100 protein-coding genes, 2 tRNA genes, 1 pseudogene and 1 riboswitch (1 of these 104 cut by a window edge) are annotated in these 113,554 nt (G+C 69.3%); of the genes and pseudogenes, 55 read left to right on the forward strand and 48 right to left on the reverse strand.

Annotated elements, in window-relative coordinates:
* Nucleotides 1-270: 270 nt before the first annotated feature.
* The 3 genes from D3218_RS13555 (at nt 271) to D3218_RS13565 (ending at nt 2,360) form a co-directional block, all read left to right on the forward strand.
* Nucleotides 271-1,053 carry a DUF3732 domain-containing protein gene (locus D3218_RS13555; RefSeq protein ID WP_245415042.1) on the forward strand — a complete coding sequence of 261 codons (783 nt, stop codon included), beginning with the start codon at nt 271-273 and terminating at the stop codon, nt 1,051-1,053.
* 174 nt (nt 1,054-1,227) lie between these two features.
* The gene (locus D3218_RS13560) at nt 1,228-1,641 is read left to right on the forward strand and encodes an MbcA/ParS/Xre antitoxin family protein (protein ID WP_342635116.1); all 414 of its coding nucleotides are present in this window, start codon (nt 1,228-1,230) and stop codon (nt 1,639-1,641) included.
* Nucleotides 1,635-2,360, forward strand: a complete 726-nt coding sequence (locus D3218_RS13565) for an RES family NAD+ phosphorylase (RefSeq protein WP_210209685.1) — start codon at nt 1,635-1,637, stop codon at nt 2,358-2,360. The genes D3218_RS13560 and D3218_RS13565 overlap by 7 nt, the downstream gene beginning before the upstream one ends.
* A 160-nt stretch (nt 2,361-2,520) precedes the next feature.
* Here the strand turns inward: D3218_RS13565 and D3218_RS13570 are convergent.
* From D3218_RS13570 to D3218_RS13595, 6 genes are all read right to left on the reverse strand, one after another.
* Nucleotides 2,521-2,597 (reverse strand) — tRNA-Arg (locus D3218_RS13570).
* A 158-nt stretch (nt 2,598-2,755) separates the two neighbouring features.
* Complete coding sequence (locus D3218_RS13575; protein ID WP_119540636.1) at nt 2,756-3,109, reverse strand: septal ring lytic transglycosylase RlpA family protein; 354 nt, start codon at nt 3,107-3,109, stop codon at nt 2,756-2,758.
* Between the two features lie 224 nt (nt 3,110-3,333).
* A complete protein-coding gene (locus D3218_RS13580) occupies nt 3,334-4,197 on the reverse strand; it encodes an SDR family oxidoreductase (protein WP_119540637.1) in 864 nt (287 codons plus the stop codon).
* A complete protein-coding gene (locus D3218_RS13585; protein ID WP_119540638.1) occupies nt 4,194-4,439 on the reverse strand; it encodes a hypothetical protein in 246 nt (81 codons plus the stop codon). The genes D3218_RS13580 and D3218_RS13585 overlap by 4 nt, the downstream gene beginning before the upstream one ends.
* Nucleotides 4,423-5,577, reverse strand: a complete 1,155-nt coding sequence (queG, locus tag D3218_RS13590; RefSeq protein ID WP_119540639.1) for a tRNA epoxyqueuosine(34) reductase QueG — start codon at nt 5,575-5,577, stop codon at nt 4,423-4,425. The genes D3218_RS13585 and queG overlap by 17 nt, the downstream gene beginning before the upstream one ends.
* A 65-nt stretch (nt 5,578-5,642) precedes the next feature.
* The gene (locus D3218_RS13595) at nt 5,643-6,335 is read right to left on the reverse strand and encodes a glutathione S-transferase family protein (RefSeq protein WP_119540640.1); all 693 of its coding nucleotides are present in this window, start codon (nt 6,333-6,335) and stop codon (nt 5,643-5,645) included.
* A gap of 295 nt (nt 6,336-6,630) precedes the next feature.
* Here D3218_RS13595 and D3218_RS13600 point away from each other — a divergent pair, with 295 nt between their 5' ends.
* Both D3218_RS13600 and D3218_RS13605 read left to right on the forward strand, forming a co-directional pair.
* Nucleotides 6,631-7,437: an undecaprenyl-diphosphate phosphatase gene (locus D3218_RS13600; RefSeq protein ID WP_119540641.1), complete on the forward strand. Its 807-nt coding sequence runs from the start codon at nt 6,631-6,633 to the stop codon at nt 7,435-7,437.
* Nucleotides 7,438-7,607: 170 nt separating this feature from the next.
* Entirely contained in the window at nt 7,608-7,946 is a 339-nt protein-coding gene (locus D3218_RS13605; protein ID WP_119540642.1) for a hypothetical protein, read from the forward strand.
* A gap of 164 nt (nt 7,947-8,110) precedes the next feature.
* On the opposite strand, the gene D3218_RS13610 is transcribed toward D3218_RS13605, so the two are convergent.
* Complete coding sequence (locus D3218_RS13610) at nt 8,111-9,112, reverse strand: complex I NDUFA9 subunit family protein (RefSeq protein WP_119540869.1); 1,002 nt, start codon at nt 9,110-9,112, stop codon at nt 8,111-8,113.
* 193 nt (nt 9,113-9,305) lie between these two features.
* Between D3218_RS13610 and D3218_RS13615 the strand changes: the two genes are divergently transcribed.
* A tRNA-Leu gene (locus D3218_RS13615) sits at nt 9,306-9,390 on the forward strand.
* Between the two features lie 110 nt (nt 9,391-9,500).
* Nucleotides 9,501-11,105 (forward strand): site-specific integrase, encoded by a 1,605-nt coding sequence (locus D3218_RS13620; protein WP_168990522.1) that lies wholly within the window; start codon nt 9,501-9,503, stop codon nt 11,103-11,105.
* Between the two features lie 233 nt (nt 11,106-11,338).
* Here D3218_RS13620 and D3218_RS13625 read toward each other — a convergent pair whose 3' ends face one another.
* A complete protein-coding gene (locus D3218_RS13625) occupies nt 11,339-11,716 on the reverse strand; it encodes a hypothetical protein (protein WP_119540644.1) in 378 nt (125 codons plus the stop codon).
* Between the two features lie 216 nt (nt 11,717-11,932).
* On the opposite strand from D3218_RS13625, the gene D3218_RS19550 reads away from it, so the two are divergent.
* Nucleotides 11,933-12,415: a MarR family winged helix-turn-helix transcriptional regulator gene (locus tag D3218_RS19550; protein ID WP_136625103.1), complete on the forward strand. Its 483-nt coding sequence runs from the start codon at nt 11,933-11,935 to the stop codon at nt 12,413-12,415.
* Nucleotides 12,416-12,534: 119 nt separating this feature from the next.
* Nucleotides 12,535-13,101: a recombinase family protein gene (locus D3218_RS13630; protein WP_119540645.1), complete on the forward strand. Its 567-nt coding sequence runs from the start codon at nt 12,535-12,537 to the stop codon at nt 13,099-13,101.
* Nucleotides 13,102-13,510: 409 nt separating this feature from the next.
* Here D3218_RS13630 and D3218_RS13635 read toward each other — a convergent pair whose 3' ends face one another.
* Entirely contained in the window at nt 13,511-14,116 is a 606-nt protein-coding gene (locus D3218_RS13635; RefSeq protein WP_245415043.1) for a DUF2293 domain-containing protein, read from the reverse strand.
* 247 nt (nt 14,117-14,363) lie between these two features.
* Between D3218_RS13635 and D3218_RS13640 the strand changes: the two genes are divergently transcribed.
* On the forward strand, nt 14,364-14,849 hold the full coding sequence (locus tag D3218_RS13640; RefSeq protein WP_136625104.1) for a hypothetical protein: 486 nt from the start codon (nt 14,364-14,366) through the stop codon (nt 14,847-14,849).
* Nucleotides 14,850-14,900: 51 nt separating this feature from the next.
* Entirely contained in the window at nt 14,901-15,071 is a 171-nt protein-coding gene (locus D3218_RS19795; protein ID WP_168990523.1) for a hypothetical protein, read from the forward strand.
* A gap of 105 nt (nt 15,072-15,176) precedes the next feature.
* Here D3218_RS19795 and D3218_RS13645 read toward each other — a convergent pair whose 3' ends face one another.
* Nucleotides 15,177-16,271 carry a S41 family peptidase gene (locus tag D3218_RS13645; RefSeq protein ID WP_119540648.1) on the reverse strand — a complete coding sequence of 365 codons (1,095 nt, stop codon included), beginning with the start codon at nt 16,269-16,271 and terminating at the stop codon, nt 15,177-15,179.
* Nucleotides 16,272-16,461: 190 nt separating this feature from the next.
* On the opposite strand from D3218_RS13645, the gene D3218_RS13650 reads away from it, so the two are divergent.
* Nucleotides 16,462-20,727 carry a D-Ala-D-Ala carboxypeptidase family metallohydrolase gene (locus D3218_RS13650; RefSeq protein ID WP_119540649.1) on the forward strand — a complete coding sequence of 1,422 codons (4,266 nt, stop codon included), beginning with the start codon at nt 16,462-16,464 and terminating at the stop codon, nt 20,725-20,727.
* Nucleotides 20,728-20,757: 30 nt separating this feature from the next.
* Here the strand turns inward: D3218_RS13650 and D3218_RS13655 are convergent, their stop codons facing one another.
* The gene (locus D3218_RS13655) at nt 20,758-21,528 is read right to left on the reverse strand and encodes an abortive infection family protein (protein WP_119540650.1); all 771 of its coding nucleotides are present in this window, start codon (nt 21,526-21,528) and stop codon (nt 20,758-20,760) included.
* A 287-nt stretch (nt 21,529-21,815) separates the two neighbouring features.
* On the opposite strand from D3218_RS13655, the gene D3218_RS13660 reads away from it, so the two are divergent.
* Nucleotides 21,816-23,483 carry a site-specific integrase gene (locus tag D3218_RS13660; RefSeq protein ID WP_119540651.1) on the forward strand — a complete coding sequence of 556 codons (1,668 nt, stop codon included), beginning with the start codon at nt 21,816-21,818 and terminating at the stop codon, nt 23,481-23,483.
* 78 nt (nt 23,484-23,561) lie between these two features.
* Here the strand turns inward: D3218_RS13660 and D3218_RS13665 are convergent, their stop codons facing one another.
* Nucleotides 23,562-24,299 (reverse strand): HNH endonuclease, encoded by a 738-nt coding sequence (locus tag D3218_RS13665; protein ID WP_119540652.1) that lies wholly within the window; start codon nt 24,297-24,299, stop codon nt 23,562-23,564.
* A gap of 35 nt (nt 24,300-24,334) precedes the next feature.
* Nucleotides 24,335-25,276 carry a restriction endonuclease gene (locus tag D3218_RS13670; RefSeq protein WP_119540653.1) on the reverse strand — a complete coding sequence of 314 codons (942 nt, stop codon included), beginning with the start codon at nt 25,274-25,276 and terminating at the stop codon, nt 24,335-24,337.
* 185 nt (nt 25,277-25,461) lie between these two features.
* Between D3218_RS13670 and D3218_RS13675 the strand changes: the two genes are divergently transcribed.
* The 3 genes from D3218_RS13675 to D3218_RS13690 all read left to right on the forward strand — a co-directional run bounded on the left by D3218_RS13675 (nt 25,462) and on the right by D3218_RS13690 (nt 28,269).
* Nucleotides 25,462-26,040, forward strand: a complete 579-nt coding sequence (locus D3218_RS13675) for a recombinase family protein (RefSeq protein ID WP_119540654.1) — start codon at nt 25,462-25,464, stop codon at nt 26,038-26,040.
* A 928-nt stretch (nt 26,041-26,968) separates the two neighbouring features.
* Nucleotides 26,969-27,541 (forward strand): ribonuclease H family protein, encoded by a 573-nt coding sequence (locus D3218_RS13685; RefSeq protein WP_119540656.1) that lies wholly within the window; start codon nt 26,969-26,971, stop codon nt 27,539-27,541.
* Between the two features lie 44 nt (nt 27,542-27,585).
* On the forward strand, nt 27,586-28,269 hold the full coding sequence (locus D3218_RS13690) for a ParB N-terminal domain-containing protein (RefSeq protein ID WP_136625105.1): 684 nt from the start codon (nt 27,586-27,588) through the stop codon (nt 28,267-28,269).
* A 158-nt stretch (nt 28,270-28,427) separates the two neighbouring features.
* Here the strand turns inward: D3218_RS13690 and D3218_RS13695 are convergent, their stop codons facing one another.
* Entirely contained in the window at nt 28,428-30,188 is a 1,761-nt protein-coding gene (locus tag D3218_RS13695) for a retron Ec67 family RNA-directed DNA polymerase/endonuclease (RefSeq protein WP_119540658.1), read from the reverse strand.
* Between the two features lie 621 nt (nt 30,189-30,809).
* Between D3218_RS13695 and D3218_RS13700 the strand changes: the two are divergent.
* Nucleotides 30,810-30,935 (forward strand): annotated as a pseudogene (locus D3218_RS13700) (integrase core domain-containing protein); the annotation flags it as partial.
* Between the two features lie 54 nt (nt 30,936-30,989).
* Here D3218_RS13700 and D3218_RS13705 read toward each other — a convergent pair.
* Both D3218_RS13705 and D3218_RS13710 read right to left on the reverse strand, forming a co-directional pair.
* A complete protein-coding gene (locus tag D3218_RS13705) occupies nt 30,990-31,631 on the reverse strand; it encodes a cytochrome b (protein WP_245415044.1) in 642 nt (213 codons plus the stop codon).
* A complete protein-coding gene (locus tag D3218_RS13710) occupies nt 31,628-32,188 on the reverse strand; it encodes a manganese efflux pump MntP (RefSeq protein WP_119540660.1) in 561 nt (186 codons plus the stop codon). The genes D3218_RS13705 and D3218_RS13710 overlap by 4 nt, the downstream gene beginning before the upstream one ends.
* 59 nt (nt 32,189-32,247) lie before the next feature.
* Nucleotides 32,248-32,363, reverse strand: a riboswitch (yybP-ykoY riboswitch).
* 748 nt (nt 32,364-33,111) lie between these two features.
* Here D3218_RS13710 and D3218_RS13720 point away from each other — a divergent pair.
* Entirely contained in the window at nt 33,112-35,910 is a 2,799-nt protein-coding gene (locus D3218_RS13720) for an HWE histidine kinase domain-containing protein (protein WP_136625106.1), read from the forward strand.
* Between the two features lie 10 nt (nt 35,911-35,920).
* The gene (locus D3218_RS13725; protein ID WP_119540662.1) at nt 35,921-36,310 is read left to right on the forward strand and encodes a response regulator; all 390 of its coding nucleotides are present in this window, start codon (nt 35,921-35,923) and stop codon (nt 36,308-36,310) included.
* Nucleotides 36,311-36,367: 57 nt separating this feature from the next.
* Here D3218_RS13725 and smoA read toward each other — a convergent pair whose 3' ends face one another.
* From smoA to D3218_RS13740, 3 genes are read right to left on the reverse strand one after another with little or no spacing between them, the layout of a single operon-like run.
* Nucleotides 36,368-36,901 (reverse strand): NADH-dependent FMN reductase SmoA, encoded by a 534-nt coding sequence (gene smoA / locus D3218_RS13730; RefSeq protein ID WP_119540663.1) that lies wholly within the window; start codon nt 36,899-36,901, stop codon nt 36,368-36,370.
* Nucleotides 36,901-37,794 (reverse strand): aldo/keto reductase, encoded by an 894-nt coding sequence (locus D3218_RS13735; protein ID WP_119540664.1) that lies wholly within the window; start codon nt 37,792-37,794, stop codon nt 36,901-36,903. The genes smoA and D3218_RS13735 overlap by 1 nt, the downstream gene beginning before the upstream one ends.
* Nucleotides 37,794-38,951 (reverse strand): LLM class flavin-dependent oxidoreductase, encoded by a 1,158-nt coding sequence (locus tag D3218_RS13740; RefSeq protein ID WP_119540665.1) that lies wholly within the window; start codon nt 38,949-38,951, stop codon nt 37,794-37,796. The genes D3218_RS13735 and D3218_RS13740 overlap by 1 nt, the downstream gene beginning before the upstream one ends.
* A 99-nt stretch (nt 38,952-39,050) precedes the next feature.
* Here D3218_RS13740 and D3218_RS13745 point away from each other — a divergent pair, with 99 nt between their 5' ends.
* The 6 genes from D3218_RS13745 to D3218_RS13770 all read left to right on the forward strand — a co-directional run bounded on the left by D3218_RS13745 (nt 39,051) and on the right by D3218_RS13770 (nt 46,230).
* On the forward strand, nt 39,051-39,755 hold the full coding sequence (locus D3218_RS13745; RefSeq protein ID WP_119540666.1) for a GntR family transcriptional regulator: 705 nt from the start codon (nt 39,051-39,053) through the stop codon (nt 39,753-39,755).
* Nucleotides 39,756-39,893: 138 nt separating this feature from the next.
* Nucleotides 39,894-40,958, forward strand: a complete 1,065-nt coding sequence (locus D3218_RS13750) for an ABC transporter ATP-binding protein (RefSeq protein WP_119540667.1) — start codon at nt 39,894-39,896, stop codon at nt 40,956-40,958.
* 47 nt (nt 40,959-41,005) lie between these two features.
* On the forward strand, nt 41,006-42,244 hold the full coding sequence (locus D3218_RS13755) for an ABC transporter substrate-binding protein (RefSeq protein WP_119540668.1): 1,239 nt from the start codon (nt 41,006-41,008) through the stop codon (nt 42,242-42,244).
* A 116-nt stretch (nt 42,245-42,360) separates the two neighbouring features.
* Nucleotides 42,361-43,293, forward strand: coding sequence for a carbohydrate ABC transporter permease (locus tag D3218_RS13760; RefSeq protein WP_245415045.1), 933 nt, complete (start codon nt 42,361-42,363; stop codon nt 43,291-43,293).
* A gap of 4 nt (nt 43,294-43,297) precedes the next feature.
* A complete protein-coding gene (locus tag D3218_RS13765; RefSeq protein ID WP_119540669.1) occupies nt 43,298-44,152 on the forward strand; it encodes a carbohydrate ABC transporter permease in 855 nt (284 codons plus the stop codon).
* 44 nt (nt 44,153-44,196) lie between these two features.
* Complete coding sequence (locus D3218_RS13770; protein ID WP_119540670.1) at nt 44,197-46,230, forward strand: alpha-glucosidase; 2,034 nt, start codon at nt 44,197-44,199, stop codon at nt 46,228-46,230.
* Here the strand turns inward: D3218_RS13770 and hydA are convergent.
* From hydA to D3218_RS13800, 6 genes are all read right to left on the reverse strand, one after another.
* Nucleotides 46,227-47,627: a dihydropyrimidinase gene (hydA, locus tag D3218_RS13775; protein WP_119540671.1), complete on the reverse strand. Its 1,401-nt coding sequence runs from the start codon at nt 47,625-47,627 to the stop codon at nt 46,227-46,229. The two genes, D3218_RS13770 and hydA, sit on opposite strands and share 4 nt — an antisense overlap.
* On the reverse strand, nt 47,624-48,841 hold the full coding sequence (locus D3218_RS13780; protein WP_119540672.1) for a cysteine desulfurase-like protein: 1,218 nt from the start codon (nt 48,839-48,841) through the stop codon (nt 47,624-47,626). The genes hydA and D3218_RS13780 overlap by 4 nt, the downstream gene beginning before the upstream one ends.
* Nucleotides 48,842-48,890: 49 nt before the next feature.
* A complete protein-coding gene (locus tag D3218_RS13785; protein WP_119540673.1) occupies nt 48,891-49,637 on the reverse strand; it encodes an amino acid ABC transporter ATP-binding protein in 747 nt (248 codons plus the stop codon).
* Nucleotide 49,638: 1 nt separating this feature from the next.
* Nucleotides 49,639-50,313 (reverse strand): amino acid ABC transporter permease, encoded by a 675-nt coding sequence (locus D3218_RS13790; RefSeq protein ID WP_119540674.1) that lies wholly within the window; start codon nt 50,311-50,313, stop codon nt 49,639-49,641.
* An 85-nt stretch (nt 50,314-50,398) separates the two neighbouring features.
* Nucleotides 50,399-51,181 carry a transporter substrate-binding domain-containing protein gene (locus D3218_RS13795; RefSeq protein WP_119540675.1) on the reverse strand — a complete coding sequence of 261 codons (783 nt, stop codon included), beginning with the start codon at nt 51,179-51,181 and terminating at the stop codon, nt 50,399-50,401.
* Nucleotides 51,182-51,555: 374 nt separating this feature from the next.
* Nucleotides 51,556-52,314: a GntR family transcriptional regulator gene (locus tag D3218_RS13800; RefSeq protein ID WP_280959973.1), complete on the reverse strand. Its 759-nt coding sequence runs from the start codon at nt 52,312-52,314 to the stop codon at nt 51,556-51,558.
* A 315-nt stretch (nt 52,315-52,629) separates the two neighbouring features.
* Here D3218_RS13800 and D3218_RS13805 point away from each other — a divergent pair, with 315 nt between their 5' ends.
* Both D3218_RS13805 and D3218_RS13810 read left to right on the forward strand, forming a co-directional pair.
* A complete protein-coding gene (locus D3218_RS13805; RefSeq protein ID WP_168990525.1) occupies nt 52,630-53,271 on the forward strand; it encodes a tetratricopeptide repeat protein in 642 nt (213 codons plus the stop codon).
* A complete protein-coding gene (locus tag D3218_RS13810) occupies nt 53,268-54,401 on the forward strand; it encodes an endo-1,4-beta-xylanase (RefSeq protein ID WP_168990526.1) in 1,134 nt (377 codons plus the stop codon). The genes D3218_RS13805 and D3218_RS13810 overlap by 4 nt, the downstream gene beginning before the upstream one ends.
* Before the next feature lie 98 nt (nt 54,402-54,499).
* On the opposite strand, the gene D3218_RS13815 is transcribed toward D3218_RS13810, so the two are convergent.
* From D3218_RS13815 to D3218_RS13835, 5 genes are all read right to left on the reverse strand, one after another.
* Nucleotides 54,500-55,636 carry an NAD-dependent epimerase/dehydratase family protein gene (locus D3218_RS13815; protein ID WP_119540678.1) on the reverse strand — a complete coding sequence of 379 codons (1,137 nt, stop codon included), beginning with the start codon at nt 55,634-55,636 and terminating at the stop codon, nt 54,500-54,502.
* A 23-nt stretch (nt 55,637-55,659) separates the two neighbouring features.
* The gene (locus D3218_RS13820; protein ID WP_119540679.1) at nt 55,660-57,180 is read right to left on the reverse strand and encodes a glycosyltransferase family 2 protein; all 1,521 of its coding nucleotides are present in this window, start codon (nt 57,178-57,180) and stop codon (nt 55,660-55,662) included.
* Nucleotides 57,181-57,238: 58 nt separating this feature from the next.
* Nucleotides 57,239-58,690 carry a UDP-glucose dehydrogenase family protein gene (locus tag D3218_RS13825; RefSeq protein ID WP_119540680.1) on the reverse strand — a complete coding sequence of 484 codons (1,452 nt, stop codon included), beginning with the start codon at nt 58,688-58,690 and terminating at the stop codon, nt 57,239-57,241.
* On the reverse strand, nt 58,687-59,760 hold the full coding sequence (locus tag D3218_RS13830) for a UDP-glucuronic acid decarboxylase family protein (protein ID WP_119540681.1): 1,074 nt from the start codon (nt 59,758-59,760) through the stop codon (nt 58,687-58,689). The genes D3218_RS13825 and D3218_RS13830 overlap by 4 nt, the downstream gene beginning before the upstream one ends.
* Before the next feature lie 172 nt (nt 59,761-59,932).
* On the reverse strand, nt 59,933-61,471 hold the full coding sequence (locus D3218_RS13835) for a hypothetical protein (RefSeq protein WP_136625107.1): 1,539 nt from the start codon (nt 61,469-61,471) through the stop codon (nt 59,933-59,935).
* Nucleotides 61,472-61,902: 431 nt separating this feature from the next.
* Between D3218_RS13835 and D3218_RS13840 the strand changes: the two genes are divergently transcribed.
* Nucleotides 61,903-62,604, forward strand: a complete 702-nt coding sequence (locus tag D3218_RS13840) for a response regulator transcription factor (protein ID WP_136625108.1) — start codon at nt 61,903-61,905, stop codon at nt 62,602-62,604.
* 6 nt (nt 62,605-62,610) lie between these two features.
* Here the strand turns inward: D3218_RS13840 and D3218_RS13845 are convergent, their stop codons facing one another.
* Nucleotides 62,611-63,198: a hypothetical protein gene (locus D3218_RS13845; RefSeq protein WP_119540684.1), complete on the reverse strand. Its 588-nt coding sequence runs from the start codon at nt 63,196-63,198 to the stop codon at nt 62,611-62,613.
* A gap of 454 nt (nt 63,199-63,652) precedes the next feature.
* Here D3218_RS13845 and D3218_RS13850 point away from each other — a divergent pair, with 454 nt between their 5' ends.
* From D3218_RS13850 to D3218_RS13870, 5 genes are all read left to right on the forward strand, one after another.
* Nucleotides 63,653-64,678 (forward strand): hypothetical protein, encoded by a 1,026-nt coding sequence (locus D3218_RS13850; RefSeq protein ID WP_119540685.1) that lies wholly within the window; start codon nt 63,653-63,655, stop codon nt 64,676-64,678.
* A gap of 166 nt (nt 64,679-64,844) precedes the next feature.
* The gene (locus tag D3218_RS13855) at nt 64,845-66,788 is read left to right on the forward strand and encodes a hypothetical protein (protein ID WP_119540686.1); all 1,944 of its coding nucleotides are present in this window, start codon (nt 64,845-64,847) and stop codon (nt 66,786-66,788) included.
* Nucleotides 66,789-66,984: 196 nt separating this feature from the next.
* Nucleotides 66,985-68,952, forward strand: coding sequence for a type I secretion system permease/ATPase (locus D3218_RS13860; protein WP_425359312.1), 1,968 nt, complete (start codon nt 66,985-66,987; stop codon nt 68,950-68,952).
* Nucleotides 68,949-70,286: an HlyD family type I secretion periplasmic adaptor subunit gene (locus D3218_RS13865; RefSeq protein WP_119540688.1), complete on the forward strand. Its 1,338-nt coding sequence runs from the start codon at nt 68,949-68,951 to the stop codon at nt 70,284-70,286. The genes D3218_RS13860 and D3218_RS13865 overlap by 4 nt, the downstream gene beginning before the upstream one ends.
* Nucleotides 70,287-70,311: 25 nt before the next feature.
* Nucleotides 70,312-70,500, forward strand: a complete 189-nt coding sequence (locus D3218_RS13870) for a hypothetical protein (protein ID WP_119540689.1) — start codon at nt 70,312-70,314, stop codon at nt 70,498-70,500.
* A gap of 101 nt (nt 70,501-70,601) precedes the next feature.
* Here D3218_RS13870 and D3218_RS13875 read toward each other — a convergent pair whose 3' ends face one another.
* The gene (locus D3218_RS13875) at nt 70,602-71,624 is read right to left on the reverse strand and encodes a Gfo/Idh/MocA family protein (RefSeq protein WP_245415046.1); all 1,023 of its coding nucleotides are present in this window, start codon (nt 71,622-71,624) and stop codon (nt 70,602-70,604) included.
* A gap of 151 nt (nt 71,625-71,775) precedes the next feature.
* Between D3218_RS13875 and uxaC the strand changes: the two genes are divergently transcribed.
* The 8 genes from uxaC (at nt 71,776) to D3218_RS13915 (ending at nt 78,971) form a co-directional block, all read left to right on the forward strand.
* A complete protein-coding gene (uxaC, locus tag D3218_RS13880; protein WP_119540691.1) occupies nt 71,776-73,182 on the forward strand; it encodes a glucuronate isomerase in 1,407 nt (468 codons plus the stop codon).
* Between the two features lie 47 nt (nt 73,183-73,229).
* Nucleotides 73,230-74,204, forward strand: a complete 975-nt coding sequence (locus D3218_RS13885) for a TRAP transporter substrate-binding protein (RefSeq protein ID WP_119540692.1) — start codon at nt 73,230-73,232, stop codon at nt 74,202-74,204.
* A gap of 124 nt (nt 74,205-74,328) precedes the next feature.
* Complete coding sequence (locus tag D3218_RS13890) at nt 74,329-74,916, forward strand: TRAP transporter small permease (protein ID WP_119540693.1); 588 nt, start codon at nt 74,329-74,331, stop codon at nt 74,914-74,916.
* A gap of 5 nt (nt 74,917-74,921) precedes the next feature.
* Entirely contained in the window at nt 74,922-76,202 is a 1,281-nt protein-coding gene (locus tag D3218_RS13895; RefSeq protein WP_119540694.1) for a TRAP transporter large permease, read from the forward strand.
* Between the two features lie 12 nt (nt 76,203-76,214).
* On the forward strand, nt 76,215-77,009 hold the full coding sequence (locus tag D3218_RS13900) for a FadR/GntR family transcriptional regulator (protein WP_245415047.1): 795 nt from the start codon (nt 76,215-76,217) through the stop codon (nt 77,007-77,009).
* On the forward strand, nt 77,006-77,842 hold the full coding sequence (gene kduI / locus D3218_RS13905) for a 5-dehydro-4-deoxy-D-glucuronate isomerase (RefSeq protein WP_119540696.1): 837 nt from the start codon (nt 77,006-77,008) through the stop codon (nt 77,840-77,842). The genes D3218_RS13900 and kduI overlap by 4 nt, the downstream gene beginning before the upstream one ends.
* Entirely contained in the window at nt 77,842-78,600 is a 759-nt protein-coding gene (gene kduD, locus D3218_RS13910; protein WP_119540697.1) for a 2-dehydro-3-deoxy-D-gluconate 5-dehydrogenase KduD, read from the forward strand. The genes kduI and kduD overlap by 1 nt, the downstream gene beginning before the upstream one ends.
* 5 nt (nt 78,601-78,605) lie before the next feature.
* Entirely contained in the window at nt 78,606-78,971 is a 366-nt protein-coding gene (locus D3218_RS13915; protein WP_119540698.1) for a cupin domain-containing protein, read from the forward strand.
* A gap of 27 nt (nt 78,972-78,998) precedes the next feature.
* Here the strand turns inward: D3218_RS13915 and D3218_RS13920 are convergent, their stop codons facing one another.
* From D3218_RS13920 to D3218_RS13955, 9 genes are all read right to left on the reverse strand, one after another.
* Complete coding sequence (locus D3218_RS13920; protein WP_119540699.1) at nt 78,999-79,688, reverse strand: ABC transporter ATP-binding protein; 690 nt, start codon at nt 79,686-79,688, stop codon at nt 78,999-79,001.
* Complete coding sequence (locus tag D3218_RS13925) at nt 79,685-80,437, reverse strand: ABC transporter ATP-binding protein (protein WP_119540700.1); 753 nt, start codon at nt 80,435-80,437, stop codon at nt 79,685-79,687. Before D3218_RS13925 ends, D3218_RS13920 begins: the two co-directional genes overlap by 4 nt.
* Nucleotides 80,430-81,425 (reverse strand): branched-chain amino acid ABC transporter permease, encoded by a 996-nt coding sequence (locus tag D3218_RS13930; protein ID WP_119540701.1) that lies wholly within the window; start codon nt 81,423-81,425, stop codon nt 80,430-80,432. The genes D3218_RS13925 and D3218_RS13930 overlap by 8 nt, the downstream gene beginning before the upstream one ends.
* On the reverse strand, nt 81,418-82,338 hold the full coding sequence (locus tag D3218_RS13935; protein WP_119540702.1) for a branched-chain amino acid ABC transporter permease: 921 nt from the start codon (nt 82,336-82,338) through the stop codon (nt 81,418-81,420). Before D3218_RS13935 ends, D3218_RS13930 begins: the two co-directional genes overlap by 8 nt.
* A 13-nt stretch (nt 82,339-82,351) precedes the next feature.
* Nucleotides 82,352-83,488: an ABC transporter substrate-binding protein gene (locus D3218_RS13940; RefSeq protein ID WP_119540703.1), complete on the reverse strand. Its 1,137-nt coding sequence runs from the start codon at nt 83,486-83,488 to the stop codon at nt 82,352-82,354.
* 56 nt (nt 83,489-83,544) lie between these two features.
* Complete coding sequence (locus tag D3218_RS13945) at nt 83,545-85,206, reverse strand: benzoate-CoA ligase family protein (RefSeq protein ID WP_119540704.1); 1,662 nt, start codon at nt 85,204-85,206, stop codon at nt 83,545-83,547.
* A 206-nt stretch (nt 85,207-85,412) separates the two neighbouring features.
* A complete protein-coding gene (locus D3218_RS19800) occupies nt 85,413-85,559 on the reverse strand; it encodes a hypothetical protein (protein ID WP_168990527.1) in 147 nt (48 codons plus the stop codon).
* Nucleotides 85,560-85,748: 189 nt separating this feature from the next.
* On the reverse strand, nt 85,749-87,638 hold the full coding sequence (locus tag D3218_RS13950) for a polysaccharide deacetylase family protein (RefSeq protein WP_119540705.1): 1,890 nt from the start codon (nt 87,636-87,638) through the stop codon (nt 85,749-85,751).
* 18 nt (nt 87,639-87,656) lie between these two features.
* Entirely contained in the window at nt 87,657-88,373 is a 717-nt protein-coding gene (locus tag D3218_RS13955) for a DUF2927 domain-containing protein (protein WP_168990528.1), read from the reverse strand.
* A gap of 154 nt (nt 88,374-88,527) precedes the next feature.
* Here D3218_RS13955 and D3218_RS13960 point away from each other — a divergent pair, with 154 nt between their 5' ends.
* The 4 genes from D3218_RS13960 to hisG all read left to right on the forward strand — a co-directional run bounded on the left by D3218_RS13960 (nt 88,528) and on the right by hisG (nt 92,649).
* Nucleotides 88,528-89,175, forward strand: coding sequence for a DNA-3-methyladenine glycosylase I (locus D3218_RS13960; RefSeq protein WP_119540707.1), 648 nt, complete (start codon nt 88,528-88,530; stop codon nt 89,173-89,175).
* A gap of 113 nt (nt 89,176-89,288) precedes the next feature.
* Nucleotides 89,289-90,806: a histidine--tRNA ligase gene (gene hisS / locus D3218_RS13965; RefSeq protein ID WP_119540708.1), complete on the forward strand. Its 1,518-nt coding sequence runs from the start codon at nt 89,289-89,291 to the stop codon at nt 90,804-90,806.
* On the forward strand, nt 90,803-91,960 hold the full coding sequence (locus D3218_RS13970) for an ATP phosphoribosyltransferase regulatory subunit (protein WP_119540709.1): 1,158 nt from the start codon (nt 90,803-90,805) through the stop codon (nt 91,958-91,960). Before hisS ends, D3218_RS13970 begins: the two co-directional genes overlap by 4 nt.
* Complete coding sequence (gene hisG, locus D3218_RS13975) at nt 91,957-92,649, forward strand: ATP phosphoribosyltransferase (protein ID WP_119540710.1); 693 nt, start codon at nt 91,957-91,959, stop codon at nt 92,647-92,649. The genes D3218_RS13970 and hisG overlap by 4 nt, the downstream gene beginning before the upstream one ends.
* A 61-nt stretch (nt 92,650-92,710) precedes the next feature.
* On the opposite strand, the gene D3218_RS13980 is transcribed toward hisG, so the two are convergent.
* Nucleotides 92,711-93,097 carry a DoxX family protein gene (locus tag D3218_RS13980; protein WP_119540711.1) on the reverse strand — a complete coding sequence of 129 codons (387 nt, stop codon included), beginning with the start codon at nt 93,095-93,097 and terminating at the stop codon, nt 92,711-92,713.
* 288 nt (nt 93,098-93,385) lie between these two features.
* Between D3218_RS13980 and D3218_RS13985 the strand changes: the two genes are divergently transcribed.
* Nucleotides 93,386-95,371: a BCCT family transporter gene (locus tag D3218_RS13985; RefSeq protein WP_210209681.1), complete on the forward strand. Its 1,986-nt coding sequence runs from the start codon at nt 93,386-93,388 to the stop codon at nt 95,369-95,371.
* A gap of 104 nt (nt 95,372-95,475) precedes the next feature.
* On the opposite strand, the gene fumC is transcribed toward D3218_RS13985, so the two are convergent.
* The 5 genes from fumC to groES all read right to left on the reverse strand — a co-directional run bounded on the left by fumC (nt 95,476) and on the right by groES (nt 100,341).
* On the reverse strand, nt 95,476-96,867 hold the full coding sequence (gene fumC, locus D3218_RS13990) for a class II fumarate hydratase (protein WP_119540713.1): 1,392 nt from the start codon (nt 96,865-96,867) through the stop codon (nt 95,476-95,478).
* A 141-nt stretch (nt 96,868-97,008) separates the two neighbouring features.
* A complete protein-coding gene (locus D3218_RS13995; RefSeq protein WP_119540714.1) occupies nt 97,009-97,203 on the reverse strand; it encodes a CsbD family protein in 195 nt (64 codons plus the stop codon).
* A gap of 92 nt (nt 97,204-97,295) precedes the next feature.
* Nucleotides 97,296-98,066, reverse strand: coding sequence for a sulfite exporter TauE/SafE family protein (locus D3218_RS14000; protein WP_119540715.1), 771 nt, complete (start codon nt 98,064-98,066; stop codon nt 97,296-97,298).
* A gap of 257 nt (nt 98,067-98,323) precedes the next feature.
* Nucleotides 98,324-99,967, reverse strand: coding sequence for a chaperonin GroEL (groL, locus tag D3218_RS14005; RefSeq protein WP_119540716.1), 1,644 nt, complete (start codon nt 99,965-99,967; stop codon nt 98,324-98,326).
* 77 nt (nt 99,968-100,044) lie between these two features.
* Entirely contained in the window at nt 100,045-100,341 is a 297-nt protein-coding gene (gene groES, locus D3218_RS14010) for a co-chaperone GroES (protein ID WP_019996686.1), read from the reverse strand.
* A gap of 198 nt (nt 100,342-100,539) precedes the next feature.
* On the opposite strand from groES, the gene D3218_RS14015 reads away from it, so the two are divergent.
* The 4 genes from D3218_RS14015 (at nt 100,540) to D3218_RS14030 (ending at nt 106,604) form a co-directional block, all read left to right on the forward strand.
* Nucleotides 100,540-101,442, forward strand: coding sequence for a TIGR01459 family HAD-type hydrolase (locus tag D3218_RS14015; RefSeq protein WP_245415048.1), 903 nt, complete (start codon nt 100,540-100,542; stop codon nt 101,440-101,442).
* On the forward strand, nt 101,439-102,434 hold the full coding sequence (locus D3218_RS14020) for a bifunctional riboflavin kinase/FAD synthetase (RefSeq protein WP_119540718.1): 996 nt from the start codon (nt 101,439-101,441) through the stop codon (nt 102,432-102,434). The genes D3218_RS14015 and D3218_RS14020 overlap by 4 nt, the downstream gene beginning before the upstream one ends.
* 280 nt (nt 102,435-102,714) lie before the next feature.
* On the forward strand, nt 102,715-105,756 hold the full coding sequence (gene ileS / locus D3218_RS14025) for an isoleucine--tRNA ligase (RefSeq protein WP_119540719.1): 3,042 nt from the start codon (nt 102,715-102,717) through the stop codon (nt 105,754-105,756).
* A gap of 176 nt (nt 105,757-105,932) precedes the next feature.
* A complete protein-coding gene (locus D3218_RS14030) occupies nt 105,933-106,604 on the forward strand; it encodes a hypothetical protein (protein WP_119540720.1) in 672 nt (223 codons plus the stop codon).
* 7 nt (nt 106,605-106,611) lie between these two features.
* On the opposite strand, the gene D3218_RS14035 is transcribed toward D3218_RS14030, so the two are convergent.
* Nucleotides 106,612-107,043 (reverse strand): nucleoside deaminase, encoded by a 432-nt coding sequence (locus D3218_RS14035; protein ID WP_119540721.1) that lies wholly within the window; start codon nt 107,041-107,043, stop codon nt 106,612-106,614.
* 86 nt (nt 107,044-107,129) lie between these two features.
* On the opposite strand from D3218_RS14035, the gene D3218_RS14040 reads away from it, so the two are divergent.
* The 5 genes from D3218_RS14040 to D3218_RS14060 all read left to right on the forward strand — a co-directional run.
* Nucleotides 107,130-109,247, forward strand: a complete 2,118-nt coding sequence (locus D3218_RS14040) for a pseudouridine synthase (RefSeq protein WP_168990529.1) — start codon at nt 107,130-107,132, stop codon at nt 109,245-109,247.
* A 12-nt stretch (nt 109,248-109,259) separates the two neighbouring features.
* Nucleotides 109,260-109,817 (forward strand): 16S rRNA (guanine(966)-N(2))-methyltransferase RsmD, encoded by a 558-nt coding sequence (rsmD, locus tag D3218_RS14045; RefSeq protein WP_119540722.1) that lies wholly within the window; start codon nt 109,260-109,262, stop codon nt 109,815-109,817.
* A 95-nt stretch (nt 109,818-109,912) separates the two neighbouring features.
* On the forward strand, nt 109,913-111,451 hold the full coding sequence (locus D3218_RS14050; RefSeq protein ID WP_119540723.1) for a M16 family metallopeptidase: 1,539 nt from the start codon (nt 109,913-109,915) through the stop codon (nt 111,449-111,451).
* Between the two features lie 26 nt (nt 111,452-111,477).
* Nucleotides 111,478-112,809, forward strand: a complete 1,332-nt coding sequence (locus D3218_RS14055) for a M16 family metallopeptidase (protein WP_119540724.1) — start codon at nt 111,478-111,480, stop codon at nt 112,807-112,809.
* Nucleotides 112,810-112,818: 9 nt separating this feature from the next.
* Nucleotides 112,819-113,554 carry the 5' portion of a patatin-like phospholipase family protein gene (locus D3218_RS14060; RefSeq protein WP_119540725.1) on the forward strand. Its footprint extends 167 nt past the window's final position, so only the first 736 of its 903 coding nucleotides appear in the window; its start codon is at nt 112,819-112,821; its stop codon lies off the right edge, out of view.

Raw genomic sequence — 113,554 nt, forward strand, 5'->3', positions numbered from 1 at the left:
TGCTCGAGCCCATCGGAAACATCCCGCCAGCCGAAGCCGAGGCCGCATACTACGCCCAGCTTGAGGCATTTCCGATCGCCGCGTAGGACTCAAACCAATCAGCCTCCGGCAAACCCGGGGCGGTTCAAAGCGCCGTCCGAGCGGGGGCGGGAGACTGCGGCGGCTCTGCAAGCGACACTGACCAAGGTTCGCGCCGAGAGCGTCGCGGTCGAACGCGTCAAGCCCCGTCTAGTCGAGTATGACCGGGCGCTCGAGGACGACGTCGCACGGGTGAACGGCGAGCTGCGCCGGGTGGGTGATCAGATCCAGTCCTGGTTACGGCAGAGCGAGGAGACCCGCCGCTTGGCCGACTTAGGGCAGCTTCGGGCTCACCTCCTGGGCCGGATCTCCTTCTTCCTGGAGGCGAGCGTGGACGAGCCGCGACAGGTAACGCGCGACCTCGGCGTGCTTCGGACCGAAATTGCCGAGCTTGAGGCCCGCGTCGATCGAGAAGCCAGGGACATTAAATTGAAGCGGGCGGAGGCGAAGATCTCGCAGTTCGCATCGGAGGCGTTCGCGGTCCTGCCGACGGTCGCGCCCTGCGTCGGGTCGGAGCTCGACTTCTCGTCTCGGCAGCCTGAGATCACGGTGATCGAGGCGGGAAGCGGAGCCGTACTTCGCCTGCCCGACGTCGGCTCGGACCAGAACTACTTAGCCATTCATATCGCGCTGTCCTTCGCCCTTCAGCGCTTTTTCGAGGTTGTGAATGCGCCAGTGCCGGGCGTGCTCATCCTCGACCAGATCAGCCGCCCCTACTTCCCGCAGAGCGGCGAAGATGAGGACGAGACGGAGATCTCAGGGCGCGAGGAGGACGAGGACGTACAAGCCATGCGTCAGCACATCGACTTCCTGTTTGCCGAGACGGCCCGCAGAAATGGATTGCAGGTCCTACTCATCGAGCACGCCTACTTCGCGGACGATCCCCGCTATGTCGGCGCGACCCGGGAGAGATGGACGCGGGCATCGGGCCAAGCGCTGATCCCGCTCGACTGGCCGACACGGGACGACGAGTGACGCAAGTTGGCACAAGGGTGGTAGCCCCTTGGTCGAGCTGATCGGCAAAATGTCCTCCTGGCGGTGCGGGAGATCCGCAGCGAAAACTAACAGGGGCCCGGACGTACGGAACTATGCAGGATCTTGCCAAATGGCATTCAAAGCTTATATTGATGCCAAGAAGGAGTTTGGAAAGTGACTGTTGCCGTCCTGCTCGATACCCAGCCGCGAGCCTTCGCGTCGGAGCCCATCAGCGCCGAGGAGGCCGCCGCCATGTTCCGCGCCACCGTCAACTTGCTCAGGCGTTGGGAGCTGACCGACGATCAGGCAGCAACGTTGCTCGACCTGCCGATCCGCACCTACGCCCGCTGGAAGGCGGGGGAGCAGGGACGCATCGACCGCGATACGCGAGCGAGGCTCTCCAACCTGATGGGCATTCACAAGGCGCTCCGGATCATCTTCCGTGAGGCTGAGCGTGGCTATCGCTGGATCAGGGCAGCGAACGACAGCTTCGGCGGTCGCTCGGCGCTCGACGTTATGCTGGGCGGCGAGCTGACCGATCTCATGCGCGTGCGGCGCCTGCTCGACGCCGAGCGCGGCGGCTGGTGATCGACCGTGGAGCGGTTCCCGTCACGCCCGTCGAATGGAACGGAGCCCGCCGGATCATCCGCAGCCTCTACCCGCCGATCGATCTGTTCGAAGACATCGCCGACCCAGAGGACTGGCCGCTGCTAATATCAGCCGAGCAGAAGACGAACCCACGGCTGATGGAGACGATCGGCAACCTCGACCTCGTTCCAGCCGCGCGCCGCATCGGAGGTCCTGGCACGAGCTACCTGATGGCGCCGTTCACGCACGTCAGCCCCGACCGTCCAAGCCGCTTCACCCACGGCGGTTACGGAGTGCTCTACGCAGCGGAGCGCTTCGAGACGGCGCTCGCCGAGACAATCCATCACCACGAGCGCTTCATGGCCCGCACGGCCGAGTCGGAGGGTTGGACATCGCAGTTTCGCGAAATCGTCCTGAACGTGAACTTGCGAGCACACGATCTGCGCGGCGATCCGGCTCGCTTCGGCGAAGCGCTGATGCCGGACAGCTACATTGAAAGCCAGGCGCTGGCAGCCGACCTGCGCGCGGCCGGCTCGGACGGCATCGCCTATCCAAGCTGCCGACAGCCGGACGGCGAGTGCGTCGCGCTTTTCTACCCCGACTTGGGGGCAAACCCGATCCAGGGGCGTCACCTCGATTACCACTGGGACGGTGCGCGGGTCGATCTCTACCGCGACGTCGGCAGCGGCGCCGTCTACCGCATCGAGGCCGAAGCATGAGCGGCGTGGCGACCAGAGGGATATGCGGGAGCGCTCCCGACTGCGCTGGCGAACGCCGTGTTTCCAGTTCAACTGGTTGCAGTGTGGTTGCAGTAGTTCAGAAGCGGGCCATCCGCTCCATTATCCGACCGCCTAACCATCTGATCTTACCGAATATTTTTGGCGCACCCGACAGGATTCGAACCTGTGACCTCTGCCTTCGGAGGGCAGCACTCTATCCAGCTGAGCTACGGGTGCGTGCCGCGGTGAGCGGCGGGCGCCGCGGGTGCCCGCTGCGTCCTGAGGTTCTCCTACAGGAACGCGGCGAGGGTGGCAAGGCGAGGGCGTCGGGGCTGCGCGAGCCGACGTCGCGGGGATCGTCCGGCACCTGCGACGGACCGGCGGCCCTTCGCAGGTCAGGCGCAGTCGCGGGTGCCCGAGCCGTCCGCCGGCTCGATCTGGACGCGCGTGTGGCCGGCGGAGATGAAGCCGAGCCGCTGCGCCGCGCCCTTGGAGAGATCGATCATGCGTCCCTTGACGAAGGGACCCCGGTCGTTGATCCGCACCACCACGGAGCGACGGTTGCTCAGGTTCGTGACCTTGACCTTGCTGCCGAGGGGCAGCGTCTTGTGCGCGGCGGTCATCGCCATCGGGTTCATGCGCTCGCCGGACGCGGTGCGCGAGGTGAGGGCGTACCAGGAGGCGCCGCCGCAGGTGGTCTTGGCGCCGGCCGCCTGCGCGGGAAGCGAGGCCAGCATTGCAGCGCCCATCAGGGCGGCTGCCGTCACGACTTTTGAGATCAACCGTCCGGTCCCTCTACCGTTTCATACGGACACGGACCGAGCATTCTGATTTCGTTGATGAAATCCCCTCGTGGCCCCCGCCGTTCGACGCCGGAGGGGTGCGGGCCAGAAACGGCCAAAACGTGGCGGTTCCATCACGAACAGTAACGCCATGTATCGTTAAGCCGGCTTATCGTGATGAATCCGCTGCGTCATAGTGGTTTCAGGGCGGCGAGACCTTCACGAAATGTCGGAAAAATCATCCTGTAGCCGGCCCGTTCGAGCCGTCTGTTGGCAACGCGTTTGTTCTCGCCGTAGAACGAACGTGCCATCGGCGTCAGATCCGCGGTCGCGAAGTCGATCTCCGGCGGCAGCGGATGGCCGCCGAGCGCGGCGGCGTGGGCCACCACGTCCTGCGGCGGTGCCGGCTCGTCGTCCGTGACGTTGAAGACGCCGCCGATCCCGCCGGCCGACAGGTGGGCGAGGGCCCCGGCGATGTCGTCCACATGGATGCGGTTGAAGACCTGTCCCGGTTTCACCAGGCGACGGGCCGTGCCCGCGGCGAGCTTGTCGAACGGGCTGCGCCCCGGTCCGTAGATGCCGGACAGCCGCAGGATGGCGAGCGGCACCGCGCGTCGCTCGGAGAACGCCGTCCAGGCGCGCTCGGTGTCCAGGCGCTCGCGCGAGCGCTTCGACACCGGGGCGGGGGGCGTGTCCTCGTCCACCCAGGCGCCGCCATGGTCGCCGTAGACGCCGACGGTGGACAGGTATCCGATCCATCGGAGCGCCGGCGCCTCGCGCAGGAGGGTGTCCTCGTGGTGGCGCAGCACCGGGTCGCCGCCTTCGCCCGGCGCGATCGAGAGAAGGAGATGCGTCGTGTCGCGCAGGGCTTGGGCGATTCCGTCGCCCGGCCGGGTGCCGTCGAAGAGGTGCGGGCGCCAGCCGAGAGCCGCGAGGCCGGCCGCCTTCTTGGGCGAGCGGGTCGTCACGCCGGCGATGGCGTCGGTCTCGAGTCGGTGCAGGTAGGCGGCGGCGGAATAGCCGCACCCGAAGACGAAGACGCGCGGCGGCGTCATGTCTCGTCCCGGCCGCGCAGGCGAAGGCTTCCGATCTCGAGCTCGTCGATCCGCAGCCGCCGCACGCGCGCCCGGCCGACGGCGAGCGTTCCGATCCACACCGTGCCGACCGCGATCGCGCCGAGGGCGAAGGCCCCGATCGCCAGGGCACCGAGCGCGGAAGCGCCGCGCGCCGAGGCGACGACGGTGTGCCGCCGCTGCGCCGTTCCGGGTTCCGGTCCCGCTTCAGGCGTCGATCGCATGCCATTCGCTCCTGACGTCGTGGTCGGCCTCGTTATGGACGGCGGCGGGCCGCATCGCCAGGGCTTCGTCGCGCGCCAGGGTCGCCAACGCCCAGACCGCCATGGCGCGCACGGCGGACGCCGCGTCGGCGAGCCGTCGGCGAACGGGGTCGAGAAGCGCCGGATCACCCGAATTGCCTGCCGCGATCAGGCAGTTCGACACGAACTTGTCGCGCCCGATCCGCTTCACGGGCGAGCCGGAGAACAGGCGGCGGAAGGCCGCGTCGTCGAGCGCCAGGAGGTCGGCGAGCCGGGGCGCGCGAAGATCGTCGCGCGCGCGCAGCTTGGCCTCGCGGGCGGTGGCGGCGAACTTGTTCCAAGGGCACACCGCGAGGCAGTCGTCGCAGCCGTAGATGCGGTTGCCCATCGAGGGGCGAAGCGACCGGGGCACCGGCGCGCGGGTCTCGATGGTGAGGTAGGAGATGCAGCGGCGCGCGTCGATCCGGTAGGGTGCGGGAAAGGCGCCGGTGGGGCAGGCGTCCTGGCAGGCGCGGCAGGAGCCGCAGAGGTCGGCGCCCGCCCGGTCGGGCTCCAGCGCGATCGTGGTCACCACCGAGCCGAGAAACAGCCAGGAGCCGAAGTGGCGGCTCACGAGATTGGTGTGCTTGCCCTGCCATCCGAGCCCCGCGGCCTGCCCGAGCGGCTTCTCCATCAGGGGCGCGGTGTCGACGAAGACCTTGGCGTCGTGCGCACGCCCGTCGGCGCCCGGCCCTGCGCGCGCGACGAGCCGGCCGGCCAGTTCCTTCAGCTTGCCCTTGACGACGTCATGGTAGTCCCGGTGCCGGGCATAGACCGAGATCGCGCCGCGGTCGGCGCGCCGAAGGATGGCGAGGGGATCTTCGTCCGGGCCGTAGTTCAGGCCGAGGACGATCACCGAGCGCGCCGCGGGCCAGAGGGCGGTGACCGAGCGCCGGCGCTCGACCGTCTCCGGCAGCCAGTCCATGGTGCCGTGGTGCCCGGCGGCGACGAAAGCGTCGAGGCGTTCGCCCGCCAGCGCGTCCTGCGCCGCCCGCGCGACACCCACCGCCTCGAAGCCGAGACGGCGCGCATCGGCCTCGAGGAACCGGCGCAGGGCGGCGGAGGGCAGGGTGTCGGCCATGGGCGCTCCTTAGCAGACCCCGCGATGCCGATCGACCGCCGGCCGGGCGCGACGCGCCCGTCGGCTCAGAAGTCGAGCTCGGCGTAGTGCGCCGCCGGCGGCACGCCGCGCACCCGCTCGGCCAGGAAGGGCCGGAACGAGGGGCGCGACTTGATCCGCATGTACCATTCCTTGGCGGCGGGCTCCTCCTCCCAGGCGACCTCGCCGAGATAGTCGAGGATGGAGACGGCCGCCGCGCCGGCGAAGTCCGCATAGGACAGGCGGGGGCCGGACAGCCAGTTCCGGCTTTCGGCCAGCCAGCCGATGTAGCGCATGTGATTCTTCAGGTTGGTCCGGGCGGCCCGGATGGCCGAGGCGTCGGGCGCCCCGCCGCCTTCGTTGGAGCGCATCTCACGCTTGAAGACGCGCTCGCGCACGAGATAGCGCGTCACTTCGGCGTCCATCTTGCCGAGGAACCATTCCACCAGGCGCCGGATCTCGGCCCGCTCGGCGGGCTTCTCCGCCAGGAGGCGCCGTTCGCGCTGGAAGGCGCCGCGGGTCTCGTCGAGATATTCGGCCACCACCGTGCCGCCGACGATCGAGACGCTCCGGTCCTCGGTCAGGATCGGCAGCGTGGCCGCCGGGTTCAGCGCCAGGAACTCGGGGCGACGCTCCCAAGGGCGCTCCTCCACCAGTTCGGCCCGCTCGCCGTACTCCCCGAGAACCAGCCGCACGAAACGGGAGGCGGCGGACATGGGATGGTGGTGTAGGATGAGCATGGAGGGAGAAAACTTGCACTCTCGACGATGGACCGCACGTCCGGTGCGACAAGGATTGCGGCGACCTTAAGGCCAGATGGTTGGCGGATCGTGAATGCGCGGGGGGCCACGCCGTCCGATCCATGCGCCACATAAGCCGCGGGCGCCGGACAGCAAGCGCCGCCGGGGCGGTCGGGAGGCGGCGGGTCGGTTCGGCGAAAGCCTGGCGGTCCATCTTGCGGTGCGGCAAAGACCTTGACCCCGTGCGGGCCGCCGCTGCATTCCCCGGTCGACACGCCAACACGCGGGATCCCCGATGGACCATCTGCAACTCTTCGATGCCTTCATCCTCGGCCTGGTCGAAGGCCTGACCGAGTTCATTCCGGTCTCGTCCACCGGGCATCTGATCCTGGCCGGTCAGCTTCTCGGCTTCCACTCCACCGGCAACACGTTCGAGGTGCTGATCCAGCTCGGCGCGGTGCTCGCCGTCCTGTCGGTGTATTTCGGCAAGCTGTGGCATCTCCTGGTGACCCTGCCGTCCGACGCGAGGAGCCGGCGCTTCGTCGGCGGCATCCTCCTCGCCTTCCTGCCGGCCGCCGTGATCGGGGCGCTGGCGCACGACTTCATCAAGGGCGTCCTGTTCGAGACCCCGATGGTGATCTGCGTGGCGCTTCTGGTCGGTGGGCTCATCCTGCTCGCGATCGACCGCATGGCACTCACCCCGCGCTACCACGACATCCAGGACTATCCGCTGTCGCTCTGCTTCAAGATCGGCGTGATCCAATGCCTGGCGATGATCCCCGGCACCTCGCGCTCGGGCGCGACCATCGCGGGGGCGCTGCTCCTGGGCACCGACAAGCGTTCGGCGGCCGAATTCTCGTTCTTCCTGGCCATGCCGACCATGGCGGGCGCCTTCGCCTACGACCTCTACAAGAACTGGGCGCTCCTGTCGGCGGACGACGCGACGGTGATCGGCGTCGGTTTCGTGATGGCCTTCCTGTCGGCGTTGGTGGTGGTGCGCTCGCTTCTCGGCTTCGTGTCGCGATACGGCTTCGCTCCCTTCGCGTGGTGGCGCATCATGGTGGGCGCGATCGGCATCGGCGTGCTTCTCGCCTATCGCTGAGGCCGGCGGCGGTTCCCGTGACGCGCGGCAGGGCGCCGCTGCCGAAGGGCGGGCTTCAGCTGCGCGCGCGGCAGGCTGGAGGTAAACTCGCGTGTATGCAACTTAAAGTTGTGTTAGGGCATTGAGGGCGTGGGCGATGTCGCCCCGATTCCTCACGATGGAGCTGCCCGATGCGCCGACCCGTTCGACAAGCCGCGATCCTGACGACCCTCATGGCGACGACCGCATGCCTCGTGGCCGTGGACGCCTCCGCCCAAACGTCGCGCACCAGCCTCGCCGACGCGATCAGCCGTTCGGTGAATCAGGCCGTGGCGACCGGCAACACGCCGAACAATTCCGTGGCCGTCGGCGTCAACCGCACGCAGACCAACACCGGCGGTTCCAACACGGTGGTCAACGACACGCCCACCACCGTGGTCAACGGCCGATCGTTCTCCATCACCGGCGCGACCCGATCGGGCAACGCCAGTTCGACGCAGAGCGAATCGCGCAGCCTGTCGACCAAGTGAGGCGATGGACCGCGCCGCGACGGCGAGGCTGTCGTCCGCTGCGGTCCGGCGGACGGCCCGGTGCCGTCCGGCGGATTGCCGATCATCGTGACCGGGCGGGTCGAGTGTTCTCTGCGCAGGCGTGAAGGTCCGGCGCCGATGCCCGGCGCCTGATGCGCCCGAGGTCAGGCGATGCTCTCGTCCTCCGCCGGCCGGTCGTCGTGCGGCTGCGGCTTGGTAAACTGCCCCTGAGGGCGGAAGCGCACCAGATAGGTCGGCAGCACGGCGTCCAGCGTGCGCGGGGCGATGCCGAAGGCCTCGAAGGTGCGCCCCTCCGCCTTGGCGGCGTCCGAGACGACGTTGTCGATCTGGAGCTGGACCACCTGGTCGGGCGTCAGCGGCGCGCCGGGAAGGGCCTTGAGCCAGCCGGCCAGCGATGCGGCGAGGCCGACCGGAATGGATACGAAGCGGCGGCGCCGTTCGATCACCCGCAGCATCTCCTCCATCAGGGCGCGGAAGCTCATCGCCTCGGGCCCGCCGAGCTCGTAGATGCGCCCGCCGGCCACCTCGCCGTCGACGGCGCCCGCCACGGCCCGGGCCACGTCGTTGACGAAGACCGGCTGGAACCGCGTCTGCCCGCCGCCGATCAGCGGCAGGACGGGCGACAGGCGCGCCATGTCGGCGAAGCGGTTGAAGAACTGGTCCTCGGCACCGAACACCAGGGAGGGGCGCAGGATCACGGCGCCCGGCACGGCCGACAGGACGCGCGCCTCGCCTTCCGCCTTGGAGCGGGCATAGAGCGAGGGGGAGTTCGGGTCGGCGCCGATCGCCGACACGTGCACGAGGCCGATGCCGGCCTTGGCAGCGGCCTCGGCGACGTGGCCGGCCCCCTCCGTCTGGAGGGCGGAGAAGGTCTGCGCGCCGGACTCGCTCAGGATGCCGACGAGGTTCACCGCATGGTCCGAGCCTTCCAGCGCCCGCCCCACCGACCAGGGATGGCGCAGATTGGCCTGGATCGCCTGGATCTGTCCGAGCCGGCCGGCGATCTGCAGATGATAGGCGAGATCCGGCCGGCGGCAGGCGACGCGGATGCGGTGGCCGCGCTGGGCGAGGGCGTGCACCACGTAGCGGCCGAGGAACCCCGACCCGCCGAACACCGTGACCTGCTTCCTGGTATCGACCTTCATCTCGCCATCCTCGTCCGGACCGCGCGCCCTGGCGCGCGCCCGCGTCATCCGTCGTTCCCCCGCTTTAGCGGCATTCCGCACGGCCGAAAAGCCCGCGCCTCGCCCCTCGCCCGCCGACCCCCGCCGCACCGCACGCATTTTCTCGCCCGCCCGATTGACACGGGCGCCTCGGAAATCTAATGACCTCGCCAGTGCCCAGGTGGCGGAATTGGTAGACGCGCACGGTTCAGGTCCGTGTGCCGCGAGGCGTGAAGGTTCGAGTCCTTTCCTGGGCACCAATTCCCCGAATTCGTTCGGGAAGCCAAAGTCTTACGCGACATCAGAGGGTTAGGGTCGGCAGCCTGTTCAACAGGACTGTTCAACAGTGCCCCTCGCAATGCCCCGTCCGATGAAGCGTTCAAGCACCTCCTACCACCAGTTCGTCCAGCGCATTCCCTCCGACGTCATAGCGAAGGCCAGAGGCCGGACGCTCGTCATTCCGGTCGGGAGTGAGACGGTCACGCTCGCCCTCTCAGCGAAGGCACAGGACGTTCGGCTATCACTACGAACGCGAGACGCTGCCGAGGCGAAGCTGCGGCAGGCGGCAGTCCTCGGGTATCTGGAGGGCGTCTGGCGGTCGGTTCGCGAGGGCCCCCGTACGCTGACCCATCAGGAGACTGTGGCGCTGGCAGGTGACTGGTACCGCGCCCTCGTGGCGGACTGGAGTACCGACCCAGGCAAGGCCGAGAACTGGGAGGCGATGCGCGAGAGTATCGTCGACGCGCAGCTCGATCTGGTGCGGGAAGACACCCGGGAGAACTGGGAACAGCTGGAGCGGCTGATCCGTCCCGATCCGTTTCTAGCCGAGCGCGCGATCAGCCTGGAAGGGGACGGGCGTCAGCGATTCCTGATGGAAGCAGGGAAGGCTCTCACGCAGGCCGCTGCCATGCTCCAGCGTAACGCTGACGGCGACTACCGCCCCGACCCGGACGCTGCTCGCTTCCCCGCTTGGACCCCGCCTGTGCCTGCCCTGGCGCCCCCGAGACAGCAGAAGGGCGAACAGCGCACAGTCCTGGCTGCGTTCAGCCAGATGGCCAAGGAGCGAGGGTATGCGCCGAAGACGGTCTCGGAGTGGACGCGCAGCCTCAGCAGCCTGACCGATCATGCGCAGACGACTGCCCTCACCTCCATCACGCCGGACCACCTGATTGGCTGGACGGACGAACTGGTGGCGCGCGGGCTCAGCGCCAAGACGATCAACGAGACCTATCTCGCTTCGGCAAAAGCCCTGTTCCGATGGGCACGGGGCAAGCTCTACCTGCCTTCCAACCCCGCTTTCGAAACCCCCAAGATCATCCGTAGGGATGACGAGAGCGAGAAGCGTGGGTTTACCCTCTCCGAGGCTCAGACCATCCTCAGGAAGGCCGAGGGCGCGCGTACGGCAGTCCGCCGCTGGGTGCCATGGCTCCTTGCCTACTCGGGCGCGCGGGCGGGGGAGGTCATGCAGTTGCGTCCTCAGGACGTCCGCAAGGACGAGGAGAGCGGAATCTGGGTCCTAGACATCACCGCGTCTGCGGGGCGCATCAAGAACAAGGCATCAGCTCGGCTGGTCCCCGTGCATCCCCACCTGATCGAGAAGGGGTTCGTCACCTGGGCTACTTCCTCCAAAGCCTCCCGACTATTCTACGAGGAGCGTGAGGACGAGGCCGAGGACGGCAAGCGCTCGCGCAAATCCGTCGCCGTAAATAGGCTGGCCGACTGGGTGCGAGGGCTGGATCTCCCGGCAGTTAAGTCCGGCGAGGTAAGCCCAAACCATGGGTGGCGGCACCGATTTTCGACCGAGCTGGTCAACCTCGACGTCCCCGACACTCTGAGGAAGCGTTTGATGGGTCATACCCTAGAGGGGCAGGACAACCGCTATGTGGGGCGCATCGTCATGAAACGCCTTCACGATGCCGTGGCCAAGCTGCCAGCGTTTGCCCTGACCGATGACGCTGAGAACCGGACCGAATAGCCGACCCTTTAACGGTGTCGATTAGCCGACCCTTACGGGATAGACCAGAGTATTAGGCGGAGGAGAGGAGAGGATCAGGAAGACCCTGATGATGAGACACTCTCCCTCTTTCCCTAATGGGGATGATGATCATGATGAGACCCTCATCCCCAAGATCATAAGACCCTCTAGACCATATAGGAAACCTATAGGTGTCCCCTACTCATCCCCGTAGGATGCTCCGGAACGCTTCGCTACAACACCCCGAAGTCCCTCGGGGGTGGTTCTGGCGGGAAGATGCTCGCGTGATCCTGGCGCCTCGCTCGAGCAGCCGCGATGGCCTTCTCAAGCTCCTCAGAAGGAACGTCCTTTCGATGGATCTTGATGGCCATCCTGAGAGCCTCGATGAACTCCTCCAGATCGACCCAATGCTTGACCACCACATGGTCCAGCCACTGAGGTCCGATCACCGAAGCGTCGATCTGATAGATACCCTCTTGCTCCCCTGAGGGGTCAAGCTTAGGCGTTGGAGTGCCCTCCATGCCGCCGTTCGTGACCGCCCACTGCCCCTTCCGGTAGTACGTATAGGGCTCGTCCTCGGGCTCCTGCTGGTATCCTTCCCAGTAACGCATGGTCCGCTCCGCTCGTCCTCTTCATGACGATGGGGAAGGGTCGTTATATTTTCCAGAAAAATCTGAGCGGCACTCGATGAATAAGGCCGTGCGGACTTCCCCCCGGGTACCCCCTACCTGGCCGCGTAGGCACCCATCCGGGGCCTTTCAGAGGCGACCGGGGACTGGCGGGGCCGCTGGTCCGATCTACAACCGGGGCTTCCCCCGGAGATAATCATGACCACAGAACCGCAAGGCACCGCTTCGCACGCGGTCCCTCAGCTCAAGCGCCGTCCGATGCTGGTGCGCCTGACCACAGCCATTCAGCAGCTGCGCACCGTCAGCCGCGAGATGCCGATCCAGCAGCTTCACGTCCTCCTGACGGTTGCCGCCCATCCTGGCATCGCGCCCGCCAAGGTTGGCAAGCTGGTCGGCTTGGAGCAGTCGTCCGTCTCTAGGAACGTGCTGTCGCTGTCCCGCACCGGATCGAAGGCGACCGCAGGGCTTGGCCTGATTGAGGCTCGCCGAAGCCCCGAGGACCATCGCGCTACCTGCCTGTTCCTGACAGACCGTGGTCGACTGGTGGTGACCACAATGCTCGGAACGTTGGAAGGGCGAAGCGCCCCACAGGACGCACCAGCAGCCCCGCCAGCGCCAGTTCAGCCCGTGAGCGCGCCATCCGTCGCTCCAACGAAGACCCGCAGCCCGTGGGCGCGCTAGCCGTCCCAACGCGTGGCTGATGGACACAAAGGTATACGTTTGCAGCACAAGGCGATTGACTGGACCCTTTGCGTCCACTAATTGACGAGACACTGAAGTCTTAGACCAAAGGGTCCGCTATGAACGCCATCGTTGCCTACGCTCGTGTCTCGACCGGCCAGCAGAACTACCAGACACAGGTCGACCGGTTGAAGGCGGCAGGGGCCACTAAGGTCTTTGAGGAGAAGCGTTCGGGCCTCGATAAGGACCGCCCCGAGTTGGCCCGTTGCCTCGACTACGTGCGCGAGGGGGACATCCTCCTCGTGACCAAGCTCGACCGTCTCGCCCGCTCCACTGCAGACCTCTACGCCATCGTGACCAAGCTTGCGGAGAAGGGAGTGGCATTCAAGGTGCTGGACGATAGCGCCGTCGACACGTCCACGCGCACGGGCAAGCTCGTCATGGGCATCCTTGCCCTCATCGCCGAGTTCGAAACCGAGATCCGCCGAGAGAGGCAGATGGAGGGCATCGCGAAGGCGAAGGAAGAGGGACGCATGGGAGGCCGTCCGAAGCTCGTCACGGACGACGTACGGGCCACCATTCACCGTCTCAAGAACGATGGTCTGAGCATCCGCAAGATTGCCGCCGAGATCGGCCTGTCGAAGGCCACAGTGCAGAAGGTCGTGGCGCCGGTCGCTGCTGAATAAATTTTGGGTGTGACTGCGCTCGGTGCGGGCGCTTTCTTCGACCAGCGCGCGTGTGGTGGGGCGTATCGATCCTTTTTGGTCGCCGCCTTGAGATAGACGTTCAGCACCGCCGGGCGATCTACCCTTGGCATCAACGGATGTCTTGAAGCATCGGTTACTACGTATTCCACCCGGGGGCGGGATATACTCGGACCCGCTGAGCTTTCACAAGCACACTTAAGGCAAATGTCCACGACCGCCTTGCTTCAACGATAGAGTGTCGGCGACAATTTCCTCGACCAATCAATCGGCGATCATAGAGCTGACGAGCGACGGACCACTTCAAATGACTGTTCACTCCCGCAACATCCCCTTCCTGTTCGACTTTTACCTCTCTAACGCCGAGCCCACTCAGGCGCGTCTAGGACGACTAATCGACTACCTGCCCCATCGCGGGGGCATGACGCTCTACGCAGGCTGCTGGAGCCTCTGTGTCGACGTTCACGCCTTCCGTTGGGTCCTCAACCGTTCCCGCAGAACCGCCGCCTGAGGGACGCGCTAGCCATTCGCGCAGGTGGTCCGCTATCGCCGCGCTCTCATGGCCGATCACGCCGAAATTGTTCCTCCGGCGCCCCTTCTTCTGGCGCCGTCTGCGGATGTCGCGCAGCATCTCGGCATAGCTGGCATCAGTCTCGACCGACCCGAGACGCCACGCCTCAACGGTGTCCTGCACCTCGGCAGCGACTACCATACGGGCCTCCTCCCTCGTTAGTCCGCCTCCCCTTCCGTTGACCTTGAACAGGCGGTCGTAGTCCGTCGCCTCGTGCCTGACCGACGTGTCTACGAGGATGCCCGCAATCTCCCCGAGTCGTCCGTAGTGCCCTCGCTTGCGCGCCCGCTCAACAAGCCGCCAGCGCCACGCTTCGGGGCACCGTGGGTACAGCGCGGCAAGGTAGATGCCGAGCTGATCGAGGAAGGCGGCTTGGTCGTCAGCTGAGAGCAAAAGCCGTTCAGGTGGGCTGCGGTTCGCGCTCAACGGACGATTACCCGACCCTTCCAGAGACACCGTACGGCTTCCCCAGGCCATCAAGGCGCTGGTCGTCGATAACGAGCGGCGTCTTAGGTCGGATCATGAGAGCCTTTAGGCACCCCCACCTGATTACCCGGACCTTCCAGAGACGCGCGCGCCAATAAGTGCCGGCTCCCCTCCCAAATCGACCCGTCAACGGCCCGCCCGCTCTCCTGCGCGAGAGCCTTCGGCTACCCATTCTTGGAAACCCACCATGCAAGAAAACCTCAATCACCTCTTTCCAGCAGCGCGCCGCCGTCTCTTCGCGACGAATGACGAAAGCGGCAAACCAATCGTGTTGGTCAGCTTGACCAGAAATCGAACGGCTAAGGTAGACCGTGCGTCGTTCGAACGGCTGATGTTAATGGGTGTGACGCCGAACTGGAGCTTCAACCACAACGGTACCAATCATTCCTACGTCCGCGCCCATGTTCCCCCACGCCTTGGGTTCGGCAACACGGCCATGATCTCCCGCCTCATTCTCCCGCCCGCTGTTCGTGGAGTCGTGGTGCGACACCGTGACGGTGACCGGCTGAACTTGCAGCTCAGCAACCTGATCCTCTCTGAGCGGATGACCGGGGCGCAGGCTTGGGAGGCAACTATTCTCAACTTCATGGAGGCGGAGGAGAAGCGCCCGATTGTGCCGCAACCTACCGCCCTACCTCTGGATCTGGCGGGCTATCCACTACTGTGGCTTTGATCCAAGTCGACCGGCCTCCCGGTCCTCCAGGGGGACCAAAGCGTCCTCACCATGGGCGACCTCGAAGGCATGCGCGTCAAGGACCGCGAGGATGCTGTGGCAAAGGTCGTGAAGGAGAACGCGGAGCGCAACGAGCCCATGTTCCGCCTCGGCCCGCTCAAGATCGGCAAGCCCCGGTGGGCATGGTCCCAACAGGACTACGAGGACTTCAAGTCCAAGTGATTGAAGGGGCCGGTGGTCGAGAGGCTATCGGCCCCCTTGGGTGAAAAGGCGACGGCCCGGTTTCGGAGAACGAGCGATGGACAAGCTGCCGTCCGCGCGCGCCAGCTATGCGTCGTCAGGTAATATCCCCACGCCCTCGAACGGGTCGCCGTCGGGTAGGTACTGACGCTTCGAGCCGACCCAAAGCAGCATGCCGCCCCCAAGGTCGCAGACATAGGGTTGGCCGCTGCTTCCACCCGTCGCCTCGCCGACGATCCGAGCGCGTCGGTTGTCCTTGAAAGGAAGCACGAAGTCCTCGGCGGCAGAGAACGTGCCACGATCGATCAGGATCGTCATGGGACCACGGAATGCTCCGGTGGTGGGCTCAATCCAGGTGGGCTCCGTGATCTGCATCCGGGATGGCACACCCTCGGCACGTTCGAGGCCGCTTTGAACCAGCGTCGCGTGCCGCCAAAAACGGTATGGCACCGGCATCAGCGCAGCGACCAGATCGCAAGGCGTGTTGCCGCCAGCATTCCCGCGAACGTCGATCGTCAGGTGAACGTCGTCTGGAAGGTTCGCCACACACCGAATGGCTCTGGCTTCAAACTCCGGTGCCGCAAAGCTTGGAAGCGTCAATCGGAAGTCATGGTTCGGCTTGGTCCATCGTCCGCCCGGCTCCTGTGACTGATCCAGGCGTGCCATTCCCCGTCTGATGCGATGAGTTTCACCCCGACCGGTGAGCAGTTCGAACGTGTTCGGAAAGAGGTATGGCCGAGAGAATAGGCGATGCCTTCGCTCCCTCAGGCTGGACCCCGATACAAAGGGCAGCTTGGCATTCGCGAAGGCGTCGACCGCCTCGCCACTGATCTGTGCAAGCCAGTCACCGGGTTCCAGCCCCCTAACCACTGACTGCGTGACGACCCAGCCGTCATCCATCCATTGCGCATCGAACCCGATGGGCGCGCCGTGTTCCGCCCACAACCAGTTGTCACCGAAGGCGGTGTGTCCGTTGTTCAAGCTGGCGACGAAGCGCAGGGTCACGAGGTCGAATGTCAGACGATCAGGGGCAACGAGCGCTTCATCGAGGTAGGCGGCGAACTCATGGTCGAGATCGTAGTTCGGCACGGCTTCCCAGTGAGCGAACGTGGATCGCAGAGCCTCGTAGACCCGAGCAGCAATTATCGCTTTGCGCGCGGTAGGAAGGCTGATCGCGTTCATATGCTTGTCGCTTCGCCGATCGCGTTATAGCACAACGTTAGTAGACGCCCGCTTTAAATGAAGCCAGACACCGGCATAGACACCAATCTCGGGTCGATAGCGGCCCCATTACCCGCCCCTTACAGAAACACCTCACAGGCCTCTGACCTCACCCGTCAGGGGCCTTTTTCATTTCAGCACAGGAGGCCTCATGGCCAGCATCACGAACCTCGGGGGCGACCTCGCGGGCATCTCTCCGCGCGCCCGTGCGATGCTCGATGGGATGGCCGGTATCGACGGCCTCCCCGAGCTGCGCATCCGTTCCGGCTACCGCGACCCCGCCCGCAACGCGAAGGCCGGGGGCGCGAAGGGCAGCCAGCACATCCATGGCAACGCCCTCGACCTCGACATCTCGGGCTATACCGACGAGCAGAAGTCCGCCATCCTCGGCGCTGCCCGGGCGCACGGCGCGAACGGCGTGGGCATCTATCCCTCGGGCAACAGCCTGCACATCGACGTCCGTGACACCCCCTCCATGTGGGGCTGGAACCCCGCTGGCGCCTACGCGAAGGCTGACCTTGCCACCGCTCCGGCGTGGGCGAAGGGCCACCTGACGGCCATGCTAGGCGCCGTGGAGCGCGGGCCGCTGCCAGACCTGGCTGCCGCCCCCAAGGCGAACCGCAGGCTGCCGAGCTGGTGGAACACGCTGGAGCAGCACTCGGCTTCGGCAGGCGTCGACAGCGACACGCTCTACCGCTTCGGCGGTGCCGAGAGCATGTTCCGCAACATCGACAACCAGAGTGGCCCGGGCGGGAAGCCCTCGTCCACCGCGACCGGCCCCTTCCAGATTACGGACGGGACCTGGGGCGACCTCCAGAAGACCTACCCGCACCTCAACCTGACCGACCGGCGAGACCCGGAGCAGCAGGCCAAGGCGGCGCCCTACCTGCTTCGGCAGTATACGGACGACGTCCAGCGGCGGGTGGGCCGGAAGATCACGCAGGGCGAACAGTACCTCGCGTGGTTCCTCGGCCCCCGGGATGCTGCCAAGGTGCTGAATGCGCCGAAGGGAGCGAACCCGCTGGCCCTGGTCACCCCGGCCTCGGTCGCCTCGAACCCGACCGTCTTCAAGGGCATGACCACCGTGGACGAACTCCGCGCGTGGGCAGACCGGAAGATGACCGGCCCGGGGATCGATGGCGCTGCGGCCCCGGCTCCCGTGGACATGACCTTCACGGAGCAGTTCAAGGACGCCCGTCTGTCAATCTTGGACGCCGTCCCGAACGACCCCCTCTCACCCCGCGAGCGTGTCGCGCAGGAGCGGGCCATGGCGGGGGACGCATACTCCCTCGGCGAGGGCATCTACCGGGCGCTCGGCCAGGAGGCCACGGCGACGATCGGCAGCTGGCTGGCGCAAGGCCCCCAGGTCTCGGACCCGAACTTCCGGGTCACCCCCGAGATCCTCAAGGCCAAGGCTGCGGACATCCCCGACAAGTTCCTCGACTTCCTCGGGGGCTCCCTGTCGGATGCCGACTTCGACCGCCGTGCTGATCGCCTTCGCCAGGATCTTGAGATCCAGCGGAAGCTCGGCGCGATGGGCGGGACCGGCGTGGCGCTCCAGCTCGGGGCTGCCATCGTCGATCCGGCAGGCTGGCTCGCGGCCCTGGCGGCTGCTCCCATCGGGGGCGCCGTGAAGACCGGGCGGGTCGGCAAGATCCTCCTGGGGGCCGCTGAGGGCGCCGCTGGCAATCTCCTTCTGGAGGGCGCCGTGGCGGGCATCAAGCCGACCTGGGAGAGCGACCAGCTCATCTACGCGGGTGCCGGTGGGCTGATCTTCGGTGCCGCGTTCGGGGCCATCGGGAAGACCTCGAAGGACATCCTCGGGGACACCACCGCGCTGACCACGCAGGCGGACGAGGCGATGAAGCACATCGACGCCACGTTCGGCAGCTCCATCGGCGCCGCGCAGAACAACCTCGTGCGCTCCCCCGTCCGCACGGACACCGATGCCTTCATGACCCGCAACTTCGCGGACGCATACGGCAAGGGCGCCCTGTCGGCGGCTCGCTTCGATCTGACCGGCAAGCTCAAGGCTTCAGACAACCCGCTGGTCCGCGCGCTGGGTCACGTCTTCGCCGAGGAGTCGGTCGGCAACGCGGACGGCTCTGCCACCCTGCGGGCCGTGTCCGAGGATCAGGTGAAGCTCCAGAAGCAGAGCGAGGCCGTCTGGTATCGCGACCTGGGGGAGAACTGGCGGGACTACGCGAAGCGGAACGACCTCAACGCCTTCAAGGACGCCCACACGGGTGGCCTCGCCGACTTCAATCGGCAGGTGATGGACGCGGCCCGCAACACGGACCCGACCGCTCAGTTCGATCCTGCGGTGGCCCGACAGGCTGCCAGCTTCAAGGGCATCATGGAACGCTACCGGCGCCTCGCACAGGGCGACCGGCTGGAGTTCGACGGCACCATGCGCGCGCCCCTCCCGGGTTTCGCGAACCTGTCGTCGAGCGACAACTACGTCCCGCGCCTGATCCACTGGGGCAACTTCCGCGCCCTCGTGGACGAGCTGGGAACGGCTGGCCTGACGAAGCTCGTGAAGGGCGCCGTCCGGGGCGTGAACGCAGACCTCGACGAGGCCATCATCGACCGCATGGCCGAGGGCTACGTGAAGCGTCTGTCGAACGTCGAGGCGGGCCAGGAGCTGACCTCGGGTCGGATCTTCTCGTCCACGGATCTCGACGAGCTGCGCATGAACCTCGAAGGGGCTGGGCTCGCCCCGACCGACATCGAGGCCGTGCTGCGGCCCATGGCAACCAAGGACGCTAACGGCGCGGGCACAGCTCGCGGCAAGCGGCGGCAGCTCCTGAACGAGAACTTCTCGATGGCCCTTCCGACCAAGTCGGGGCAGCGGGAGGTCAAGCTGACGGAGCTGTTCGAGAACGACATGGACCGGGTCTTCCAGTCCTACAACCGCAATATGTCGGGGCAGATCGCCCTGGCTGGCCTGCGGATCAAGAACCCCAACTTCCGCCCCGATGAGGCCGACCTCCACCCGGAGTTCCTGATCGACGGCATCCACAACCGTGGTGACTGGGACAAGATCCTCAAGCAGGTGCGGGACGTCGCCTCGTCCGACCAGACCTCGCCCAAGGCTCGCGAGAGCGTGGACGCGGACATCGACCGCCTCCAGTTCCTCTATGACGGCATCGCTGGCAACGTGTCGAAGTTCGACGCCAGCAGCACCGCCAAGGGCATGCGCCTCGTGCGCGACTATATCTTCACCCGCGTCATGGGACAGGTCGGCTTCGCGCAGCTCGCGGAGATCGGCATGATCACCTCGGGCGTGGGGCTCAAGACCGCGATCAAGTCCATGCCGTCCCTCAAGGGCTTCCTTCGGGATGCCCGAGCGGGGCGCCTTGCGGACGAGGATGCGCGGGCTCTGGAGTGGATCTCGACGGGTGGCACCGACTGGATCAGGGGGATGTCGCACGTCGCCTCTGACGAGTTCGGCACTCCGCTGAACGTCGGCGGTGCGGCGGGCATGATGGACAAGGTCGAGGCGGGCATGAGCCGTCTGACCCGGGCGCAGTCCGCTGCCTCGGGCATGTCCTCGATCAACACCTACCTCCAGCGGTGGGCCTCGAAAGCGGCCCTCTACAAGTTCCTCGACATGAGCGAGGAGGGAGCCCGGGTGAACCGGAAGCGCATGCGTGTCCTCGGTCTCGACGACACCATGCAGGACCGGATCTTCGCGTCCATCAGGAAGCACTCCGGCGACATGGCCGGGGAATGGGAAGGCTCGCAGATGCGGCGCCTGAACATGGAGAAGTGGGACCCCGATGTCCGCGCCTCGTTCGAGCATGCCATCTTCCGATGGACCCGCAAGCTCGTGCAGGAGAATGACATCGGGCAGACGAACACCATCCTCGGCTCGTCGATCGGCAAGTTCGTCACCCAGTTCCGTGGCTTCATGTTCGGCGGCTGGACGAAGAACACGCTCCACAACATCCACATGCGGGACTGGGAGAGCCTGTCGTCGGTGATCACGACCATGACCTTCGGGGCCATGGCGTATACGGCGCAGCGGCACCTCCAGTCGCTGGGGCGGGCCGACCGGGACGAGTTCCTAGCTCGCGAGCTGGACACCAAGCGACTGATCGCCGCCTCGTTCCAGCGGGCCGGGTTCAGCTCCATGTTCCCCGCTGGCATCGACCAGATGGGCTACCTGCTCGGCTTCGACCCGCTGTTCGACACCCGGACATCAGGGACACCCTCGCGGGGCCTGACGTCCTTCCCCGCCATCAATCTCCTCGACGACACCATGAACGCCCTCCACGGGGTTTCCAGTGCCGCACGAGGGGAAACCTATCGGCGACAGGACGCTCGCGCCCTTTGGTCACTGGTGCCCTTCCAGAACACACTCCCGATGCTCTGGTTTTTCAACAACACCGTGGGGAGGCTGCCAGAAGGCTAGCCCCTCCACACCGACCGGCACGTCTCAGGCTTAGGCTTGGGCCGTGTCGGTTTTTTTCGTCTCGCCCGCCGCTCTTGCCTGCGCGGTCTCGACCAGAAACATAGCCATGGCTCCCGCTAGGTTCACAGCTAGCGACGCGTGGCGTGGAGCAGGACGAACGGGACGCGCTCCTTGCCCATGAGCATCGCCGATGCGGTTGCGCAGCGTTCCGAGACCGTTCACGACCTGCTGGCAACCACCGAGGATCGTTTTGAACGTGTCCTCGGTATGCTGTGAAGGAGCGAGTTGGAGGGCGGACGCCGTCCGATGATAGAGCTTCGGCAGGTCGTCGTTGGGGCCATAGGTCTCGCCGAGGGTTTCCAAGACGCGCTTGCACACGGTCTCCAGAAGCGTGCGCGCAGCCGTAACCGCCCCCTCGGGGTCTTCGGTACGCCGGTCGAGTGCGCGTCCCCAGGCCCTTTGGACTCCCTCGGGATCGAACGTTTGGAGAGCCGCTGTGATGGTCGGAGACGCTGGGTCGTCCGCGTACCGCTCAAGGTGATCAAAGAGGGGGCCGAACGCTTCCCATATGTGTGTCCGCCGCCCCTGGTAGGTCCCATCGATGCCCTTGAAGTATCCCCAAAGGGCGCCAGAGTTGCGTCGCTTGGCCACGAAGTCAGGAACGAGGTCTTTGGTTCGGACGTCGGACATCAGGGCGCGCCTTAGTTCGACGTAGCGGGCATCGTCGGCACCTCCCCCAGTCGCCAGATCGATCATCATCGACTGAAGTTCCTCGACCATATCAACGATCCGCATGGCCATCTAACTCGACTCCGTACAGTACCGAGTGGAGCATACTGCAAACTCGGCCCCGAAGCTTGGCTGGAAGCGTTGGCCCTTCCTTGAAGGAAGGGAGCGCGTGGCCTACAACATGACTGTTCAACAACGACGCGGCTGCGGGCTCTGAAACCCCTACGCCGTAGGACTTTGGGTGCCGGAAGGGCTCGTCCTTTCCTGGGCACCAATTCCCCTGATTGTTCAGGGAAGCCCGAGACTTAAGCGATTACAAGGGATTGCATGGGGCGGCCTGTACAACAGGACTGCACAACATGCCCCTTGCGATGGCCCGTCCGATGAAGCGTCCAGGTACTAAAAATCAGCAGTTCGTCCAGCGCATCCCGGCCGACGTGAAGGCGAAGGTTCGGGGCCTGAAGCTGGCGATCCCGCTCGGCTCGCAAACTGTCGCCATGACGGTCTCGCAGACCCTCCCCGACATTCGCCTTTCCCTTCGGACGACCGATGCCGCAGAGGCGCGAGCGCGGCAGGCCGCCATCACCGCCTATCTTGCAGGGGTCTGGCAGTCCGTGCGCGATGGACCCCGCAGGCTGACCCAGAAGGAAGCCGTGGCGCTCGCTGGCGAAATCTACCGCGAGTTCGTGGAAGCCATCGAAGACGATCCCGGCAAGCCCGAGACGTGGGCGCGGGTGGAGGCGGCGAACATCGCAGCGACCCAAGGGAGGTTCGGCCGCGCCGCCCTGATGATCGCTGATGATGACACGATCCGCCAGAAGAGTATGGAGGAGCGGTTCGGCTTCTGGGCTGACAGCAAGCTCGCAACCCTCGGCTTCCTTGTCGATGACGAGAGCCGCAGGCGTGTCATCGAAGAGACCGGGAAGGCCATGCGGAACGCCGCAGAGGACCTAATGCGCAACGCTGACGGTGACTACGGGCCGGACACGCGCACCCAACGCTTCCCCGAGTGGTCCCCGCCGAAGGCTGATCCCGCGCCCGCGCCCGCGCCGGCCGCCAAGGCGAAGAGCAAGGAAGATGGCACCTCTCTTCAAACGCTCTTGACCCGGCTGGCGAAGGAACGCGGCTACGCGCCAAAGACCGTGTCGGAGTGGACCCGCAGCGTCCAGAGCTTGACGGACCACGCCAATACGACCGATGCCGCTGCCATCACCGCAGACCACATCATCGCTTGGATGGACGCGCTTGTGGACAGAGACCTAAGCGCGAAGACGATCAACGAAACCTACTTCGCCGCCATCAAGGCGATCTACCGATGGGCGCGGGGCAAACGCTACGTCCCCGTCAATCCGACCTCGGACGTCCTGAAGATACACCGCAGGGATGAAAAGCCGGGGTTTCGCGGGTTCACTACGGCAGAGGCAGAAGAGGTCTTGAGCGCAGCCCTCAACCAGACCATGCCGATGCGCCGTTGGGTTCCATGGCTCATGGCCTACAGTGGGGCACGAGCCGGAGAAGTTCTTCAGCTCCGTAAAGAGGACGTGCGTCAGGACGCGGACACGGGCATTTGGCTGATGGACTTTGCTCCCAACGCGGGCCGAGTGAAGAACAAGGGCTCACGACGCATCGTCCCCCTTCACGACCACCTGATTGAGCTGGGGTTCGTCGCATGGGTCGAGAAGATGCCGGCCGGTCGGTTGTTCTACGAGGACCGTGAGGGCGAGGGAACGGACGGAAAGCGTTCTCGGAGGTCCATGGCCGTGACCCAGATGGGCAACTGGATACGAGACGACCTCAAAATCGAAGCGGTGCGTGCGAAAGAGGTCCAGCCGAACCACGGTTGGCGTCATCGGTTTACCCTTGAGATGACGGACTTGGACGTGTTGGAGACACGAAGGAAGCGGCTGACGGGCCATAGGCTGGAAGGCCAGGACAACCGCTATGTCGGGAAGCTGAACCTCACGCGGCTTGCTGAAGCGGTGAACCTCATTCCGCGCTTCCTGACGACCTCGAAGACCCCCGGATAAAACTGGGGAAAATTTCGGAGACGCCTACTCTACCAGGGATGCGGATGCGTGCCCCCCATGGGGTGGCCGGCCGCTCCATTACACCGAGACAGGTGACGCCCTCATCCAAACTTCGCGGGCCTCCTCGACACTCACCCATTGCCGCCTCTCCGCGATGAGCCGATGGATCAATCGATGGCAGCACGCGCATAACAAGGCCATGTCCCGCACCTTTATCTTTCGCAGATCGCCTTGGCCGAGCGGCAAAATGTGATGGGCTTCAAATGCAGCGTCTCGGATTGACGCCGGCACGTCGCGGAAGTCCTCATCGCACATGTCGCAGCGCAGATTGCCCTTCGCGTGGCGGTCCTTCAGTAGGGCACCTCGCAAGCCTGCGTTCCGTTCTCGGATGAGATGGACGCGAGTGAGTACCTTGCCCTCGAAGAACCCTCGCTCCTCATCCTCGTCTTTGGCGAAAGCTTGCTCTGCGTCGATCGCGCTCGTGATGCTGGCGGCGAGTTGCCGGACCTGTTCGGGGTCGGAGCCAAGCTCGGCCCATGTATCACGGTCCATCTGCGAGACGTTGCCGAGCCCCTTGCCCGTCGCAACCTGACGTATGTTCTGGAGCTTGAAGGCCACCCCATCGGGGTTTCGGAACGTCGGCTTGCGAGCTTCGTCTGCATGATACGGGACGCGGCGAAGGAGGCTGGACAAGGCGACCACACGCGGGTCATTCGGTCCCGGAATTCGATCGGCACAGTCTAGATACAACGCCATCGCCAGGATCGTCTCATCCCTAGTCCACCGAGGGTTGCCGTGCCCCTGTGTAACCGCCATGCGTGTTCCCTACCGCGTTGTCGCCGTTAGTTGGCCTAAACGTCCTCAGAGAAAAAGTCTTCGTCCAGGCGTTTGAACTCGATAGTCCGGCTGGTCCTCACGCCCACACCATGTTCAACCATAAGGGCGGTCAATTGATCGCCGTCAACGAGAACTACGCGTTGCGGCAGGTGCCGCACAAAGTCCTTGGCTTGAGTGCTAAAGCTTGAGGTTGTCACGAAAACGCCCTTTGTCGCGCCGAACCCGACGAGGCTTCCAACGAACGCCTGTACGTCTGGACGCCCAACGCCGTTAGCTCGGGCGTAGCGCTTGGCCTGAACATAGACCCGATCAAGCCCAAGCCGGTCCTCGTTGATCACGCCATCTACGCCCCCATCGCCAGCTCTTCCGAGTTGGGTGGCTGCGTTGAGATGAGTGCCGCCATACCCCATCGACACCAGAAGATCGACTATCAACCGCTCGAAGAACTCCGGAGTATTTTGGAGGATGCGCTCGAGTAGGTCAGCCTGAAGTGCCGACTGCATCGCTGCGAAAGCGTGTTCAATTTGCTCCTCTGGCGTCACCCCCTCTGCATCCAGGGTCTCGATGACGGGAGCCGTTGGAGGAGCTTCACCTTGCCGGTCGATGCTATTTCCAGCGTTCGCGTAGAAGGCTTGAAATGCGGGGTACCTCATCAGCACGGAAACATCGATCCGCGTGGGTTGGGTCGCTAGCAGCGCCCTCCCTGCATCTGATGCAATGAAACGACCCCGAGCGGGAGAGAGAACCAACTCGGCTTTGGACATGTAAAACTTTGCCCAATGAACCCGGTTGTGAAGCAGCCGCTGCCGTCCGCTCGGAAGCATTTGCTCTCTTTCGGCCGGGGTGAGTTGGAGCCTGTCAGCGATGTGTTCGGCAACCTCAGGCACACGCCTTTCCCCTTGAGCGGCCAACTGCAGCACGGGAAGCATCAGGAACTGATAGTCGGGAATAGCCATGAGGACACGGATAGCACGTAGACAGGTCGTCCGAACACGCCTTCGGGCGGGTACCGTTCCACTGGGCAAGGTCATGCGGACCGTTCCAGAACCGACCCGCAGCCGTTCCACATGGATGGTCATTGACTTTCGGGACGGGCAAGGTAGGTAGGTCTAGACCTCAGTGGAACGGCAGGACCCCTCACATGCTCATCGGCTACGCTCGCACCTCGACGCTTGAACAGGAAGCCGGCCTGGAGGCGCAGAAGCGAGACCTACGGGCGGCCGGCTGCGAGGAGGTCTATGCCGAACGGGTCTCCTCCGTGGCCGCAGAGCGCGGCAAGCTGCAAGCCGCGATCAAGTTCGGCCGTAAGGGTGACACGCTCGTGGTGACGAAGGTGGACCGACTGGCGCGGTCGGCGGCCGGCCTGTGGGACATCGTGCAGGAGCTGGAAGCGAAGGGCGTCAGCCTGCGGGTCCTGAACCTCGGGGGCGACACCGTAGACACCCGCAGCGCCACCGGCAGGCTCATCCTCACAGTCTTCGCGGGCTTCGCCCAGTTCGAGCGGGAGATGATGCTGGAGCGGCAGCGCGAGGGCATCGCGAAGGCGAAGGCCGAAGGCAAGTACAAGGGCCGCCAGCCGACTGCACAGGCGAAGGCAGAGAAGGTCCGGGCGCTCGCAGCGGAAGGCATGAGCATGGGCCAGATCGCGGCGCAGCTCGGCATCGGCAAGGGCTCGGTCCACCGCATCCTCACCGCGAAGTCGGCCGATCAGGCTGCGTAGGTGTAGTCCCCAGGGGCCGTCAGGAGCCCGCTGACGGCTTGCGAGGGAGAAGCGCAGCTCGCCGAGCAATGGACCGCCAGCACGAGTAGGGTTTGAAGTAATCGTCCCAGATGTGGGAAGGTTTATTTTGTTGTGTTCTAGATTTTTCTACGGTAATCCTCAATTGACTTCGCGAGGGCGAAGATCGATAAGGGGGATCGCATGAAGGTGGAATGTAGCCGGTCTTGGTTGCTTGTGGAGATGCAGAGGTTCGCCTTCACGATCATCTGGCCGGGAAGTCCTGCGGCGGGCTGCTTCAGCTTTCCCGACGACCGAAGCTTCGGGTGGACCACGGAAGACGCTGGCGGGCCTGGGGCGCGGGAGACGCGGTTCTTCCTGGGGCGGGTCTTCGCGACCTTGGAGCGGAAGCCGGTCGGCCTGAAGCTCGCGTAGCGAGCACGACCGCAGGGCAGTGCCGGGCTATGAAGGGATAGGCGCAGTCACTGCACCGACGATCCGGAGCCGATTGACCGACACCACTAGCCCAGGCGGCCGGCGAGCCGTGAAGAGACAGGTGCAGTCACTGCACTTGTCGAGCATTGGGCGGACGAAGTAGCTCGCTGCGGCGGGTGTGGAGTTACCCGCCACCTCAAGGAAGAAAGCGGAGCCGGGGAGCCGGTTCATCCTTGAGCTGCGACGAGATGTTCGGTGGGTCCGTGCCTCTCCATCTGTTTCCGCCCAGGTGCAGTCACTGCACCGATGCTGGAACACAGCGCATCAAAACCCTCCACCACCTGTAGAAGAGCCCGCCGATAACCGTGCGGTCTTCCTCTTCGGTCGCCCTCTACTGGGCCGGCCGTCCCATCAATCATGACGCCATGCAGCCGGCGCTTCTGGGCTCACCAGGGCGTCAGGAAGGCTGCGCGTCCAGAAGAAGGACCAGTCCACCATGACAGACACCACGACCTTCAATGCCCCTCCTGTGGCACCTGGGGGTACACTCATGACAACCCGAGGGAAGCCGTCCGCCGATACCTTCAAGGCGTATGTGGATGGCTCTTCGCTCAACAACCCCGGGCCGGCCGGCTGGGCCGTTGTCCTTCTGGAGAGGGAAGCCCCTGGAACGCCCATCACTCGCCGCGCTTTGGTCGGCTCGGAGGAAAGGGCAACGAACAACGTCATGGAACTGGAGGCGGCGACGAGGGCGCTCACGGCTCTCCCACTGGATGCCCGAGGGACCATCTGGAGCGACAGCACGTATGTCGTGGACGGGGCGAATGAATGGGTCCCGAAGTGGGAGCGGAACGGCTGGAAGAAGAGCAAGAGCAAGCCGGTCGCGAACGTGCCGGAATGGCTGCGGCTGGTGGCAGAGTGGAGGCGACGCCCAGGCGTGAAGTTCGCGTGGATGCGAGGCCACGCCGGCCACCGCTACAACGAACTGGCCGACACCCTCGCCAACGCTGAAGCGCAGAAGGTCCGGGCTGGGCTCCCTGCCGTTGCCGGCCTGGAGTACGACCTGTGAGCCACGCCGGGGAGAGCTTCAGTGTCCGCGTGGCGGACCTTGTGATGGACGAGAGCTATCAAGTCCGCGCCCAGCTGGATGATGGGGCAGTCAGTCGCTACGCCGATGCCATGCGGAGCGGCCAGGAGTTCCCGCCCATCTCCATCGCAAGGGTCGGCGGTGCGGTCGTCATCGTTGATGGGTTCCACCGCGTCACTGCCGCCAGGAAGATCAGGCGGGAGACGATCACTGCCGTTCTCGTAGAGCGGGACGAAGCGGAGCTTCAGTGGCTCGCCGCCGAAGCCAACCTCAAGCACGGTGTCCCCCTGAAGAGGGGCGAGGGACGGAAGCTCCTTACGGCCTACGTCCGCGCCGGCCGTCACCGCAACGGGACACGGCGGGTGAAGTCCTCACGGGACATCGCGAAGGACCTTCATGGGCTCGCCTCCCATTCCATCATCCTGCGATGGATGAAGGCGGACTTCCCCGAGGTCGCCAGACGGATGACGGAAAGGCGCGTGAAGAACACGGGCGTGGGCGATGACGGTATCCCCAGGGTAGACCTTGAGGAGAAACGGCAGGGAGCCGCGCTGGTCGCCATCGATCACCTTATCGCGCACTCGCGGGGGATCATCGATCCGGAACGCAGAGGGATCGTGTTGGCGAAGCTTCGGGCGGCCCTGGAGGAGGTCGAAGGGGCCGGCGAGTGGGAACCGATGGCGGCAACCGCAGCCGACGACGGGTTCTGATGAGAGGTGTAAACTTTTAACAGTACAAGCAACAGGATCAAGGCCAAGTGGTTGGCGATGCTAGCGAAATCGCCAACCGCCTCCGATGCGGCAACGCTTTAAGGAACGCACAGCGAACCGCCAGCCACGCTCCGCTTCCGCCGCACGCGAGCGCACCATCACTTCGATGCGACGATCTTAGCAACCTGCTTAGGATAGTCGGCTATTGCCTTATCCAGTCTGTCAAGGATCGGCTTGAACAGTGAAAAATCGTACTTCGCAACGTTCTCGGCTACAACCTTTTCCGCGAGAACCCTCTTACCGTAATGCAATGTGTCCGACCACTTCTTGCCTTGGTAAGTCGCATTCCCTCCAGGGTGAAACGTCTTGCCATCAAGCTTCACTGATTTTGCCGTTGGATCAACGAAATCTTCGATACAAGACTGAGATTTCACGTCCGGGACAGGCGTGAAGATGACGTACAGATTTTTTGTTGCATGAGTAAATTCCATCATCTTTATGTCTTGACTGATAACTTTTTTTCCGCGGAGAATTTGCATTGTAGCATTTGCGCCGCTATCATTATCCATGAAAAGGATGACGGGCTGGGACGGATACCTATCCCCAACCATCGCCATGTTCACATCCCAGTTTTGAAGGAACGTTTTTAGCTGATCTGAGCCACCTTGCAGTCCGGTAAAACGACCTATGACGGGCGTGAAACGAAGGAACCGAATTGCCGGCAACCCTTCCTTACTTGGTGCAAGGTTTGCAAACTGGTGACCGAACTTGGCGAGTGCGATCCGCAGGTAGACATAATCAGTGTCACCCTCGCAGATGACGATTGGCCTGTCGTGGGCGAAAAACCGTTCGTAGTAGATAAGTCGCTTCAGAAGGAGTTCTGGTCCCTTCATCAAACTCATTGCAGGCAGCTCTATGCCTGATTTCCTCCGAGCATGAAAAACATGTTCAGCGTGGCCGATCAGCTGTTTTAGTTCGAGCTTTCGAGCCATCGTATAAACCTTGACGGTCCGCGGATCATGGCGCGAAGCTATACCCTTCTTGAACATGCTGTCGCAGGCCGCTCGGAGCCACTTGTAAGTATCACGGTTAACGCTGACTTGCTTGTTGACTACAAGTCCTGTGACGACTTGGCGTGTTCCCTTTAGGGCCATTCTCGTTTTTGCGTGGTTCAGAAAGAAGCCGGATTGGACGACGATCTTTTCGAACTCGTCCCCTGCGATCCAACATTCATTGTCGAGTTTTGCGATTGCCTCCGGAAATGCTGTCGTATTCGATGAGAAGGTCAGGTCGTCAGCGTAGCGGGAATACCGACAGTCACACCGCTGCGCGAGTTTGCGCAAGCGTAGATCGAGTGGACGCGTCAGTAAGTTTGAAATCACGGGAGAGCATGGGCTTCCTTGCGGCAGGAACGTCCCTCCAGCCCCATCAGGATGGGTCGCTAAGTTAGCGATAAGATTTGCGACTTTTGGATGGAGCTGAAAGTCACTGCTCTTTTCAAAGAACTTACAAACTCGTCCAAAATGAAGTGAGGGGAAAAAATCTTGGAGGTCGAAGTTGACGACGAACCGCTTGCGCCTGTGAACCCACGCATTCGAAAAAATTGAACGCTTTGGATGGAAAGCGTGTGAAACGGGGCGCTGGACACCGCTTTTAGTTTCAATCTCGATTAGGCATTCTTGTAGCACCGCCGCCAAAGCGCTCTGTACGAACTTAAGACGGTCGTTGGGAGCGTGGATTATCCTAACGCCTCCCGAGGATTTTGGTATCGTGAAGACCGCATACCGGACCGGCATGGGTATCCCGTACAGAGCATGGGTAAGGTGCTTCAGCTGCACGCCCAGTAGCATTGCTAGGCCGAGCTTACCCTTGCATGCCTTAAGCCTCTCAAGGGTGCTTTCGGAAGGCAAACTAGACATGACGCGGTTTACAGGCACTCTCTATGCACCCCAGGACCCATCGACCCGTCGTGATCGCCAGATGCTGAGGCAATGCGGGAGACTTTTATGTTACTTGTTGCGAAACACAACAACGGATCTGCCTGTAAACCGCCAAATCCACATAGCAACTTTGCTGCGAAAAGGCCAGGCGCTACCGCCCAACGAAACTCGATGGCTAGCTTCCTGAATGCCGTCGGTGACCGCTTGCGAGTAGGGTTCTTCAGCCCTACAACACGACTGTACAACAGCGTCGGGTTTCTCCCCCTGAGAACGCTTGTATCGCAGGGCTTTCAGCCTCTCGAAGGCCCGTCCTTTCCTGGGCACCAATTCCCCTGATTGTTCAGGGAAGCCCGAGACTTAAGCGACATCGGTGGTAGGGTCGGCAGCCTGTCGAACGGGACTGTTCAACAGTGCCCTTCGCTATGTGCAGTGCGCTGCGGCGTTCGACCACCACATTCCATCAGTTCGTCCAGCGCATTCCAGCCGATCCGAAGGGAGGGAGGGCGCCGGATGACGCAAGTCGTTTCGATCGGCGAAGTGGGCGTGGCACTTATCGTCTGCGCGAAAGTGCATGACATCCGCCCTGTCGCTCCGTACGCGCGGCCCTGTAGTCCGCGTGAGAACGGCTATGTCGAGAGCTTCAACGTTCGCTCCCGCGACGAACGTCTCGACGGCGAGATTTTCGGCAGCCTCCGCGTGGCGCAGGCCGTCATCGAAAGCTGGCAATCACGCCGCCAACCCCGAACCAGCTTTCCAACCGGACCGCTCGGTGGAGACCGATCAGCGTCCGCTCCGGGGCCCGCGGCGCTGCCTCGCGTCGCCCTCGGCCCGATCGTCGTCGAGAGCGCCGGCCATGCGCCGAAGCGTTTCGTCGCCACGCGCGAAGTGGTGGATCAGCGCCATGGAGACGTGGCCGGCGATCAGCGCGGCGAGGGTCCAGGCCAGCGGACCGTGCAGGAGATCGGCCGGCGCGACCAGCCATTCCATCGTGACGCCGGTCGCCGGAATCAGCGCGATCTCCCAGAGCTCGTAGCCCTTCCCGTTCCCGTAGGCGCGCGCGAGCGCCAGGCCCGGCACGAGGAGCATCAGGGCGTAGAACGCCCCGTGAACGCCGGCGCGCAGACGTCCGAGGGCTGTCGGCGCATCTCTCGGCCGCCGCCGACGCTCGACGAGGCTCCAGGCCATTCGGGGCAGCAGAAGCGCGAGGATCAGGACGCCGACGGTGCCGTGGTACGGCCCCAGGAGCGAGACGGCGCGCATCACCGGCCCGTCGCCGAGCCAGCGCCAGCCGAGCAGCGTCGCGAACTGCCAGAGCAGGAGATACGCGGCCGCCCAATGGAGGGCCCGGCTGACGAGGCCGTAGCGTTGCGGGGTATCGCGCAGGCGGCCGGCGCCGATCATCGTGTCGCTCGACCCCGTCACGCCAGGAGGTGTTCGGAGAGGATCGAGGCACCGAGGCCGACGAGGGCGATCCCGGCGACGGCCTCCGCCGCGCGGCCGAAGCGCTCGCCGATCAGTCGCCCGACCAGCATCCCACCCGACGACATCAGGAAGGTCGTCAGCCCGATCGCCACCGCGATCACGGCGATGTTGATGTCGAGGAACGCCAGCGACACGCCGACCGCCATGGCGTCGAGGCTCGTGCCGACGGCGGTTGCCAGGAGGACGGTGGTCGAGCGGCCGAGCGGCGCCTCGTCCGCGTCCTTGCCGGCGAGCGCCGAGAACAGCATGTGCAGCCCGACGGCGGCGAGCAGGCAGAACGCGATCCAGTGGTCCACCGCCGCGACGACGCTGCTGGCGGCGACGCCCGCGGCCCAGCCGAGAACGGGGGTGATCGCCTCCACGACGCCGAACACCGCACCCGTGCGCAGCGTCTCGGAAAAGCGCGGCCGCCCGATCGCGGCGCCCCGTCCGACGGAGACCGCAAAGGCGTCGACCGACATGCTCACGGCCAGGACGGCAATGGTGAAGGGTGACATGACGACGATCCGACGGACGGGCGGAGCGGGGCTCCCGCCGCACCTGTCCGCATGCGGTGAAACGGTCGCCACGGTCTTGCTGGGCCTCTTCGGCTGGGCGCGCCACGCGCCGATGCGCGAGCCTGTTGACGCGCCCCCGTTCCACGAACGGTAGCTACTCCCCGATACGCGGGGCGTACGCAATGGACGGTAAAAAGTCAAATCGGAACAATAACTTGCATGTTTCTGATTTGCATTTGCAACTGACCGATCGCCTCGGCGCAATTCTCGTCGAACGTAGCGGAGAGGCGGTCGCCGGGGCGCAATGGAGCCCGCTCGACGCGACGGGCGGATGGCGTGGAGGCCGTGCGGCCGATGCGAGCGGGGGGCGGTTCGAGCCGTTTCGGGGCGTCTGCGAGAGGAGGACGCAATCGGATTGTGCCAACGGGACGCCGCCGGTGAGCCGCCCCTCGAGGCGGGTGGATAGGCGCCGCGGCGTCTCCATGCACTGCGGCTGCTGCCGATGGCGTCCCGATGATCCGGTTCGCCATGCCGACTGGAAACTCCGGGGGCGGCTTCGGCGCAGCCGACCTGCCAAGCATGCAGGCGAGGAAGTCGAGAACGGCTCGCGCCCGCGTGGGCAGGCTGGCCGACCGGCCGATGACGACGGCGTGGGAGGCCTCCGCGTCGCCGGGATTGGCCTGTTCCAGGATCGGTGCGAGACGGCCTCGCGCAAATGTCGCCTGGCTGTCGCGCCCCCCTCGTCACGGGGCGGTTCGGCCGCTCCCTGCATGCGTTGCCGGCTGCCGAGAAGCCGCCCCGGCCGCGCCCGCCACGCGGTCGGTCGTCGTCTGCGATTGGGCTGGCGAAGATGGGTCTTCCCCCGTCGTGGTGAAACGCCTACGGCTATCGGCGATGCCCTCCGGATGGAACTGGTCGCAAGGTTGAGCACTGACACGATGAGGCGTGCGGACAGCGGCGCGGGGCCCGGACCGGTCGCGGTGCTGTCGATGGCGGAGTGGATCCGCCGTCACGACTGGTCGGCGACGCCGCTCGGCGCGCGCGAGGCGTGGCCGCAGAGCCTGCGCACCACGCTCGACATCATGCTGGGCTCGGGCCACGCCATGTGCCTTGCCTGGGGGCCGGATCGCACCTTCCTCTACAACGATGCCTATGCCCCGTTCCTGGGCGCGCGCCATCCGGCGGCGCTGGGCATGGGCTTTGCCGCCGTCTGGCCGGAGATCTGGGGCGAGATCGGCCCGCTGGTGGACCGCGTCTACGCCGGCGAGACCACCACATTCCATGCCATGCCGCTGGTGATGACGCGCAACGGCTTCGCCGAGGACACGTGGTGGGACTTCTCCTACTCGCCCGTGCGCGACGAGGGCGGCGCGGTGGCCGGCCTCCTGAACGTCGCCGCCGACGCCACGCCTCGCGTCCTCGCCGAGCGCGAGCGCGATAGGGCGACCGAGAAGCTGCGCGTCAGCGAGGCGGTCGCGCACGAGAACATCCAGCGGGTGGAGCTCGCCCTGGAGGCGGGCGCGATCATCGGCACCTGGTTCTGGGACATCGTGGCCGACCGCTTCACGATCGACGAGCCCTTCGCCCGGGCCTTCGGTCTCGACCCGGCGCTGGGACGCGAGGGCATCCCGCTCGCGCAGATCGTCGCGACCGTCCATCCAGACGATCAGGCGGGCCTGGCGGACGCGATCAACGAGGCCGTCCTTCGCGGCGGCGCCTACGCGCACCAGTACCGCGTGCGACGAACCGACGGGAACTACTACTGGCTGGAGGCGAACGGGCGCGTCGACCATGCGCCGGACGGAACGCCGACGATGTTCCCCGGCGTCCTCATCGACATCGAGGGCCGTCGTGCGGTCGAGAGCGAGCGGGATCGGATGGTCGAGGCCCTGGCCGCCAGCGAGGCGCGTTTCCGAGCCCTGTTCGAGAACATCGATGCGGGATTCTGCATCAGCGAGGTCAAGTTCGACGATGCGGGGCATCCGATCGACCATCGCGTGATCGAGGCCAATCCCGCCTTCGAGCGTCATACCGGGCTGTCGAACGCGGTCGGACGCTACGCCAGCGAGGTGGCGCCCGGCATCGAGCAGCACTGGCACGACGCCTACGGCCATGTCGCCAAGACGGGCGAGGCCATCCGGTTCGAGGGCGAGGCGAAGCCGCTCGGGCGCTGGTACGACGCGCATCTCTTCCCCGTCGGTGGCGGCCGGGTCGCCATGCTGATCGCCGACACCACGACGCGCCGCGAGGCGGAGGGCGCGCTGGCCCGAAGCGAGGCCAAGTGGCGCACCGTCTTCGAGACGCTGCACGAGGGGTTCATCCTGGGCGAGGTGATCCGGGACGCGTCCGGCCACGTCGCCGACTGGCGCTACGAGGCGGTGAACGACGCCTGGCACGACCTTATCGACGTGCCGCGGGGAACGGCGGTGGGGCGCACCATCCGCGAGGTGTTCCCCGGTATCGAGGCTGCCTGGGTCGACGAGTTCGCCCACGTGGTGGAGATGGGCGAGCCGCTGCGCTTCACGCGCCGGGTCGGCATGCTCGATCGCTGGTACGACGGCGTCGCGCAGCCGATCGGCGGCGATCGCTTCACCGTCATCTTCATCGAGGTCACCGAGCGCATCCGGCGGGAACGCCGGCAGGCCACGCTCCTGACGCTGGCCGACGAGTTGCGCGGTCGATCCGACCTGCAGACCATCGTGACGGCCGCCGCGCGGTGCCTTGCCGACGGACTGGAGGTCGACCGCGTGGGCTCGGGCATCGTGAACCTTCGCGAGGACACGATCGACGTCCGCTCCGACTGGTGCGAACCCGGCGTCTCCAGCGTGGTCGGCCAGCACGCCTTCGCCTCCTATGGTTCCTACATCGACGATCTGCGGTGCGACGACATCGTGGCGGTCGACGACGTCGCCGCGGATCCGCGCACGACCGGCAGGCAGGCGGGCTTCGACGCCATCCAGACCCGATCGTTCCTGGACCTTCCGATCAGCTTCGACGGCCGCCTCTACGCGGTGGTCTTCGCGCACTCGCGAACGCTCCATGCCTGGACCGATGGCGAGCGCCAGTTCGTGGAGCAGGTCGGCGACCGGGTGCGCGTGGCGCTCGCCCGTCAGCGGATGGAGGATGCCCAGCGCGTCCTCACGCAGGAGATGGCGCACCGGATGAAGAACACGCTCGCCATGGTGCAGGCGATCGCCACGCAGACGCTTCGCCAGGCGCGCACGATGGACGAGGGCCGCGAGGCGATCACGAGCCGTCTGGCGGCCCTCGCCCGGGCCCAGGACATCATGACGCGCACGAACTTCGCCGAGGCGGACGTGCGCGAGGTGGCGGACGCGGCCATCGCGCCGCACCGGCTGGCGGGCGAGCGGATCACGCTGGCGGGGCCGCCCGTCGAACTGTCGGCGCAGCGCGCGCTGGGCCTCAGCCTCGCGATCCACGAGCTTGCGACCAACGCGGCGAAGTACGGGGCCTTGTCGAACGAGACGGGTCGCGTCGACATGGTCTGGAATGCCGCAGGTGGCGCGTTCGTGTTTCGTTGGATCGAATCCGGGGGGCCGGCGGTTACCCCGCCGACACGGCGCGGGTTCGGCTCCAAGCTGATCGAGCGCATCGTCGCCAGCTACTTCGACGGCGAGGGGCGCATCGACTTCGACCCGGCCGGCATTCGTTTCACCCTGACGGGGGCCGTCGACCGGCCTTCCACCCAGCCGAACCCCTGAACCGCACGCCATGGCCCAGTCCTTCGATCCCGCCCGCTATGCCGTCCTGGTCGTCGAGGACGACGCCCTCGTGCGCGCCGAAGCCGTGGACCTTTGCGAGGAAGCGGGCTTCACCGCCTACGAGGCACGCAACGCCGACCAGGCGATCCGCCTGCTCGAGCGCCACTCCGACATCCGCGTCTTGTTCACCGACGTCGAGATGCCCGGCACGATGGACGGGCTCAAGCTGGCGAGGGCCGTGCGCGACCGCTGGCCGCCCGTGGCGATCATCGTGACGTCGGGGCGTATCCGGGTGGAGAGCGCGGACATGCCGGAGAACGGCTTGTTCTTCGCTAAGCCCTATCCGCCGCGGGGCATCATCGAGGCACTAAGCGCGATCGCGGCCCAGATCCAGGGCTGAACCGGCCGGGCACGCTCCCGCGCGACGCTCCGGGACAGCGCGGCGGATCGCGCCCGGTCAGCCCGGATGGCGTGTTCTGAAGCTGCCGAACGCGCCGCGCGAGAAGCACAGCGGCTCGCCCTCGCGATGCGCCGCGCGCAGGACGCGGCCGAGCACGATCGTGTGGTCGCCCGCGTCGTGCAGCGAGGCGGTGGCGCATTCGAAGCGCGCGATCGTGCCCGAGATCACCGGCACGCCCTCCGCGTTGGCCTGCCAGTCCAGCCCCTCGAAGCCGAGCCCGCCGCGCGTGAAGCGGGCGCTCAAGGCGTCCTGGTCGACGCCCAGGACGTGGACCGCGAAATGCGCGGCGCCGGTGAAGGCGCCGTGGCGGCCCGAGCTCTTGGCGGGCGACCAGAGCACCAGCGGCGGATCGAGCGAGACCGAGGCGAAGCTGTTCACCGTCATGCCGATCGGGCCGATCCCGGTCGGCGCGGTGACCACGGCGACGCCCGTGGTGAAGGCGCCGAGCGCGTTGCGCAGCGAGCGGGTGTTGTCCGCGTCGGGGACGAAGCGGTGCTCGGGCGGATGGCGGATGGTCTGCATGATGGTCATCACGGAACCTCGTGGCCCTTGGCGGCCCTGTAGAGTTCGAACCATGTCTGCCGGTCGATCGGCACGCGCAGCGCCTCGGCGATCGCGCCGATGCGGGGCAGCGCGTTGGTGCCGAGAACCGGGAGGATCCCGGCCGGATGGGCGAGCAGCCAGGCGATCGCCACCGCACCCTCGTCCACCCCATGCGCCGTGGCGATCGCACGCAGCCGGTGCCGCAGCGGCGTCTCGGAGCCGCCGAACAGGCGGCCGCCGCCGAGCGGCGACCAGGCCATGGGCCGGATGCGCCGCTCCATCAAGCTCGCCAGATCGCCGTTGGAGAAGGCGTCCGTTTCCAGGAGGCTGAGCTCGATCTGGTTGGTGACGAGCTTCGAGCGCATGGCCGACTGGAGGAGCGACAGGTCGTGCGGCCGGAAGTTCGACACGCCGACCGCCCGCACCTTGCCCGAGGCCACCAGTTCGTCCAGCACGGCGCCGGTCTCCCACGGGTCCATCAGCGGGTCCGGACGGTGGATCAGGAGGAGGTCGATGCGCTCGATCGCCATGTCGCGAAGGGAGGTCTCGACCGAGGCCGTCACGTGGGCGCGGCCGGTGTCGTAGTGCTTGACCCGCGCGCCCGCATGGCGGCCCATCGGGGCGACGATGCCGCATTTCGTGACGATCTCGATCCGCTCCCGCAGGTGGGGGGCGGTCTTCAGCGCGGCGCCGAAGATCGCCTCGCCGGCATAGCCGCCGTAGATGTCGGCGTGGTCCATGGTGGTGATGCCCTGCGCCAGGCACGCCTCCACCTTGCGGACCACGTGGGCGGGCGAGGTGTCGGCGTCGTCGCCGAGCCGCCAGAGCCCGTAGACGAGGCGGCTGACCTCGAGGTCGGATCCGAGCCGGACGCGTTCCATCAGCGGCGCTCCCCGAGACCGAGGGGCGTGGCCGGCGTCGAGGCGGGCACCCGGCCGCGCGCCTCCGGCAAGGAGCAGGTGCGGATCTGCGGCAGCACCTTGGTGCCGAAATGCTCGGCCTCGTCCAGGTGCGGGTAGCCCGACAGGATGAAGGCGCGGATGCCCATCCGGCGGTAGTCCTCGAGGGCCGAGAGGATCTGGTCGGTGGAGCCGACCAGCGCCGCGCCGCAGCCCGAGCGCGCCCGTCCGACGCCGGTCCAGAGATGGGGCTCGATGTAGCCGAACGTGTCGGCGAGCTCGCGCGCGCGGGCCTGGTGGGCGACGCCCAGCGAGATGCTGTCGTGGGCGCGGCTGCGGATCAGCCGGCCGTATTCGTCGTCGAGCTTGGAGACGAGGTGGTCGGCATACTCGCGCGCCTCCTTCTCGGTGTCGCGCACGACCACGTGGACCCGCAGGCCGTAGTCGAGCGTGCGCCCGTGCGCCTCGGCGCGGGCGTGCACGGCGCGCATGCGCTCGGCGAGCTGGTCGCGCGATTCCGGCCACATCAGGTAGACGTCGCACTGCGCACCGCACAGCTCCAGCGCGTCGGGCGAATAGCCGCCGAAGTAGAGCAGGGGGCCGCCGTTCTGCTGGTAGGGGCGCGCCGGCTCGGTGGAGACGCCCTGGAACCGGTAGACCTCGCCCTCGAAGTCGATCGTCTCGCGCGTCCAGGCCTGGCGCAGGATCTCCACCACCTCGTGGGAGCGGCGGTAGCGGAAGGCGCTGTCGGCGACCTCGCCGGGAAAGTCGGAGCTGATGACGTTGAGCGTCAGCCGGCCCTTCAGCATGTGATCGAGCGTCGCGACCGTGCGCGCCAGCATGATCGGCTGCATCTCGCCGCAGCGGATCGCGGCCAGGAAGTTCATGCGCTCCGTCAGCGGCGCGCAGCCGGCCACGAAGCTCAGCGTGTCCTGCCCGACCTGGTAGGACGAGGGGCAGAGGATGTTGCGGAAGCCGAGCCGCTCGGCGGCGAGCGCGATGCGCGAGCAGTGGTCCCAGCTCGACCGCAGGTCGCCGTCGGGCACGCCCAGATAGGCATAGTCGTCGGAGCAGAGGGCCGAGAACCAGGAGACCTCCACCTCTTCCAGATCGGCCGACGTGATCGGGACGACGGTCATGCTTTTCCTCCTCCAGGCACGAAACAGCCCTGGAGCTAGCACCCGGTTTCATGTAAATCAATGGTGTATCAATTTGCGGTCGCGAAGGAGGGGAGCGTCATGCGGCAGGTGCGGGGGAGCCTTCCGGTCTATCTCCAGCTCACCGAGACGTTGGTGCGCGACATCGCGGCCGGGCGCCTCGTGGACGGCGAGAAGCTCGCGCCCGAGCGCGACATGGCGGTGGAGATGGGCACCTCCATCGGCACGCTGCGCAAGGCCCTGGCCGAGCTTCAGGCGCGCGGGCTGCTGGAGCGCGTCCAGGGCTCGGGCAACTACGTGCGCGCGGCGAGCGACCCCAAGAGCCTCTACGCGATGTTCCGGCTGGAGCTCATCGCCGGCGGCGGCCTGCCGACGGCCGAGGTGCTGGATGTCGGCCGCTACGACAAACCCGACGAGATCGCGACCCTCGGGCCCTCGCGCTCCGGGCACCGCATCCGCCGGCTGCGCCGCCTGTCCGGCCGGGTCGCCGCCATGGAGGAAATCTGGCTCGACGGAAGCTTCGCCGAGACGATCACCGCCTCGGACCTCTCGGAGTCGCTCTACCTGTTCTACCGCACGCGCCTCGACCTGTTCATCGAGAAGGCGGAGGACCAGATCGGCCTCCGGACCGTGCCCGCCTGGAAACCGGACGCGTTCGAGCCGGCGGCGGGCTCGCCGATCTGCCACATCCTGCGCCGGAGCTGGACGCCGCAAGGCGTGATCGCCGAGGTCTCGCACACATGGTACGACCATCGCGTGGCCCACTACGTCTCGCGAATCCGCTGATCGGGCGCCGCCCGCCTGTTGCGGCGCAAAATTGATACACCATTGCTCTATATTTGTCAGGTGCGCTAAGCATCGTCGCGAGGAGGCGGACCCGGCCGGAGCGATCCGGCGCCGGGACTGCGGAATGGGAGGAAGCGCATGGCATCGGTGAGCCTGCAGAAGCTCGACAAGAGCTATGGCGCCATCCAGATCGTGAAGGGCATCGATCTGGAGATCGCCGACGGCGAACTCGTCGTGCTGGTCGGCCCGTCGGGCTGCGGCAAGTCCACGACGCTGCGCATGGTGGCGGGCCTGGAAAGCGTGACCGACGGCCAGATCCGCATCGGCAGCCGCGTGGTCAACGCCCTGCCGCCGCGCGAGCGCGACATCGCCATGGTGTTCCAGGACTACGCGCTCTACCCGCACAAGACGGTGCGCGAGAACATGGGCTTCAGCCTCAAGGTGCGCGGCGTGGCGGCGGACGAGGCCGAGCGGCGCATCGCGGACGCGGCGCGCATGCTGGGCATCTCTCACCTTCTCGACCGCCGGCCGGGCCAGCTCTCGGGCGGCCAGCGCCAGCGCGTCGCCATGGGCCGGGCCATCGTGCGCCGGCCGCAGGTGTTCCTGTTCGACGAGCCGCTCTCCAATCTCGACGCCAAGCTGCGCGGCGAGGTGCGCACCGAGATCAAGCGCCTGCACCAGACCATCGGCACCACGATCATCTACGTCACGCACGACCAGGTCGAGGCGATGACGCTGGCCGACCGGATCGTGATCCTGCGCGGCGGCGACATCGAGCAGGTCGGCACGCCCGACGAGGTCTACAACCGGCCGGCCAGCGTCTTCGTGGGCGGCTTCATCGGCTCGCCCGCCATGAATTTCGCCAGGGCCAGGATGCAGGGCGGACGCCTCGGCTTCGCGGACGGCAACACGCTGCCGCTGGCGCCCGGCATCGCGCTCGCGGACGGGCGCGAGGTGATCGCGGGGATCCGGCCCGAGCATTTCCAGCCGACCGCCGAGGCCGGCTCGACCCTGTCCGTGGCGGCGCAGGTCATCGAGCCGCTCGGCTCCGACACGCTGGTGCACTTCGCCCTGGGAGAGGCGACGCTCACCGCGCGCATGCCGCCGACGATCCGGCTGGAGCCGGGTCAGGTTTTTCAGATCGGGGTGGACCCCGCGAAAATCCATCTCTTCGACGCGGCGAGCGAGACGGCCATTCTCTGAACCGGCCGCGACGCCGCGACGGACAAGATCAACGGGAGGACCACCACATGCGCATGACGAGCCTCATCCGCGCCGCGCTCGGCGCCTGCGTGCTGGCGGCGACGCCGGCCCTGGCCGAGACCGAGCTCAAGATCTTCGTCTCCAGCCAGCACCAGCCCGACGTCTGGCGCAAGATGCTGGACGCCTACGAAGCGCAGAACCCGGACGTGAAGGTCACGATCGAGACCGGCGGCAACACGTCGGACGCGCAGGCGCAGTATCTCAACACCGTGATGTCGGCCAAGGACACGAACCTCGACGTCCTGATGCTGGACGTGATCCGCCCGGCCCAGTATGCCGCCGCCGGCTGGACGACGCACTTCCCCGAGAAGGACCTGTCGGCCTACGTGCCGGCCTATCGCGAGGCCAACACGGTGGACGGGGAGATCGTCGCGCTGCCCGCCTTCGCCGACGCGATGTTCCTGTACTACCGCAAGGACCTGCTCGAGAAATACGGCATCGCGCCGCCCGAGACCTGGGAGGAGCTGACCGCCGCCGCCAGGACGGTGGCGGACGGGGAGGGGGCGGCGGCCGCCGACCTCCAGGGCCTGAGCTTCCAGGGCAAGGCGATCGAGGGCGCGGTCTGCACCTTCCTCCTGCCCTACTGGAGCCAGGGCAAGCAGCTCGTCTCCGGCGGCAAGCTCGACTTCGACCGGGACGCGGCCGTGCGCTCGCTCGCCCTCTGGAAGGGCTTCGTCGACGACGGGGTCGCCAAGAAGAACGTGTCCGAGGTCGCGACCGACGACACGCGCAAGGAGTTCCAGGCCGGCAAGGTCCTCTTCGCCGTCAACTGGTCCTATGCCTGGAAGCACTTCCAGAGGCCGGACTCGGCGGTGGCCGGCAAGGTCGGCGTGGCGCGGCTGCCGGCGCTGGGCTCGGGCGAGCAGTCGAGCTGCCTCGGCGGCTGGGAGTTCGGCGTCTCGGCCTATTCGCAGCACCAGGAGGAGGCCAAGGCGCTCGCCGAGTTCCTGAGCGGAGAGGACGTGTCGAAGTACATGGCGGTCAACGGCGCGCTGCTGCCGACCTACCCCGGCCTCTACACCGACGCCGAGGTGGCGAGCGCGGCCCCCTGGTTCGCCCAGGCGCTGCCCGTCGTCGAGACGGCGCGCGCGCGTCCGGTGACGCCGCGCTACAACGAGGTCAGCGAGATCATCCGCACCACGGTGAACTCGGTCCTGGCCGGCGTGAAGTCGCCCGAGGACGGCGCGGCCGAGATGGAAAGCCGCCTGCGCCGCGTCCTGCGCTGAGCGCCGGCGCGGCTCTACCGAACGGCGACGACCGGCGCGGGACCCTCCCGCCGGTCCCTCGCGCAGCGGCGCGCCCCCCGCGCGGGCGGCGTGCCGAGGGAAGGCACCGAGCGATCATGACCCTGGCAGCGACGGACACCATGAAACAGACCGACCGGCCGCCGGCGACCTGGACGCGCTGCCTCGACCCCGGCGACAGGACGCTGGCCGCCCTCCTGCTGGCGCCGGCCGCCCTCCTCCTGTCGCTCATCATCGTCTACCCCGTGGGCCGGCTCCTGTGGATGAGCCTCCAGAACCTGTCGCTCACCTCCGGGCTGCCGGCCGAGTTCGTGGGCCTGGAGAACTACGCCCTGATGTGGGACGACCCGGTGTTCTGGGACGCGGCCTGGAACACGCTTCTGATCGTCGCCATCACGGTGCCCGGCGCGCTGCTCATGGGGCTCGGCATGGCGCTGCTCGCCAACCTGCCCTTCCGCCGCCGCTGGCCGGTGCGCCTGTCGCTGCTGATCCCCTGGGCGCTGCCGCTGTCCTTCGCCGGCCTGATCTTCGCGTGGTCCTTCCACTACGAGTACGGCATCGTGAACGACGTCCTCAACCGGCTCGGCTTCGAGGGGATCATCTGGTTCAACTCGCCGGGCTGGGCCTTCGCCGCGATCTGCCTGACCATCGTCTGGAAGACCTCGTCCTTCATGGCGCTGATCATCCTGGCCGGGCTCCAGACCATCCCGCGCTCGCTCTACGAGGCGGCCGACGTCGACGGGGCGGGGCGGATGCGCCAGTTCTTCGAGATCACCCTGCCGCTGCTGAAGCCCGCGATCGTGATCGCGCTGATCTTCCGCACCATCACGGCGCTGCAGACCTTCGACATCCCCTACATGATGACCGGGGGAGGCCCCGGCACGTCCACGGTGACGCTCGCCATGTACATCCACCAGAACACCGTCTCGTTCCTGGACCTCGGCTACGGGTCGGCCCTGGCGGTGGTGATGTTCGCCTTCTCCATGTGCGTGACCTTCGTCTATCTCCGCATGCTGCGCAGGAAGGGCTGAACCCATGAGCGCCGTCGCCGCCTCCTCGCCCTTCGCGCTGTTCTCCGGCAAGCCGCTGCGCCTCCTCGCGGCGGGCGTGCTCCTGGTCAACGGGCTGTTTCCCGCGATCTGGATCCTGTTCACCTCGCTCAAGACCGAGGCCGAGCTGACCCTGCGGCCGATCACCTGGGCGCCGCAGTCGCCGACGCTCGCCAACTACGCGCTGGCCTTCTCCGACCAACCGCTGCTCCTGTTCCTGTTCAACAGCTTCATGGTGGCGCTGCTGTCCACGGTCCTGACGCTGCTGGTCTCCGTGCTGGCGGCCTATGCGCTGGCGCGGCTCGACCTCGCCTATCGCGGCGTGATCCTGTCGCTGATCATCGCGGTCTCGACCTTTCCGCTGGTCACGCTCCTGGTGCCGCTGTTCGAGATCATGCGCGCCCTGAACCTCCTCAACACCTGGGTTGCGCTGATCCTGCCCTACACCGTCCTGTCGCTGCCCGTGTGCACGCTGATCCTCGTGTCCTTCTTCGAGGGCATCCCGCAGGATCTCGAGAACGCGGCGATGATCGACGGCTGCACGCGGCTCGGGGCGCTCTTCAAGGTGGTGGTGCCGATCTGCGCGCCCGGCGTGTTCACCGCCGGCATCCTCGCCTTCGTCAACGCCTGGGACGAGTTCCTGCTGGCGCTGTCGTTCAACTCCAACCCGAGCTTGCGCACGCTGCCGGTCGGCATCCAGCTCTACCAGGGCGAGTTCGCCTTCCCCTGGCCGGTCATCTCGGCCGCGCTCGTGGTCGGCATCGTGCCGGTGGCCGTGCTGATCGTGATCTTCCAGGAGCGCGTCGTCTCCGGCCTCACCGCCGGCTCGATCAAGGGCTAGCCGCCGCGCGGCCCCGGCCCGTCCCTCGTTCCCGCAGGACCCTCATGACCCGCCATCCCGCCGCTTCGCACGGGGCCGCCGTGCTCGCGCACGAGCCCGACGGCTTCTCGCTGCTCGTCGCCGGCAAGCGCGTCCTTCGCCACGCCGCCGACGCGCCCTGCCTCTTCGTCGGCCGGGGCGAGGAGCGGATGGAGATGTATCGCGGCAATTTCGACATTGAGGACTACGTGGTGGAGCGCGTCGCGCTCCGCCACGCCAGCATGACCGGCGAGACGGTCGAGCTCGCCGCCGGGCCGGGCGAGGCGCCGCGCCTGCGCCTCCGGCTGGAGGGCGGGGCGCTGCGCTTCGAGGCGCTCGACCCCTGCGTGAACCGCCTCTGGCTGCGCGTCCCGGCCGAACCGGACGAGCACGTCTGGGGCGGCGGCGAGCAGATGTCGTATCTCGACCTGCGAGGCCGCCGCTTTCCGCTCTGGACCTCGGAGCCCGGCGTCGGGCGCGACAAGACCAGCGAGATCACCTTCCGGGCCGACGTGGCCGGCCGGGCGGGCGGCGACTACTACCACACCAACTACCCGCAGCCGACCTTCCTCTCCTCGCGCCGCTACGCGCTGCACGTCGAGACCGACGCCTACTCGGTGTTCGACTTCCGCCACCCGGACTTCCACGAGATCGAGGTCTGGGCGGTTCCCGAGCGGATCGAGCTGTTCGAGGCCGCCGACTTCCTCGGCCTCGTGGAGACGCTGTCCGCGCGCTTCGGCCGCCAGCCGCCGCTGCCCGACTGGGTGATGGGCGGGGCGATCGTCGGGCTCAAGGACGGGGCGCGCTCGTTCGAGCGGCTCGGGGCGATCCGCGAGGCGGGCGCGAAGGTGTCGGGCCTGTGGTGCGAGGACTGGGTCGGGCTGCGCCACACCTCGTTCGGGGCGCGCCTGTTCTGGGACTGGCGGGCCGACGAGACCCGCTATCCGGGCCTGCGCCAGCGCATCGCCGAACTGAGCGAAGAGGGGACTCGCTTCCTCGGCTACGTGAACCCCTACCTGTGCGTCGACGGCTCGCTCTACCCGGAGGCCGAGGCGGCGGGATACCTCGCGCGAGACGGGCGGGGCGCGACGGCGCTGGTGGATTTCGGTGAGTTCGACTGCGGCGTGGTCGACTTCACCAACCCGGCGGCGGCCGACTGGTTCGCCGAGGCGGTGATCGGGCGCAACATGCTGGATTACGGCCTGTCCGGCTGGATGGCGGATTTCGGCGAGTACCTGCCGATCGACGTGCACCTGGCGAGCGGCGTCGACGCCAAGCTGATGCACAATCCCTGGCCAGTGCTCTGGGCCGAGGTCAACGCGCGGGCGGTGCGGAGCCGGGGGCGCACGGGCGACGCCCTGTTCTTCATGCGCGCCGGCTTCACCGGCGTTCAGGCGCATTGTCCGCTTCTGTGGGGCGGCGACCAGTCGGTCGACTTCTCGCGCCACGACGGGCTGGTGACGGCGATCTGCGGCGCGCTGTCGTCCGGCCTCCTCGGCAACGCCTACCACCATTCCGACATCGGCGGCTACACGAGCCTCTTCGGCAACGTCCGGACGCCCGAGCTCCTCATGCGCTGGGCCGAGATGGCCGCCTTCACGCCGGTGATGCGCACCCACGAGGGCAACCGGCCGGCGGAGAACCTCCAGATCGACGGCGACCCGGAGGTGCTGGCGCATTTCGCTCGGATGACGCGGATTTACGCGCATCTTGCGCCCTACCTGCGCACGCTGAGGGACGAGGCCGCCGCGCGGGGCCTGCCGGTGCAGCGGGCGCTGTTCCTCCACTTTCCGGACGACGCGCGCACCTTCGCCATCCAGGACAGCTACCTGTTCGGCCCCGACCTCCTTGTCGCTCCGGTCTGGCAGGCGGGCGAGAGCGTGCGGCGGGCGTATCTGCCCCAGGGCGTCGATTGGGTCCATGTCTGGACCGGCCGGCTCCATCCCGGCGGCGCGGAGGCCTGCGTCGAGGCGCCGTTCGGCCGGCCCGCGGTGTTCTTCCGGGCCGACACGGCGCAGCGCGAGCTGTTCGAGGGCCTGCCGGGCGCGGGCGGTGTCTAGAGGCTCGCGAGCGTCCGGGCGCGGTAGCGTCCGTCGCCCTTCTGCCCGACGAGCTCGCCCTCGCGCACCATGACCTTGCCGCCGAGCACGACCGTGGTCGGCCAGCCGCGGATCTCCAGCCCCTCGTAGGGGCTGTAGTCGGCCCCGTCGTGCAGGTCGGCATGGCGGATGGTGCGGCGCGCCTCCGGGTCCCAGATCGCGATGTCGGCGTCCATGCCGACGGCGATGCGCCCCTTGGCGGTCAGCCCGTAGACCTTGGCATGGTTGGTGGCGGTCAGCGCCACGAAGCGCGCCAAGTCGATGCGGCCCTTCATCACCCCTTCCGAGAACAAGATCGGCAGGCGCGTCTCGACGCCGGGAATGCCGTTCGGGATGTGGCGGAAGCTCGTCCGGCCCTTGGGGTTCAGCTTGCCCGCCGGGTCGTCGTAGCGGAACGGGCAATGGTCGGAGGAGAAGAGGTCGAAGACGCCCGTCTCCAGCCCGTTCCAGCAGGCGTCCTGCGAGGCCTTGTCGCGCGGCGGCGGCGAGCACACGAACTTCGCGCCCTCCCAGTCCATGCCGTCGAGGTCGGCGGCGGTGAGCACGAGGTATTGCGGGCAGGTCTCGCCGATCACCTTGCGGCCCCGGGCGCGCGCGGCGCGGATCTCGTCGATCGCCGGGCCGTTGGAGACGTGGACGATGACCACCGGCACGTCCACCACCTCGGCCAGCGACAGAGCGCGGTGCGTCGCCTCGCGCTCCACCACGATCGGCCGGGTGGTCGCATGGGCGCGCGGGGCGAGGTCGCCGTCCGCCTCGTGCCGGCCGATCAGGTAGCGGATCGCGTCCTCGTTCTCGCAGTGGACCATCACCAGCGCGCCCGTGCGCCGGGCGACGTCCATCGTCTCCAGGATCTGCCCGTCGTTCAGCCGCAGGCCCTCGTAGGTCATGAAGACCTTGAACGAGGTGTAGCCGTCGGCGACCAGCGCGGGCAGCTCCTGGCCGAGCACCGACGGGCTCGGGTCGGAGACGATCAGGTGGAAGGAATGGTCGGTGTAGCAGTTGCCCTCGGCCAGCGCGTGGTAGCCCGTCAGCGCCTCGCGCAGCGACTGGCCCCGCTCCTGCAGGCAGAAGGGCAGGACGGTGGTGTTGCCGCCGAACAGCGCCGAGCGCGTGCCGCTCTCGAAATCGTCGGCCATGACGATGCCCTCGCCCGACGGCTGGGACAGGTGGACATGGCTGTCGATGCCGCCCGGCAGAACGAGGCGGCCGGCGGCGTCGATCTCCTGCGCCCCGCGCTCCAGCCTCTCGCCGATCTGCACGATGCGCCCGGCGCGCACGCCGACGTCGGCGGCGAACACGTCCGAGGCCGTCGCCACCGTCCCGCCGCGGATCACGAGGTCGAAGGGGGCGCTCACAGCGCCGGCTCCAGCGCGGCGATCAGCCGGTCCACCTCGGCGGGCGTGTTGTAGTGCACCATCGACACGCGCACCACGCCGTCGGTCTTCGAGAGCCCGTGCTCCTCGACGACGCGCTTGGCGTAAAAGTCGCCGAAGCGAATGCCGACCTTGGCGCGGTCCACGGCCTCCACCACGGCGCGCGAGCTGGTGTCGCCCACGGTGAAGGACACGGTGGAGACGCGCTCGGCGATGTCCGTCGAGGCGCGCCCGATCACCCGCACCGAGTTGCGCGATGCGAGGAAGTCGACGAGCTGCGCGGTGAGGGCGCGCTCCTGCTCGGCCACGAGGCCGAAGCCCGCCTCCAGGGCGGCGCGGCCGGGGGCGGCGCCGCTCCGGGTGCCGAGCTCCTCGACATAGTCCACCGCGCCGATCGAGCCGTAGGCGCACTCGTAGTTGACGTTGCCGGGCTCCAGCTTGTGCGGCACGCGGCTCTTGTCGAAGAAGTAGTGGTAGATGTTGTCGAGCTCCAGCAGCTTGTCGCGCTTGCCGAACATCACCGCGTGGTGCGGCCCGAACACCTTGTAGACGCTGAACACGTAGTAGTCGGCGTCGAGCGCCCGCACGTCGATCGCGCGGTGCGGCGCGTAGGCGACCGCGTCCACGCAGAGCTCGGCGCCGGCCGCGTGCACGATGTCGGCGATGGCGCGGATCGGGTTGATCGTGCCGAGGATGTTGGAGGCGTGGGTCACGCAGACCAGCCTGGTGCGCTCGTTCATCAGCCCCTCGAGGTCCGCGAGGTCGAGCTCGAACGTCTCCGGGTCGCAGCGCCACCAGCGGATGGTCACCCCGCGCGCCGCGTGCTTGAGCCAGGGGCCGATATTGGCTTCGTGGTCCACGTTGGTGAGGACGATCTCGTCGCCCGGCCCCAGACGGCTCGTCATCGCCTCCGACAGGAAGCGCAGGAGCACGGTGGTGGACGCGCCCATGACGATCTCGCCGGCGTCGCAGTTCATGAAGCGGGCGAAGGCCTCGCGCGACTGCGCGACGCGCGCCGTGGAGATGCGGCTTGGCTCGTAGCTCGCCCCGGTCTGGACGTTGGTGGTCAGGAGATAGTCGGACACGCGCTCCGCGACGCGGCGCAGCACCTGGCTGCCGCCGGCGTTGTCCATGAAGGCCCATTCGCCTGCGAGGGCGGGGAACTGGGCGCGGACGAAATCGAGATCGAGGGTCATGGATGCCTGGCCTTGCCGGCGCGTCTCTCCCCGCGCCTGTCTGGTGGGATCAGTGGTTGAGGACCGCGTCCAGGAAGGCGCGGGCCCGCTCGTTGCGGGGGGCGGAGAAGAAGGCGTCGGGCGTCGACACCTCGCGGATCTCGCCGTCCTCCATGAAGACGATGCGGTCGGCGACCTGGCGCGCGAACCCCATCTCGTGGGTCACGAGCACCAGCGTGACGCCGGAATGGGCGAGGCCCTTGATGACGTCGAGCACCTCGCCGACCATTTCGGGGTCGAGCGCCGAGGTCGGCTCGTCGAACAGGAGGATGCGCGGCTCCATGGCGAGCGCGCGGGCGATGCCGACGCGCTGCTGCTGGCCGCCGGAGAGCTGGGTCGGGAACTTCTCCGCCTGGGCCGCGATGCCGACGCGCGCGAGAAGCGCGCGCGCCCGCGTGCGGCTGTCCTCCCAGGACAGCTTGCGCACCCGCACCGGGCCGAGCGCCACGTTGTCGAGCACCGACAGGTTGGGGAAGAGGTTGAAGGCCTGGAACACCATGCCGGTCTGCTGGCGGACCTTGAGCAGGTTCCGGCCCCGCTCCACCCGCACGCCGCCCACGAACACCTCGCCCGCGTCGTGGACCTCGAGATGGTTGATGCAGCGGATGAGGGTCGACTTGCCCGAGCCGGACGGCCCGAGAAGCACCACCACCTCGCCGGCCGCGACGTCGAGATCGACCCGTCGCAGCGCGGTGAACTGGCCGTAGTGCTTGGACACGCCGCGCATGCGGATGATCGGTTCGGCGGGGGCGGTCATCTCAGCGGGCCTCCCGGGCCGAGTATCGCGTCTCGAAGCGCGCGACGAGGCGCACCAGCGGCAGCAGCAGCAGGAGGTAGAGCAGCGCGGCGCCGATCAGCGGCGTCGGGTTGGCGGCGAGCGCCTGGGCCTGCGTCGCCTGCTTCAGGAGGTCGGGCAGCGCCACCACGGAGGCGAGCGCGGTGTCCTTCATGACGTTGATCGAATTGTTGGTGAGCGGCGGGATCACGATGCGCACGGCCTGCGGCAGCACCACGTCGCGCATCACGTCGAACGCGTTGAGCCCGATCGACTGGGCGGCCTCGAACTGGCCGCGCGGGATCGCCTCGATCCCGGCGCGGTAGATCTCGGCCGTGTAGGCGGAGGAAACCGTGGTGAGGGCAAGGCAGGCCGAGGCGAAGGGCGACAGGCGGATGCCGATGAAGGGAAAGGCGTAGTAGACGATCACCAGCCAGACCAGGACCGGCAGGGCCCGGAACACGTCGATATAGGCGATGGCGAGCCAGCGCGCGGGACGCGGGGCATAGAGGCGCACCAGCGCCAGCGCGAGGCCGCCGAGGAGGCCGAGCACGATCGACAGGCCGCCGAGCAGGATCGTGCGCCACAGGCCCTGGAGGAGCTGGGGCATGGAGCGCCAGAGCACGTCGAGGTTGAAGAAGGTGGAGACGATGTCCATGCGGGCCCTGCGATGCGACGGGGTGCGGAGGCGGGCGCGTCGTCCGCCTCCGGCTTCGGGGATGCGGCGCCGCGCGCCGCCGGGCTCAGGGCTTGGGCGTGTCGGCGACCATCACGGTCGAGGTCTTGGGATCGGGCTGGGTGCCGAACCAGGTCTCGTGCAGCTTGGCCAGGAAGCCGTCCTGCTTCATCGCGGTGATCGCCTGGGTGGCCTCGGGCACCAGCGGCGAGTCCTTGGCGAACATGATCGAGTACTGCTCGCCGGTCGGGATGCGCTCCACCACCGCATACTGCGGCTTGTCGCGGATGTAGTAGGCCACCGCCGGGATGTCGGAGATGTAGCCGTCGATGCGGCCGGCCGCGAGGTCGAGCATGGCCGGGGCGAGGCCCTCGAAGCGGCGGATCTCGGAGAGGCCGAGCTCGCCCTGGTGCTCGGAGGCGTAGATGTCGCCCGTGGAGCCGGTGTCCACGCCCACCACCTTGCCCTTGAGGCCCGAGAGCCCCTCGATCCCGGACGTCTTCAGGACCGAGAGCGACTGGTCGCTGTCGTAGTAGGGCTGGGCGAAGGACACCGATTCGAGGCGCTTCTTGGTGATGGTGATGGACGAGACGGCGGCGTCGATGCGGCCGGACTGGACGGCCGAGAACAGGCCGTTGAAAGGGATGTTCTCGAACTGGACGTCGTCGTAGCCCATGCGCTTGGCCGCCTCGCGCACGAGATCGACCTCGAAGCCGACGATCTCGGACTTTTCGTTCTGGAACTCCCAGGGGACGTTGCCGACATTGGCGCCGACCGTCAGCGACTTGGCGGCGGCAGGGCTGGCCGCGGCGATCACGGCGGCGAGGGCGGCCAGGTGGATGCGGGTCATGTCGGCTCCTGGGTGAGGGGAAACGGGGCTCGGGCGCGGCGCTGCCGCTGTTCAAAAAATAGACATTCGGAGGGAGGTGCCCTCCGATGGTCAATTGGTATGGACTGCGCAGGCGTTTGTGAAGAGGAAAAAACAGAAGGCCGATAAATCGTATGCAGTTTGCGCGGGCCGGCGTTGGAGCGCGACGGTCGTGCGCGCGGGCGGGTGTCCGTGCGTGGGGCGAACGTCGGCCGGCCTCGGTGCACGGTGACGGCGTCCCGTGCGGTGCGCACGCGTGGCCGCTCCGCCGACGTCGCCTTCTGGACGGCCGAGAGCGGGTCGAGGGTCGCGAAAAGGGAAGGCTGCGGCCGAAGCGGGGCCGCGGGAGCCCGCCGTCAGTCCTCCAGGGACGCGGGACGCCGGCGGCGGGGCGCGACGGCGGGCTCCATCGCGGCATAGGGCGCCAGGATGTCCATGAGGTCGCCGCGGGTCTCGGGCGCTTTGAGGAGCGCGCGCTGGGCGACCTGGTCGAGATGGTGCGCCATCCGCGCCGCGGCGCGGGCCTCGTCGCCCGCTTCCAGCGCCGCCAGGACGTCGCGGTGCTCCGAGATCGCGCAATCGGTGGAATGCGGGCGGCCGAAGGCGGCGAGCGACAGGCAGGACCGGTAGGCCGTCTCGCGGACGTAGCGCGACAGCGTCGAACGACCCGTCATCTCGGCGAGGCGCACGTGGAACTCGGTCGCCAGCCGCAGCGAGGCGGCCTCCGGCCCGTTCCTGGCGGCCTCCTCGGCATCGACATGGGCCGCGAGCTCGGCGAGCTGGCGAGCCGACAGGCGGCCGGCGAGGCGCTTGACCACCAGCCGCTCCAGCTCGATGCGGATGTCGAACTCGTCGCGCGCGTCCTCGAAGGACGGCGTCGCGACCACGGCGATGCGGTTGCGGCGCAGCTCCACCAGACCCTCGGAGGCGAGCTGCCCCAGGGCGTGGCGCGCCAGGGTGCGGCTCGCGCCGAACCGCTCGCCGAGCTGGTCCTCCGGCAGCTTGTCGCCGGGAGCAAGGGCCCGCTCGAGGATCGCCATGCGGATGGCGCGGCAGATCGCCGATGCCCGATCCGCAGCCTTGGTCTGGTCCTCTGCGACGTCTTCGCTTCTCACCCGGTGAACCTTTCGTCCCGCCCCCGACACCCGATCTAGCATCCCGCGCCGCCGCGCAGAAGCGGCGAGAACGAAGGCGCGGCGGATGTCGCGCTCGACGTGCATGCAGGCCGACGGCGTTTTGGGATGCAGGATGCTCATCGAGGGGCGCTCGGGCGTGCGCGGGGGGCGGCGCGGTTTCCCGTCGGCGGTGGTCGTGTCGGGAAATCTCCCGGCTTTTCGGGATGGGCGCGAGCGCGCACTATCGCCGGGCAATGGCCGGCGGGCGCGCCGCGCGAGGCGCGGCGAGGCTCCCGGACCGGGGAGGAAGATCGGATGCGCCCTCGCCTTGTCGTCGTCCCGCTGCTTCTCCTGTCCCTGTGCGGCACGGCCGCCGGGGCGGCGAGGTTTCCCGACGTGAGCTGGGACTGGTACAAGGCCGGCGAGGTCTACCTCGCCTATCGCACGCCGAGCCCGGAGCTCTCGACGCGCTACTTCCGCAAGGCGGCGGAGGCGGGCAACCCGTCCGCCCAGTACAAGCTCGGCGAGCATTACGAGAAGGGCATCGGCGTCCCCCGCTCGTACCGCGAGGCCTATCGCTGGTACCGCACGGCGGCCGAGACCGGGGACCGCTACGCCGAGTTCAAGGTCGGCGAGTTCCTGGAGAACGGCCGCGGCACGCGGCGAAACCTGGCGGAGGCCGCGCGCTGGTACGAGCGCGCCGCGCGGCAGGGCAATCCCTGGGGCTACCACATGCTGGGCTTCATGCTGGCCGAGGGCAAGGGCGTGCCGCGCGACGAGCGCCTGGCCGCGCGCTACCTCGAGATCTCCGTGCGCGAGACGGGGGACGACTGGGCGAAATGGCGGCTCGCCAAGCTGATCCGGCGCAGCGACCCGGCGCGGGCCATGCGCCTGCTCGACGAGGCTGCGGCCAGCGGCAACCGGGAGGCGCGGCGGGACTTGGCCGCCATGCGGTGAGGCTCGATCGCCGGCGCGTCCTGGGCGGCGCACTGGCGCTCGCGCTCGGCCAGCCCGCACGCCCGGCGCGCGCGGCGCCCGCCGACACCTCGCTGCGCGAGGCGGCGGCACGCAGCGGCCGTCACTTCGGAACCGCCATGCGCGCCGAGTTCCTGGCCGCCGAACCGGACCTCGGGGCGGCGACCGTGGCGGAGTGCTCGCAGCTCACGCCCGAACTCTCGATGAAGTGGGAGGCCATCGCCTTTCATAACGGCGAGGCGAACTACGCATCGGCCGACGCGCTGGTGCGCTTCGCGCGCGAGAACGCCATGGCGGTCCACGGGCACACGCTGCTCTGGCACCGCTCGATCCCCGCCTGGGCCGCCGACGCCCTCAGCACCGACGGCGACTGGGGCGTCGTCGCCCGCCACATCGCGGCGACGGTCGGCCGCTATCGCGACACGGTCGCGAGCTGGGACGTCGTCAACGAGCCGATCGACACCGGCCGCCGGATGGACGGGCTGCGCGAGGGCGTCCTCCTTTCGGCCTTCGGGCCGGACTACATCCGCCGGGCGCTGGAGGCGGCGGGCGAGGCTGCGCCGGCCGCCCGGCTGTTCCTCAACGATTACGGCCTCGACTACGAGATCCCCGTCGAGAAGGACCGCCGCTATCTCCTGCTCAAGCTCGCGGAGCGGCTGCGCGCGGCGGGCGTGCCGCTGCACGGGGTGGGAATCCAGGCCCATCTCGACCTCGCCAAGGGCCCGTTCGACGAGCGCGCGTTCGCCGGCTTCCTGGCCGATCTCGCGGCGTTGGGCCTCGAGCTGCGCATCACCGAGCTCGACGTGCGCGAGCAGGACTACCTCGCGCCCGCCCCGCTGCGCGACCGGCTGATCGCCGACCACGTGAAGCGCTATCTCGACGTCGCCCTGGACTGTCCGGCGGTGCGCGGCGTCACGACATGGGGTCTCTCGTCCCGGCATTCGTGGCTGGAGATCGAACCGGCGGCGCTCGACTTCTACTGGCGCGTCAGCGCCGGGCAGGGACCGGGGCCCGGCTTCAACCGGGGCCTGCCCTTCGACAGCGACATGCGGCCGACGCCCATGCGCGAGGCGATCCTCGCGGCGCTGGAGCGCCGGCCGCTGCGCGTCTGACCCCCGGAGCCCGTCCGGGACGGCGGGTCGGATCGGCGGTGGATTCCGCCACCCGTCTCGTCGCCGATCCTTTCGCCGGGGACCGTCCGGACCGCCTCTCAGACCACCAGCCGGCGGGCGGCGAGTTCGTCCAGCGAGGCCGCGCCGCGATCCACCGGCGGGCTCGCGGTGGCGACCCACTCGACGAGTTCGGGCATGCCCGTCTCGAACCGGTGCTCCGGCCGCCAGCCGAAGTCGCGCCCGATCTTGCCGATGTCGGCGAAGCAGTGGCGGATGTCGCCCACGCGGTAACGGCCGAGCACCTCGGGCGCGATGTTCTTGTGCAGGAGGCGGGCCAGCACGGCGGCGATGCCGTTGACGCCGATCGGCCGGCCGCTGCCGACATTGTAGTAGTCGTAGACCGTGCGCTCGCTCTCCAGGACGGTGGCGAAGGCGCGCGCCACGTCGCGCACGTGCACGAAGTCGCGCATCTGCTCGCCGTCCTCGAACACCAGCGGCGGCCGGTCGTTCAGGAGGCGGGAGATGAAGATCGCGGCGACGCCCGTGTAGGGGTTCGACAGCGCCTGGCGCGAGCCGTAGGCGTTGAACAGGCGCAGCGCCACGGTGGGGATCGCGAGCGCCCGCCCGACCGCCAGGAACATCTCCTCGTGGTCGCGCTTGTTGACGGCGTAGATCGAGGCGGGCTGGAGCAGCTTGGTCTCGTCGGTCGGGATGGGAACCAGCGCGCGCCCGGCCTCGTCCTCGACCTCCCAGCGGCGCTCGGCGAGCTGCGCATGCCCGCGCAGCGGAGGCGCGGCGGGCCCGGCCTCGGACACGTAGGCGCCCTCGCCGTAGATCGACATGGAGGAGGCGACGGCGATCCGTTCCACCGTGTGGCCGCCGCGCGCCAGGGCCTCCAGCATCATCGCGGCGGTCAGCGTGTTGTTGCGGGTGTAGTCGACGATGTCGGTCATCGACTGTCCGACGCCCACGGAGGCGGCGAGATGGGCAAGGTGGGTGACGCCGACGAGCGCGCCCTCGAACACGCCGTCGGTCAGTAGGTCGCCCCGGATGCGGCGGGCGCGGGCGTCGAGATAGATGGGCCAGCCGTCCTCGTCCACCTGCGCGTCGGCGTGGACCTGGGGCTTGAGGCAATCGAGCACGCTCACCTGGAAGCCGCGTTCCAGGAGGACGTCGACGAGGTGGGAGCCGATGAAGCCGGCGCCGCCGGTCACCAGGGCATGCTTGCGGGTCATGGGAATCTCCTGTCGGGTGAGGGTCAGAGGGCGAGGCCGGGGCGGCCGGCGTCGGACTGGTCGTTGACGTTGGCATGGAGCGGAGGGTCGGCCGGGGCGCCGAGGCGCAGCACGGCGGGCTGCACCACGGCGCTGCGCACCAGGCTGTGGTTGGCGTCGATCTTGACCGTGCGCTCCCAGACCAGCCCGTGGTCGCGGATGAACATCCAGGTCCCGATGGCGATCGGCACCGTCCAGAACAGCCACCAGCCGAGCAGGACCAGCGGGTTGACCCGCAGGAGGTAGAGCACCCGCGCGCGGCGCGAGGCGAGCACCAGCGCGGACCGGCGCCAGGTCGAGCGGTAAAGCGCGCTCATCAGGATCGCGAAGAGGGAGAGGTTCAGCACGGCGAGCCAGACGCTCCAGCCCGGCTGCGTGCCGCGCCCGTCCAGCCACGCGAACAGCGTCCAGGCGCCGATCGGCAGGCCGAACGTGTTGGTGACGAGCGACAGGCAGGGCAGGACGTTGAGCCGGGCGCGCATGCGCTGGCGCCAGGTCATGCCCATGTCCGCCAGCGGCCGGCCGAGGCTCTGGAGGAAGCCGCAGATCCAGCGCTTGCGCTGCGTGACGCCGTGCGCGAACGTCGAGGGCACCTCCTCGATCAGCGGGTTCTCGATGACGCCGAGTCGCCGGCCGTGGGTCCAGAAGCGCATGCCCACTTCCGGGTCCTCGATGGTGATCCAGGGGTGGAAGCCCCCGAGTTCCACGAGGTCGGAGCCGCGGAAGAACAGGCCCTTGCCGAGGACCCAGTAGGGATGGGCGCCGTCCGCCGACAGGTGCGGATACACGAACCCGTCCCAGGCCATGTGGTCGAAGGCGTGCAGCGCGGCGGCCATGCCCCCGTTGAGGTTGCCGGCGATGTTCTGGGCCTGGAGCACGTCGAAGTGCCGCATCCCCTCGGCGGCGGCCATGAAGTGGTCGGAGGGCGGGCAACTGTCGGCGTCGATGTAGTTGACCAGGAAGTCCTCGCCGCCGGCGCGCTCGGCGGCCAGCGTGTAAAAGGCGTAGACGAGCTGGCGGGTCTTCTTGGGGGGCAGGTCGCGGTTGCCCGCGCGCCGGCCGCGATGCCACCAGTAGGCGTGGGGGCAGGCGTCCCAGGCCGACCAGACGGCGTTCCAGCCCGGGTCGGAGGTCGGCGGCACCTCGACGATCCGCAGGAACGGGAACTCCAGCGCCAGGCGGCGCAGGCTGGCCACCGTCTCGAGGTCGTTGGCGTTGGGGATGGCGGTGACGCAGTAGCGGTCGGCCGGATAGCGCAGGTTCGACAACGACAGGAAGGTCGTGCGCATGGTCGCCTCGAGCTCGCGCAGGACCGGGTAGAACAGCACGATGGGCGGGCAGTCCGCGTCGGACGGCTCGCACCCCATCGGGGGCGCCGCCGCCCGGTTCACGGGCAGGAGCAGGAAGAAGAACACCAGTCCGAGCGACAGGGCGTAGAGGCCCTGCACCGCCAGGAAGAGGAGCGTGAACGGGTCGAGATCGGGAAGGGACGCGGCGGGGACCATGGGCTTCGTTCCTGGGGAGCGGGCGAGGGGAGGCCGGGCGTGCCGGCCTCCCGCGGGCTCAGCCGGCGTGGCCGTTGGCGAGCGGGCGCATCGTCTTGCGGGCGACGGCGGCGACCGAAACGGGGATCGCCCCGATCGAGACCGACGGCTCCAGCGCGAGGCCCGCCACCGGCAGCGACGGCGCCAGCGGGGGGGGCGCGCCCGTCCGCTCCCGGCGGCCGATGCCCACGAGCCGGAGCCCGGCGGCCTCGAGCTTGGCGTCCGGCAGGCAGTTGCGAAGGTCCACCACCGTGCGGCCGGACATCAGCGCCGCGATCCGCCGGAAGTCGAGCCGGAGGAATTCCGGCCATTCGGTCGCCACCACCACGCAATGGGCCCCGCGCACGCAGTCGTAGGGCCCGCGCGCGAAGGCGACGCCGTCGAGCACCTGGCGCGCCTGGGCCAGGCCCACGGGGTCGAACACCCGCACCTGGGCGCCCGCGCGTCGCAGCGCGGCGATGACGCTGAGGGCGGGTGACTCCCGCACGTCGTCGGTGCCCGGCTTGAAGGTCGCGCCGAGGACCGCCACCGGCCGGTCGTGGACGTTGCCGGCCGCCGCCAGGACCCGGCGACCCAGGCCCCGCTTGCGTCCCTCGTTGGCGGCCACCGTGCCCTCCACGAGGCGAAGCTGGACGCCGTGCTGGTGGGCGGTGGCGAGCAGCGCCTCCGTGTCCTTCGGGAAGCAGGAGCCGCCGTAGCCGGGGCCCGGCCGCAGGAAGGCCGAGCCGATGCGGCGGTCCATGCCCATGCCCTGCGAGACCTCCGCGATGTCGGCGTCGGCGGCCTCGCACAGGTCGGCCATCTCGTTGATGAAGGCGATCTTGACGGCCAGGAAGGCGTTGGCCGCGTATTTGATCATCTCCGCCGAGCAGCGTTCCGTGGCCACGAAGGCGGAGCCGCGCTCGATCAGCGGTCGGTACACCTCCCGCATCAGGGCGCGCGCGCGGGCGCAGGCGGTGCCGACCACGATGCGGTCCGGCTCCAAGAAGTCCGCGATCGCGCTCCCCTCGCGCAGGAACTCGGGGTTGGAGACCACCGTGACCGACCCGTCCGGGCGCAGGCGCCGGACGAGGCGCTCCACCACGTCCCCCGTGCCGACCGGCACGGTGGACTTCACCGCCAGCACGAGCGGCCGGCCGCGCGGCTGATGGGCCGCCACCGCCTCCGCTGCCGCGTGGACGGCCGACAGGTCGGCCGAGTGGTCGTGCGCGGCGGGGGGCGTGCCCACCGCGATCAGAGCGAGGTCCGCGGGCTCGCGCGGCAGCCGCACGCTGAAGCGCAGCCGTCCGGCGGCGGCCTGGCGCGCCACCATCGCCGGCAGCCCGTCCTCGTGGATCGGCAGCTCGCCGCGCAGCAGCCGCGCGATCTTGGCCTTGTCCTTGTCGACGCAGGTGACCTCGTGGCCGAGTTCGGCGAGGCATGCGCCCGACACCAGGCCGACATAGCCGGTTCCGACAACCGTGATCCTCATGACACCCTCGCTTCGGCCAGAGCGAATGCGGGGCGCAGGCCCGCCAGGAGGGCGACGGGATCGGCGGGGGTGCGGGGCGCGAGCCGCGTCTCGAAGTCGTGGATCGTCCGCTCGAGCCCCTCGCGCAGCCCGATGCGGGGCCGCCAGCCGAGCTCGGCGAGCGCGCGCCCGATGTCCGGGCGTCGGCGGCGCGGATCGTGCACCGGCAGGGGGCGATGGACGATCGCCGACCGCGAGCCGGTCATCTCGACCACGGTTTCGGCCAGGTGTTCCACCGGGATCTCGGCGGGGTTGCCGAGGTTCACCGGCCCGCTCACCGTTTCGGCCGCCATCAGGGCCAGGAAGCCCGCCACGAGATCGTCGACATAGCAGAACGAGCGCGTCTGCGTGCCGTCGCCGTAGACCGTCAGGTCCTCGCCGCGCAGGGCCTGGACCACGAAGTTCGAGACCACGCGCCCGTCGTCCGGGTGCATGCGTGGGCCGTAGGTGTTGAAGATGCGCGCCATGCGCAGGCGGATGCCGTATTGCTCGGCCGCGTCGGTCAGCAGCGCTTCCACGAAGCGCTTGCCCTCGTCGTAGCAGGCGCGGGGGCCGATCGGGTTGACGTGGCCGACATAGTCCTCGCGCTGCGGATGGACCTCGGGATCGCCGTAGACCTCGGACGTGGAGGCGTGGAACACCGCGGCGCCGTCCGTGCGCGCCCGCTCGATCACGCGGCGCGCGCCGTCGCAGCAGACCAGGAGCGTGCGCACCCGGTCGGACTGGTAGTGCACCGGCGAGGCCGGGCAGGCGAGGTTCCAGATCTCGTCGAACCGGGGCAAGGTGTCGGGAAAGGGCAGCGTCGCATCGTGCGCGAAGAGCGTGAAGTTCGCCCGCGCGCACAGGTCCTCGACATTGGAGGCGCTGCCCGTGTGGAAGTTGTCGAGGCACACGACGTCGTGGCCCCGGTCCACCAGGGCGCGGCAGAGATGGGAGCCGAGGAACCCGGCTCCGCCCGTCACCGCGATCGACTTGCGCGCACGCAAGTCGGTACCGCTCGCCGGAGCATCCGGCTGCGCTAGAAATATCATGATAGGAATCCGCCGACGTTAGAGCGAACGTCAGGTCATTCCTGACGTTCTGTTGAAGGAACGACGGATGATCCCGTGAAGAACGGGTCAGCCATCTCTCTACGCCGCAATCGGTAATTTCAAGAATACATAAAAAAGTTGTGCCGACAAGCTTCGCGCAAGCTTTTCCGGGTCACGATTTATGGTCGGGCGCAGAGGCCTGCGAGGAGGCGGGACCGGGCTCGGGTATCGACGCCACCAGCGCGGCGACGAGTTCGGCCGGCATCAGCCCGTCGCGGCACTGCGCGATCCGCAGGCGGCGGCACTCGGAGGCGAAGACGCGCATGGTCCGCCGGGTGGCGAGCCCGTCCACCGGCCCGTCGTAGAGCCCGCGCTCCTGCCACACGGCCTGGGCGAAGCGCACGCGCCCGTTGTCCGAAGCGGACGCGACGATCTCGGCCACCCGTTCGGCCGGCACGGCGCGCAGCGTGGCGGCCGCCTGATCCAGGAGGCGGCGGCCGGACGCGTCGTGGGGCGTGCCCTGGAGCATGAGCAGGGCGGCGAGCCCGGCCTCCGGGGTCGCCGAGCGGGCCGCACGCTCGGCGTGGAGCCGGGCCAGGCGCGGCGACGTCCCGCCGAGCGATCCGAAGGCGCGGCCCTCGGCGAGGCGCATCTCGGCCCAGCCGTTGCCGTTCTCGGCCGCGCGCACATAGGCCCGGCGGGCGCGCGCGGCCCCGTCGGCGCGCCGGCTCTCGCGCCACGCGTCGCCCACGAGATACCAGCCATAGGCCTGGAGCGACGGGTCCTTGGCCATGGCGGCCTCCAGGCGGCGCACGGCGCGCATGCGGCCCCGCTCGCCGTCCGGCCGCTGCGCCTCGATCCGGCCGAGCGCGAAGAGCGCCGGCGCCAGACCCTCGCCGGCCCAGGCCTCGAGGCGGCGTCGCGCCTCCGCCTTCTGCGTCCGCGAGCCGGATTCGAGAAGCCGCACGGCGCGCTCCACGCCGGCGCGCCGACCCTCCTCGCCGCCCATCGCCTCCACCTCGGCCAGCAGCGCGAGTCCGCGCGGCCGGTCTTCGGCCTCGCGGGTTTCCAGGCGCAGGCGCAGGCGCGCCAGCGCCACGCGGCCATGCCGCGCGAAGCCCAGATCGCCGGCGCGCAGCCCCGCTTCCATCCGCTCCGCGAGCTCGCCCGCGCCGATGCCCACCGCCGTGCCGCCGGCCAGCCGGTGCGCCAGGGGGATGGTGGACCAGACATTGCCGAGGCGCGCGGCCCGCACGTGCAGCGCGTCGGCGGCCGCCTCGTCGCCGGGCGCGGCGCGCGCGCTCCGCAGCATGGCGGCGTCGTAGAGCACGAAGGGCGCGGCGTCGCTGGAGGCGTCCGCCGCCCGTTCCAGGATGGCGATCGCCGCGGACGGATCGGCGGAGACGCCCTGGCCGCTGCCGAGGCGCTTCGCATAGGCGATGCCGCCCCACAGGTCGCCGCTCTCGTAGGAGAGGCGATACAGGGCCGCGGCCTCGGCCGGCTGGTCCGCCGGCGTGAGATCGCCCAGGAGGCGCGCGGCGTAGCCGTCGGGCCCGGCCGCCAGGATGCCCTGGAGCTGGAGCCGCGCGGCGGCGGGCCGGGCCTTGGCGCAGGCCTCGAGCGGGAGATCGCCGCAGGGCGGGGCGGCCGCGGTCGCGGCCGGAGTCGCGCCCAGAAGCGCGACCAGGAGAAGCATGGGGGATGCGGACATGGGACCGGAAGCTCCGGTGCACGGCTCGGCCGGCCCGGTCGGTGACCGGGCAAGGCGCTTCGATGCCGGACCCCCCAGATCGAAAGGAATGACGAACCGCCGGCCGGCGAAGAAGCCGAGGGGCGATCCGGCCGCATGTCACCATGTCCCCCACGCGGAATCAAGCGGTGCCGGAATGCGTCGCCCGGATGCAGCTCATGGTTGCGGTCGGCGGCACCTCGCCCAAGTCTCGTAATGTCATTTTCCGACATTTCGCCCGATACTTGTGCAAACGTCGCATAAAACATTTGCAAGACAAAATGATTGATGTGCAATCTGTGGGTGTTGACGCAACTGTGAGACGTATTCGCATAGTTGTCTGTCAGGGAAACCCTGACCTTCATATCGCGACCATAGTTATCGATGGGGGAGCAATGGCTTTGTGCAACATCTTGTTGATTACCGACGAGCCGTTCTTCCGGGAAGGTTTCGTCGGGTTCGCGTCCCGGCAGAGCCGCCATGACCTCGTCGTCGCCGGCCATGCGGAGACGCTGGAGGCCGGGCGCGCCGCCTGCCGCGATCTCCATGTGGACATCGTGGTGGTCGATCTGGCGGTCGCGCGGGGGCGTCTCGGCGCCCTGGCCGGACTGGCGGCCGAGGTCGCGGGCACCGCGAGCGTCCTGGTGATCGGCGCGCGCCAGGACGACGAGGGGCTGGGCGAGATCCTGGCGTCGGGCGTGAGGCGCTACATCCACAAGACTTCGGACGGCCAGGCGATCATCTCGGCGATCGCCGAGATCATCGAGGACGAGGCGGCGGCGCCCTGCGTCCTGCCGCACGGCGTCGGGCCCGAGCGCCGCGCCGATCCGCTGCCGCGCATGGTGCATCGGGTCAGCGCCCGCGAGATGATGGTGCTGAAGCGCACGGCGTTCGGCTACAGCGCCAAGGAGATCGCGCGCGAACTGGCGATCAGCCAGAAGTCCGTGGAGACCTACAAGGCGAGGGCGACGGCGAAACTCGGCCTCGTGTCGCGCGCCGACATCATCCGCTACGCGCTTCGCACCGGCTGGTTCTCCGCGCTGCTGGACGAAGGGCTGCGGAGCCCGCGCGGCGCCCCGCCTCCGGGCGGCGACGGGCCGCCCCTTCGCGGCTGAGCGCCCTCAGCGGGTCTTCGGATCCTCGCCCTTTGCGCCACCGTCGAGATGGGCCTCCAAGGCCGACAGAAACAGCCAGAACTCGCGGTTCAGCCGGTTCATGGAGCGGATCTCGGTCCGCAGCGCCTCCAGCCTCTCCTCGTCCATCGCCCGCTGCGTCCCGAAGCGGATCGTGCGTCCGCGCTCCTCGATGCGCATCGCGTGCGTGTGGGTGATGCGGCCCGCCTCGTCCACGCTGAACATGGCATGGAGATACTCGTTGCGCAGACGCGTTCCGGCGTCGAAGCGCGCCATCAGCCCCTTCAGCCGCTGCTGCAGCTCCCGATCCTGAACCTTCACGCGCGCCAGGCGCTGGACGAGGTCGACGCGCGCCCGCGTCGTGTTCAAGGTCCCGAAGACGATCAGCGCGGAAGGCCGGTCGGTCTGCAGCAGCAGCATCACCAGATAGACGAGAAGGCTCTCGTTGTTGGACCAGGTGTAGACGAGGTTGCCGATCAGCCCGAACAGTTCGGTCCGCTGGCCGTGTGATCCGGCCGCCGCCGTCTCCAGGGAATCGAAGTCCGGGATTTCGGGAAGCTTCGAACCCCGCGCCATGTCGCACCTCCGTCCTGCGCCCATCCATAGCGCCTCGCGGCAGCCGAGGCGAGCGTGCGGTCCCCCGGCCTCCGCCGGCGCCATCCCGCCCGTCGTCCGCCCGTCCGCCGGAGGGGCCGGCCGGCCTCGATGTCTCCCTACGGAAATATCCCGACAGGTGTGGGATTCATCCCTTCAAGACAGTGCAATCCATTAATGAAAAGTTAATCCCGTCTTCCCCGGCAGTCGAGCGGGAGACGAGGGCAGTGTTCGCCCGTAGAAGAAACAGATCCGCCATGGCCGCGTGTCCGGCGGTTCTTTCCCGATACCTGTTCCGCCGAAGAGCCGTCTCGCCGCAATCGTATCGGCTCGGACGAGGGCAGGATCTTGCCGAAATCTTCAAGCAACGCCGGTCGCGCCAGCGTCTCCCGTAGATGAGGAGCATGGGTGACCGCCTCAACGCAGGAGACGTCCCATGACCGCCTATGATCGCAACGCCACCGCCCATGCCGCCACCGGCTCGATGGCCGAGGCCTACGTCAACTCGCCCGACATCGACAACCAGGGCAACGACCAGTCCTACGACGGCAACAACGTCGCGAACGACCAGTCCGACAACTCGAACCAGGGCAACAACCAGTCCCAGAATTCGAACCAGGGCAACGACTACAGCGACAACTCGTCGAGCACGGACGGCAACACGCTGAACGTCAGCGACGTCGCCAACGACAAGAGCCAGACCGACTCGAACAACGACAACTCCGACAACTCGGTCCACACCACGGATTCGGGCAACGACAACTCCGACAACTCGACGACCGACTCGGGCAACGACAACTCGACCAATGTCGCCATCGCCGACTCGGGCAACGACAATTCGGACAACTCGACGACCGACTCGAACAACGACAACTCGGTGAACACGTCCGACTCGGGCAACGACAACTCCGTCAGCAACGCCCACAACACGGACAGCTCGTCCGACAATTCCGGCAACACGAGCTTCCAGGCGACGGTGACGGACTCCTTCAACGACAACAGCAACGCCTGGACGGACTCGTTCAACTCGGACGACGACCTGATCGACATCGGCAGCGTCTGCGGCCACATCGACGACATCATCGGCGCCGGGCAGGACGCGCTGAGCGCGGCCGGCGGCCAGGCCCTCCTGGGCGACGGCAACGTCTTCTCCATCCACCAGACGGCGACGCTGAACGACGGCGACTGGCTGAACCAGCCGAGCACCGGCCTCAGCAACGGCAGCTTCTCGATGACCGCCAACGACCTCGACGGCGGCACGGCCAGCGCGTCGAACAGCGGCGGACACATGGCGGGCGACAGCTCCGAGATCGCGGCCGGGACCAGCGCGGCGGCCGGCATCACGGCCAGCCACGAGGCCCTGACCATGGACATCGCCATGGGTGCCAACATCCAGTTCACGAGCGTCGACATGAACGTCGTGGGCGGCGATGCGATGACCGCGGACTTCGGCGACGCCTGACCGCGAGGCGAACGTGAGGCGGCCGGGTCGATCCCGGCCGCCGGCGACAGGGCTCATGCGTTCAAGCCCCCCGAACGGATGAGCCCGATGCCGTCGCCGCCCGGGACCCGGCGAACCGGTTCCGGCCCGCGACGACCGTTCCGGCAGAGAAGGGCTGCGGTCCGCCATGCTCGTCACCGAAGCACAAGAGACGATCGCCCGCTTCATCGGCTATTTCGACCTCCTGGAAGTCGATCCGCGCCTGCGAAAGCCCGTCACCGAGACCAACGCCGAGAAGAGCGGCGTCCACCTGCCGGACGAGGACGCGACCCCCGACGCCAGCGGCGTCCCCGGCTACGCGGCCCCCGGCTTCAACCCCCGCATCGCCTTCGGCAACGACACGCTGGCGATCGAGCCGGCCGGCACGCATCGCCTGGCCGCCCACGACGTCGACGTCGGCCCGCATGCGATCCGGTTCTCCCATCACGAGGCGGTGGGGCTGCCGCTGCAGCTCGACGATCCCGCCCGCAGCCCGGTCGCCCCGTCACCCGTTCCGGTCTACGTCTACGACGAGATCCACGGCGATTCCCTGTCCGCCCGCGTTACGCAGCTCTCGGTGATGGACGACCGCGACACGGTGATCCTCGACCCCGACGCGGCGCCGCTCGACGCGGTGGACGCCATCGCCAAGACCTTCGTGGACATGGTGCGCCTCGCCGAGGCGAGCACCCGCCTGCCCGCCGTTCCCGCCGACGCCGACGGGCTGCGCCAGCTTCTGCGCCACGACGCGCCGGACGGCGGCGCGGACGGAGCGGGGAATGCGGTCGGTCCCGCCGAACACGAGGGCACGTGGTGGAACGGCGCGCAGGTCGAGACGGGCCCCTCGCTCGCCGACCGGCTGGAGGCCCACCGCCTGGCGCAGGATCTGCCGCCGGTGGACGCCGACTGGAGCGGCATGGTGCTGCGCGCCGGCGACAACGCCCAGCTCAACGAGGCGCGCCTCGTCAGCGAAGGCTATCTCGGCAAGGTCTCGGCGGTGCTCGGCGACTGGCACGAGACCAACGCCATCTACCAGCTCAACGTCGTGGCGGAGCGGGACGTGGTGGAGGGCGTGGAAGCCTCCCGCATCCAGTTCGCCGAGGCCGAGCTCTGGAACGTCGCCCGGTTCCACCGGATGGACGCGACGCCGGGCGCCGCCCCGCCGCCCGGCGTCGGCAGCTTTCCGGTGAACTACAGGGTCGACGTGATCGAGGGCGACATCCAGATCACCAACGTCCTGCGGCAGATCGCCTTCATGCGCGACGGCGACCGCGTCGTGCTCAGCGCCCAGGAGCAGTGGGCCCGCCTCCTGACCGGCGGCAACGAGACGGTGGATCTCGCGACCCTGTCCAAGCTCTTCGGCGCCTACGACCTCGTGGTCATCGGCGGCAGCGTCTACGAAGGCAACTTCATCCAGCAGATCAACGTCCTGTCCGACAGCGACCATGTCCTGTCCGAGGGCGGCCGGGTCGGCTCGGTGGCCACGGCCGGCAACTTCGCCGCCAACACCGCCTCGATCGTCAACGTCGGCTCGGTCGCCGACTTCAAGCCGCTGTCGCCGGAGATGAGCGCGCTGGTCGCGCGCTTCTCGGCCGGCGAGGGCAGCGGCGCCCTGCATCTGGGCGCCGACCTCGCCTTCATCGCCGGCCGCGATATCCGCGTCCTCTACGTCAAGGGCGACGTCCTGGAGCTCAACGTCGTCTCGCAGATCAACATCCTGGAGGACAGCGACACGGTCCGCGCGCCGGCCGCCTCGCTCGTCGCCGACCTGCAGGCCGGCAAGGGCGGCGGCTGGTCCGTGTCGACCGGCCACAACGCGCAGGTCAACAAGGCCACGATCCTCGACCTCGACGACGCGGCGCACCACCGCTTCCTCGGCGGCGAATACTATTCGCAGTCCATGCTGGCGCAGACCGACCTCGTGGGCGCCCACGACGGCGGCGTCCAGACCTTCGACGTGTCGGTGCTCGCCCCCGAGATCATCGCCTTCATCGGCAACGTCCATGCCGACGACGCCCATCACGCGAGCGCGAGCCTGCCGTTCCACGACGCCCACGGAACGGCCGACGGCGTCGCCGGCATCCTGACCTGACATCGCCGGGCAGCCGGCGCGCCGACAACGGGGGAACGACATGGAACGCGACGACGGCAAGGGCGAGCAGACGGACCGCTCGGCGCGGCACGCGCGCGAGAAGGAGATCTTCGCGTCGATCGACGCGGCGGTCCGCTCCGCCCGGGCCGCCGACGAGGAGGTGGTCGCCGCCGAGCCCGTGGAGACGCCGCGCCCGATGCCCGAGGGCCCGGCGCGGCCGCCGCTCCAGTCGGCGGTGATCGAGGGCGAGGCGGGCGGCCCGGTGCTGCCGACGCCCCGTTCGGCGGAGGCGCCGGCTGGCCCCTCCGCCGCCTCCGGCGCGCCCGCCGGCGCCGCGCCCCGGAGCCGCATTCCCCGGCCCGCGAACGACCGGCCCGCCTCCGCGCTGCATCAGCGCCAGCGCGCGGTCAACTTCCGGCTCTCGCTGGACCAGACCAAGGCCCGGGTCCGGCGCAACCTCCTGTGGGTCTTCGGCTTCACCATCCTGACCAACATCCTGGTCCTGGCGATCCCGATCTACCTCTTCCAGCTCTCCGACCGCGTCCTGACCTCGCGCTCGCTGGACACGCTGGTGATGCTGACGATCATCGTGGGCGGGGCGATCCTCGGGCAGGTCATGCTGGACCTGGCGCGCCGCACCATCCTGATGCGCACCGCCGTGGAGGTGGAGGCGCGGCTCGGATCGCCGATCCTGGCGGCCGCCTCGCGTTCGGCGCTGTCGGGCTCGGGCAAGGACTACCAGGTCCTGGCCGACCTCCAGCACATCCGCTCCTTCCTCACCGGCGGCACGCTGCTCGCCATGCTCGACGCGCCGCTCGCGCCGATCTTCGTGGTAGCGGTCTGGATGGTGCATCCGGACCTCGGCTGGATCGTGGTCGGAGCCGTGGCGGCCCTGCTGGTGGTCGCCTACCTCAACAAGCGCGCCACGGCCGACGCCTTCGCCGAGGCGAGCCTGTTCAACGCGCGCGGCAACGTCACGCTCGACGCGCTGTCGCGCAACGCCCAGATCATCAACGCGCTCGGCATGATCCCCGAGGCGGTGCGGATCTGGGGAAAGGACAACGCGTCCTCGCTCCGGGCCCAGGTGGCGGCGCAGGACCGCAACGTCGCCTTCTCCTCCCTGTCCAAGGCCCTGCGCCTGTTCGTCCAGATCGGGATGCTCGGCTGGGGTGCCTTCCTCGCGCTGGAGGGACATCTCACGGGCGGCATGGTGATCGCCTCCTCGATCATCGCCAGCCGCGCCCTGGCGCCGGTGGAGGGCACGATCGAGGGCTGGCGCTCCTATCTGCAATGCCGGACGGCCTACGGCCGGATCTCGCACCTCCTCCTGAACTCGCCGCTCAACGTGGAGCGGCTGCGCCTGCCCGCGCCGCAGGGCCGTCTCGACGTCGACCGGGTGCTGTTCGTGCCGCCGCCCACGAAGAAGGTGATCCTCAACGGCCTGTCCTTCTCGCTCCAGCCCGGCGAGGCGCTGGGCATCATCGGCTCGTCGGGCGCCGGCAAGTCCACCGTGGGGCGTATGCTGGTCGGCTCCATCATCCCCACCGCCGGCAACATCCGGCTCGACCTGATGGACCTCAAGAACTGGGACCCGCGCCAGCTCGGCGAGAGCATCGGCTACCTGCCGCAGGACGTGCAGCTCTTTCCCGCCTCGATCAAGCTCAACATCGCGCGCATGCGCGAGGACGCCGCCGACGAGGACGTGTTCGCGGCCGCCATGCTGGCCGACATCCACGAACTGGTCGCCTCCTTCCCGCAGGGCTACGAGACCGTGATCGCGAGCGACGGCGCGCCGTTGTCGGGCGGCCAGAAGCAGCGCATCGGCCTCGCGCGCGCCTTCTTCGGCAATCCGCGCCTCGTGGTGCTGGACGAGCCCAACTCCAACCTCGACACGGACGGCGAGAAGGCGCTGGCGCTGGCGCTGCGCAAGGCCAAGGAGAACGGCATCACCGTGGTCGCGATCACGCAGCGCCATTCGCTGCTGCGCTGCGTCGACCGCATCATGGTGATGGACAAGGGCGCGATCTCGGCCATCGGCGAGCGCAACCAGATCATGGCGCTGATCACGGGCCAGGGCCAGGGCCAGGGCCAGGGCCAGGGTCAGGGCCAAGGCCAGGGCAGCGCGCCGGCGCCGCGTCCGGCCGCCACGGGAGGGGCGGCATGAGCCTCGTCCCGCACGACGTCATCGAGCCCTGGTACGCCGACGTCCCGCGCTCCATCCGCCGGTCGCTGCTGATCGGCTTCGTGGTCGGCGTGCTGATCTTCGTCGGCTTCGGGACCTGGGCCGCCACGGCGCCGCTCGCGGCCGCCGTGGTCTCGCACGGAACCTTCGTGGCCACCGGCCAGAACAAGCTCGTCCAGCACTACGAGGGCGGCATCATCCGCGCCATCATGGTGGAGGAGGGCGACCAGGTCGACAAGGACCAGACGCTGATCGTGCTCGACGAGACCGTCGCGCGCACCAACGCGCGGCGGCTGATGCTGCGCCTGGCGAGCGTCGAGGCGCGCACGATCCGGTTCCAGGCGCTGATCTCGGGCGGCGACGAGCTGGATTTCTCCGCGATCCGCGTCGACGCGGAGGACGAGGCCGAGGTGCAGCGCATCTTCGCCGGGCAGCGCAACGTGTTTCGCGCCGCGCGGCTCGCGCTGTCCAGCCGGATCGACGTGATCGACCGCAACCGGCAGTCGCTGGAGCGCCGCGCCACCGGCTCGCGCGCCCAACGTGCCGCGGTGCAGCGTCAACAAGCGTTGATCGCTCAGGAACTTGCGGCCAAACGAAGTCTTTTTGAGAAAGGACTTTATCGCCGTTCAGACCTCTTCACCATCGAGCGAGCCGCGGCGGAAGCAGAAGGAGCACTGGGACGCATCGAGGGCGAGATCGGCGACATGGAAAGCCAGATCGCGCGGCTGGGCGGCCAGATCGAACAGGCGAGGCAGGAAGTGGTGCAAGGCGCGACGGAAGAGCTGCAGGCGGCACAGGTCGATCTCGACGACATGCGCGAGCAGCTCTTCGCCGCGCGCAGCGTGCTGGGCCGCACCGAGATCCGCGCGCCGGTCGCCGGCACCCTGGTGCGCCTCGCCTACCACACCCCCGGCGGCGTGATCGAGAGCGGGCGGCAGATCGCCGAGATCCTCCCGCGCGACGAGGCGCTGGTGATCGAGGCGCTGATCAACCCTTCCGACATCAGCCAGGTCCACAACGGGCAGACCGCCGGCGTGCGCCTGACGAGCTTCAACCAGCGCACCACGCCCCAGCTCCGGGGGCATATCGTCTACGTGTCGGCCGACACGGTGCCGGACCCCCGGCCCAGCCGGACGGGCGACGTGTACCTCGTGCGGGTCCGCCTGGACGAGGCCGAGGCCGCGCGTCTCCACGATCTCAAGGTCACCCCCGGCATGCCCGCCGACATCTACATCGAGACCGCCCACCGCACCTTCGTCGACTACGTCGTCAAGCCCGTGCGCGACAGCATGAGCCGCGCCTTCCTGGAGCGCTGAGCGCGCTGGAACCGGAGTCAGCCCGATGAGCATCGCCATGTTCGACCGCCTGCGCACCGCCTATCGGAGCCGCGACGGCACCCGCCGCCGTTCCGCCCCCGTCCGACGCCCGCGAAACGATCCGCTCGCCCCCGCGCGCGGACTGATGGTGGGCTTCGTGCTGTCGCTGCTGCTCTGGGCCCTGATCGTGCTCGGCCTGGTGTGGCTGGCCTAAGGATCGACCGGGCTCCCGCCACCTCGCATCCCGCCGACGCCATGCCGTCGGAACGCCTTCGCCGGACCGACCACCCGCCGGGCGACGCGCTGCGACGGGCGTCAGGCCCCCACCCGCCTCGGAGCGCCCGAGGCATCCGACGAGGCCAGGATCGCCTCGATCAGCGCATGGACCTTGAGCGCCTCCCGGCCGGACACACGCGGAGCGCGCCCTTGCGCCACGGCATCCAGGAAGTCGGCCAGCACGCGCTGGTGGTGGAGGCTGGAAAACGCCATCGGATCGGCGCCCGTGCCGTTGCCCGCCGCCCCGTCCTCCGTCCGCCAGGCGCGCCCGTCCGCCAGAACCACGTCCGCACCGGACGAATCGATCCGCAGCGACCCGTGCGTGCCGAACAGCTCGATCGCGTCCGGGAAACCGGGATAGGCGGCGGTGGTGGCGCTGACGGCGCCGAGCGCCCCGTCGGCGAAGCGCATCGCCGCGTGGGCGACGTCCTCCGTCTCCATCCGGTGCGCGCGGCTCGTGGTGGCATAGCCCGTCACCTCGTCCGGCAGGCCTGCCAGGGCGATCATGGCGTCGAGCGTGTGGATGCCTTGTGTGAGCAGGACGCCGCCGCCGTCTCGCGCGCGGGTGCCGCGTCCCGCCTCGTCGTAGTAGCTTTGCGGGCGCCAGTTGCTGAGGCGCGCCGACACGCTGACGACCGCGCCGAGCGTCCCCTCTCCGACGAGGCGCACGCCCTCCTCGATCGAGGCGCGGAAGCGGTTCTGAAGCACCACGCCGAGCCGCACGCCCGCTTCGTCGGCGGCCTCGACCAGCGCGCGGGCGCGGTCGAGGTCGATCTCGAGCGGCTTCTCCAGGAGCACGTGCTTGCCGGCCGCCGCGGCGCGCCGGACGAGGTCGAGATGCGTCGAGGGCGGGGTCAGCACGAGCACGGCGGCCACCGACGGATCATCGAGGACGTCGTCCAGCCGTTCGGCCGCCGGAAGCCCGTGCGCCCGCGCGAAGGCGGCGCGTCGCTCCGGCGACGGGCTGAACGCGGCGGCGACCTCCGCCCGGTCCCCGAGCGCCCGGAGCGCGGCGACGTGGGGGGCGGCGGCCATGCCGAGACCGATGATGGCGATCCGCATCTGGAATCCTCCGGACGAGCGTGACGGAAAGGGGCGAGGGGCGCGACCGGCGCGACCCACAAAATTCATAGCATGACTTCAGAATTTGTATGTTGACATGATTTCTCGCTTGTCGCTACCGTTCGCGTGCCTTGGGAGGGGCCGCACGCAGATGGCATTCGTCGACCCGAACTACCTGTTTCCGGCCGATCCGAGCGTGCGCACCGTGGCGCGCGAACTCTACGACGCGGTGGGCGGTCTGCCGATCATCAGCCCCCACGGGCACACGGATCCGCGCTGGTACGCGGAGAACGCGCCGTTTCCCGATCCGGCGCAACTCCTGATCGTTCCCGACCACTACATCTTTCGGATGCTGTTCAGCCAGGGCCATCGGCTGGAGGATTTCGGCGTGCCGACGCTGGACGGGACACCGGTCGAGACCGACGGGCGGCGGATCTGGCGGCGCTTCGCAAAGTCGTATTATCTCTTCCGTGGAACGCCGACCCGCGCCTGGCTGGACTACACGCTCCAGACCCTGTTCGGCCTCGCGGAGCCGCTCACCCCGGACAACGCCGACGGGCAGTACGACCGGATCGCCGAATGCCTGGCCAGCGAGGCGTTCCGGCCGCGCGCGCTCTACGAGCGGTTCAACATCGAGGCGATCGCCACCACCGACGGCGCGCTGGACGACCTCGGCTCGCACGAGGCGATCCGGGCGAGCGGCTGGCGCGGCCGCGTGCTGCCGACCTACCGCCCGGACGCGGTGGTGGACCCGGACTTCGAGGGCTTTGCGGAGAATCTCGACCGGCTCGGCGAGGTGGCGGGGACCGACACGGGCACCTGGAGCGGCTATCTCGAGGCGCACCGGCGCCGTCGCGCGGCGTTCCGCGCGCTCGGGGCCACGGCGACCGACCACGGCCACCCCACCGCCGACACCGCCAATCTCGGTGCCGCCGAGGCGTCGCGGCTGTTCGACCGGGTCCGCGCGGGGCGTGCCGAGCCCGGCGAGCGAGCCCTGTTCCGCGCCCAGATGCTGACCGAGATGGCCCGCATGAGCGCCGAGGACGGGATGGTGATGCAGATCCATCCGGGCTCCCTGCGCAACCATTCGGCGCCCATGTTCGCCCGCTTCGGCCGGGACAAGGGCTTCGACATCCCGACCCGCACCGACTACGTGCGTGCCCTCCAGCCGCTGCTCGACGCGGTGGGCACCGACCCCGCCGCCACCGTGGTCGTGTTCACCCTGGACGAGACGAGCTACGCCCGCGAGCTGGCGCCGCTGGCCGGCGTCTATCCGGCGCTGCGGCTCGGGCCGGCCTGGTGGTTCCACGACAGCCCGGAGGGCATGCGACGCTTCCGCGAGGCGACCACGGAGACCGCCGGCTTCTACAACACGGTGGGCTTCAACGACGACACGCGCGCCTTTCCCTCCATCCCCGCCCGACACGACGTGGCGCGGCGGGTGGACTGCACCTTTCTGGCGCGGCTCGTCACCGAGCACCGCCTGCGCGAGGACGAGGCGCACGAGCTCGCTCACGACCTCGCCTACGGCCTCGCCAAGAAGGCCTACCGACTGTGATCGGCCAAAACGGGGCGCCAAGCCCGGAACACCGGAGGAACCACCACATGCGCATGATGAGACTTCTGGCGGGTGTCGCGCTCGCCTCGCTCATGGGCGTCGGCGCGGCCGGCGCGCAGACCGTGCTCCGCTCGTCCGACACCCACCCGGACGGCTACCCGACGGTGGAGGGCGTCAAGTATTTCGGCGAGCTCGTGAAGGAGCGCACGGACGGGCGCTACGAGGTGGAGGTGTACCATTCCGCCCAGCTCGGCGAGGAGAAGGACACGATCGAGCAGGTGCGCTCGGGCGTGATCCAGCTCAACCGCGTCTCCATGGCGCCCTTCAACGGCACGGTGAAGGAGACCATCGTCCCGGCGCTTCCCTACGTGTTCCGCGACGAGGAGCACATGCACAAGGTGATGGACGGCCCGGTCGGCGACCAGATCAAGGCCGCGTTCGAGCCGGTGGGCCTCGTGGTGCTGGCCTTCTACGACGCGGGCTCGCGCTCCTTCTACAACTCCAAGAAGCCGATCCGCACGGTGGCCGACATGGCCGGCCTGAAGTTCCGCGTGATCCAGTCCGACATCTTCGTCGACATGACGGCCGCGCTCGGCGCGAACGCGACGCCCATGCCCTACGGCGAGGTGTATTCCTCGATCGAGACTGGCGTCATCGACGGCGCCGAGAACAACTATCCGAGCTACGACACCGCCCGCCACGTCGAGGTCGCCAAGTACTACTCGCTGGACCAGCACACGATCCTCCCGGAGGTCTTCGTGATGAACAAGGCGGCCTTCGACGCGATGACGCCCGAGGACCAGGAGATCTTCCGCAAGGCGGGCGCCGACAGCGTCGGGCGTCAGCGCGAGCTGTGGACCGAGATGACCGAGAACTCGCGCAAGAAGGTCGAGGAGGCGGGCGCCCAGATCAACGACGTCGACAAGCAGGGCTTCATCGACGCCATGAAGCCCGTCTACGACAAGCACGTCACCGACGACGTGCTGCGCAAGCTCGTCGAGGACGTGCGCGCGACGCAGTAGGGGCGCCCCGCGATCCCCGGCGGCGGACCGCCGCCGGGGCCTTCCTCCCCACCCGGTCTCGCGGGCGGCCACGCGCCGCCCCGCCGCGCCCGGTGGCCGCTCCCGATCCGCAACGGATGATCCGATGTCCGCACAGCCAAGCCCCGGCGTCCCGCTCCTGACCCGCTTCAACCTCGCCGCCCTCTATCTCGCAGGGGGCGGGCTCGTCCTGATGACGGGCATCGTCGGCTGGCAGGTCTTCTGCCGCTACGTGCTCAACGATTCGCCGAGCTGGACCGAGCCGGGCGCCGTGATGCTGATGAGCTGGTTCATCTTCCTCGGCGCGGCGGTGGGCGTTCGCGAGAACAACCATCTCGGCTTCGACGTGCTGCTCTACGTCGTGCCGCCCGGCGCCAAGAAGTGGCTGCGGATGATCTCGGACGTGGCGATCCTCGTGTTCGGGGCGGGCATGGTCTGGTTCGGCGCGGGGCTCGTGAAGCTGACCTGGAACACCACGCTTCCCGCGCTCGGCCTGTCGGGCGCCTGGGACTACTTCCCGATCGTCGGGGGCGGCGTGCTGATCTGCCTGTTCGCGCTGGAGCGCATCGTTCTTCGCCTTGGCGGGGCGCCGGTGGACGAGACGATCGACGACGTGCCGGCCGAGGTGGCGGTGGAACTCGGGAGCGTCGCCGACGTGCGCAGGGACGCCGCCGATCTGGCGCGAAAGGGCTGACCGCAATGGAACTGACGATCCTGTTCGGCACCTTCGCCGCGCTCATGCTGATCGGCACGCCGATCGCCTTCTGCCTCGGCATCTCGAGCCTTGCGACGGTCGCCTACATGGGCCTGCCGCCGCTGGTCGTGTTCCAGCGGCTGAACTCGGGCATGAGCGTCTTCTCGATGCTCGCGATCCCCTTCTTCATCTATGCCGGCGACCTCATGGTGCGCGGCGGCATCGCCGGGCGCATCGTCGCCTTCGCGGCCGCCGTGATCGGCCACGTGCGCGGCGGCCTCGGCCAGGTCAACATCCTGACCTCGACGCTGTTCGGCGGCATCTCGGGCTCGGCGGTGGCCGAGGCCGCGGCCGTCGGCGGCATCATGATCCCGCAGATGAAGGCGCGCGGCTACGGCGCGGACTACGCCGTCAACGTCACCTCGATGGCGGCGCTGATCGCGCTGCTGCTGCCACCCTCGCACAACATGATCATCTATTCGATCTCGGCGGGCGGGCGCATCTCGATCGCCGACCTCTTCACCGCCGGCATCATCCCGGGCCTGCTGCTCGCCCTGGCGCTGATGACCACGGCCTACATCGTGGCGCGCAGGCGCGGCTATCCGACCGAGCCGTTCCAGGGCTTCCTGGTGATCGGCCACCTCCTGGCGGCCGCGATCCCCGGCCTCCTTCTCATCGCCATCATCTTCGGCGGCGTGCGCTCCGGCATCTTCACGGCGACCGAGAGCTCCTGCATCGCGGTCCTCTACGCGCTGCTCGTCACCGTCTTCGTCTATCGGCAGCTCACCTGGGCCGACTTCGTCCACGCCACGATGGGCGCCGTGCGCACCACCGCCATGGTGCTCCTGATCATCGGCACCGCCGCCGCCTTCTCCTGGCTGATGGCGTTCCTGCGCGTTCCCGCCACGCTGGTGATGTGGATGCAGTCGCTGTCCGACAACCCGATCATGATCCTGCTTCTCCTCAACGTCCTGATGCTGCTGCTCGGCACGTTCATGGACATGGGGCCGACGATCATCATCACCACGCCGATCTTCCTGCCGATCGCCACCGCCTACGGCATCGACCCGGTGCATTTCGGGGTGATCATGATCCTGAACTACGGGATCGGGCTGAACACGCCGCCGGTCGGCGGGGTGCAGTTCGTGGCGTGCGCCGTGGGCCGGATCAGCGTATGGGAGGCGATGCGCTCCGTCTGGCCGTTCTACGGGGCGGGCGTCGTGGTGCTGCTCCTGGTGACCTACATTCCCGCCCTGTCGCTGTGGCTGCCGGCCGTGTTCCGATAGGGGGTTCTTTCGATGTCCGAAACGTCCGGGGAGATGCGGATCGAACGCAAGGCGAAGCTGTCCGAGACCGTCGTCCAGGCGCTGCGCGCGCAGATCATCGCGGGCGACTTCCCCGTCGGCGAGAAGCTGCCGACCGAGACGCGCATGTCGGAGCTCTTCGGGGTCAGCCGCACGGTGGTGCGCGAGGCGGTCGCGATCCTCTCGGCCGACGGGCTGGTGGAGCCCCGGCACGGCGCCGGCGTCTTCGTGCGGATGAACCCGCAGCGCAAGATCGCCTCGATCGCCGCCGACGTCGGCGATCGCATCAGCCAGGCGATCAACGTCCTGGAGGTGCGCATGGGCATCGAGATCGAGAGCGCGGGCCTGGCCGCCGAACGCCGCAACCCCTCGCAGGAGGCGCGGATCCAGGAGGCCTTCTTCGAGTTCGACCGGCTGCTGCATCGCGGCGAGCAGACCGGCAAGGCCGACTTCGCCTTCCACCGCGAGATCGCGGCCGCCACCAACAATCCGTTCTACGTCGACATCCTGGACGCCCTGGGCGACCGGACCATTCCCTGCGACCGCACCTCGCCCTGGTATTCGGTGGAGGTGCTCTCGCCCCAGTACCTGATGGGGCTGCAGCGCGAGCACCTGGCCGTGCTCCAGGCGATCTCGGCGCGCGATCCGCAGGGCGCGCGCGACGCGATGCGCCGACACCTCTTCGCCGCCCAGCAGCGCTACCGGCGCCGGCTGACCTGCCAGCAGGAATCCTACGCGGCCGCCACCGACGCCCGCCTTCCTTCCGATACCTTACCAGGACCGTCATGACGATCGACCACGAGACACGTTTCGCCGTCCATCCCGCCGCCGCCGCCGCCATGGACACCGAGGAACTGCGGCGCCACTTCCTGATCCAGGACCTGTTCCATCCGGGCCGCATCCGCCTGTGCTACACGCACTACGACCGGATGATCGTCGGCGGCGCGGTGCCGACCGCCGAGGAGCTCGCGCTGGAGGCGATCCGGCCGAACGGCACGCCGAGCTTCCTGGAGCGGCGCGAGCTGGTGCTGGTCCATGTGGGCGGCGGCACCGGGCAGGTGCGCGTCGGCGCCGAGACCCATGCGCTCGAGGCGCGCGACATGCTCTATGTGGGCCTGGGTCAGGAGGTCGCGCTGCGCTCGCTCGACGCGGCGGACCCGGCGCGGTTCTACCTCCTGTCGGCGCCCGCCCACAAGCCGCTGCCGACGCGGCCGATCCCGCACGCGGCCGCCAAGCGGCTCGATCTCGGATCGCGTGCCACCGCCAACGAGCGCTCGATCTTCCAGTACACGACGACGATCGAGACCTGCCAGATCGTGGTGGGCCTCACGCGGCTCGCCGAGGGCTCGGTCTGGAACACGATGCCGGCCCACGTGCACGACCGGCGCATGGAGGCCTACCTGTATTTCGAACTCGCCGAGGAGGCGCGCGTCTTCCACCTGATGGGCGAGCCGGCGCAGACGCGCCACATCGTGATGGCCGAGGGGGAGGCGGTCGTCTCGCCCCCCTGGTCGATCCATTCGGGCTGCGGCACCTCGGCCTATTCCTTCGTCTGGGCGATGGCCGGCGACAACGTGGACTACACCGACATGGACCCGGCGCCGCTCAAGGACATGCGCTGATGAGCCCCGACCCGTTCAGCCTGCAGGGCCGGCGCATCGCGGTGACCGGCGCCAACACCGGCATCGGGCAGGGAATCGCCATCGCCGTCGCCGAGGCCGGCGGCGCCGTGGTCGGCATCGGCCGATCCGCCATGGACGAGACGGCCGCGCGCGTGGAGGCGGCCGGCGGCGCGTTCACGCCCTGCCTCGTCGACCTGTCGGATATCGCGGCCGGCACGGGGGCGCTGGAGAGGATCGCCGCGGACGCTCCGCTCGACGGTCTCGTCAACAATGCCGGCATCATCCGGCGCGCGGACTCGATCGACTTCTCCGAAGCCGACTGGGACGCCGTCATGGACGTCAACCTCAAGTCGGTCTTCTTCCTGTCGCAGGCCTTCGCGCGCAGCTGCCTGTCCGCCGGGCGGCCGGGACGGATCGTCAACATCGCCTCGCTCCTGTCGTTCCAGGGCGGCATCCGCGTGCCGGCCTACACCGCCGCCAAGCACGGCGTCGCGGGCGTCACCAGGATCCTCGCCAACGAATGGGCGGCGCGTGGCATCAACGTCAACGCCATCGCGCCGGGCTACATCGAGACCAACAACACGGTGGCGCTTCGCGCCGACCCCGACCGGTCTCGCGCGATCCTCGAGCGCATCCCGGCCGGGCGGTGGGGCGTCGCCGAGGATATCGGCGCGGCCACGGTGTTCCTGCTCGCCGAGGCCTCGCGCTACGTCCACGGGACGGTCCTGCCGGTCGACGGCGGCTGGCTGGCGAGGTGACGTCGATGACCGCAGCACCCGACATCTTCGCGCGCGCCGGCGACGGCGCGTGGGAGGCGACGCCCGACGGCAACGAGCGGCGCATCGTCTGCTGGACGTCCGAGCTGATGATGGTGGAGTTCCGCTTCGAGGCCGGCGGCGTCGGCTGGCTGCACGAGCATCCGCACGTCCAGTCGAGCTACGTCGCCGAGGGCGCGTTCGAGGTGACGATCGACGGACGCACCGAGCGCCTCGAGGCGGGCGACGCCTTCGTGGTGCCCTCCGGGCTCCGGCACGGGGTGAAGGCCCTGGAGAAGGGGCGCCTCGTGGACACGTTCACGCCGTTCCGGGCCGACTTCCTGCCCCCGGCGGACGGGTCCGGCGCGGACTGAGCCGCGGGCGGGGCGCTCGGGCCGCGATCACACGCCGAGCCAGCGGTCCTGCATCTTGCGGTCGAGCGCGGCCGGCGCGCCGGTCCAGACGCTCCGCCCGTTGGCCAGCACCACGCAGCGGTCGGCCACGGGCAGGAGTTCCGACAGGGTCTTGTCGACCACCACGATCGACAGCGCCTCGCCCCGGAGGGACCGGATCGCCGCCCAGATCTCCTGGCGGATCAGCGGCGCGAGGCCCTCGGTCGCCTCGTCCAGCACCAGAAGGCGCGGATTGGTCATCAGGGCGCGGCCGATCGCCACCATCTGCTGCTCGCCGCCCGACAGGAGCCCGGCCGGCTGATCGCGCCGCTCGGCGAGGCGCGGAAACAGCGCCTCGACGCGGGCCAGCGTCCACGGCCCCTTGCGGGCCGCCACCAGAAGGTTCTCGCGCACGCTGAGCGAGCGGAAGCAGCGCCGTCCCTCCGGCACGAGGCCGATGCCGAGCCGGGCGATGCGGTGCGGCGGCGTGCCGGCGATGCTCCGGCCGGCGAAGCGCAGGGTTTTCGCGCGCGCCGTCGCCAGGCCGCACACGGAGCGTATGGTCGTGGTCTTGCCCATGCCGTTGCGCCCGGCCAGCGCCACGACCTCGCCCTCGCCCACCGCGAGGTCGACGCCGAACAGCGCCTGGCTCGCGCCGTAGAAGGCCGACAGGTCGCGCACGTCCAGAAGCGGGGTCACGCCGCGTCCTCCCCGAGATAGGCTTCCCGCACGATCGGGTCGCCGCGGATCTCGTCCGGCGTGCCGGTCGCCACGATACGCCCGTACACCAGCACCGAGATCCGGTCGGCCAGCGCGAACACGGCGTCCATGTCGTGCTCCACCATCAGGATCGGCGCCTCGCGCCGCAGCTCGGACAGGAGGGCGGTGAGCTCGCGCGAGCCCTCCGACCCCATGCCCGCCATCGGCTCGTCCATCAGCAGGGCGCGCGAGCCGAGCGCCAGCACCAGCGCGACCTCCAGCCGTCGCCGCTCGCCGTGCGAGAGCGCGGCGGCGGGAACGCCCGCCCGCCCCTCCAGGCCGACCCGCGCCAGCGCGGCGAGGGCCGGCTCGCGCAGCGAGCGGTCGAGCGCGACGGGCCGGAAGAAGCGGAAGCTGGTGCCCTGGCGCGCCTGGACGGCGAGCATGGCATGGGCGAGCGCCGTGAACTCGGGCACCACGGTGGAGACCTGGAAGGTGCGGCCGAGTCCGGCGCGAGCCCGCTCGGCCGGCGACAGGCCGGTGATGTCGCCGCCGTCGAAGAAGACGCGGCCGGTATCGGGCGCCACCGAGCCGCAGATCTGGTGGATCAGCGTCGACTTGCCCGCCCCGTTCGGCCCGATCAGCGCATGGATCTCGCCGGGGCGCAGATCGAGGCTGACGTCGTCGGTGACCTTGAGCGCGCCGAAGCTCTTGCGCAGGTTCGCGATGCGCAGGATCGGCTCAGCCATGAGAGGCGCCCCTCGGTGCCAGGAGGCTCATCAGCCCGCCGCGCCCGACCAGGACGACGGCCAGAAGCGCGAGCCCGAGAAAGAACTGCCAGCGTTCGGTGAGCCCGCCGAGCGCATGCTCGAGCAGGACGTAGAGCGCGGCGCCCGCCAGCGGACCGGCCAGGCGGCCGACGCCGCCCAGCACCACGAGCACGATCAGCTCGCCCGACATGTGCCAGGACATCATGGAGGGGCTGACGAAGCGGTTGAGCTCGGCGTAGAGCGCCCCCGCCAGCGCCGTCATCATCCCCGACAGGACGAATGCCACGAGCTGGACCCGCCGGGGCTCGACGCCCAGCGAGGCGAGGCGCACGCCGCTCTGGCGCGCCGCCTGGAGCGCCGCGCCGAAGCGCGACGCCTTAACCAGCGCGAAGGCCGCAAGGCCCGCCACCAGCGCGCCGAAGGCGATCAGGAAGAAGGGCATGGGTCGCATCGTGCGCAGGCCGAGGAAGCCGTTGCGCACCGCGATCGGCAGCCCGTCCTCGCCGCCGTATCCGGGCCAGGCGACGGCGAGGTAGTAGACCATCTGCGCGAAGGCGAGCGTGATCATGATGAAGGCGACGCCGCTGGTGCGCAGGCTGATCGCCCCGACGAACAGCGCGAAGAGCCCGGCGGCGGAGAGCGACAGCAGCCACACGTAGCCCATCTCGGCGAGGGCCGGCACGCCGGGCAGGAGCGGGACGCCCTCCATCGCGTGCGAGGCGACGATGCCGGCCATGTAGCCGCCGATCCCGAAGAAGGCGGCATGGCCGAGCGAGACCAGCCCGCCGAGCCCCAGCGCGAGATTGAGCCCCGTGGCGGCGAGGCCGAGGATCGCGATGCGCGCGGCGAGCGTGAGGTAGAAGGTCTCGCCGGCGAGGCTCGCCCAGAGGGCGAGGGCGAGCGGCAGGGCGATCACCGCGAGGCTCGCGAGGAGCGCGCGCGCGGATGCGGGCGAACGGTCAGGCATGGGACGCGAAGAGCCCTCTCGGACGCAGGGCGAGGATCACGGCCATCACCACGTAGATCAGCATGGAGGCGAGGCCGCTGCCCACGAGGCCGGCCTCGGCGGGCGGGACGAACAGGCCGGCGATGCGGGGCAGGAAGAACCGGCCGGCCGTGTCCACCAGGCCGACCAGCAGCGCGCCGAGCAGCGCCCCGCGCACCGAGCCGATCCCGCCGATGACGATCACCACGAAGGCGAGGATCAGCACCGGTTCGCCCATGCCGACCTGCACCGACTGGAGCGCGCCGACGGTGGCGCCCGCCAGGCCCGCCAGCGCGGCGCCGAGCGCGAAGACGATCGTGTTGAGGCGGCCGATGTCGACGCCCAGCGCGGCGATCATCTCCCGGTCGTTCTCGCCGGCGCGGATGCGCATGCCGAGCCGCGTGCGGGAGATCAGGAGATAGAGCCCGAGCGCCACCGCGACGCCGAGGCCGATCACCGCGAGGCGATAGACCGGGTACTGCACCCCGCCCGGCAGGGTCGCCGCGCCCTGGAGCACCGGCGGAATGTCGAGATAGAGCGGGAACGAGCCGAACAGCCAGCGCGTGCCCTCGGAGAAGACCAGGATCAGCGCGAAGGTGGCGAGCACCTGGTCGAGATGGTCGCGCGCGTAGAGCCGGCGGATCACGGCGGCCTCCACCAGCGTGCCGGCGGCCGCCGCGCCGGCGAGGCTCGCGGCAAGCCCCAGCCAGAACGACCCGGTGGCCGCCGCCACGGCGGCGCAGGCGAAGGCTCCCACCATGTAGAAGGAGCCGTGCGCCAGGTTGATGAGGCCCATGACGCCGAAGATCAGCGTCAGCCCGGCCGACATCAGGAAGAGCATCACGCCGAGCTGCAGCCCGTTCAGGACCTGCTCGGCCAGGAGCGTGGCGGACAAGCGAGCCGCCCCGTCACATCTGGCATTCGGCGGCGTAGGCGTCGCCGTGATCGGCGAAGATCTTCTCCACGATGTGGTTGGTGAGCGTGCCGTTCTCGTCCACCACCTCGGTCAGGTAGATGTCCTGGATCGGGTGCTGGTTGGTGTTGAAGGCGAACTTGCCGCGCGGCGACTGGATGTCGGCCTTGAGCAGCGCGGCGCGGAAGGCCTCCGTGTCGGAGGGCTCGGCCGTCCTGTGGGCGGAGAGGATGAGCTGCGCGGCGTCGAAGGCCTGCACCGCGTAGATCGAGGGCAGGCGCTTGTACTCGGCCTGGAACGCCTCCAGGAACCGCTTGCTGGCCGGATTGTCGAGGTCCTTGGCCCACTGGCCGGAATTCTTCACGCCGAGGGCCGCCTGGCCGATGGCGCCCAGCACGTCCTGGCTGAACGAGAAGCCCGGGCCCATCAGCGGCACGTCGGAGCCGGACTGGGCGTACTGCTTCATGAAGGCGATGCCCATGCCGCCGGGCAGGAACACGAAGGCCCCGTCGGCGCCCGAGGCGCGGATCTGGGCGATCTCGGCGGCATAGTCGGTCTGGCCGACCTGGGTGTATATCTCGCCCGCGATCTCGCCCTTGTAGTAGCGCTTGAAGCCGGTCAGCGAGTCCTTACCCGCCGGGTAGTTGGGCGCCATGATGAACATCTTCTTGTGGTCGCGGTTGGCGTACTCGCCCATCGCCTCGTGAAGATTGTCGTTCTGGTAGGCGGCGTTGAAGTAGAGCGGGTTGCAGCCCTTGCCGGCGAGCGCGGCGGGGGCCGCGTTGGTCGAGACGTAGAACTTGTCCTGCGCGGTGACGGACGGCGCCACCGCCATCAGGATGTTGGAGAAGACGATGCCGGTGAGCACGCCGACATCCTCGCTCTGGATCATCTTGTCGGCGATCTGGACCGCGAGCTCGGGCTTCTGGCCGTCGTCCTCCACCAGCACCTCGACGTCGCTCGCGCCCGACTGCTTGACCGCCAGCATGAAGCCGTCGCGCGTGTCGATGCCGAGCCCGGCGCCGGGGCCGGAAAGGGTGGTGATCATGCCGATCTTCAGCGGCTCGGCGGACGCGGCGCCGAGGCCGGTCAGGAGGGCCAGAGCCGTCAGGGCTGCGGTCTTCGTCTTCATCGGTTCGTCCTCTGGTCTGTCGCGAGCGCCGGGCGGCGGGAACGGGGAAGGGCGGGTCAGGAAGGGCTGGCGGGCACCGTCGCGGCTTCCGCGACGGGGAAGGCGGGACGGCGTAGCCGGAAACGCTGCACCTTGCCCGATTCGGTCTTGGGAAGGGCGTCCAGGAACACCACGGAGCGGGGATACTTGTAGGGGGCGATGGTCGCCTTCACGTGATCCTGCAGACGCTTCGCCATCGCCTCGTCCCCCGCCATCCCGTCGCCGAGCACCACATGCGCCTCGACGATGCAGCCGCGCTCCGCGTCGTCCTGGCCGATCACCGCGCATTCGCGCACGGCCGGATGCTTCAGAAGCGCCGCCTCCACCTCGGGGCCCGCGATGTTGTAGCCGGCCGAGACGATCATGTCGTCGGTTCTCGCGCAGAAACGGAAGCGGCCGTCCGCGTCCTGGACGAAGGCGTCGCCGGTGAGGTTCCAGCCGTCGCGCACGAAGTCGCGCTGGCGCGCGTCGGCGAGGTAGCGGCAGCCGAGCGGGCCGCGCACGGCGAGCCGGCCGACCGTGCCGCGCGGCACCTCGCGCATCGCCTCGTCGACGATCCGCGCCTCGTAGCCGGCGAGCGGCCGGCCGGTGGAGCCGGCTCGTGCGTCGCCGAGCCGGTTGGAGATGAAGATGTGCAGCATCTCCGTGCCGCCGATCCCGTCCAGGATGGGGCGGCCCGTGCGCGCCGTCCATTCCTCGAAGATCGGCGCCGGCAGCGTCTCGCCCGCCGACACGGCGACGCGCAGCGAGGCGAAGTCGGACGGGTCCCGCGAGGCGGCCAGCATCGCGCGGTAGGCGGTCGGCGCGGTGAAGCAGACGGTGACGCCGCGCTCGCGGATGACCTCCACCAGACGGGGCGGCGAGGCGTCCTCGACCAGCACGGCCGCCGCGCCGAAGCGCAGCGGGAAGATCGCCAGACCGCCGAGGCCGAAGGTGAAGGCCAGCGGCGGCGAGCCGGCGAAGACGTCCGCCGGCCGCACGTCCAGCACCTCCCTCGCATAGGCGTCCGCGACGATCAGGAGGTCGCGGTGGAAGTGCATGGTCGCCTTGGGCACGCCGGTCGAGCCCGACGTGAAGCCGAGGAGGGCGACGTCGTCGCGCCCGACCGGCGGCGGATCGAAGTCGCAGGACTTGCCGACCGCCAGGCGGTCCAGCTCCGCGTCGTGCGCGGCGGTCCCGTCGAAGGCGACGACGCGGGCGAGGAACCGGCTCTCGGCCGCCACCGCCTCGATCTCGCCGAGCAGCCGCGCGTCGCACAGCGCGAAGGCGATCTCGGCCTTGTCCACGATCTTGGCGAGTTCGCCCGCCCGCAGCATCGGCATCGTGTTGACGGCCACGGCGCCGACCTTGGTGACCGCGAGCCAGGCCGCGACCATGGCCGGGTTGTTGCCCGAACGGATCAGGACGCGGTTGCCCGGCCGCACGCCGAGGTCGTCCACCAGCGCGTGGGCGAGACGGTTGGTCCAGTCGGCGAGCTCGCGATAGGTCCGCGTGCGGCCGTTGCCGATCAGCGCGGGGCGCTCGCCGAAGCCGCGCTCCACCATCCGGTCGGTGAGTTCCACGGCGGCGTTCAGCCAGTCCGGGTAGCGGTGGGAGCCGGCGCGCATCACGGGCCAGTCGGCGGGGTCGGGAAGGTTGTCCCGCGCGAAGGTGTCGGAGTGACCGCTCGGTCCCAGCATGCTCATCGCTCCATGCTCCCGATCCAGGCTCCCGGCCAGGGAGCGTCCATATCGTGAGCATGGCACCCTCCTGCCCGGTCTTCAAGCATATTATTTTAGGCCTATAGTATATTCGATCGGCGGCGCATCGGCGCCCGCTCGTGGGGGTTCGGCATAGAAAAAGGCCGCCCCGAAGGGCGGCCTGGTCTAGAAACGGCGACGGCATGTCAGGAGGTGGGATCGGGTGTCCGGTCCGCGGCGGCCCGCTCGCTTGCGATCAATGCGATGTCGAGGCAAGCCATCACCGGCTCCAGCCGCAGCGTCATGGCCTCGCGCTGGGCCTGGACGATACGGCGGATCAATCGGCGTTCCATGCCCTTCTTCCTTGAGTTGCGCATCCGTGCCTCCCAATACGATGCGTCCGACAGGCTGTGCCTTGCGCGGCACCATGTCGAGCACCCGAGCGTCAAATCCACACATAACTCACAAGTGAATTCAAGGGTGGATATGCAACTTGCGCGCACAGTCGCACCCTGACCCCTCGATCACGGCGGCCGAACGCGTCAGACCGGGCAGCTCGCCGAGCCGTCGCGGGCCCACCACTGCGCCTTGGTAAGGACGTCGAGCACGCCGGCGTCCCGCCGCGCCGCGATGCCGTCGAGCACCGCGATCCAGGTCGCCAGCGGCGTGGTGATGAACGTCGCCTGCGCCTGGACGCCGTGGACGTAGAACTCGATATTCTCCCGGCGGGCGACGGCGTGGTCGATGCGGGCGAGGATGCGGGCGGCGAGCTGCGCGTCGTCGTCGCTCCCCGTCGAGCCGTTCGACATCGAATAGGCGGGCAGCAGAAAGGCGCGGTCGGCGATGCCGAAGCGCGAGTGGAACGTGTCGAAACCCGTGGTGCGCCCGGTTCGGAACGTCCCGTCCGAACGCAAGGCGTCCTGGAGCTTGTCCAGGAAGAAGGGCGAGCGGTCGTCCCAGACGGCGATCGACGCCGTGTCGGCCGTCAGGGCACGGGTCAGCGTCACCTCGGCCGCGCCGTCCACCGAGGCGATCCGGGTGCCGGCGGGAACGCCGAAGCCCGACACCGCCATGCCCGCCGACAGGGTGGACGTGCGCGCCAGCCCGGCGAGCACCGCCGAGCCGGCGGCACCGGTGGCCGCGCCCGCATAGGCGCGATGGTCGTGGGCGTTCTTCGCCGCCAGCAGGCTGTCGGTGAAGCCGTTCGGGTAGCAGAAATGGCGCGGGTCGCTGCCCGGCACGCGCGCCATGACGAGATCGCGCATCGACCGCAGCTCGGCGAGCGCCGCCGCCGGGTCCGGCCGCGACGTCATCGCCGTGTCGTCGGCGGTGCCGTCGAGCTGCAGGTCCATGCCGAGCCCGGCGAGATACCGGACGTCCGCCCAGGTCAGGCGTCCCGTGCCGTTGCTGTCTTCGACGAGCGCCGTGGGCAGGTAGAACGTCGCGAGGAGGCCGCGCGCGACGAGCTCCGGCACCGCGGCCATGCGCTGGGTGCGGATCGCGTCGTCGAAGCCGAGGATCAGGGCGGGGCGGCAGCCGGCCTTGGCCAACAGCGCGCCGTAGCGTGTGCGCTGGGCATGCGGCGCGTTCGAGGCGGAGGAGCGGTCGAACGACACCGCCCAGGGCTTGGCGGGATCCTTGTCTCGAAGGGAGGAGAGCTGATCCGGCCGGACGCTGTTCCAGATCCTGCCCTTGTGCGCGTTCGCGATCCGGGCACCCTGCATCCCCCCGCGGCTGCTCGGTCGCCCGGCGGTCTGGTCCAGGCGGATCGAGCCGTCGAGCGACGCCGAGGCGTAGGGGTTCAGTTCCTGCTTGAGCCAGGCGAGGGTACCGAGCCCGGCAAGGTCGCCCACCCCGGCGATCTCGCTCAAGGGGCCCAGCCGGCCCACCAGCCGGCTGCCCGAGCCCCGCCCCGTCGCCACCACCGAGCCGACACCCCGCACGGTGCCGGCCGGGTCCCTCGTCAGCGCGAGGTTGGCCGCGGTCGCCTCGGACGGGTCCGCGAGCGCGTCGAAGTCCCACAACACGATCGGCGCGGCGAGCACCACCCCATAGGCCGGAGCGCGCCGCGGTGCGCCGGCGTCCATGCCCGCCATCACGAGGCGGAAGCCGTTGTCGGCGGCGGTGGCGACATGGGTCCTGGCATGGGCGCCCGCGATCGCGGTGCGCGCCTTCGGGCTCGCCAGCGTCTCGCGATACCACTGGATGCCCGTCCAGGCCGGACCGGAGTAGGTCTGTCCCACCGAGCCGTCCGCCGTGGCGGTCACCAGGCCGAGGCGGAGCGCGGCGCGCTCGTCCGGCGCGGCGCGGCGTCCTGCGCCGGCGGTCCCGGCCGCGACGATCGCTCCGGCGGCCGCGCCGAGGCTGAGGAGAAGGCGTCGCCGCGTGGTGTCCAGGTCGCTCTCCCTCGGTTCGCCGCCGATCCCCGCCATGCCGGGCGGCGTTGAGCGCTAGCCTCGCGCCCGACGCCGCGCGTCGCGCAGCACCGCCGGCAGCAGCGGCGCGGCCTCGGCCTGGCTCATGCCCGGCCGCAGCCGCGCGTCGTAGAGCATGTTCATCAGAACACGGTCGTAGGGCGTGAAGTTGACCAGCTTCGAGGTGTCGTTGAACACGCTGTCGGGCGCGTCCGCATTGTCGTTCAGCGGCCCGAGCCCCTGGAGCACCTCCTCGATCAGGCAGCGGCGGAACAGGGTGTCGCCCTCGTCCGAGACGATGATCGCGTCCGAGCGCGTGATGCCGGCGCGCCCGTAGCTGGCGCGCACCACGCAGTTGCCGGGCACGCGCATGAACGGGTTGCGATAGACCTCGCGCCCGGTGCGCTGGTAGTCGCGCCGGTCCACCACGTGGATCACGAAGTTCGCCGCCTCGCCGGCGCGCGCCTCGGCCGCGTCCAGCCCGCCGATCTGCCGCCGGATCTGGCGCAGGAAGGCGCGCACCGGCGGCCCTCGGTCGATCGCGGCGGGGTTCTCGATCCGGAAGCGCACCGGGCCGGCGAACCGCTTCAGGTAGGTCGAATCGCTGAGCGCGCCGGTGAACTCGGCGCCGAACACGACCCTCTCGAACCCGTCGATCAGCGCCGCGTCGGAAGGGAGGCGCTGGGCCGCGGCCGGTCCGGCGAGGAGAAGCGCGGCCGCCAGCAGGACGAGCCGGCCGCGCCTGCCCCCCATTGCCCCCGCGTCGCGTTTGCCCCAAACCATCGCCCGCATGCCCGCCCCGCGTCCCGTGCCCGCAGTTGGCGGACAGGGTGCCCGGCGCGCAAGCGGAGGGCGGCGACAGTCCACGGCAAAAACGTCGCCTCGTGGAAGTGTGAAGGAGGCCGGGATGGGCGCGGACGCGGGAATCGACGGGCTGCTCGCCGGAGCGGACGGGGCGGCGCGCTGCGCCTGGGCCGGAACGGGGGCGGACTACGTCGCCTATCACGACGCGGAATGGGGCCGCCCCTCGGCGGACGACGACCGACTGTTCGAGAAGATCTGCCTGGAGGGCTTCCAGTCGGGCCTGTCGTGGATCACGATCCTGCGCAAGCGCGAGAGCTTCCGGCACCGCTTCGCCGGCTTCCGCATCGAGGCGGTGGCCGAGATGGGCGAGGCCGACGTCGAGAGCATCCTTCTCGACCCCGGCGTGGTGCGTCACCGCGCCAAGATCGCCTCGACCCTCAACAACGCCCGCGCGGCCCGGCGCCTGCGCGACGACACCGGCGCTTCGCTCGCCGCGTTCCTGTGGCGCTTCGAGCCGCCGGCGGAGGAGCGGCCGGCGCGGATGACGCCGGACTGGCTGCGCGCCCACCCGCGCACGCCCGCCTCCGAGCGGCTCGCCAAGGCGCTCAAGGGCCGGGGCTTCACCTTCTTCGGGCCGACCACGGCCTATGCCTTCCTCCAGTCCATGGGCTTCGTGAACGACCACATGGAGGGCTGCTGCGCGCGGGGCGCCTGCGAGCGGGCCCGCGCGGGCTTCGTCCGGCCGCGCTGAGGGGCGGCAAACCTTGCCGCTCGGGGCGGGGATGGGCTAGGAGGCGTGCAATTCACGTCCGTTTCCCCGCGAGGGTCCGCCGCCGGCCCCGCCTCGCCACGTCTGGAACACCCATGGCCCCGAAGAAGCCCGCCCGCGTCAAGGCCCGCCAGCCGCGCGGCTTCGTGGATCGCAGCGCCGCCGACCTCTACGCCCAGGACCGCATGCTGGCGACGATCCGCCACGTCTACGAGACCTGGGGCTTCGAGCCGGTGGAGACGCCCTTCTTCGAATACACCGACGCGCTCGGCAAGTTCCTGCCCGACTCGGACCGGCCCAACGAGGGCGTGTTCTCGCTCCAGGACGACGACGAGGAATGGCTGTCGCTCCGCTACGACCTGACCGCGCCGCTGGCGCGGCACGTGGCCGAGAACTTCGAGGACCTGCCCAAGCCCTATCGCTCCTATCGCGCTGGCTACGTGTTCCGCAACGAGAAGCCGGGACCCGGCCGCTTCCGCCAGTTCATGCAGTTCGACGCCGACATCGTGGGCGCGCCCAACGTCTCGGCCGACGCCGAGATGGCGATGATGATGGCGGACACGATGGAGGCGCTCGGCATCGCGCGCGGGCAGTACGTGATCCGGGTCAACAACCGGAAGGTGCTGGACGGCATCCTCGACGCGATCGGCCTCGAGGGCGACCAGGGCCGGCGCCTCACGGTGCTGCGCGCGCTCGACAAGTTCGACAAGTTCGGCGCGGACGGGGTGCGCCTCCTGCTCGGCGCGGGCCGGCTCGACGAGAGCGGCGGCAAGGGCGACTTCACCAAGGGCGCCGAACTCGCCGACGACGTGATCGCGCGCGTCCTGCGGATCTTCGACGCGGACGGGCTCGCGGGCGTCGGCGCGGCCTTCGGCGGCCATGCCGGGGTCGACGCGGGCCTCGAAGAACTGTCGCAGATCGAGCGCTTCGCGCGCACCGCCGGCTACGAGGCCGACCGCATCCGCATCGACCCGTCCGTGGTGCGCGGCCTCGAATACTACACCGGCCCCGTGTTCGAGGCCGAGCTCCTGTTCGACGTGGTCAACGAGAAGGGCCAGAAGGTGCAGTTCGGCTCGGTCGGCGGCGGCGGGCGCTACGACGGGCTCGTCTCGCGCTTCCTCGCCACGCCGGTGCCCGCCACCGGCTTCTCGATCGGCGTCTCGCGCCTCCAGAGCGCGCTCAAGAACCTCGGTCGGCTGGAGGGCGGCGCGCGGTCGGGCCCGGTCGTCGTGACCGTGATGGACCGCGACCGGATGGCCGACTACCAGGCGATGGCGACGAAGCTGCGCGCCGCGCTGAACGGGCCGGGCAGGCCCCCGGTGCCGGTGGAGGTGTTCCAGGGCAACCCGAAGCAGTTCGGCAAGCAGCTCCAGTACGCCAACCGGCGCGGCGCCCCCGTGGTCGTCATCCAGGGCGGCGACGAGAAGGCGGCCGGCAAGGTGCAGGTCAAGGATCTCGCGCTCGGCAAGGAGCTTTCCGCCGATGCCCGCGACAATGCCGAATGGCGCGAGATGCGCGCCGGGCAGGAGCTGGTGGACGAGGCGGACCTCGTGGCCGCCGTGGAGGCCATCCTCCGGCGCACCGGCGCACCGGCGCGGCGGGCTGAGGGATGAGCCTTCTTTCCGGTTCCGGCGCGGCGCGTCCGGGCGGCGGGCCCGCGCCCTTCGATTCGGGCCTCTCGGCGCTGTTCGCCCGGCTCGGTGCGGTGCTGGTGGAGACGCCGCTCCTCCAGCGCGCCGAGCCCTATCTCGACACGGCGGGCGAGGACCTGCGCCGGCGCATCTTCCTGACGCGCGGCGAGGGCGGCGAGACGCTGTGCCTGCGCCCCGACTTCACGATCCCCGTATGCCTCGCCCATATCGAGGGCGCCGCCGGCCTGCCGCGCCGCTACGCCTACAACGGTCCGGTGTTCCGCCAGCGCCGGGACGAGGCGGCCGAGTTCCGCCAGGCCGGCATCGAGAACCTCGGCGAGACCGACCGCGCCGCGGCCGACGCGAGGGCCCTGGCCGAGGCGCTGGCCGCCCTGCGGGCCTGCGGGTTCGAGGCGCCGGTGGAGGTCGTGGTCGGCGACCAGGCGCTGTTCGAGGCCTTTCTCACCGCGCTCGACCTGCCGGCCGGCTGGCAGCGCCGCCTCGTTCGCTGCTTCGGGCGCGACGACCTGCTCCGGGGGGCGCTCGCCGCCCTGTCGCGCGAGGCGACGAGCGATCCGCTGGACCTCGATCCCACGGTGCGCGCGCTGGTGCGCGACGGCGCGGTGGCGCCGCTGTCGGACCATGTGCGGACCATGATGGAGGAGGGCGGCCTGCCTCCCAACCGCGGTCGCAGCCCGGATGAGATCGCCGAACGGCTGATCGAGAAGATGGCGCTCGCCAGCACGCGCCTGCGCTCGGCCTATCTGGACCGTCTGGGCGCGTTCCTGGCGCTGGACTGCCCGCTCGCCGAGGCGCCGGCCCGGCTGGAGGCGCTGGAGGCGAGCTCGGGCGTCGAGTTCGGCGCCGCGCTGGCGCTGCTGCGCGCCCGCAACGCGGCCCTCCTGGCGTCGGGCGTCGACCTCGCCCCGTTCCGCTACCGCGCCGCCTTCGGCCGCCCGATCGACTACTATACCGGCCTCGTGTTCGAGATCGGCGCGGCGACGGGCGAGCCGCTGGTGGCGGGCGGGCGCTACGACCGGCTCGTGTCCTATCTCGGCGCGCCCGAGCCGATCCCCGCGGTCGGCTTCTCGCTCTGGCTCGATCGGATCGCGGCCGCCCTGGAGCCCAAGCCGTGACGCTGACCCTCGCCATCCCCTCCAAGGGCCGCCTCAAGGACCAGTGCGTCGACGCCCTGGCCCGTGCCGGCATCACCGTCCACCCGAGCGCCGACGCGCGCTCCTACCGCACGCGGGTGGAGGGGGCGGACGGGCTGGAGGTCCTGCTCCTGTCGGCCTCCGAGATCGCGCGCGAGCTGCGCGACGGGGCGATCGACCTCGGCGTCACCGGCGAGGATCTCCTGCGCGAGACCATGCCCGACTTCGACCGGCGCGGTCGCATCGTCTCGCGCCTCGGCTTCGGCCACGCCGACGTGGTGGTGGCCGTGCCCGACAGCTGGATCGACGTCGAGACCATGGAGGATCTCGGCGACGTGGCCGCCGCCTTCCGCGCCCGCCACGGGCGGCGCCTGCGCATCGCCACCAAGTACTGGCGCCTGACGCAAGGGTTCTTCACCAGGAGCCACGGCATCCAGAGCTACCGCATCGTGGAGAGCCTCGGCGCCACCGAGGGCGCGCCGGCGGCCGGCTCGGCCGACATCATCGTGGACATCACCTCCACCGGCTCGACGCTGACCGCCAACCGGCTGCGCGTGCTCCGCGACGGGGTGATCCTGCGCTCGGAGGCGTGCCTCGCGCTGGCTCACCGCCCGCGCGCCGACGAGGCCCTGGCGCAGCGGCTGCTCGCGCGCTTCGAGACGCCGTCCTGAAACGCGAAAACGGCCGCCCCGAGGGGCGGCCGCCGCGATGTCCGTCCGGGTGCCGCGTCGCTCAGGCGCGCGCCGGCGTGCCCGTGCCCGCGCGCGCGTCCACCGAATAGGCACCGGCGCCCACCGCGCCGAGGATCAGGAAACCGCCGACGATGGACAGGTTCTTCATCGCCGCGGTGGCGTCGCCCATGTGCGCGGTGAGGATCGTGCCGACCGTGAACACGGCCAGGACGTAGGCGACGATCCGGGTCTGGAAGCCGACCAGGACGGCGAGGCCGCCGAAGAACTCCAGCGCGCCCACGAGGTAGGCCATGGCGACGCCGCCCGGAATGCCGAGGCTGCCGAGATAGCCGGCGAAGCCGGCCGCGCCGGTGAGCTTGCCGAAGCCGGACACGATGAAGAGGATCGCCAGGAGGGCGCGGCCGACGAGAAGCACTGCGGGGTTCATGGAAGGCTCCGTTGCGGATGGGGTTGTCGCGATGGCCCTGTTGTGACCGAACCGCGCACGCAGGCATAGGCCTGCCACGCACGACTGATCGTCAACGTGGAGCAGACCAATCGAGCCGATTGGGCAGAAGATATGCGACAATCGACCCCTCGGGACGGTCTCGCGGGTTGGATCGGGCGCCCGTTGCCCTAGGTTGTGGTCGGGTCGAGCCGGAGCGCCGACCGGTGCGGGCCCGCACCGGTCGGCGCTCCGCGCAACCGTATGCAAATCAAAGACTTCCAGGACTTCATGACCACCCAAATTCGTCCGCTCGTGTTCTTTCCGGCCAGCGGCATCATTGCCGCCCTGGTTCTGGTCGGAGTGCTGTTTCCCGCCGACGCCGAACGCATCTTCGGCGCCGTCCAGGCCTTCGTGCTTGACACGTTCGGCTGGTTCTACCTCCTGACGGTGGGCATCCTCCTGTTCGCCGTTCTGTTCTTCGCGCTGAGCCGCTTCGGCCGGCTGAAGCTCGGTCCGGACGACGCCGAGCCCGACTATCCCTACGCCTCGTGGCTCGCCATGCTGTTCGCCGCCGGCATGGGCATCGGCCTGATGTTCTATGCCGTGGCCGAGCCGGTTCTGCACTATTCGGTGCCGCCCGAGGCGGAGCCGCGCACGATCGTGGCCGCCCGGCAGGCGATGGAGTTCACCTATTTCCACTGGGGGCTGCACGCCTGGGCCGTGTATGCCGTGGTGGGCCTGTCGCTCGCCTACTTCTCGTTCCGCTACAACCTGCCGCTGACGATCCGATCGGGCTTCTATCCGCTGATCCGCGAGCGGATCGACGGGCCGATCGGCCATGCGGTGGACGTGTTCGCCATCTGCGGAACGGTGTTCGGCATCGCCACCTCGCTCGGCCTCGGCGTCCTGCAGATGAACGCCGGGCTCCACCACCTCCTCGGCGTTCCCGAGGCGCCCTGGGTGCAGATCCTTCTGATCGTCGCCGTGATGGGCGCGGCCACCGTGTCGGTGGTGACCGGGCTCGACGTGGGCGTGCGGCGCCTGTCGGAGGGCAATCTGGTGATCGCCATCCTCCTCATGCTGTTCGTGCTGGCGGTGGGGCCGACGATCTTCCTATTCAAGGCGTTCGTCCAGAACATCGGCGCCTATCTCGACGACCTCCTGCCGCGCACCTTCACGCTCTACGCCTACGAGCCGCGCGCCTGGATCAGCGACTGGACGCTGTTCTACTGGGCGTGGTGGATCTCCTGGTCGCCGTTCGTCGGCATGTTCATCGCGCGCATCTCGCGCGGGCGCACGGTGCGGGAGTTCGTGCTGGGCGTCCTGTTCGTGCCCTCCACCTTCACGTTCTTCTGGATGACGGTGTTCGGCAACTCGGCGATCGCGCTCGACATGGGGGCGGCGGCCGGCAAAATCTCGCGCGAGGTGCAGGAGAACCTGTCCGTCGCCCTGTTCCAGTTCCTGGAATACCTGCCGCTGAGTGGCGTGACCTCGACGCTCGCCGTGTTGCTGGTCGCCGTGTTCTTCGTCACCTCGGCCGATTCGGGCTCGCTGGTGGTGGATTCGCTCGCCTCGGGCGGGGGCGACGACACGCCGGTCTGGCAGCGCATCTACTGGTGCGTGGTGCAGGGCGGGACGGCCGCGCTCTTGCTGCTCGCGGGCGGGCTGGTCGGGCTCCAGACCATGACCCTGATCGCGGCGCTGCCCTTCGCGGTGATCCTGCTGCTGCTCGCCTTCGGCCTGCTTCGGGGCATGCGGGCGGATGTCGCCCGGCTGACCGAGCACCGGCAGGCCCAGCCGGCCGTGGCCGTGCGCGGCACGAGCTGGCAGGCTCGGCTCGGCGCGATCCTGCACGAGCCGGACCGGGGCGACGTCCGGCGCTTCCTCGACCAGACGGCGCGTCCCGCGCTGGAGGAGGTGCGCGACGAGCTGCTGCGTCGGGGTCTTGCGGCCGAGTTCGAGACGGGCGAGACGGGACAGGTCGCGCTTACCGTGCCGGCCGAGGGAACGCGCAACTTCGTCTACGGCGTCGAGCCCGCCTCGCAGCCCGCCATGGCCTTCTCGGCCGCCGACACGCGCGCCTCGCGCGACCGGCGCCGCATGGTCTGGTCGGCGCGCACGACCTTCTCGGACGGCAGCCGCGGCTACGACGTGATGGGCTTCACCAAGGCCGACCTCCTTGCGGACGTCCTGGCGCAGTTCGAGCGCTACCAGCTCCTGACGCAGGCGCAGAGCACGCAGCTCTTCACCGCCGCGCCCGAGCCGCGCGTCTGAGCGAGCGACCGGCCGGGGCGGCTTCGCCCCGGCCGGTCGTGCCCGGAACGAGAAAGGGGCCGCATGAGGGCGGCCCCTTTCTCGTTCGTCGGTCCCCGTTCCGCTCAGCCGGGACGGGTCATCGCCGCCGGATCCACGATCCGGTCGTAGTCCTCGCCCGACACCAGGCCGGAGGCGAGGGCCTCCTCGCGCAGGGTCGTCCCCTTCTTGTGGGCGGTCTTGGCGATCGTCGCGGCGTTGTCGTAGCCGATGGTCGGCGCCAGCGCCGTGACCAGCATCAGCGACTGCTCCATTAGCGAGCGGATGCGGTCCTCGTTGGCCTTGATGCCCTCCACGCAATGCTCGCGGAACGAATCCATGCCGTCGGCGAGGAGCCGGATCGAGGACAGGACGGCGTTGGCGATCACCGGCTTGAAGACGTTGAGCTCGAAATGGCCCTGCGAGGCGGCCACCGTCACGGTGGTCTCGTGGCCGAACACCTCGGCGGCCACCATGGTGAGGGCCTCGGCCTGGGTCGGGTTCACCTTGCCCGGCATGATCGAGGACCCGGGCTCGTTCTCGGGCAGCGACAGCTCGCCGAGGCCCGAGCGCGGGCCCGAGCCGAGGAAGCGGATGTCGTTGGCGATCTTGAACAGGTCGGTCGCCAGCGCGTTGAGGCTGCCGTGGAAGAAGGCGAGGGCCCCGTGCGAGGCGAGCGCCTCGAACTTGTTCTCCGCCGTGCGGAAGGGCAGGCCGGTGAGCCCGGCGATCTCGTCGGCGATCTTCCGGTCGAAGCCGACCGGTGCGTTGAGCCCGGTGCCGACCGCCGTGCCGCCCTGCGCCAGGGCGTAGACGTCCTCGATGGCCTGCTCGATGCGCCGCTTGCCCAGCTTCAAGGCTGCGGCGTAGCCCGAGAACTCCTGGCCGAGGGTGATCGGCGTCGCGTCCTGGGTGTGGGTGCGGCCGATCTTGATGATGTGGTCGAAGGCCTTGGCCTTGGCGTCGAGCGCGTCGTGGAGCTTGTCGATCGCCGGCAGGACGCGGGCCGTCGCCTCGATCGCGACGGCGACGTGGATCGCGGTCGGGAACACGTCGTTGGACGACTGGCCCATGTTGACGTGGTCGTTGGGGTGGACCGGCTTCTTGGACCCCATCTCGCCGCCGAGCTGCTCGATCGCCCGGTTGGAGATCACCTCGTTGACGTTCATGTTGGTCTGGGTGCCCGAGCCGGTCTGGTAGACCACCAGCGGGAAATGCTCGTCGAGCCGGCCGGAGATCACCTCGTCGGCCGCCGCCACGATCGCGTCGGCGATCCGGGCGTCGAGCTTGCCGTAGCCCTGGTTGACGCGGGCGGCGGCCTTCTTGACGGTCGCCAGCGCGTGGATCACGGCGATCGGCTGCCGGTCGGTGCCGATGCGGAAGTTGTGGAGCGAGCGCTCGGTCTGGGCGCCCCAGTAGCGGTCGGTGGCCACGTCGATCGCGCCGATGGAATCGGTCTCGCGCCTGGTGCTGGTCATCGCATTCCCCTCGAAGCCGCCCGCGCAACGCCGGGCCGTCAGGGGCGCGGTTACCATGCCGCGCGGGCGCGAGAAACCGCTGCGCGCACGAAAAAGCCGGCCTGGCGGCCGGCTTCTCCCACTCAAACGATTGTATCGCCGTCAGTGCTTCTTCAGGCCGATCTCGTCCTTCATGGCGTCCTTGACCTTGCCGTAGTTCTTCTGGGTCTTGCCCTCGGCCTGGTCCGCCATGCCTTCCGCCTGGAGACGCTCGTTGCCGACCACCTTGCCGGCCGTCTCCTTGATCTTGCCGCCGATTTCCTTCGCGCCGCCCTGAACCTGATTCTTGTCGACCATGGTGTTCGCTCCGCTCGTTGATGGGTCAGCGTTCGCTGACGTCGGCTGAAAAACGGGGCGCGTCGAAATCGGTTCCTGGGGCCGGATTACAATTATGTAAGAAGCGCGACGATCTGCTGCACGCACAGGACGCAGATCAGCAGGCCGACGAGGCGCAGAAGCAGCCGCTCGGGGATCCGGCGCACCGCGTAGCCCGCCAGCGGCGCGGCGAGCACGCCGCCCGCGATTAGGCCGAGCACCGACAGGGCGTGGTCCGACAGGTCGCCCGCCTCCTCCCAGTGGCCGGTGACCAGCGCGAACAGGAACGACAGCGAGACCGCGAGGGTGACCAGGAACTCGGCCGAGTTCACCGTGCCGATCACGTAGCGCGGCTGGCCGCCGGCGCCGAGCAGGCCCGAGGTGACGATCGGCCCCCAGCCGCCGCCGCCCACCGCGTCGAGGAACCCGCCCGCCGCGCCGAGCGGGGGCACGAGGCGGATCGGCGTCTGCGCGCGCGGCATCTTGCGGAACGAGCGCAAGGTCAGCATCACGCCGATGATCCCGAGATAGGCCGCCACGAAGGGACGGATGGTGGAGCCGTCCACCGAGGTGAGGACGTAGGTGCCCAGAACCCCGCCCAGGACGCCGAACGGCACGAGGCGCCAGAACAGCCGCCAGTCGATGTTGCGGTTGGCGATGTGCGCGGTGCCGGAGGCCGCCGTGGTGAAGAGCTCGGCCGTGTGCACCGACGCCGAGGCCACCGAGGGCGGCACGCCGAAGCCGAGCAGCACCGTGGAGGAGATCACGCCGTAGGCCATGCCCAGAGCACCGTCCACGAGCTGGGCCAGCGCCCCCACGAAGAAGAAGATGAAGAACTCGCTCAAGAACCGCCCCCGCGACCTCGTCTGCGACGGGGGCAGGCTCTCGCCCGCCCCGTCTCGTCCTGGCTTATTGGGGCCCCGGCAGGCGGGTGGCAATGCACAGGCCCGTGCAAATCGTCGCCGCGCGGGCGGGAAACCGGCGCGACGGACCCCGGTGCGGGAAGGGGCGATCCCCGAGCCGTCCCGCGGGCGCACGCGAAAAGGCCCGGCGGATCGCTCCGCCGGGCCCTTGTCGGTTCGCTCTGGAGAGCGGGCCGGACTTAGAAGTCCATGCCGCCCATGCCGCCCATGCCGCCGCCCGGCATCGCCGGCGCGCCCGAGTCCTTCTTGGGGGCCTCGGAGATCATGGCTTCGGTGGTGACCAGGAGACCCGCGACCGACGCCGCGTCCTGCAGCGCGGAGCGCACGACCTTGACCGGGTCGACGATGCCGGCCTGGATCATGTCGCCGTACTCGGCGGTCTGGGCGTTGTAGCCGAAGGTGGCCGAGCCGTTCTCGAGCAGCTTGCCCACCACGATCGAGCCTTCGCCGCCCGCGTTCTGGACGATCTGACGGATCGGGGCCTGGAGCGCGCGGCGCACGATGGCGATGCCGGCGTCCTGGTCGGCGTTCTCGCCCTTGAGGTCCACGGCGTTGGAGGCGCGCAGCAGAGCCACGCCGCCGCCGGCCACGATGCCCTCTTCCACGGCCGCGCGGGTCGCGTTGAGCGCGTCGTCCACGCGGTCCTTCTTCTCCTTGACCTCGACCTCGGTCGAGCCGCCGACGCGGATCACCGCGACGCCGCCCGCGAGCTTGGCCAGGCGCTCCTGGAGCTTCTCGCGGTCGTAGTCCGAGGTGGTCTCCTCGATCTGCTGCTTGATCTGCGAGACGCGGGCCTTGATGCCCTCACCCTCGCCCGAGCCGTCGACGATGGTGGTGTTCTCCTTGGTGATGGAGACCTTCTTGGCGCGGCCGAGCATGTCGAGCGTGACGTTCTCGAGCTTGATGCCGAGGTCCTCGGAGATCACCTGGCCGCCGGTGAGGATCGCGATGTCCTCGAGCATCGCCTTGCGGCGATCGCCGAAGCCCGGCGCCTTGACGGCGGCGATCTTCAGGCCGCCGCGCAGCTTGTTGACCACCAGCGTGGCGAGCGCCTCGCCCTCGACGTCCTCGGCGATGATCACGAGCGGACGGCTCGACTGCACCACGGCCTCGAGGACCGGGAGCATCGCCTGAAGGTTGGAGAGCTTCTTCTCGTGCAGGAGGATGTAGGCGTCCTCGAGGTCGGCCACCATCTTCTCGGCGTTGGTCACGAAGTACGGCGACAGGTAGCCGCGGTCGAACTGCATGCCCTCGACGACCTCGAGCTCGGTCTCGGCGGTCTTGGCTTCCTCGACGGTGATCACACCCTCGTTGCCGACCTTCTGCATCGCCGAGGCGATCATCTGGCCGATTTCCTTCTCGCCGTTGGCGGAGATGGTGCCGACCTGGGCGACCTCGTCGGAGGTCTCGATCTTGCGGGCCGAGGCGACCAGCGACTCGACGACCTTGGCCACCGCCTGGTCGATGCCGCGCTTGACGTCCATCGGGTTCATGCCGGCGGCCACCGCCTTGGCGCCCTCGCGGACGATCGCCTGGGCGAGCACGGTCGCGGTGGTGGTGCCGTCGCCGGCCTTGTCGTTGGTCTTCGAGGCCACTTCGCGCACCATCTGGGCGCCCATGTTCTCGAACTTGTCCTCCAGCTCGATCTCCTTGGCGACGGACACGCCGTCCTTGGTGATCCGCGGGGCGCCGAACGACTTGTCGATCACGACGTTGCGGCCCTTGGGGCCGAGCGTGACCTTCACCGCGTCGGCGAGGATGTCGACGCCGCGCAGCATGCGCTCGCGGGCGTCACGACCGAACTTCACGTCCTTGGGTGCCATGGTCTCGTCTCCTCGGCGCGGCTCGGGGAGCCTCGCGCCGTATCAATGGAAGAAAGGAAAGGGGTGGGGCGATCAGGTCAGCCGACGATCCCGAGGATGTCGGATTCCTTCATGATCAGGAGGTCCTCGCCGCCGAGCTTGATCTCGGTGCCGGACCACTTGCCGAACAGGATGCGGTCGCCGGCCTTCACCTCCAGCGGGTTGACCTTGCCGGTCTCGTCGCGCGCGCCGGCGCCGACCGCCACGATCTCGCCTTCCTGCGGCTTCTCCTTGGCGGTGTCCGGAATGATGATCCCGCCGGCGGTCTTGCTCTCGGACTCGACGCGCCGCACGACGACGCGGTCATGCAGGGGGCGGAAGTTCACATTGGCCATCTCAGTCGAACCTTCTCAAAGGCTTGATGGGGAAACGGGCCGCCGGGGCGCACCCGTTCCGGATTTCTGGCACTCGATCTGGCCGAGTGCTAACGGGCGGTGAGATAGGCGAACGGCCCCGTGGATGTCAAGGGCGGCGCCAGCCCCGCGCAAGCTCCGGCGCGTTCCGGGCCCCGACCGTCCGGTCCCGCCGCTCGCTTGACCGCGCCCCACGCGCTCCAGTATCGCGGGGGCCTGTCGGACACCAGTCGGAGCTACCGGATGACCCAGGGCGCCCTGCGCGCGATCGATCGCCTCGACGAGGTCCTGCCCGGCTACGACGCGCTGTTCTGCGACGTGTGGGGCGTGGTCCACGACGGCGTGGCGGCCTACGCGCCGGCCGTGGCGGCGCTGGCGCGCGCGCGCGCCGCGGGCCTCCGTGTGGTGCTCCTGACCAACTCGCCGCGCCTGGCGGACGGCGTGGAGCGCCAGATCGCGGCGCTCGGCGTCACCCGCGAGGCCTTCGACGCCATCGTGACCTCGGGCGACGCGACGCGCGCCATGATCGAAGCCGGCTCGCGCCACGTGCTCCACATCGGACCGGAGCGCGACCTCGACATCTTCGCCGGGCTCGGCCTGGTGCTGGAGGGCGAGACCGCGGCCGAGGCGATCGTGTGCACCGGCCTCTTCGACGACCGCGCGGAGGATCCGGAAACCTATCGCCCGCTCCTGGAGCGTCTCCGGGCGCGCGGCCTGCCGATGATCTGCGCCAACCCGGACATCGTGGTGCATATCGGCGACCGGCTCGTTCCCTGCGCCGGCGCCGTGGCCGCCCTCTACGCCGAGATGGGCGGCACGGTGCATCTTGCCGGCAAGCCGCACGCGCCGATCTACGCCGTCGCCCGGCGCGCGGTGGCCGAGGACGCGCGCGTCCTGTGCATCGGCGACGGGCTGATGACCGACGTGCGCGGCGCCAACGACCACGGGGCCGACTGCCTGTTCGTCTCGCACGGCATCCACCGCGACGAGCTCGCGGGCGTGGTGGGCGACGCCGGGCGCCTGGGCGACGAGCTCGAGCGCCGGGGCGTCGGCGCGCGCTTCGTCATGCCCGCGCTGCGATGACGGGGACGGGGACGGGGACGGGGACGGGAACGCGCGTGCCGGGCGCCGGCGCCCTGCAGCCGGCGCTGCGCGGCGGCGTGGTCGCGATCGGCAATTTCGACGGCGTCCACCGGGGGCACCAGGCGGTGGTGGAGACCCTGTCCGAGCTGGCCGGGGACGGCGTGCCGCGCCTCGTGCTGACCTTCGAGCCGCATCCGCGCACCGTGTTCCGCCCGCAGCACCCCGTGCCGCGCCTCACGCCGGCGCCGCTCAAGGCGCGCCTCTTCGCGAACCTGGGCGTCGACGCGGTGGTGGAGCAGCCCTTCGACACCGCCTTCGCCGCCCATCCCGCCGAGGCCTTCGTGGCCGACACGCTGCACCGCGATCTGGGCGCGCGCCATCTCGTGGTGGGCCACGACTTCCGCTTCGGCGCCCGGCGGCAGGGCGACGTCGACTTCCTGCGCGCGCGCGGCGCCGAACTCGGCATCGCGGTCACCTGCGTGGCGCCGTTCCTGGACGAGGGCGGCAACGTCGTCTCCTCCAGCCGCGTGCGAGAGGACCTGATGAACGGGGACGTGGCCGCCGCCGCCGCGCTCCTCGGCTACCGATGGACGGTGGAGGGCGCGATCGGCCACGGCGCCAAGCTCGGGCGCACGCTCGGCTACCCGACGGCCAACATGGCGCTGCCCGACGACGGGCTGCTCGCCCACGGCATCTATGCCGTGCGCCTGCGCCGCGCCGACGGCTCGCTGCACGACGGCGTGGCGAGCTACGGCCGCCGCCCGACCTTCGACAACGGCGCGGCCCTGTTCGAGACCTTCCTGTTCGACTTCTCGGGCGATCTCTACGGCGAGCCGGTGTCGGTCTCGCTGTTCGGCTTCGTGCGCGGCGAGGAACGCTTCGATTCGGCCGAGGCGCTGGTGGCGCGCATGGACGTCGACGCCCGCGAGGCGCGGGCGCTCCTGGCCGGCGCTCGCCCCCTGTCGCCGCTGGACGCCGCCGTCGCGTTTTGAGGGCGTCGCGAAAAGTCCTTGGAAGCCGGACGGTCCGTTTGGTAGAGAGCGGCCATGGACAGAACGGCCGCTCCGCCGCGCGGCGCCCCTGCGCGGGCCCCGGCGCGAATTAGCCGCCCGGTTCCGCGCCGGCGCTGACAGGCGCCGCCGGAGCCGGGACGACATGCCGCGCACGGACCGCCGCCGGTCCGGAGCCCCTTGCCCCTTTCTTGCCGCCGCGCGCCCGGCCTCCCCGCGGAGGCGCCCGCGCCGCTGCGCAGACCCGAAGAGTTTCGCCGCCATGACCGATCGCCCCGAGACCGACTATTCCAAGACCCTGTTCCTGCCCGAAACGGCGTTTCCGATGCGCGCCGGGCTTCCCGACGCCGAGCCGAAGTGGATCGCGCGCTGGGACGAGATGGACCTCTACGGCACGCTGCGCGCCGAATCGGCCGGCCGGCCGAAATACGTGCTCCACGACGGCCCGCCCTACGCCAACGGCCATCTCCACATCGGCCACGCGCTGAACAAGGTGCTGAAGGACGTCATCACCCGCTCGTTCCAGATGCGCGGATACGATTCCAACTACGTGCCCGGCTGGGACTGCCACGGCCTGCCGATCGAGTGGAAGATCGAGGAGGAGAACTACCGCGCCAAGGGCCGGACGAAACCCGACCTCCTGGACTCCTCGGCGATGATCGCCTTCCGTCGCGAGTGCCGCGACTACGCCGCGCACTGGGTCGGGGAGCAGTCCCGCGAGTTCCGGCGCCTGGGCGTCGAGGGCGACTTCAAGGACCCGTATCTGACGATGGCCTACGAGGCCGAGGCGGTGATCGCGGGAGAGCTGCTGAAGTTCGCCATGAGCGGCCAGCTCTATCGCGGCTCGAAGCCGGTGATGTGGTCGGTGGTGGAGAAGACCGCGCTGGCCGAGGCCGAGGTCGAGTACCAGGACTACGAGTCCGACACGATCTGGGTGAAGTTCCCGCTGCGCTCCGCCGGCGGCTTCACGCCGGCCTTCAGCGGGGGCGTCTCGGGCTTCCCGAAGGCCGGCGCGCCCGACGTCGGGCCGCTGGACGGCGCCAGCGTCGTGATCTGGACCACCACGCCCTGGACGATCCCGGGCAACCGGGCGGTGGCCTATTCCGCTCGCGTCGCCTACGGGCTCTACGAGGTGACGGCGCCCGACGACGCGGACAATCCGCGCTGGGCGGGGCAGGGCGAGCGCCTGGTGCTGGCCGACGCGTTGGCCGCCGACGCCTTCGCCAAGGCGCGCGTGCCGGAGGGCGGCTTCCGCCGCCTGCGCGACGTGTCCGAGGCCGATCTGGCCGGCGCGACCTGCGCCCATCCGCTGAAAGGTCTGGGCGGCGGCTACGACTTCGCCGTGCCGCTCCTGGCGGGCGACCATGTGACCGACGACGCCGGCACCGGCTTCGTCCATACCGCGCCGAGCCATGGCCGCGAGGACTTCGACGCCTGGATCGACGCGCGCCGCGAGCTGGAGGCGCGCGGCCTCGACACCGCGATCCCCTTCCCGGTGGACGACGACGGCTTCTACACCCGCGACGCGCCGGGCTTCGGGCCGGACGCCGACGGGGGAGCCGCGCGGGTCATCGACGACAAGGGCAAGAAGGGCGACGCGAACAAGCGCGTGATCGACGCGCTGGTGGCGGCCGGCCGGCTCCTGGCGCGCGGCCGCCTCAAGCATTCCTACCCCCATTCCTGGCGTTCCAAGAAGCCGGTGATCTTCCGCAACACGCCGCAATGGTTCGTCCACATGGACAAGGACCTCGACGGCTACGGGCTCGACGGCGCGGCGACCACGGGCGGCGACACGCTTCGCGATCGCGCGCTCCGCGCGATCGACGAGACGCGCTTCGTGCCGGCCTCCGGGCAGAACCGGCTGCGCGGCATGATCGCCGACCGGCCGGACTGGGTGCTCTCGCGCCAGCGCGCCTGGGGCGTGCCGATCTGCGTCTTCGTGGACGAGAACGGCGAGGTGCTGAAGGACGAGGCGGTCAACGCGCGCATCACCGAGGCCTTCGCGAAGGAGGGCGCCGACGCTTGGTTCGCGGCCGGCGCCAAGGAGCGGTTCCTGGGCAACGGCCACGACGCGTTGCGCTGGACCATGGTGCGCGACATCCTCGACGTGTGGTTCGATTCCGGCTGCACCCACGCCTTCTGCCTGGAGCGGCGGCCCGACCTGAAATGGCCGGCCGACCTCTACCTCGAGGGCTCCGACCAGCATCGCGGCTGGTTCCACTCCTCGCTCCTGGAATCGTGCGGTACGCGCGGCCGCGCGCCCTACGACGCGGTGCTGACGCACGGCTTCGTGATGGACGAGGAGGGGCGCAAGATGTCGAAGTCCCTCGGCAACGTCGTCACGCCGCAGGAGGTGATCGCGCAGTCGGGCGCCGACATCCTGCGCCTGTGGGTCGTGTCGTCCGACTATTCGGAGGACCTGCGCCTCGGCAAGACGATCCTCCAGACCAATGTCGACGCCTATCGCAAGCTGCGCAACACGATCCGCTGGATGCTGGGCACGCTGCACCACGACCGGGGCGAGGAGGTGCCGCTCGCGCAGATGCCCGAGCTGGAGCGGCTGATGCTGCACCGGCTGGCCGAGATCGAGGCCGTGGTGCTGAAGAGCTACGACGCCTTCGACTTCAAGCGCATCGCCCGTACGCTGCTCGACTTCATGGTGGTGGAGCTCTCGGCCTTCTACTTCGACATCCGCAAGGACGCGCTCTATTGCGACGCGCCGTCCTCGGTGCGCCGCCGCGCGGCGCTCCAGGTGGTGCGCCTCCTGTTCGACCGGCTGGTGACCTGGCTGGCGCCGCTCCTGCCCTTCACCATGGAGGAGGCCTGGCTGAGCCGCCATCCCGAGGCCCGCTCCGTGCATCTGGAACAGTTCCGCGCCTGCGACCCGGCCTGGACCGACGAGGCCCTGGCCGATCGCTGGCGGCAGATCCGGCGCGTGCGCCGCGTGGTCACCGGGGCGCTGGAGGAGGAGCGGCGGGCCAAGCGTATCGGCTCCTCGCTGGAGGCCGCGCCGGTGGTGCACGTGGCCGACGCCGCGCTGCGCGCGCTGCTGGGCGGGATCGACCTCGCCGAGATCGCCATCACCAGCGACATCGCCCTGTCGGGCGAGCCGGCGCCGGAGGGTGCCTTCGCGCTCGCCGACACGCCGGGCGTCGCCGTGGTGCCGGCGCGGGCCGCCGGCGCGAAGTGCGCCCGCTCATGGAAGGTTTCGCCGCTGGTGGGCTCCGACCCGGACTACCCGGACGTGACCCCGCGCGACGCCGACGCGCTGCGCGAGCTCAAGGCGGAGGCGATGGCCGCCTGATCGGTGGGGAAAGGGCGCCCCGCGTCAACCGGATCGTCACCTTTCTGGACTCGCGTGGCGCTCTCGCCTAGAAGCTCTTCGTAAATTCGCCGGAATGTGCTGGGTAAAGGCGCGGGGGAGGGGTCCCGCGCGACCGGTTCGGAACGCGCGGTCGCACGAAAGGGGATTGGCCCGGCATGACACACACCACCGTTCGCGCAGGCCTGCGACTGCTGGCCATCGGCGCCGCCGCCGCGGCGCTGACCGGCTGCATGGGGCCCACCTACGGCACGGGGACCAGCCAGGGCCAGCAGCTCTTCAACGACCTCGACGGCATCCTGACGCTCGGCTCCACCAACCGGACCCGCGTCGATTATTCGCCTCGTCCCGAACTCGTGAAGTCGCCCAAGCGCGACGCGTTGCCGCCCCCGCGCGACGGCGCGACCGCCGTGGCGGACGCGAACTGGCCCGAATCGCCCGAGCAGCGCCGCGCCCGCCTCCGGGCCGCCGCGCCCGACGGCAGCGACAGCGCCCTTCCGGTCGGTTTCATGACCGCCGACAAGGAGGGCATGGAGCGCGAGACGGCCAGCGTCGGCTCCACCGTGGGCCGGCGGACCGAGCTGGAGGGAAGCTGGATCTCCGCCAAGGCGATGGCGGGCCAGCGCGTGGCCGCCAACGAGCGCTCCCGCATCGGGCGGCAGGGCGACCCGAACCAGCGCCGCTACCTGTCCGAGCCGCCGCTGACCTATCGCCAGCCGGCCGCCACGGCGCCCGTGGGCGACCAGGGCGTCGACGAGGACGTCAAGCAGCGCCGCGCCGGCGGCACCACCACGGTCGGCTCCAAGCTCAAGAACCTCTGGCCGTTCTGATCCCGGCTCAGTCGCGGCGGGCGCGGAAGAAGTCGCGCAGGAGCGCGGCCGCGTCTCGCTCGCCGATCCCCGAATACACCTCCGGCGCATGGTGGCAGGTGGCCTGCCCGTAGAAGCGCCCGCCGTTCTCCACGGCGCCGCCCTTGGGGTCGCCGGCCCCGAAATACAGCCGGCGGATGCGGGCGAAGGAGATCGCCGCCGCGCACATGGCGCAGGGCTCCAGCGTCACGTAGAGGTCCGCCCCCACCAGCCGTTCCGAGCCGACCGCCTCGCAGGCGCGCCGGATCGCCAGGATCTCGGCATGGGCCGTCGGGTCGCGGAGCGCGCGCGTCTCGTTGCCGCCCCGGCCGATCACCGCGCCGTCCAGCACCACCACCGCGCCCACCGGCGTCTCGCCCCGCGCGGCGGCGGCCCGCGCCTCGGCGAGCGCGTCGTCCATGGAATTCAAGCGCGACACAGGCTTCCCCTCGTTTGATCGGCGGGAGTTTGGTATGCGTGCCCAGGAACACAAGGCATAGCGAAAAGATGAGCGACGAGAACCAGGGCGGCCGTTCGGGCCGTGGCGGCGCGGGCCGCGGTCCGGGCGGCACCAGGGGCGGCCCCAAGAGCGGCTCCGGCCCGCGCGGCGGCAAGCCCGGCTTCAAGGGCAAGCGGCCCGGCGGCTCGGGCGGCGATCGCCCGGAGCGCCCCTTCCGGCCGCGTGGCGAGCGCACGGAAGGCGCCGAGGGCGAGGCGCGCACGGAGCGCTCAGGCGCGCCCAAGCGCTTCGGCGCCAAGCCGTTCCGCCCGCGCGCGGAAGGCGGCCCGCAGGGCGATCGCCCGGCGCGCGCCTTCAAGCCCCGGGCCGACCGCAACGAGGGTGGCGAGCGTCCCGCCCGCGGCTTCAAGCCCTTCCGCGACCGGGCCGAAGGCGGCGAGCGGCAGGAGGGCGGCGAGCGCCCCACGCGTTCCTTCAAGCCCCGCGCCGAACGCGGCGAAGGGAGCGAGCGTCCGCCGCGCGGCGACCGGCCCTTCCGCGACCGCAACGAGGGTGGCGAGCGGGCGCCTCGCGCCTTCAAGCCCCGCGCCGAGCGCGCCGAAGGGGGCGAGCGTCCGCCGCGCGGCGACGGCGACAAGACCTTCACGCCGCGCTCGCGGGGGATGGTCTCGCATGCCGGCGCCAGGGGCGAGGGCGAGGGCACCGAGCGTCCGCGTTCCTATGGCCGCCTCAGCCACGACGATACGGGCGCCGAACGCCGGACCCGCGCTGCGGGCGACCGGCCGGCCCGGCCCCGCGCGGATCGGCCCGAAGCGGAGGGCGAGGACGGCGCGCCCGGCACGATGCGCATCGCCAAGCGCCTCGCGCGCGCCGGCATCGCCTCGCGCCGCGACGCGGAGGGCATGATCGCCGATGGGCGCGTGAGCCTCAACGGCAAGCGCCTCGACAGCCCGGCCGTGGACGTCACCACCGCCGACCGGATCGAGATCGACGGCAAGCCGCTGCCGCCGATCGAGCGCACGCGGCTCTGGCTGTTCCACAAGCCGGCCGGCCTCGTGACCACCAACCGCGACCCGGAAGGGCGCCCCACCGTGTTCGACCGCCTGCCCGGCGACATGCCGCGCGTGCTGACGGTGGGCCGTCTCGACATCAACACCGAGGGCCTCCTGCTCCTCACCAACGACGGCGGGCTCGCGCGCATCCTGGAGCTGCCCTCCACCGGCTGGCTGCGGCGCTACCGCGTGCGCGCCCACGGCGAGGTCACGCAGGAGAAGCTCGACGAGCTGCGCCAGGGCATCGCGATCGAGGGCGTCTTCTACGGTGCCATCGAGGCCTCGCTGGACCGGACGCAAGGCTCCAACGTCTGGCTGACGGTCGGCCTGCGCGAGGGCAAGAACCGCGAGGTGAAGCGCGTTCTCGGCCATCTCGGGCTCGACGTGAACCGGTTGATCCGCCTCTCCTTCGGGCCGTTCCAGCTCGGCGAGCTGGCCGAGGGCGCCGTGCAGGAGATCAAGGGCCGCATGCTGCGCGACCAGCTCGGGCCCTCCCTGATCGAGGAGGCGGGCGCCGACTTCGACGCGCCGATCGTCAACCCGTTCTCCAACAAGCCGGTGGTGGCGGGCCGCCAGCGGGCGGACGAGGGCGAGGACGCGCCCCGGACCGCCGGCGCGGGCAAGAGCGACTGGGTCAGCAACTCCCCCGAGGCCGCCCGCCCCAACCGCAAGAAGTTCGGCATGGCCAAGCGCGACGAGGCGCTCGGCCGGCTCGACACCCGCGCCCCGCGCGGCGAGCGCGAGGGCCGGTCCTTCGAGAAGCGCGGCGACAAGCCGTTCGCGGACCGCAAGCCGCGCGCCTTCGGCGACAAGCCCCCCCGCGAGGGCGCGGACGGGGCGGAGCGTCCGGCGCGTCGCCCGGCCTCCGCGCCCAAGCGCACCGCCAACGTCTGGATGGCGCCCGGCGCGCGGGCGGTGGGCGAGAAGACCAAGGCCGCGCGCGAGGAGCGCGCCCGGCGGCGCGAGGAGGAGGGCGCGCGCCCGCCCCGTTCGGAGGGACGCGGGCCGGGCGAGGAGCGCCCGCGCTCGGGCGACCGGCCGTTCCGGCCGAAGGGCGACGGCCCACGCCCAGGCCCTCGTTCCGGTCCCCGCTCCGGCCCGCGCAAGGGCTGAGCGCGCGTGGCCATGCGCATCGTGGCGGGCGCCCTCAAGGGGCGCCCGCTCGCCACACCCACGGGCAGCGCGATCCGCCCGACCTCCGAGCGCCATCGCGGCGCTCTGTTCGACATCCTGGCCCACGGGCTCGGCGCTCGGCTCGCGGAGGCGCGCGTGCTCGACCTCTTCGCCGGCACCGGCGCGCTGGGGCTGGAGGCGATGTCGCGCGGCTGCCGCTACGGGGTGTTCGTGGAGGAGAGCGTCGAGGGGCGCGGGCTGATCCGCACCAATATCGAGGCCTTCGGCCTCGGCGGGCGCACCAAGATCCTGCGTCGCGACGCCACGCGCCTCGGCGCGGCCGGGACGATCGAGCCCTTCGACCTCGTGCTCGCCGATCCGCCCTACGGGCGGCGGCTGGGCGAGGCCGCCTTGTGCGGCGCGCTGGCCGGCGGCTGGCTGGCGCCGGGCGCGCTAGTGGTGCTGGAGGAGGCGCTGGAGGCGCCGTTCGAGCCCGTCGGCGGCCTGGACCTCGTGGAGGAGCGCGCGATGGGGGAGACGCGGCTGCGCTTCCTGCGGCGCGCGCCCTGAGGTCGGCCCTTACAAAATCGTAATTGGTGCCTTTCCTCGCGCTCCGCCATATCCCGGGACGAACCGGACATCCGAGCCCAAGGACACCCGCCTCGATGAGATTCCCGATCCGACGTGCCGGCGTATCGGCGATCGCCCTGGCGATCGCGCTGTCCGCCCCCGCCCTCGCGCAGTCCGCCCCGCAATCCGCCGCGCAGCCCACCGCCCCGGCGGGCGCCGCCGCCGCGAGCCCCGCCGGCGAGGCGGCCGCCGCCAAGGCCGAGGCGCTGCGCCCCGCGATCGAGAGCTTCACGCTCGACAACGGGCTGCAGGTGGTGGTCCTGCCCGATCACCGGGCGCCGATCGCCACGCAGATGATCTGGTACAAGGTGGGCTCGGCCGACGAGCCCAAGGGCGTGTCCGGCATCGCCCACTTCCTCGAGCACCTGATGTTCAAGGGCACCAAGACGCACGCGCAGGGCGAGTTCTCGGCCGCCGTCGCCGCGATCGGGGGCGAGGAGAACGCCTTCACCTCCTACGACTACACCGCCTACTACCAGCAGGTGCCGGTGGAGGCCCTGAAGGAGATGATGGGCTTCGAGGCCGACCGCATGGAGAACCTCGTTCTGACCGACGAGGTGGTGCTGCCCGAGCGCGACGTGATCCTCGAGGAGCGCCGCATGCGGATCGACAACGAGCCGGGGGCCCAGCTCTCGGAGGCCGTGGACGCCGCCCTGTTCCAGAACCATCCCTACGGCACGCCGGTGATCGGCTGGCGCAACGAGATGGAGAAGCTGTCGAGGCAGGACGCCATCGCCTTCTACGACCGCTTCTACACGCCCAACAACGCCACCCTCCTGATCGCCGGCGACGTGACGCTGGACCAGGTCAAGGCCTATGCCGAGGAGACCTTCGGCAAGGTGCCGCGCCGCGCCGATCCCGGTCCGCGCGTGCGCCCGCAGGAGCCCGAGCCCCTGGCCGCCCGCACGGTGACCCTCACCGACGCGCGCGTCACCCAGCCGAGCGTCCAGACCACCTGGCTCGTGCCCTCCGACAACGACGGCCAGCCGGGCGAGTCCGAGGCGCTCGACCTCCTGGCCGACATCCTGGGCGGCGGCACCACGAGCCGGCTCTACCGCGCGCTGGTCGTGGATCAGGGGATCGCCGCCGGCACCGGCGCCTACTACCAGGGCACGGCGCTGGACGACGGCCAGTTCATGACCTACGGCACGCCGCGGGGCGACGCCACGCTCGACCAGGTCGAGAAGGCGGTGAACGCCGAGGTCGAGCGGATCGCCCGCGACGGGGTGACCGAGGCCGAGCTCGAGGCCGCCAAGAACCGGGTGCGCAAGGCGCTGATCTACCAGCGCGACAACCAGACCTCCATGGCCCGGCGCTACGGCGCGGCTCTGTCCACCGGCCGCACGATCGAGGACGTGGAAGCCTGGCCACAGCGGATCGAGGCGGTCACGGTGGCCGAGGTCGACGCGGCGGCCAAGAAGTATCTCCAGCCGAAACGGTCGGTCACCGGCTACCTCCTGCCGGCGGGCGCCGAGAGCAGCGCCGAGGCCAAGGCCCCGGCCGGATCGCCCGAGGCGGCGGGCGCGGTCGGCCCCGCCGACGGCGCGCCCGTCCCCGGCGACACCCGCTCCTGACCTCCCGCGAACACGGATCCGCACCCATGAACGCGCTCTCCACGCCCTTCCGCCGCGCCACCGCCGTGTTCGGCCTCGTCGCCGGCCTGTCCCTCGGCCTCGCCGCCACCGCCCAGGCGGTGGAGATCAAGGAGGTCACCAGCCCCGGCGGCATCCACGCCCTCCTGGTGGAGGACTACACCAACCCGCTGATCGCCATGCGCTTCGCCTTCAAGGGCGCCGGCTCGACGCAGGACCCCGCCGGCAAGGAAGGAACCGCCAACCTCCTGTCCGGCCTCCTGGACGAGGGGGCGGGCGACATCGACAGCGCCGCCTTCCAGTCCAAGCTGGACGAGCTCGGCGTCTCGCTCTCGTTCGATTCCAGCTACGACAACTTCTCGGGCAACTTCCGCACCATCGTGGAGAACGAGGACGCGGCCTTCGACCTCCTGCGCCTGGCCGTCAACGAGCCGCGCTTCGACCAGGAGCCCGTGGAGCGCATCCGCGGCCAGATCGCAGCCGGCATCGTCGGCAACGAGCAGGACCCCGGCACGCTGGCGGCCAAGGCCTTCCGGAGCACCGTGTTTCCCGGCCACCCCTATTCGCGGCCCGCGGATGGCACGGTGGACACGCTGCGCACGGTGACGGCCGACGACCTGCGCGCGTTCCGGGGGAAGACCTTCGGGCGCGACAACCTCGTGGTGGGCGTCGTCGGCGCGATCGACGAGGCGACGCTGAAGACGCGGCTGGACGAGATCTTCCTCCCGCTGCGCGAGAAGGCGGACCTCGTGCCGGTGCCCGACGTGCAACCGGTGACGGGCCAGCGCGACGACGTGGCGCTCGCCCTGCCGCAGACGCAGATCCAGTTCGCCCTGCCGGGCGTCAAGCGCGACAGCCCCGACTTCTTCGCCGCCTATCTCGCCAACCACATCCTGGGGGGCGGCACGTTCGATTCGCGCCTCTACAAGGAGATCCGCGAGAAGCGGGGTCTCGCCTACGGCGCCGGCTCGTACCTGACCAACTACGACCACGCCGCCATGCTGGCGGGCGCCACCGCGACGCGCGCCGACAAGGCCAAGGAGAGCATCGACATCATCCGCGCCGAGCTGAAGCGCATGGCCGACCAGGGGCCGACGCAGGAGGAGCTCGACCGTGCCAAGGCCTTCGTCAAAGGCTCCTACGCGGTGCAGAACCTGTCGTCCTCCCTGTCGATCGCCTCGACCCTGGTGGGCATCCAGCTCGACGACCTCGGCACCGACTATATCGAGCGGCGCCAGGGCCTGATCGACGCGGTGACGCTGGACGAGGTGAAGGCCGTGGCCAAGCGGCTGATGTCGGTGGACCCGACCGTCATCACGGTGGGCCCCGCCGACGCCTGAGGACGAGGGGTGATCCCGCGCGACCCGGCGCCCGCGTCCTCGGCGCCCGAAGCGTCGATCGGGCTGGCGCTCGGCGGCGGGGGCGCGCGCGGGCTCGCCCATCTCCACGTGCTCGCCGCCTTCGAGGATCTGGGCCTGCGGCCCGCCCGCATCGCCGGCACCTCGATCGGGGCGATCGTGGGCGCGGGCGCCGCCAGCGGCCTCGGCGCCGCGGCGATCGAGGACCACGTGCTCGCCGTCCTGGCCAGCCCGCGCGGCGCCTTCGGCACCCTGTGGCGCACCCGCCCGCCGACGCTCGCCGAGTTCCGCGCCGAAGGCGGCTTCCGGCTCGGCCAGCTCAACGCCGAGCGGGTCGTCGCCGCCTTCCTGCCGCCCGGCATGCCGGCCCGCTTCGAGGATCTCGGCGTCCCGCTCGCCGTGATCGCGACCGACTTCTACGGCGGGCGCGAATGGCCGATCCGCAGCGGCGACCTGGCGAGCGCGCTCGGCGCCTCAGCCGCCCTGCCGGCGATCTTCCGCCCCGTGCGCCGCGACGGGCTGGTGCTGGTGGACGGGGGCATCACCAACCCTCTGCCCTTCGACGTGTTCGACCCGTCCTGCGCGGTGGTGGTCGCCTCCGACGTCACGGGCGGCCCAGAGCGCGGAGCCCTGCCGCTGCCGACGCCGGTCGAGACGATGCTGGGCGCCTCGCAGCTGATGATGGGCGCGGTGGTGCGCGCCAAGCTCGCCTGCGCGACGCCCGACG

Origin of the sequence: Aureimonas flava (genome assembly GCF_003583935.1) — a bacterium.
GTDB lineage: Bacteria > Pseudomonadota > Alphaproteobacteria > Rhizobiales > Rhizobiaceae > Aureimonas > Aureimonas flava.

Excerpts from the sequence above, each read along its gene's own strand:
- D3218_RS13830 (WP_119540681.1), bottom strand. The coding sequence starts at position 59,760 with ATGATATTTCTAGCGCAGCCGGATGCTCCGGCGAGCGGTACCGACTTG.
- D3218_RS13835 (WP_136625107.1), bottom strand. The coding sequence starts at position 61,471 with ATGTCCGCATCCCCCATGCTTCTCCTGGTCGCGCTTCTGGGCGCGACT.
- D3218_RS13685 (WP_119540656.1), top strand. The coding sequence starts at position 26,969 with ATGACAGACACCACGACCTTCAATGCCCCTCCTGTGGCACCTGGGGGT.
- D3218_RS14030 (WP_119540720.1), top strand. The coding sequence starts at position 105,933 with ATGACACACACCACCGTTCGCGCAGGCCTGCGACTGCTGGCCATCGGC.
- hisS (WP_119540708.1), top strand. The coding sequence starts at position 89,289 with ATGGCCCCGAAGAAGCCCGCCCGCGTCAAGGCCCGCCAGCCGCGCGGC.
- uxaC (WP_119540691.1), top strand. The coding sequence starts at position 71,776 with ATGGCATTCGTCGACCCGAACTACCTGTTTCCGGCCGATCCGAGCGTG.
- D3218_RS13745 (WP_119540666.1), top strand. The coding sequence starts at position 39,051 with ATGCGGCAGGTGCGGGGGAGCCTTCCGGTCTATCTCCAGCTCACCGAG.
- D3218_RS13725 (WP_119540662.1), top strand. The coding sequence starts at position 35,921 with ATGGCCCAGTCCTTCGATCCCGCCCGCTATGCCGTCCTGGTCGTCGAG.
- D3218_RS13710 (WP_119540660.1), bottom strand. The coding sequence starts at position 32,188 with ATGTCACCCTTCACCATTGCCGTCCTGGCCGTGAGCATGTCGGTCGAC.
- D3218_RS13950 (WP_119540705.1), bottom strand. The coding sequence starts at position 87,638 with ATGGCGGGGATCGGCGGCGAACCGAGGGAGAGCGACCTGGACACCACG.
- D3218_RS19795 (WP_168990523.1), top strand. The coding sequence starts at position 14,901 with ATGGGCGACCTCGAAGGCATGCGCGTCAAGGACCGCGAGGATGCTGTG.
- fumC (WP_119540713.1), bottom strand. The coding sequence starts at position 96,867 with ATGACCAGCACCAGGCGCGAGACCGATTCCATCGGCGCGATCGACGTG.
- D3218_RS13805 (WP_168990525.1), top strand. The coding sequence starts at position 52,630 with ATGCGCCCTCGCCTTGTCGTCGTCCCGCTGCTTCTCCTGTCCCTGTGC.
- D3218_RS13630 (WP_119540645.1), top strand. The coding sequence starts at position 12,535 with ATGAACGCCATCGTTGCCTACGCTCGTGTCTCGACCGGCCAGCAGAAC.
- D3218_RS14020 (WP_119540718.1), top strand. The coding sequence starts at position 101,439 with ATGACGGGGACGGGGACGGGGACGGGGACGGGAACGCGCGTGCCGGGC.
- D3218_RS13780 (WP_119540672.1), bottom strand. The coding sequence starts at position 48,841 with ATGACCCTCGATCTCGATTTCGTCCGCGCCCAGTTCCCCGCCCTCGCA.
- D3218_RS13735 (WP_119540664.1), bottom strand. The coding sequence starts at position 37,794 with ATGGAACGCGTCCGGCTCGGATCCGACCTCGAGGTCAGCCGCCTCGTC.
- D3218_RS13860 (WP_425359312.1), top strand. The coding sequence starts at position 66,985 with ATGCCCGAGGGCCCGGCGCGGCCGCCGCTCCAGTCGGCGGTGATCGAG.
- D3218_RS13620 (WP_168990522.1), top strand. The coding sequence starts at position 9,501 with ATGAAGCGTTCAAGCACCTCCTACCACCAGTTCGTCCAGCGCATTCCC.
- D3218_RS13695 (WP_119540658.1), bottom strand. The coding sequence starts at position 30,188 with ATGTCTAGTTTGCCTTCCGAAAGCACCCTTGAGAGGCTTAAGGCATGC.
- D3218_RS13600 (WP_119540641.1), top strand. The coding sequence starts at position 6,631 with ATGGACCATCTGCAACTCTTCGATGCCTTCATCCTCGGCCTGGTCGAA.
- D3218_RS13690 (WP_136625105.1), top strand. The coding sequence starts at position 27,586 with ATGGACGAGAGCTATCAAGTCCGCGCCCAGCTGGATGATGGGGCAGTC.
- D3218_RS13660 (WP_119540651.1), top strand. The coding sequence starts at position 21,816 with ATGCCCCTTGCGATGGCCCGTCCGATGAAGCGTCCAGGTACTAAAAAT.
- D3218_RS13655 (WP_119540650.1), bottom strand. The coding sequence starts at position 21,528 with ATGGCCATGCGGATCGTTGATATGGTCGAGGAACTTCAGTCGATGATG.
- kduD (WP_119540697.1), top strand. The coding sequence starts at position 77,842 with ATGAGCCCCGACCCGTTCAGCCTGCAGGGCCGGCGCATCGCGGTGACC.
- D3218_RS13865 (WP_119540688.1), top strand. The coding sequence starts at position 68,949 with ATGAGCCTCGTCCCGCACGACGTCATCGAGCCCTGGTACGCCGACGTC.
- D3218_RS13760 (WP_245415045.1), top strand. The coding sequence starts at position 42,361 with ATGACCCTGGCAGCGACGGACACCATGAAACAGACCGACCGGCCGCCG.
- D3218_RS13930 (WP_119540701.1), bottom strand. The coding sequence starts at position 81,425 with ATGCCTGACCGTTCGCCCGCATCCGCGCGCGCGCTCCTCGCGAGCCTC.
- D3218_RS13820 (WP_119540679.1), bottom strand. The coding sequence starts at position 57,180 with ATGGTCCCCGCCGCGTCCCTTCCCGATCTCGACCCGTTCACGCTCCTC.
- D3218_RS13595 (WP_119540640.1), bottom strand. The coding sequence starts at position 6,335 with ATGCTCATCCTACACCACCATCCCATGTCCGCCGCCTCCCGTTTCGTG.
- D3218_RS13670 (WP_119540653.1), bottom strand. The coding sequence starts at position 25,276 with ATGGCTATTCCCGACTATCAGTTCCTGATGCTTCCCGTGCTGCAGTTG.
- D3218_RS14050 (WP_119540723.1), top strand. The coding sequence starts at position 109,913 with ATGAGATTCCCGATCCGACGTGCCGGCGTATCGGCGATCGCCCTGGCG.
- D3218_RS19550 (WP_136625103.1), top strand. The coding sequence starts at position 11,933 with ATGACCACAGAACCGCAAGGCACCGCTTCGCACGCGGTCCCTCAGCTC.
- D3218_RS19800 (WP_168990527.1), bottom strand. The coding sequence starts at position 85,559 with ATGGAACGCCGATTGATCCGCCGTATCGTCCAGGCCCAGCGCGAGGCC.
- D3218_RS13970 (WP_119540709.1), top strand. The coding sequence starts at position 90,803 with ATGAGCCTTCTTTCCGGTTCCGGCGCGGCGCGTCCGGGCGGCGGGCCC.
- groL (WP_119540716.1), bottom strand. The coding sequence starts at position 99,967 with ATGGCACCCAAGGACGTGAAGTTCGGTCGTGACGCCCGCGAGCGCATG.
- D3218_RS13610 (WP_119540869.1), bottom strand. The coding sequence starts at position 9,112 with ATGAAGGTCGATACCAGGAAGCAGGTCACGGTGTTCGGCGGGTCGGGG.
- D3218_RS13640 (WP_136625104.1), top strand. The coding sequence starts at position 14,364 with ATGCAAGAAAACCTCAATCACCTCTTTCCAGCAGCGCGCCGCCGTCTC.
- D3218_RS13605 (WP_119540642.1), top strand. The coding sequence starts at position 7,608 with ATGCGCCGACCCGTTCGACAAGCCGCGATCCTGACGACCCTCATGGCG.
- D3218_RS13900 (WP_245415047.1), top strand. The coding sequence starts at position 76,215 with ATGTCCGAAACGTCCGGGGAGATGCGGATCGAACGCAAGGCGAAGCTG.
- D3218_RS13575 (WP_119540636.1), bottom strand. The coding sequence starts at position 3,109 with ATGGGCGCTGCAATGCTGGCCTCGCTTCCCGCGCAGGCGGCCGGCGCC.
- D3218_RS14040 (WP_168990529.1), top strand. The coding sequence starts at position 107,130 with ATGAGCGACGAGAACCAGGGCGGCCGTTCGGGCCGTGGCGGCGCGGGC.
- D3218_RS13650 (WP_119540649.1), top strand. The coding sequence starts at position 16,462 with ATGGCCAGCATCACGAACCTCGGGGGCGACCTCGCGGGCATCTCTCCG.
- D3218_RS13875 (WP_245415046.1), bottom strand. The coding sequence starts at position 71,624 with ATGCGGATCGCCATCATCGGTCTCGGCATGGCCGCCGCCCCCCACGTC.
- rsmD (WP_119540722.1), top strand. The coding sequence starts at position 109,260 with ATGCGCATCGTGGCGGGCGCCCTCAAGGGGCGCCCGCTCGCCACACCC.
- D3218_RS13855 (WP_119540686.1), top strand. The coding sequence starts at position 64,845 with ATGCTCGTCACCGAAGCACAAGAGACGATCGCCCGCTTCATCGGCTAT.
- D3218_RS13960 (WP_119540707.1), top strand. The coding sequence starts at position 88,528 with ATGGGCGCGGACGCGGGAATCGACGGGCTGCTCGCCGGAGCGGACGGG.
- smoA (WP_119540663.1), bottom strand. The coding sequence starts at position 36,901 with ATGACCATCATGCAGACCATCCGCCATCCGCCCGAGCACCGCTTCGTC.
- D3218_RS13980 (WP_119540711.1), bottom strand. The coding sequence starts at position 93,097 with ATGAACCCCGCAGTGCTTCTCGTCGGCCGCGCCCTCCTGGCGATCCTC.
- D3218_RS13815 (WP_119540678.1), bottom strand. The coding sequence starts at position 55,636 with ATGACCCGCAAGCATGCCCTGGTGACCGGCGGCGCCGGCTTCATCGGC.
- D3218_RS13890 (WP_119540693.1), top strand. The coding sequence starts at position 74,329 with ATGTCCGCACAGCCAAGCCCCGGCGTCCCGCTCCTGACCCGCTTCAAC.
- D3218_RS13825 (WP_119540680.1), bottom strand. The coding sequence starts at position 58,690 with ATGAGGATCACGGTTGTCGGAACCGGCTATGTCGGCCTGGTGTCGGGC.
- D3218_RS13785 (WP_119540673.1), bottom strand. The coding sequence starts at position 49,637 with ATGACCGCCCCCGCCGAACCGATCATCCGCATGCGCGGCGTGTCCAAG.
- D3218_RS13790 (WP_119540674.1), bottom strand. The coding sequence starts at position 50,313 with ATGGACATCGTCTCCACCTTCTTCAACCTCGACGTGCTCTGGCGCTCC.
- D3218_RS13755 (WP_119540668.1), top strand. The coding sequence starts at position 41,006 with ATGCGCATGACGAGCCTCATCCGCGCCGCGCTCGGCGCCTGCGTGCTG.
- D3218_RS13750 (WP_119540667.1), top strand. The coding sequence starts at position 39,894 with ATGGCATCGGTGAGCCTGCAGAAGCTCGACAAGAGCTATGGCGCCATC.
- D3218_RS13770 (WP_119540670.1), top strand. The coding sequence starts at position 44,197 with ATGACCCGCCATCCCGCCGCTTCGCACGGGGCCGCCGTGCTCGCGCAC.
- D3218_RS13645 (WP_119540648.1), bottom strand. The coding sequence starts at position 16,271 with ATGAACGCGATCAGCCTTCCTACCGCGCGCAAAGCGATAATTGCTGCT.
- kduI (WP_119540696.1), top strand. The coding sequence starts at position 77,006 with ATGACGATCGACCACGAGACACGTTTCGCCGTCCATCCCGCCGCCGCC.
- D3218_RS13955 (WP_168990528.1), bottom strand. The coding sequence starts at position 88,373 with ATGGGGGGCAGGCGCGGCCGGCTCGTCCTGCTGGCGGCCGCGCTTCTC.
- D3218_RS13985 (WP_210209681.1), top strand. The coding sequence starts at position 93,386 with ATGACCACCCAAATTCGTCCGCTCGTGTTCTTTCCGGCCAGCGGCATC.
- D3218_RS13885 (WP_119540692.1), top strand. The coding sequence starts at position 73,230 with ATGCGCATGATGAGACTTCTGGCGGGTGTCGCGCTCGCCTCGCTCATG.
- D3218_RS13925 (WP_119540700.1), bottom strand. The coding sequence starts at position 80,437 with ATGGCTGAGCCGATCCTGCGCATCGCGAACCTGCGCAAGAGCTTCGGC.
- D3218_RS13945 (WP_119540704.1), bottom strand. The coding sequence starts at position 85,206 with ATGCTGGGACCGAGCGGTCACTCCGACACCTTCGCGCGGGACAACCTT.
- D3218_RS13740 (WP_119540665.1), bottom strand. The coding sequence starts at position 38,951 with ATGACCGTCGTCCCGATCACGTCGGCCGATCTGGAAGAGGTGGAGGTC.
- groES (WP_019996686.1), bottom strand. The coding sequence starts at position 100,341 with ATGGCCAATGTGAACTTCCGCCCCCTGCATGACCGCGTCGTCGTGCGG.
- D3218_RS13915 (WP_119540698.1), top strand. The coding sequence starts at position 78,606 with ATGACCGCAGCACCCGACATCTTCGCGCGCGCCGGCGACGGCGCGTGG.
- D3218_RS13850 (WP_119540685.1), top strand. The coding sequence starts at position 63,653 with ATGACCGCCTATGATCGCAACGCCACCGCCCATGCCGCCACCGGCTCG.
- ileS (WP_119540719.1), top strand. The coding sequence starts at position 102,715 with ATGACCGATCGCCCCGAGACCGACTATTCCAAGACCCTGTTCCTGCCC.
- D3218_RS14035 (WP_119540721.1), bottom strand. The coding sequence starts at position 107,043 with ATGGACGACGCGCTCGCCGAGGCGCGGGCCGCCGCCGCGCGGGGCGAG.
- D3218_RS13625 (WP_119540644.1), bottom strand. The coding sequence starts at position 11,716 with ATGCGTTACTGGGAAGGATACCAGCAGGAGCCCGAGGACGAGCCCTAT.
- D3218_RS13665 (WP_119540652.1), bottom strand. The coding sequence starts at position 24,299 with ATGGCGGTTACACAGGGGCACGGCAACCCTCGGTGGACTAGGGATGAG.
- D3218_RS13585 (WP_119540638.1), bottom strand. The coding sequence starts at position 4,439 with ATGCGATCGACGCCTGAAGCGGGACCGGAACCCGGAACGGCGCAGCGG.
- queG (WP_119540639.1), bottom strand. The coding sequence starts at position 5,577 with ATGGCCGACACCCTGCCCTCCGCCGCCCTGCGCCGGTTCCTCGAGGCC.
- D3218_RS13795 (WP_119540675.1), bottom strand. The coding sequence starts at position 51,181 with ATGACCCGCATCCACCTGGCCGCCCTCGCCGCCGTGATCGCCGCGGCC.
- D3218_RS14055 (WP_119540724.1), top strand. The coding sequence starts at position 111,478 with ATGAACGCGCTCTCCACGCCCTTCCGCCGCGCCACCGCCGTGTTCGGC.
- D3218_RS13580 (WP_119540637.1), bottom strand. The coding sequence starts at position 4,197 with ATGACGCCGCCGCGCGTCTTCGTCTTCGGGTGCGGCTATTCCGCCGCC.
- D3218_RS13765 (WP_119540669.1), top strand. The coding sequence starts at position 43,298 with ATGAGCGCCGTCGCCGCCTCCTCGCCCTTCGCGCTGTTCTCCGGCAAG.
- D3218_RS13940 (WP_119540703.1), bottom strand. The coding sequence starts at position 83,488 with ATGAAGACGAAGACCGCAGCCCTGACGGCTCTGGCCCTCCTGACCGGC.
- D3218_RS13845 (WP_119540684.1), bottom strand. The coding sequence starts at position 63,198 with ATGGCGCGGGGTTCGAAGCTTCCCGAAATCCCGGACTTCGATTCCCTG.
- D3218_RS13870 (WP_119540689.1), top strand. The coding sequence starts at position 70,312 with ATGAGCATCGCCATGTTCGACCGCCTGCGCACCGCCTATCGGAGCCGC.
- D3218_RS13675 (WP_119540654.1), top strand. The coding sequence starts at position 25,462 with ATGCTCATCGGCTACGCTCGCACCTCGACGCTTGAACAGGAAGCCGGC.
- D3218_RS13895 (WP_119540694.1), top strand. The coding sequence starts at position 74,922 with ATGGAACTGACGATCCTGTTCGGCACCTTCGCCGCGCTCATGCTGATC.
- D3218_RS13995 (WP_119540714.1), bottom strand. The coding sequence starts at position 97,203 with ATGGTCGACAAGAATCAGGTTCAGGGCGGCGCGAAGGAAATCGGCGGC.